Annotated in this window: 109 protein-coding genes and 2 pseudogenes (2 of these 111 running past the window's edge); 57 read left to right on the top strand and 54 right to left on the bottom strand. The window is 68.0% G+C overall.

Annotated elements, in window-relative coordinates:
- Positions 1-1001, bottom strand: the 5' portion of a protein-coding gene (dnaN, locus tag M3G03_RS00510) for a DNA polymerase III subunit beta (protein ID WP_259807302.1). The gene continues 160 nt to the left of window position 1, outside the view; the window shows 1001 of its 1161 coding nt (coding positions 1-1001); its start codon is at positions 999-1001; its stop codon lies off the left edge, out of view.
- 549 nt (positions 1002-1550) lie between these two features.
- Positions 1551-2981, bottom strand: a complete 1431-nt coding sequence (gene dnaA / locus M3G03_RS00515; protein ID WP_259807304.1) for a chromosomal replication initiator protein DnaA — start codon at positions 2979-2981, stop codon at positions 1551-1553.
- A 412-nt stretch (positions 2982-3393) separates the two neighbouring features.
- Here dnaA and rpmH point away from each other — a divergent pair, with 412 nt between their 5' ends.
- The 8 genes and pseudogenes from rpmH (at position 3394) to M3G03_RS00555 (ending at position 9033) form a co-directional block, all read left to right on the top strand.
- The gene (gene rpmH / locus M3G03_RS00520) at positions 3394-3531 is read left to right on the top strand and encodes a 50S ribosomal protein L34 (RefSeq protein WP_259807306.1); all 138 of its coding nucleotides are present in this window, start codon (positions 3394-3396) and stop codon (positions 3529-3531) included.
- Positions 3532-3541: 10 nt separating this feature from the next.
- Positions 3542-3925: a ribonuclease P protein component gene (gene rnpA / locus M3G03_RS00525; protein ID WP_259807308.1), complete on the top strand. Its 384-nt coding sequence runs from the start codon at positions 3542-3544 to the stop codon at positions 3923-3925.
- A pseudogene (gene yidD / locus M3G03_RS00530) lies at positions 3922-4149 on the top strand (membrane protein insertion efficiency factor YidD); the annotation flags it as partial. The gene rnpA and the pseudogene yidD, both read left to right, overlap by 4 nt.
- A gap of 85 nt (positions 4150-4234) precedes the next feature.
- The gene (gene yidC, locus M3G03_RS00535) at positions 4235-5317 is read left to right on the top strand and encodes a membrane protein insertase YidC (protein WP_259807310.1); all 1083 of its coding nucleotides are present in this window, start codon (positions 4235-4237) and stop codon (positions 5315-5317) included.
- Between the two features lie 159 nt (positions 5318-5476).
- Positions 5477-6085 carry a R3H domain-containing nucleic acid-binding protein gene (locus M3G03_RS00540; protein ID WP_259807888.1) on the top strand — a complete coding sequence of 203 codons (609 nt, stop codon included), beginning with the start codon at positions 5477-5479 and terminating at the stop codon, positions 6083-6085.
- A 178-nt stretch (positions 6086-6263) separates the two neighbouring features.
- The gene (gene rsmG / locus M3G03_RS00545; protein WP_259807311.1) at positions 6264-6896 is read left to right on the top strand and encodes a 16S rRNA (guanine(527)-N(7))-methyltransferase RsmG; all 633 of its coding nucleotides are present in this window, start codon (positions 6264-6266) and stop codon (positions 6894-6896) included.
- 206 nt (positions 6897-7102) lie between these two features.
- The gene (locus M3G03_RS00550; protein ID WP_396121854.1) at positions 7103-8038 is read left to right on the top strand and encodes a ParA family protein; all 936 of its coding nucleotides are present in this window, start codon (positions 7103-7105) and stop codon (positions 8036-8038) included.
- On the top strand, positions 8038-9033 hold the full coding sequence (locus M3G03_RS00555) for a ParB/RepB/Spo0J family partition protein (RefSeq protein ID WP_259807312.1): 996 nt from the start codon (positions 8038-8040) through the stop codon (positions 9031-9033). Before M3G03_RS00550 ends, M3G03_RS00555 begins: the two co-directional genes overlap by 1 nt.
- 31 nt (positions 9034-9064) lie before the next feature.
- Here M3G03_RS00555 and M3G03_RS00560 read toward each other — a convergent pair whose 3' ends face one another.
- From M3G03_RS00560 to trxB, 9 genes are all read right to left on the bottom strand, one after another.
- A complete protein-coding gene (locus M3G03_RS00560; RefSeq protein WP_259807313.1) occupies positions 9065-9553 on the bottom strand; it encodes a DUF3817 domain-containing protein in 489 nt (162 codons plus the stop codon).
- 9 nt (positions 9554-9562) lie between these two features.
- Complete coding sequence (locus M3G03_RS00565; protein WP_259807314.1) at positions 9563-10282, bottom strand: SURF1 family protein; 720 nt, start codon at positions 10280-10282, stop codon at positions 9563-9565.
- A 2-nt stretch (positions 10283-10284) separates the two neighbouring features.
- Positions 10285-11244 carry a D-alanine--D-alanine ligase gene (locus tag M3G03_RS00570; protein ID WP_259807315.1) on the bottom strand — a complete coding sequence of 320 codons (960 nt, stop codon included), beginning with the start codon at positions 11242-11244 and terminating at the stop codon, positions 10285-10287.
- A gap of 28 nt (positions 11245-11272) precedes the next feature.
- Complete coding sequence (locus tag M3G03_RS00575) at positions 11273-12625, bottom strand: PLP-dependent aminotransferase family protein (protein WP_396121855.1); 1353 nt, start codon at positions 12623-12625, stop codon at positions 11273-11275.
- A gap of 74 nt (positions 12626-12699) precedes the next feature.
- Positions 12700-13023: a hypothetical protein gene (locus M3G03_RS00580; RefSeq protein ID WP_259807316.1), complete on the bottom strand. Its 324-nt coding sequence runs from the start codon at positions 13021-13023 to the stop codon at positions 12700-12702.
- A 256-nt stretch (positions 13024-13279) separates the two neighbouring features.
- Positions 13280-13897, bottom strand: coding sequence for a hypothetical protein (locus tag M3G03_RS00585; protein WP_259807317.1), 618 nt, complete (start codon positions 13895-13897; stop codon positions 13280-13282).
- A 9-nt stretch (positions 13898-13906) separates the two neighbouring features.
- Entirely contained in the window at positions 13907-14590 is a 684-nt protein-coding gene (locus tag M3G03_RS00590; RefSeq protein WP_259807319.1) for a hypothetical protein, read from the bottom strand.
- A 2-nt stretch (positions 14591-14592) separates the two neighbouring features.
- Positions 14593-14916, bottom strand: coding sequence for a thioredoxin (gene trxA, locus M3G03_RS00595; protein WP_259807321.1), 324 nt, complete (start codon positions 14914-14916; stop codon positions 14593-14595).
- 44 nt (positions 14917-14960) lie between these two features.
- Positions 14961-15962, bottom strand: a complete 1002-nt coding sequence (gene trxB / locus M3G03_RS00600; RefSeq protein ID WP_259807323.1) for a thioredoxin-disulfide reductase — start codon at positions 15960-15962, stop codon at positions 14961-14963.
- 126 nt (positions 15963-16088) lie between these two features.
- Between trxB and M3G03_RS00605 the strand changes: the two genes are divergently transcribed.
- The 9 genes and pseudogenes from M3G03_RS00605 to M3G03_RS00640 all read left to right on the top strand — a co-directional run bounded on the left by M3G03_RS00605 (position 16089) and on the right by M3G03_RS00640 (position 25814).
- Positions 16089-17021: an LppM family (lipo)protein gene (locus M3G03_RS00605; protein WP_259807325.1), complete on the top strand. Its 933-nt coding sequence runs from the start codon at positions 16089-16091 to the stop codon at positions 17019-17021.
- Positions 17018-18577: an FAD-dependent oxidoreductase gene (locus tag M3G03_RS00610; protein WP_311197427.1), complete on the top strand. Its 1560-nt coding sequence runs from the start codon at positions 17018-17020 to the stop codon at positions 18575-18577. The genes M3G03_RS00605 and M3G03_RS00610 overlap by 4 nt, the downstream gene beginning before the upstream one ends.
- Positions 18578-18634: 57 nt before the next feature.
- Positions 18635-18856, top strand: a pseudogene (locus tag M3G03_RS12825) (MarR family winged helix-turn-helix transcriptional regulator); the annotation flags it as partial.
- A gap of 117 nt (positions 18857-18973) precedes the next feature.
- Positions 18974-19543: an isopentenyl-diphosphate Delta-isomerase gene (idi, locus tag M3G03_RS12830; protein WP_311197450.1), complete on the top strand. Its 570-nt coding sequence runs from the start codon at positions 18974-18976 to the stop codon at positions 19541-19543.
- Positions 19534-20595 carry a polyprenyl synthetase family protein gene (locus M3G03_RS00620; protein ID WP_259807328.1) on the top strand — a complete coding sequence of 354 codons (1062 nt, stop codon included), beginning with the start codon at positions 19534-19536 and terminating at the stop codon, positions 20593-20595. The genes idi and M3G03_RS00620 overlap by 10 nt, the downstream gene beginning before the upstream one ends.
- A complete protein-coding gene (locus M3G03_RS00625; RefSeq protein ID WP_259807329.1) occupies positions 20592-22055 on the top strand; it encodes an NAD(P)/FAD-dependent oxidoreductase in 1464 nt (487 codons plus the stop codon). Before M3G03_RS00620 ends, M3G03_RS00625 begins: the two co-directional genes overlap by 4 nt.
- On the top strand, positions 22052-22933 hold the full coding sequence (locus tag M3G03_RS00630) for a phytoene/squalene synthase family protein (protein ID WP_259807331.1): 882 nt from the start codon (positions 22052-22054) through the stop codon (positions 22931-22933). Before M3G03_RS00625 ends, M3G03_RS00630 begins: the two co-directional genes overlap by 4 nt.
- Positions 22930-24030: a lycopene cyclase family protein gene (locus tag M3G03_RS00635; protein WP_259807333.1), complete on the top strand. Its 1101-nt coding sequence runs from the start codon at positions 22930-22932 to the stop codon at positions 24028-24030. Before M3G03_RS00630 ends, M3G03_RS00635 begins: the two co-directional genes overlap by 4 nt.
- The gene (locus M3G03_RS00640) at positions 24027-25814 is read left to right on the top strand and encodes a class I SAM-dependent methyltransferase (RefSeq protein ID WP_259807334.1); all 1788 of its coding nucleotides are present in this window, start codon (positions 24027-24029) and stop codon (positions 25812-25814) included. Before M3G03_RS00635 ends, M3G03_RS00640 begins: the two co-directional genes overlap by 4 nt.
- Positions 25815-25820: 6 nt before the next feature.
- On the opposite strand, the gene M3G03_RS00645 is transcribed toward M3G03_RS00640, so the two are convergent.
- Positions 25821-26771 carry a sugar-binding transcriptional regulator gene (locus tag M3G03_RS00645; RefSeq protein WP_259807336.1) on the bottom strand — a complete coding sequence of 317 codons (951 nt, stop codon included), beginning with the start codon at positions 26769-26771 and terminating at the stop codon, positions 25821-25823.
- Between the two features lie 184 nt (positions 26772-26955).
- Here M3G03_RS00645 and glpK point away from each other — a divergent pair, with 184 nt between their 5' ends.
- The gene (gene glpK, locus M3G03_RS00650; RefSeq protein ID WP_259807338.1) at positions 26956-28479 is read left to right on the top strand and encodes a glycerol kinase GlpK; all 1524 of its coding nucleotides are present in this window, start codon (positions 26956-26958) and stop codon (positions 28477-28479) included.
- Between the two features lie 59 nt (positions 28480-28538).
- Here the strand turns inward: glpK and M3G03_RS00655 are convergent, their stop codons facing one another.
- From M3G03_RS00655 to M3G03_RS00670, 4 genes are all read right to left on the bottom strand, one after another.
- Positions 28539-29039 (bottom strand): DUF2835 domain-containing protein, encoded by a 501-nt coding sequence (locus tag M3G03_RS00655; protein ID WP_259807341.1) that lies wholly within the window; start codon positions 29037-29039, stop codon positions 28539-28541.
- The gene (locus M3G03_RS00660) at positions 29036-30853 is read right to left on the bottom strand and encodes a protein kinase family protein (protein ID WP_259807343.1); all 1818 of its coding nucleotides are present in this window, start codon (positions 30851-30853) and stop codon (positions 29036-29038) included. The genes M3G03_RS00655 and M3G03_RS00660 overlap by 4 nt, the downstream gene beginning before the upstream one ends.
- 61 nt (positions 30854-30914) lie before the next feature.
- A complete protein-coding gene (locus M3G03_RS00665; protein ID WP_259807891.1) occupies positions 30915-32942 on the bottom strand; it encodes a DUF916 domain-containing protein in 2028 nt (675 codons plus the stop codon).
- A gap of 2 nt (positions 32943-32944) precedes the next feature.
- Positions 32945-34351: a CCA tRNA nucleotidyltransferase gene (locus M3G03_RS00670; RefSeq protein ID WP_396121856.1), complete on the bottom strand. Its 1407-nt coding sequence runs from the start codon at positions 34349-34351 to the stop codon at positions 32945-32947.
- Between the two features lie 110 nt (positions 34352-34461).
- On the opposite strand from M3G03_RS00670, the gene M3G03_RS00675 reads away from it, so the two are divergent.
- The 4 genes from M3G03_RS00675 (at position 34462) to M3G03_RS00690 (ending at position 37946) form a co-directional block, all read left to right on the top strand.
- Entirely contained in the window at positions 34462-34923 is a 462-nt protein-coding gene (locus M3G03_RS00675; protein WP_259807347.1) for a RidA family protein, read from the top strand.
- On the top strand, positions 34904-36007 hold the full coding sequence (locus M3G03_RS00680) for a PLP-dependent cysteine synthase family protein (RefSeq protein ID WP_396121840.1): 1104 nt from the start codon (positions 34904-34906) through the stop codon (positions 36005-36007). The genes M3G03_RS00675 and M3G03_RS00680 overlap by 20 nt, the downstream gene beginning before the upstream one ends.
- A 104-nt stretch (positions 36008-36111) precedes the next feature.
- Entirely contained in the window at positions 36112-37548 is a 1437-nt protein-coding gene (locus M3G03_RS00685) for an MFS transporter (RefSeq protein ID WP_259807893.1), read from the top strand.
- The gene (locus tag M3G03_RS00690; RefSeq protein WP_259807349.1) at positions 37530-37946 is read left to right on the top strand and encodes a hypothetical protein; all 417 of its coding nucleotides are present in this window, start codon (positions 37530-37532) and stop codon (positions 37944-37946) included. The genes M3G03_RS00685 and M3G03_RS00690 overlap by 19 nt, the downstream gene beginning before the upstream one ends.
- A gap of 139 nt (positions 37947-38085) precedes the next feature.
- Here the strand turns inward: M3G03_RS00690 and M3G03_RS00695 are convergent, their stop codons facing one another.
- The 5 genes from M3G03_RS00695 to M3G03_RS00715 form a co-directional block, all read right to left on the bottom strand.
- On the bottom strand, positions 38086-38694 hold the full coding sequence (locus tag M3G03_RS00695) for an RNA polymerase sigma factor (protein ID WP_259807351.1): 609 nt from the start codon (positions 38692-38694) through the stop codon (positions 38086-38088).
- 131 nt (positions 38695-38825) lie between these two features.
- Positions 38826-41303: an ABC transporter permease gene (locus tag M3G03_RS00700; RefSeq protein WP_259807354.1), complete on the bottom strand. Its 2478-nt coding sequence runs from the start codon at positions 41301-41303 to the stop codon at positions 38826-38828.
- Entirely contained in the window at positions 41303-42109 is an 807-nt protein-coding gene (locus M3G03_RS00705; protein ID WP_259807894.1) for an ABC transporter ATP-binding protein, read from the bottom strand. Before M3G03_RS00705 ends, M3G03_RS00700 begins: the two co-directional genes overlap by 1 nt.
- Positions 42110-42240: 131 nt before the next feature.
- Entirely contained in the window at positions 42241-42900 is a 660-nt protein-coding gene (locus M3G03_RS00710; RefSeq protein WP_259807356.1) for a response regulator transcription factor, read from the bottom strand.
- Positions 42897-44129, bottom strand: coding sequence for a sensor histidine kinase (locus M3G03_RS00715; RefSeq protein ID WP_259807357.1), 1233 nt, complete (start codon positions 44127-44129; stop codon positions 42897-42899). The genes M3G03_RS00710 and M3G03_RS00715 overlap by 4 nt, the downstream gene beginning before the upstream one ends.
- A 136-nt stretch (positions 44130-44265) precedes the next feature.
- Here M3G03_RS00715 and M3G03_RS00720 point away from each other — a divergent pair, with 136 nt between their 5' ends.
- A complete protein-coding gene (locus M3G03_RS00720) occupies positions 44266-46125 on the top strand; it encodes a hypothetical protein (RefSeq protein WP_259807359.1) in 1860 nt (619 codons plus the stop codon).
- Between the two features lie 12 nt (positions 46126-46137).
- On the opposite strand, the gene M3G03_RS00725 is transcribed toward M3G03_RS00720, so the two are convergent.
- Both M3G03_RS00725 and galE read right to left on the bottom strand, forming a co-directional pair.
- Entirely contained in the window at positions 46138-46275 is a 138-nt protein-coding gene (locus M3G03_RS00725) for a DLW-39 family protein (RefSeq protein ID WP_259807361.1), read from the bottom strand.
- A complete protein-coding gene (gene galE / locus M3G03_RS00730; protein ID WP_259807363.1) occupies positions 46275-47267 on the bottom strand; it encodes a UDP-glucose 4-epimerase GalE in 993 nt (330 codons plus the stop codon). Before galE ends, M3G03_RS00725 begins: the two co-directional genes overlap by 1 nt.
- A 287-nt stretch (positions 47268-47554) precedes the next feature.
- Here galE and M3G03_RS00735 point away from each other — a divergent pair, with 287 nt between their 5' ends.
- From M3G03_RS00735 to M3G03_RS00755, 5 genes are all read left to right on the top strand, one after another.
- Entirely contained in the window at positions 47555-48205 is a 651-nt protein-coding gene (locus tag M3G03_RS00735) for a hypothetical protein (protein WP_259807364.1), read from the top strand.
- Between the two features lie 239 nt (positions 48206-48444).
- Positions 48445-49155, top strand: a complete 711-nt coding sequence (locus M3G03_RS00740; RefSeq protein ID WP_259807366.1) for a response regulator transcription factor — start codon at positions 48445-48447, stop codon at positions 49153-49155.
- Positions 49152-50255 (top strand): cell wall metabolism sensor histidine kinase WalK, encoded by a 1104-nt coding sequence (locus M3G03_RS00745; RefSeq protein ID WP_259807367.1) that lies wholly within the window; start codon positions 49152-49154, stop codon positions 50253-50255. The genes M3G03_RS00740 and M3G03_RS00745 overlap by 4 nt, the downstream gene beginning before the upstream one ends.
- Before the next feature lie 62 nt (positions 50256-50317).
- Positions 50318-50950 carry a CueP family metal-binding protein gene (locus tag M3G03_RS00750; protein WP_259807368.1) on the top strand — a complete coding sequence of 211 codons (633 nt, stop codon included), beginning with the start codon at positions 50318-50320 and terminating at the stop codon, positions 50948-50950.
- Positions 50951-50962: 12 nt separating this feature from the next.
- Positions 50963-51535, top strand: a complete 573-nt coding sequence (locus tag M3G03_RS00755) for a DUF305 domain-containing protein (protein ID WP_259807369.1) — start codon at positions 50963-50965, stop codon at positions 51533-51535.
- Positions 51536-51984: 449 nt separating this feature from the next.
- Here M3G03_RS00755 and M3G03_RS00760 read toward each other — a convergent pair whose 3' ends face one another.
- Entirely contained in the window at positions 51985-52134 is a 150-nt protein-coding gene (locus M3G03_RS00760) for a hypothetical protein (protein ID WP_259807370.1), read from the bottom strand.
- A 392-nt stretch (positions 52135-52526) separates the two neighbouring features.
- Here M3G03_RS00760 and M3G03_RS00765 point away from each other — a divergent pair, with 392 nt between their 5' ends.
- The 4 genes from M3G03_RS00765 (at position 52527) to M3G03_RS00775 (ending at position 57249) form a co-directional block, all read left to right on the top strand.
- A complete protein-coding gene (locus M3G03_RS00765; RefSeq protein WP_017824292.1) occupies positions 52527-52850 on the top strand; it encodes a cation transporter in 324 nt (107 codons plus the stop codon).
- A 50-nt stretch (positions 52851-52900) separates the two neighbouring features.
- On the top strand, positions 52901-55318 hold the full coding sequence (locus M3G03_RS00770; protein WP_311197431.1) for a heavy metal translocating P-type ATPase: 2418 nt from the start codon (positions 52901-52903) through the stop codon (positions 55316-55318).
- Between the two features lie 289 nt (positions 55319-55607).
- Positions 55608-56018, top strand: a complete 411-nt coding sequence (locus M3G03_RS12880; RefSeq protein WP_396121857.1) for an FBP domain-containing protein — start codon at positions 55608-55610, stop codon at positions 56016-56018.
- Complete coding sequence (locus tag M3G03_RS00775) at positions 55966-57249, top strand: O-acetylhomoserine aminocarboxypropyltransferase/cysteine synthase family protein (RefSeq protein WP_259807371.1); 1284 nt, start codon at positions 55966-55968, stop codon at positions 57247-57249. The genes M3G03_RS12880 and M3G03_RS00775 overlap by 53 nt, the downstream gene beginning before the upstream one ends.
- A 12-nt stretch (positions 57250-57261) precedes the next feature.
- Here M3G03_RS00775 and M3G03_RS00780 read toward each other — a convergent pair whose 3' ends face one another.
- Positions 57262-58116 carry a mechanosensitive ion channel family protein gene (locus M3G03_RS00780; RefSeq protein WP_259807372.1) on the bottom strand — a complete coding sequence of 285 codons (855 nt, stop codon included), beginning with the start codon at positions 58114-58116 and terminating at the stop codon, positions 57262-57264.
- A 26-nt stretch (positions 58117-58142) separates the two neighbouring features.
- Here M3G03_RS00780 and modA point away from each other — a divergent pair, with 26 nt between their 5' ends.
- Genes modA through M3G03_RS00795 form a run of 3 tightly spaced genes read left to right on the top strand, consistent with a single transcriptional unit; the run spans position 58143 to position 60621 of the window.
- On the top strand, positions 58143-58901 hold the full coding sequence (gene modA, locus M3G03_RS00785) for a molybdate ABC transporter substrate-binding protein (protein ID WP_396121841.1): 759 nt from the start codon (positions 58143-58145) through the stop codon (positions 58899-58901).
- On the top strand, positions 58898-59686 hold the full coding sequence (locus M3G03_RS00790; protein ID WP_259807373.1) for an ABC transporter permease: 789 nt from the start codon (positions 58898-58900) through the stop codon (positions 59684-59686). The genes modA and M3G03_RS00790 overlap by 4 nt, the downstream gene beginning before the upstream one ends.
- The gene (locus M3G03_RS00795) at positions 59683-60621 is read left to right on the top strand and encodes an ABC transporter ATP-binding protein (protein WP_259807375.1); all 939 of its coding nucleotides are present in this window, start codon (positions 59683-59685) and stop codon (positions 60619-60621) included. The genes M3G03_RS00790 and M3G03_RS00795 overlap by 4 nt, the downstream gene beginning before the upstream one ends.
- 65 nt (positions 60622-60686) lie before the next feature.
- Here the strand turns inward: M3G03_RS00795 and M3G03_RS00800 are convergent, their stop codons facing one another.
- From M3G03_RS00800 to hemE, 8 genes are all read right to left on the bottom strand, one after another.
- Positions 60687-60962: a hypothetical protein gene (locus tag M3G03_RS00800; protein WP_259807377.1), complete on the bottom strand. Its 276-nt coding sequence runs from the start codon at positions 60960-60962 to the stop codon at positions 60687-60689.
- Positions 60963-61098: 136 nt separating this feature from the next.
- Entirely contained in the window at positions 61099-62415 is a 1317-nt protein-coding gene (gene hemL / locus M3G03_RS00805; RefSeq protein ID WP_259807378.1) for a glutamate-1-semialdehyde 2,1-aminomutase, read from the bottom strand.
- On the bottom strand, positions 62415-63410 hold the full coding sequence (hemB, locus tag M3G03_RS00810; protein WP_259807379.1) for a porphobilinogen synthase: 996 nt from the start codon (positions 63408-63410) through the stop codon (positions 62415-62417). The genes hemL and hemB overlap by 1 nt, the downstream gene beginning before the upstream one ends.
- Before the next feature lie 2 nt (positions 63411-63412).
- On the bottom strand, positions 63413-64309 hold the full coding sequence (gene hemC, locus M3G03_RS00815) for a hydroxymethylbilane synthase (protein WP_259807380.1): 897 nt from the start codon (positions 64307-64309) through the stop codon (positions 63413-63415).
- Entirely contained in the window at positions 64306-65487 is a 1182-nt protein-coding gene (locus M3G03_RS00820; protein ID WP_259807383.1) for a ferrochelatase, read from the bottom strand. Before M3G03_RS00820 ends, hemC begins: the two co-directional genes overlap by 4 nt.
- A 10-nt stretch (positions 65488-65497) precedes the next feature.
- The gene (hemQ, locus tag M3G03_RS00825) at positions 65498-66193 is read right to left on the bottom strand and encodes a hydrogen peroxide-dependent heme synthase (RefSeq protein ID WP_259807385.1); all 696 of its coding nucleotides are present in this window, start codon (positions 66191-66193) and stop codon (positions 65498-65500) included.
- On the bottom strand, positions 66190-67647 hold the full coding sequence (gene hemG, locus M3G03_RS00830; RefSeq protein ID WP_259807387.1) for a protoporphyrinogen oxidase: 1458 nt from the start codon (positions 67645-67647) through the stop codon (positions 66190-66192). Before hemG ends, hemQ begins: the two co-directional genes overlap by 4 nt.
- Entirely contained in the window at positions 67647-68729 is a 1083-nt protein-coding gene (hemE, locus tag M3G03_RS00835; protein WP_259807388.1) for a uroporphyrinogen decarboxylase, read from the bottom strand. Before hemE ends, hemG begins: the two co-directional genes overlap by 1 nt.
- A gap of 75 nt (positions 68730-68804) precedes the next feature.
- Here hemE and M3G03_RS00840 point away from each other — a divergent pair, with 75 nt between their 5' ends.
- Both M3G03_RS00840 and M3G03_RS00845 read left to right on the top strand, forming a co-directional pair.
- Positions 68805-70166 (top strand): glutamyl-tRNA reductase, encoded by a 1362-nt coding sequence (locus M3G03_RS00840; RefSeq protein WP_259807390.1) that lies wholly within the window; start codon positions 68805-68807, stop codon positions 70164-70166.
- On the top strand, positions 70141-70512 hold the full coding sequence (locus tag M3G03_RS00845) for a rhodanese-like domain-containing protein (protein ID WP_259807391.1): 372 nt from the start codon (positions 70141-70143) through the stop codon (positions 70510-70512). The genes M3G03_RS00840 and M3G03_RS00845 overlap by 26 nt, the downstream gene beginning before the upstream one ends.
- A 44-nt stretch (positions 70513-70556) precedes the next feature.
- Here the strand turns inward: M3G03_RS00845 and M3G03_RS00850 are convergent, their stop codons facing one another.
- On the bottom strand, positions 70557-71885 hold the full coding sequence (locus M3G03_RS00850; RefSeq protein WP_259807392.1) for an APC family permease: 1329 nt from the start codon (positions 71883-71885) through the stop codon (positions 70557-70559).
- Positions 71886-72224: 339 nt separating this feature from the next.
- On the opposite strand from M3G03_RS00850, the gene M3G03_RS00855 reads away from it, so the two are divergent.
- Positions 72225-72671, top strand: coding sequence for an SRPBCC family protein (locus M3G03_RS00855; RefSeq protein ID WP_259807393.1), 447 nt, complete (start codon positions 72225-72227; stop codon positions 72669-72671).
- Complete coding sequence (locus tag M3G03_RS00860; RefSeq protein WP_259807394.1) at positions 72661-74274, top strand: NAD(P)/FAD-dependent oxidoreductase; 1614 nt, start codon at positions 72661-72663, stop codon at positions 74272-74274. Before M3G03_RS00855 ends, M3G03_RS00860 begins: the two co-directional genes overlap by 11 nt.
- A gap of 56 nt (positions 74275-74330) precedes the next feature.
- On the opposite strand, the gene M3G03_RS00865 is transcribed toward M3G03_RS00860, so the two are convergent.
- On the bottom strand, positions 74331-74696 hold the full coding sequence (locus tag M3G03_RS00865; RefSeq protein ID WP_259807395.1) for a GntR family transcriptional regulator: 366 nt from the start codon (positions 74694-74696) through the stop codon (positions 74331-74333).
- Positions 74696-75529 carry a hypothetical protein gene (locus M3G03_RS00870; protein ID WP_259807396.1) on the bottom strand — a complete coding sequence of 278 codons (834 nt, stop codon included), beginning with the start codon at positions 75527-75529 and terminating at the stop codon, positions 74696-74698. Before M3G03_RS00870 ends, M3G03_RS00865 begins: the two co-directional genes overlap by 1 nt.
- Before the next feature lie 147 nt (positions 75530-75676).
- Between M3G03_RS00870 and thrC the strand changes: the two genes are divergently transcribed.
- From thrC to treS, 8 genes are all read left to right on the top strand, one after another.
- Positions 75677-77116 (top strand): threonine synthase, encoded by a 1440-nt coding sequence (thrC, locus tag M3G03_RS00875; RefSeq protein ID WP_259807397.1) that lies wholly within the window; start codon positions 75677-75679, stop codon positions 77114-77116.
- A 113-nt stretch (positions 77117-77229) separates the two neighbouring features.
- On the top strand, positions 77230-77520 hold the full coding sequence (gene rpsF, locus M3G03_RS00880) for a 30S ribosomal protein S6 (RefSeq protein ID WP_259807398.1): 291 nt from the start codon (positions 77230-77232) through the stop codon (positions 77518-77520).
- A gap of 139 nt (positions 77521-77659) precedes the next feature.
- A complete protein-coding gene (locus tag M3G03_RS00885; RefSeq protein WP_259807399.1) occupies positions 77660-78199 on the top strand; it encodes a single-stranded DNA-binding protein in 540 nt (179 codons plus the stop codon).
- A 77-nt stretch (positions 78200-78276) separates the two neighbouring features.
- Complete coding sequence (gene rpsR / locus M3G03_RS00890; RefSeq protein WP_259807401.1) at positions 78277-78516, top strand: 30S ribosomal protein S18; 240 nt, start codon at positions 78277-78279, stop codon at positions 78514-78516.
- A 14-nt stretch (positions 78517-78530) separates the two neighbouring features.
- Positions 78531-78977: a 50S ribosomal protein L9 gene (rplI, locus tag M3G03_RS00895; RefSeq protein WP_259807402.1), complete on the top strand. Its 447-nt coding sequence runs from the start codon at positions 78531-78533 to the stop codon at positions 78975-78977.
- A gap of 202 nt (positions 78978-79179) precedes the next feature.
- A complete protein-coding gene (gene mgtE / locus M3G03_RS00900; RefSeq protein ID WP_259807404.1) occupies positions 79180-80529 on the top strand; it encodes a magnesium transporter in 1350 nt (449 codons plus the stop codon).
- A gap of 355 nt (positions 80530-80884) precedes the next feature.
- The gene (locus tag M3G03_RS00905; protein WP_259807405.1) at positions 80885-81619 is read left to right on the top strand and encodes a hypothetical protein; all 735 of its coding nucleotides are present in this window, start codon (positions 80885-80887) and stop codon (positions 81617-81619) included.
- A 56-nt stretch (positions 81620-81675) separates the two neighbouring features.
- Positions 81676-83883 carry a maltose alpha-D-glucosyltransferase gene (gene treS, locus M3G03_RS00910; protein WP_259807406.1) on the top strand — a complete coding sequence of 736 codons (2208 nt, stop codon included), beginning with the start codon at positions 81676-81678 and terminating at the stop codon, positions 83881-83883.
- Positions 83884-83895: 12 nt separating this feature from the next.
- On the opposite strand, the gene M3G03_RS00915 is transcribed toward treS, so the two are convergent.
- The 4 genes from M3G03_RS00915 to M3G03_RS00930 form a co-directional block, all read right to left on the bottom strand.
- Positions 83896-84681 (bottom strand): polyprenol monophosphomannose synthase, encoded by a 786-nt coding sequence (locus tag M3G03_RS00915; RefSeq protein ID WP_259807407.1) that lies wholly within the window; start codon positions 84679-84681, stop codon positions 83896-83898.
- A gap of 126 nt (positions 84682-84807) precedes the next feature.
- Positions 84808-85470, bottom strand: coding sequence for an HAD-IA family hydrolase (locus M3G03_RS00920; protein ID WP_259807408.1), 663 nt, complete (start codon positions 85468-85470; stop codon positions 84808-84810).
- 4 nt (positions 85471-85474) lie between these two features.
- Positions 85475-85954 (bottom strand): low molecular weight phosphatase family protein, encoded by a 480-nt coding sequence (locus M3G03_RS00925; protein WP_259807409.1) that lies wholly within the window; start codon positions 85952-85954, stop codon positions 85475-85477.
- A gap of 4 nt (positions 85955-85958) precedes the next feature.
- Entirely contained in the window at positions 85959-86420 is a 462-nt protein-coding gene (locus M3G03_RS00930; protein ID WP_259807410.1) for a pyrimidine dimer DNA glycosylase/endonuclease V, read from the bottom strand.
- 80 nt (positions 86421-86500) lie between these two features.
- On the opposite strand from M3G03_RS00930, the gene M3G03_RS00935 reads away from it, so the two are divergent.
- Positions 86501-87637: a YihY/virulence factor BrkB family protein gene (locus M3G03_RS00935; protein WP_259807412.1), complete on the top strand. Its 1137-nt coding sequence runs from the start codon at positions 86501-86503 to the stop codon at positions 87635-87637.
- Positions 87638-87690: 53 nt separating this feature from the next.
- On the top strand, positions 87691-88158 hold the full coding sequence (locus M3G03_RS00940) for an acyl-CoA thioesterase (protein WP_259807899.1): 468 nt from the start codon (positions 87691-87693) through the stop codon (positions 88156-88158).
- 10 nt (positions 88159-88168) lie between these two features.
- On the opposite strand, the gene M3G03_RS00945 is transcribed toward M3G03_RS00940, so the two are convergent.
- From M3G03_RS00945 to M3G03_RS00955, 3 genes are all read right to left on the bottom strand, one after another.
- A complete protein-coding gene (locus tag M3G03_RS00945; protein WP_259807414.1) occupies positions 88169-89641 on the bottom strand; it encodes a CYTH and CHAD domain-containing protein in 1473 nt (490 codons plus the stop codon).
- Positions 89642-89741: 100 nt separating this feature from the next.
- Positions 89742-92069 carry an MMPL family transporter gene (locus tag M3G03_RS00950; protein WP_259807416.1) on the bottom strand — a complete coding sequence of 776 codons (2328 nt, stop codon included), beginning with the start codon at positions 92067-92069 and terminating at the stop codon, positions 89742-89744.
- Between the two features lie 28 nt (positions 92070-92097).
- Positions 92098-92709: a TetR/AcrR family transcriptional regulator gene (locus M3G03_RS00955; RefSeq protein WP_259807418.1), complete on the bottom strand. Its 612-nt coding sequence runs from the start codon at positions 92707-92709 to the stop codon at positions 92098-92100.
- Between the two features lie 134 nt (positions 92710-92843).
- Here M3G03_RS00955 and M3G03_RS00960 point away from each other — a divergent pair, with 134 nt between their 5' ends.
- The 5 genes from M3G03_RS00960 to M3G03_RS00980 all read left to right on the top strand — a co-directional run bounded on the left by M3G03_RS00960 (position 92844) and on the right by M3G03_RS00980 (position 100233).
- Entirely contained in the window at positions 92844-94076 is a 1233-nt protein-coding gene (locus M3G03_RS00960) for an MFS transporter (protein WP_259807420.1), read from the top strand.
- A gap of 193 nt (positions 94077-94269) precedes the next feature.
- On the top strand, positions 94270-96390 hold the full coding sequence (locus M3G03_RS00965; RefSeq protein ID WP_259807422.1) for a glycosyltransferase: 2121 nt from the start codon (positions 94270-94272) through the stop codon (positions 96388-96390).
- Between the two features lie 14 nt (positions 96391-96404).
- On the top strand, positions 96405-97142 hold the full coding sequence (locus M3G03_RS00970; RefSeq protein ID WP_259807424.1) for an efflux RND transporter periplasmic adaptor subunit: 738 nt from the start codon (positions 96405-96407) through the stop codon (positions 97140-97142).
- Position 97143: 1 nt separating this feature from the next.
- Positions 97144-99198 (top strand): glycosyl hydrolase, encoded by a 2055-nt coding sequence (locus M3G03_RS00975; RefSeq protein WP_259807426.1) that lies wholly within the window; start codon positions 97144-97146, stop codon positions 99196-99198.
- Positions 99199-99243: 45 nt separating this feature from the next.
- Positions 99244-100233: a YeiH family protein gene (locus M3G03_RS00980; RefSeq protein ID WP_259807427.1), complete on the top strand. Its 990-nt coding sequence runs from the start codon at positions 99244-99246 to the stop codon at positions 100231-100233.
- Between the two features lie 12 nt (positions 100234-100245).
- Here the strand turns inward: M3G03_RS00980 and M3G03_RS00985 are convergent, their stop codons facing one another.
- The 11 genes from M3G03_RS00985 to M3G03_RS01030 form a co-directional block, all read right to left on the bottom strand.
- Positions 100246-100656: a VOC family protein gene (locus tag M3G03_RS00985; RefSeq protein WP_259807428.1), complete on the bottom strand. Its 411-nt coding sequence runs from the start codon at positions 100654-100656 to the stop codon at positions 100246-100248.
- Between the two features lie 45 nt (positions 100657-100701).
- Positions 100702-101148, bottom strand: a complete 447-nt coding sequence (locus tag M3G03_RS00990) for a hypothetical protein (protein ID WP_259807429.1) — start codon at positions 101146-101148, stop codon at positions 100702-100704.
- A gap of 38 nt (positions 101149-101186) precedes the next feature.
- Positions 101187-101927, bottom strand: coding sequence for a HEAT repeat domain-containing protein (locus tag M3G03_RS00995; protein ID WP_259807430.1), 741 nt, complete (start codon positions 101925-101927; stop codon positions 101187-101189).
- Positions 101928-101936: 9 nt separating this feature from the next.
- A complete protein-coding gene (locus M3G03_RS01000) occupies positions 101937-102149 on the bottom strand; it encodes a hypothetical protein (protein WP_259807431.1) in 213 nt (70 codons plus the stop codon).
- Positions 102150-102306: 157 nt separating this feature from the next.
- Positions 102307-102999 carry a response regulator gene (locus M3G03_RS01005; protein ID WP_259807433.1) on the bottom strand — a complete coding sequence of 231 codons (693 nt, stop codon included), beginning with the start codon at positions 102997-102999 and terminating at the stop codon, positions 102307-102309.
- The gene (locus M3G03_RS01010) at positions 102996-105530 is read right to left on the bottom strand and encodes a DUF4118 domain-containing protein (protein WP_259807435.1); all 2535 of its coding nucleotides are present in this window, start codon (positions 105528-105530) and stop codon (positions 102996-102998) included. Before M3G03_RS01010 ends, M3G03_RS01005 begins: the two co-directional genes overlap by 4 nt.
- A 19-nt stretch (positions 105531-105549) precedes the next feature.
- Complete coding sequence (kdpC, locus tag M3G03_RS01015) at positions 105550-106104, bottom strand: K(+)-transporting ATPase subunit C (protein ID WP_259807437.1); 555 nt, start codon at positions 106102-106104, stop codon at positions 105550-105552.
- A 2-nt stretch (positions 106105-106106) separates the two neighbouring features.
- Positions 106107-108107 carry a potassium-transporting ATPase subunit KdpB gene (gene kdpB / locus M3G03_RS01020; RefSeq protein ID WP_259807902.1) on the bottom strand — a complete coding sequence of 667 codons (2001 nt, stop codon included), beginning with the start codon at positions 108105-108107 and terminating at the stop codon, positions 106107-106109.
- Positions 108108-108235: 128 nt separating this feature from the next.
- Positions 108236-109897, bottom strand: a complete 1662-nt coding sequence (kdpA, locus tag M3G03_RS01025) for a potassium-transporting ATPase subunit KdpA (protein WP_259807438.1) — start codon at positions 109895-109897, stop codon at positions 108236-108238.
- 10 nt (positions 109898-109907) lie between these two features.
- Complete coding sequence (gene kdpF / locus M3G03_RS12885; protein ID WP_396121858.1) at positions 109908-109991, bottom strand: K(+)-transporting ATPase subunit F; 84 nt, start codon at positions 109989-109991, stop codon at positions 109908-109910.
- A gap of 527 nt (positions 109992-110518) precedes the next feature.
- Complete coding sequence (locus M3G03_RS01030) at positions 110519-111970, bottom strand: YibE/F family protein (protein ID WP_259807439.1); 1452 nt, start codon at positions 111968-111970, stop codon at positions 110519-110521.
- Between the two features lie 121 nt (positions 111971-112091).
- Here M3G03_RS01030 and M3G03_RS01035 point away from each other — a divergent pair, with 121 nt between their 5' ends.
- The 3 genes in view from M3G03_RS01035 to M3G03_RS01045 are tightly spaced (each overlapping or abutting the next) and all read left to right on the top strand, a layout consistent with a single transcriptional unit that may run on beyond the window.
- A complete protein-coding gene (locus M3G03_RS01035; protein WP_259807440.1) occupies positions 112092-113009 on the top strand; it encodes a DNA-3-methyladenine glycosylase in 918 nt (305 codons plus the stop codon).
- Positions 113002-113469, top strand: a complete 468-nt coding sequence (locus M3G03_RS01040; RefSeq protein WP_259807441.1) for a hypothetical protein — start codon at positions 113002-113004, stop codon at positions 113467-113469. The genes M3G03_RS01035 and M3G03_RS01040 overlap by 8 nt, the downstream gene beginning before the upstream one ends.
- Positions 113466-113785 carry the 5' end (the start) of a DUF2786 domain-containing protein gene (locus M3G03_RS01045; RefSeq protein WP_259807442.1) on the top strand. 481 nt of this gene lie beyond the right edge of the window, so the window shows 320 of its 801 coding nt (coding positions 1-320); it begins with the start codon at positions 113466-113468; its stop codon lies beyond the right edge, outside the window. The genes M3G03_RS01040 and M3G03_RS01045 overlap by 4 nt, the downstream gene beginning before the upstream one ends.

The following is a 113785-nucleotide window of genomic DNA, read 5'->3' on the forward strand; positions in this document are numbered from 1 at the left end:
TGCGGGTTGAAACCGGCCGCGGTGATCGCGAGCTCTCCCCCGGCGTGGTTCTCCACCGAGGCCTCAATGGCTTCGGAGGCCTGGGCCTGGTCGCCGGTGGCAGCCTCCAGCGCGATCTGGCCCTCACCGATGATCATGCGCAGCGGGGTGTTGCGCTCAGCGACCAGGGCGACGCGCTTGACCGAAGCCTGGATCTCCGAGGTGTTGGCGCGGACGCTGACGGTCGGCTGGATGTTCATCAGGTGGCGGACCTTGGGGAATTCCCCATCCAGCAGACGGGTGGTGATCTCGCGGGTGCCGCCGCTGCCGGAGCCCTCGAAGCCGATCAGGCCGTCGCCCACCGAACCCGAGGACAGGCTCATGGTGACTTTCTCACCGATGGTCATGGACTTGGCGGTCTCGTTGAGCACCTTGGCCGGCACCAGGGCAGCCCCGGACGCAGTCGTGCTGGCCGGGCTCCAGTTCAATTCCTTGAGCGCCATGCGATAGCGGTCGGTTGCCAGCAGGCTGAGGGTCTCGCCCTCAATCTCCAGGCGGACACCAGTGAACACGGGCAGCAGTTCGTCGCGTCCAGCGGCCACGACCACCTGGGCGACGGCCTTGGCGAAATCGTTGGACTCCACCGTGCCGGTGGCGGCCGGCATCTCGGGGAGATTCGGGTAGTCCTGGACCGGCAGGGTCTGCAAGGTGAAGCGCGCCGACCCACAGACCAGCTCGGCTTTGTTCTCATCGCTGGTGAGCTCGACCGGCTTGTTGGGCAGGGAGCGGGAGATGTCGGCGAGCAACTTGCCCGAGACCAGGGCCTCACCCTCGTCGACGACGGTGGCCGGAACCTCGATTTGCGCCGAGGTCTCGTAGTCGAAGCTCGACATCGTCACCCCGGTATCGGAGGCCTTGATGAGCAGGCCGGCCAGGATCGGCACGGAAGGACGCGTCGGCAGGCTGCGAGCAGCCCAGGCAACGGCTTCGGCCATGATGTCGCGGTCGAGGCGGATCTTCACTCGGGTCCCCTTTGGATGGAGGCGTGCGCACTGGAGCGTCGAACCCACGACAACGTCGGGCTTGACGGCAGAGTGATCATATCGCGGGCCCTGTCATTTGCGACTCGCCTGTGGATGGCGGCTCGAGGGTTGTGGCTGACCTTCCGAATCCCCAATCCACACATCCCCACCCGCAGACTTGGGACTCCCGGTTGATGGATGTCTTTCAGTAGTGGTGGTCACACCTGTGGATTCTGTGGAGAACGCCTGTCTCCCCTAGCGATACGCGAGTTGAGCATGTCCACGGGGGTTGTGGACAACAGTTGATGGAGGGGGGTGGCCTGTGGACCGGGTCCTGGATGTGCATTCCTGTCCCGGCGTCATCCACAGGTTGTCCACCATCGGGGGATGGTTTCTCACATGCCTCTCAGGGTGTGCTTCATGGCCGCGCGGAGTTCCTTGATGGACCACACAGGCTTGCCCGACGGCTGTCAGATCTGCGCGGCCCCGGCAAAGGCAGGCAGTACGTGCGGGTAAGGAGCAAAGGGGGGAAAGAGAAGGGGCGCGCGATCAGCGACCGTTGGCTTCCTGCTTGATGCGGTTTGTCAGCTCGGTCACCTGGTTGAAAACGCTGCGGCGCTCCCCCATCAGGTTGCGGATCTTGCGATCAGCGTGCATGACGGTGGTGTGGTCCTTGCCGCCGAACTGCTGGCCGATCTTGGGCAGTGAGAGTTCGGTGAGCTCCCGGCACAGGTACATCGCGATCTGGCGTGCCGTCACCAGGACATGCGTCCTGGAGGTACCGGTGAGCTCCTCGACGGTGATGCCGAAGTAGTCCGCCGTGGTACGGATGATCAGTCCCGACTCGACTGGCGTGTCCCCGCCCTCGGGCATGAGGTCCTTGAGTACCAGCTCTGCTGCCTCCAGATCGACCGACTTGCGGTTCAGGCTCGCGAAAGCGGTGACGCGGATCAGCGCGCCCTCCAACTCACGGATGTTGGTCTGAATGCGGCTGGCGATGAACTCCAGGACCTCGGCATCCACGCTCAGTCCGTCCGCGGTCGCCTTCTTCTTCAGGATGGCGATGCGGGTCTCCAGGTCCGGCGGCTGGATGTCGGTGATCAGTCCCCACTCGAAGCGGCTGCGCAGTCGCGGCTCGAGAGCCTCCAATGCCTTGGGCGGGCGATCGGAGGTCATCACGATCTGCTTCTGGGCATTGTGCAATGTGTTGAAGGTGTGGAAGAACTCCTCCTGGGTCTGGATCTTGGACTCCAGGAACTGGATGTCGTCGATCAGCAGCACGTCCACGTCGCGGTAGGTGCGGCGGAAGGAGGCGGTGCGGTTCTCCGAGATGGCGTTGATGAACTCGTTGGTGAGTTCTTCGGTCGAGACGTATTTCACCCGCAGCCGGGTGTAGAAATTGCGCACGTAGTGGCCCAGCGCATGCAGCAGGTGGGTCTTGCCCAGCCCGGAGTCGCCGTAGATCATCAGCGGGTTGTAGGACTTCCCCGGTGCCTCGGCCACCGCGACCGCCGCAGCATGCGCGAATCGATTCGACGGACCGATGACGAAGGTCTCGAAGGTGTACTTGGGATTGAGGCGGCTGCCGTCGAGTTCGGTGATCTGCATGCGGGCCGTCGGGTCCATCGCCTCGGACGCCGGGGAGTTGGGGCCCTCGACCGGCTCCTCCTCCGTCTTTGGCTCTGGCGCCTCGAGGTTCAGCTCCAGATCGGGCTCGATCGTGATGGCCAATCGCATCGGCTTGTGGAAGATGTCGGAGAGCGACTCCTCCAGCTGGTTGCGCAGACGGGACTCGATGCGCTCGCGGGTGAACTCATTGGGCACCGCGACCATGACGGTCGATTCGTGGACGGTCAGCGGCTTGGTGCTCTGTAGCCAGGCGCGGCTGGGAGCGTCCACCTTCCTCAGGATCGAGGACCAGGCATCGGACAAGGACACAGTCGACTCACCGGGGTGCTCCCAGGGTTGTGACTGGCTCATGCGTGGTCTTCCTCCGCTCCCGGACTCGTCAGTGACTGCGTGAGCGACTAGTTTTCCACAGAATCGTCCACAGTGGATGAGGGTGTGGAAAACCCGATGGCCGGGCCGCCCACCACAGTGGCGCTCACCACGTCGTGCTCGCGTTCGACTGCCCAGAACGGTAGTGGTGCCCCCGCCCCTACGCAACCGCTGGGTCAGGGAATTCGATGGTGACCGGCGTGTCGGCTGGACTACACTAATGTAGTTCGTCGGCGTTGGTGATCTGGTGATCCTCGGTTTGCCCTCGCGTGGCAGCATTGCGTATCGTTGACCAGTCGCCGCCTTGCGGTGACCACTTTCCCGCGCCCTGCGGGAGTCCGACATCGGACAGCCCGCGAGGGCCCACCACGAACGACCACGACGGAGAAATGCCGTGACCAAGCGCACTTTCCAGCCCAGCAACCGGCGCCGCAGCCGCACCCACGGTTTCCGTGCCCGCATGCGCACCCGCGCCGGCCGCAGCATCCTTTCGGCTCGCCGCCGCAAGGGTCGCGCAGAGCTGTCGGCCTGACGAACAGGCGATGCTGCCCCGGGCTTCCCGGCTGCGGTCCTCGGCCGATTTCCGCGCCACGACTCGCCAGGGAGTCCGGGTGGGGCGTCCCACCCTCGTCGTGCACGCACGGCTCCTGTCCCACAGCCCCCCGGCCGCCGAGTCGACCCGGGTGGGCTTTGTTGTGTCCAAAGCAGTCGGCAATGCCGTCACCCGCAATCAAGTCAAGCGTCGGCTGCGGCATCTGGTCGCGCCGATGATCCCTAGTTTTCCACAGGATGTCCACATGGTCATCCGTGCCCTCCCCGCCGCCGCGCTTGAGCCCGAGCGTGTGGCCGATGACCTCGCCGGTGCGGTCTCGTCCTGCCTGAAGCGGCTCGGCACCCCCCAGCCGGGCGCGGGGAGCCCGGCATGAGGTTCCGTCCGCTGACCTGGCTGATGATTGGTTTCGTCCGGGTCTGGCGCGCGGTCATCTCGCCCCTGTACGGGGACGTCTGCAAGTATTACCCCAGCTGTTCGGCCTACGGCTTGAAAGCCCTCCAGACCCACGGAGCGTTCCGCGGGTCCGCCCTCACCATCTGGCGGATTCTGCGTTGCAACCCCTGGTCGGGTGGTGGCTTCGACCCGGTCCCGGGCACCCACCAGACCTGCCCGGACGGCCATGCCGGGACCACACCCAACCACGAGGTGAGCAGTGATTCCTGACCTGTTGTTCGCTGTGCCCATGGAGGGCGGATTCCGCGGGGTCATCTCCGCCATGATCCAGCCGCTCTACTGGGCGGTGTCGGGTCTTCTGACCCTTTTCCACAAGCTGTGGACCCCTGTCTTCGGCTATGACGCCGGCGCCACCTGGGTGCTGTCCATCATCTGCCTGGTGATCGTCATCCGAACCGCGCTCATCCCGCTGTTCGTCAAGCAGATCAATGCCTCCCGCAACATGCAGCTGGTCCAGCCCCGACTGCGTGCCCTTCAGGAGAAGTACGGTCACGACCGCGAGCGGCTGGGCATCGAGACCCAGAAGCTCATGCAGGAGGAGGGCGTCAACCCCGCCGCCTCCTGCCTGCCGATCCTGCTCCAGATGCCCATCTTCCTGGCCCTGTTCCGCGTGCTCGACGGCGCCGCCCGCGGTATCCCTCGGGGATCCTTCTTCCGCAATGACCGTGAGCTGATGCATTCGCTGCAGCATGCGGACTTCTTCGGCGCCAAGCTCGCCGGCCGCTTCCTGCCATTCACCGACGGCTTCGGGCCCACCCAGATGATGTCGCTGGTGCTCATCATCGGCATGACCGTGGTGTTGTTCATCACCCAGTTGCAGCTGATGCGCAAGAATATGCCGCCGGAGGCCCTCACCGGTCCCATGGCCCAGCAGCAGAAGATGATGCTGTACATCTTCCCCGTCTTCTACGCCTTCACCGGTGTGATGATCCCGATCGGTGTACTCCTCTACTGGTTCGTCACCAACGTGTGGACCCTGGGCCAGCAGTACGTCCTCATCCACAACAACCCCACGCCGAACACACCTGCCCACGTGGACTGGCAGGAGCGCATGCGCGCCAAGGGCCTCGACCCCGATGAGATCGAGCGCAAGAAGCGCGAGAAGCTGCGCCGGGGCCGCCGCCCCTCCCCCACCACCACTGCGACGGCCACGGAGGCGGAGGGTGGGGCGGCCGCCAAGCCCACCGTCGCCCGCCAGAACCGCTCCGGCGCCACCCGCAGCACCGTCCGCACGGACGCCACCGGCACCAAGCAGGTCGTTTCGCGTCAACAGCCCGTGCGGCAGACGCGCTCGGCACGCAAGAAGAAGTAGAACCACCCCACCAGACGCCGGTGAACCAGCTGCCCCTGACGCCTGGCTCACGGCGTCCCAGTGACACAGACCCTGGGCCCAATCGAAGCAGGCCCCTGACGAGGAGACATCGTGACTGACATTCCCCTGCACGAGCAGACCCCCGAAAGCCGGGTGGACGTGCCCACCAGCGACACCCCCGAGGCGGCCCGAGAAGACGATCGGGACGCGGTTCCCGCCCCGGACGCCGCTCCCCTGGCTGCCCCTGCTGTGGCCCGCGATGCCGGCCAGGACGACGAGGAGGGCGCGGACGTCGAGGCCCCGCCCAAGGAGTCGGCCGCCGAGCGACTGGACGCCGAGGCCGATCTGGCCGCCGACTACCTCGAGGAGCTGCTCAACATCGCCGACATGGACGGCGACATCGACATCTTCGTCGAAGGCGGCCGGGCGCACGTGTCGATCGTCACCGACACCGATCAACTCGTCGGCAAGAACGGTGAGGTCCTGGACGCCCTCCAGGAGCTGGCCCGTCTGGTCGTCATGACCGAGACCGGGCACCGTTCACGACTCATGCTGGACATCGCCGGCCACCGCGAGCGCCGACGCATCGAGCTCACCGGGCTGGCCAAGGAGGCCATCGCTGAGGTCAAGGAAACCGGCGAGCAGGTGCGCATGGCGCCGATGAACCCCTTCGAGCGCAAGATCGTCCACGACATCGTCGCCAGCGAGGGTCTGGTCTCGGAGTCTGAAGGCGTGGAGCCAAACCGTCGGGTGATCATCCTCCCCTGATTCGGTGGTGGCGCAGTACGGATTCTGCGGCCGAGTTCTGACAGCAGCTCAGAGCTCGGCCGCTTTGTCTCCTCCGGCGTCATCGCGAACTGGAGGTGGCGGTCGCCTCGAGGCCGACCTTGGCGTTGACCTGCGGACCATCTCCCCACACGCTCTAGGCTGGGGGCGGAGGTACTCGGTGAGTGATCAGCTGGACGAGCAAGCGCGTGAGGTCGCTGTGGCGGTCTACGGGCCAAGGTTCGAGCACATTAGTCGCTATGTCGACATAGTGACTCGGCGCGGCATTGAGTGGGGGCTGCTGGGGCCTCGTGAACCTGAACGCATCTGGTCGCGACACATCTTGAACTGCGCCGCGCTCTCCGAGCTGCTCCCCCAGGGAACCGACGTCGTCGACATCGGCTCCGGCGCGGGACTTCCGGGACTCCCGGTGGCCATCCTGCGTCCAGACCTACGAGTCACTCTCGTCGAGTCCCTGAAGCGCCGCGCTGAGTTCCTCGACCTGGCCGTGGCCGAGTTGGGGCTGGGTGATCGAGTCCGTGTGATTCGAGGCCGGGCCGAGGAGCAGAAGCTCACCCCCGACGTCGTGACCTGTCGCGCCGTCGCTCCCCTGGACAAACTGGTCAGGTGGACCGCGCCTTATTTGCTTCCCCACGGCCAATTGATCGCCCTCAAGGGCGAGCGGGCTGAGGCCGAGGTCAATGAGCATGCCGCTGAGCTCGCGCGTCGTCGGTTGTCCGCCACGGTCATGTCGATCCGGGCGCACCAGCTGGCGGAGCCCACCCAGGCCGTTGTTGTTCGGAGAACCGCCTGACGCACCCGGCTGGGCGGCCGTTTCACGTGAAACACTCGACCCGCCCGGTGCGCTTCCCCCGGCGTCACACCGAGCCACTAGACTCCTGTCGTTGATGAGCGATCCCCCTGTCGCTCCAACTGGGAGGGTTCTGGATGGGCAAGAAGTCCAAGAAGAAGGATGGCGTTTCACGTGAAACACCAGAGATGGACAAGCCGCGGCGCCTGATGTACGAGACCGACGAGGAGCCGGAACCCCGGGCCGACACTCTGGCGTCGGGAGCCCCAGCCCTGGGGTCCCCCGCGAAGAACCAACGAGATGGGCATGAGGCAGTTTCACGTGAAACCCAGCTAGCACCGACACTCCCCCGCCCGAAGAGACCGCGCGTCATCGTGGTGGCGAACCAGAAGGGCGGCGTGGGAAAGACCACCAGCACGGTCAATCTGGCCGCCGCGCTCGCTCTTGGTGGACTCAAGGTGCTGGTCATTGATGCCGACCCGCAGGGCAACGCGTCCACCGCGCTCGGCGTTGATCATGAACCGGGCACGGAAGGAACCTACGAGGTCCTGCTTGAGGGAGCCTCTATCGACGACGTCGCCGTGCCCTCGCCAGAAGAGGGCCACCTCTGGGTCGTGCCCGCCACTATCGACCTCGCCGGAGCTGAGATCGAACTGGTTTCGGCCATGGGGCGAGAACAGCGACTGAACAAAGCCGTCCGCCACTACGTCGCCGAGAACGAGGTTGACTACGTGTTCCTGGACTGCCCACCGTCGCTGGGCCTGCTGACTCTCAACGCCCTTGTCGCGGCCACCGACATCCTTGTCCCCATCCAGTGCGAGTACTACGCGTTGGAGGGCCTGTCCCAGCTCATGAAGACGATCAACATCGTCAAGGGTGAGCTCAACGCGAACCTGAGACTGGGGACGGTACTCCTCACCATGTTCGATACTCGCAACAAGCTGGCGCATCAAGTAGCCGCCGAAGTCAGGCAGCACTTTCCCGAGGAGACGCTGACCACGCCGATTCCCCGATCTGTACGCATTTCGGAGGCGCCGAGCTATGGACTGACGGTGTTGAGTTACGACGGGCGTTCGGCCGGATCGCTGGCCTACCGAGAGGCCGCAGCAGAGATGGCGTCACGTGACGCGGGAAGGACGGAGTGATGGCAGGGAAGCAGAGCGGTCTCGGTCGCGGTTTGGGGGAGCTGTTCCGGCCCACCAGTGAGGCTGCCGAGTCTCAGGGCTCCATCAAGACAGCACCCGGGCCGGAGGCCGGAGAAGGCGGTCACGCGGGCACGGCGCCGCGCGAGCAGAACAGGCGTGGGAAAACCTCACCGCCGGATGACCGACCGTTGGAGTCCGCGCCACTCGAGGACGGCTCGACCTATGCCGAGATTCCGCTGAAGCTGGTGACACCCAATTCTCGTCAGCCGCGCACCGTTTTCGACGAGGATTCCCTGGAGGAGCTGTCCCAGTCCATCGCCGAAGTAGGCGTCCTGCAGCCAATCGTGGTGCGTCGCACCGAGGACGGCTACGAGTTGATCATGGGGGAGCGACGCCTACGGGCCTCCCTCCGCGCTGGCATGGAGACCATCCCGGCCATCGTTCGTGGCACGGACGACACCGACATGCTGCGCGATGCCCTGCTGGAGAACCTCCACCGTGCTGAGCTGAACCCCCTGGAGGAGGCCGCTGCCTACCAGCAGCTCCTTGACGACTTCAACTGCACCAAGGAGGAGCTGTCGACCCGGATCAAGCGGTCCCGGCCGCAGATCTCCAACACCCTGCGCCTGCTCAAGCTGCCGAGCCCGGTCCAGCGCCGGGTCGCGGCTGGAGTCCTCTCGGCCGGGCATGCGAGAGCATTGCTCGCTCTTGAAGACCCGCTGCAGCAGGAACGCCTGGCCCAGCGCATCGTGGCCGAGGGACTCTCCGTGCGCACTACCGAGGAGATAGTGGCATTGGGCAAGCAGGGGACCGTCGAGCCCCGGTCACGTCAGCCGCGTCCGCAATCGGACCGCGCCCTCAGACTCCAGGAAGAGCTCACTGACCACTTCGACACGAGGGTGAAGGTGACGGCCGGGAAGAACCGCGGTCGAATCGTCATCGAGTTCGGCGATCAAGACGATCTCGACCGGATCCTGCGGATCATCAACTCATAGACAAAGCTATTTGTCGACATAAGGCCAGGTGTCAGGCGATCCCATCACGCTCGAGCTTGGCGATTTTGGCCCGTACGTCCTTGGTCGCGGAGTGCTCAGCGACGAAGGACAGGAAGGGAACTGTGCCCGCGAGAGCGATAAGAGCCAGTCGCGTCCAGGACCAGCGGACGCGGCGTCCAAGATCAACAGCGGTGATGATCAGGAGCATGTAGAGCCAGCCGTGCGGAACACCGGTCCAGGTGACGACCCGGTCGTCGTTCCAGAGGTACTTCAGGGGCATCCCGATGCACACCAGGACGACCAAAAGGGTGCCCACCACCCAGGCCATGATCCGGTAGCGGGTGAGCGCGCCGCGGATGCCTTCGAGGTCGTCGGCGACGATGCTGTCCTCGGAGACGACCTGCGGGGGAGCGGTCTCCTCGGCTCCTGCGGGAAGCGGATCGACCGCTGCCTGGGCAGGATCTGCCTCGAGCGGTCGCTCGGGGTCGACGGGGTGCTGGGCCTGGTGGGGTGAGGTCACCCTGTGAGTCTATCCGGGCGTCTCATGCGTGTTTTCGGGTGCCTGCGGGAGCCCGGGGTCCTTGATGCTCCGTGCCCAGATGAAGGTCATGATCAGGGCAAAAACCGCGAAAACCCACCACTGGAGGGCGTATCCGGCGTTGCGCTGGTGGCCCTCACCCTCGGGAAGCACGACCTGGCTGGGGGTCAGGCTCTGCGCGGTCGCGTCCTCAGCGCCGAGGGTGAGGTAACCGTTGAGCAGGGGCGCGGGCCACTCCTGGGCCAGCCTCTCCAGCCGCACCTGCGGAATGCGGGGGGTCGGCAGCCCGGGGGATGGGTCACCGGTGACATCCTTCTGGGAGGGCATCAACAGGCCGGTTTGGGTCACGACCCCGGTCGGCGGCGAACTGGGCGTCTCCCTGGATGTCACCTGCCCGCGCACGATGGCGACGACGGTGCCGTCCTTGGCCCTGAAGGCGGTCACCACGGAGAGCGGTGGCTTCGTGCCCACGTAGTACTGGTACTCCGGGAGGTACTCGCCGGTCAGGGTCACCTGGCGGCCATAGAGTTCGGCAACCTGGGTGCCATGAGCCTTCGAGGGTAGCGGGACTGGTGCCAATGCGGCACGTTCCTCGTTGGCCTGGGCCCCCTGAGTACGGAAGGTGTTCGCCTGCCACAGCCCCAGGAAAACCATGATCGTCGCGATGATGACACCGACGAGCAAGACCAGCAGTCGCTTGAGTCGAACCATGATCAACGCTCGGCGGCAGCAACCACGAGGCGGCTCATCTCAGCGCCCAGGTCGAGCCCAGCGGCCTCCAATGCCAGCGGAACCAGGGAGGTCTCCGTCATGCCGGGGGAGACGTTGCTCTCCAGGAAGACCGGTTCGCCGTCCTTGTTGATCATGATGTCGATGCGGTGGACGCCATCGAGCCCGAGTGCGTGGTGCACTGTCCTGGCCATCGCCTCGCACTTGGCGGCGGTCTCCGCTGAGATCTCTGCGGGCACCAGGAAGCGGGTGGCGCCAGCGGTGTAGCGGGCCTCGTAGTCGTAGACACCGGAATCGGGCCGGATCTCCACCGCTGGCAGCACGCGCACGTCATCACCGCAGGCGACGACCGCGACGGCGACCTCGGTGCCCTCGATGAACTCCTCCACCACCGTCTCAGTGCCGTAGGCATAGGCGCCGACCATGGCGCTGGGCAGTTCGTCGGTGCTGTCGACGCGGGAGCACCCCAGGGCCGAGCCGGAGCGGGCAGGCTTCACCATCAGGGGGAAGCCCATGGACTCGGCGATGGAGTCCACCAGCGCGGCAGCGCCCAGCTCACGGAAGACCTCATGGGGCAACACCACCTGCTTGGGCACAGTCACTCCGCGGCGTGCCAGCACCGGGGTCGCGATGGACTTGTCCCAGGCCAGTCGTGAGGCGCGTCCGTCGGACCCGACGTAGCGGGCGCCAACCAGGTCGAAGACCTCTCGCAGGGCGCCATCCTCACCGACGCCGCCGTGCAGCATCGAGACCACCACGGCATCGGGATTGGATCGCAGGAGGTCCACCAGACCGGAGCCGATGTCGGACTCGATCACCTCGTGTCCCTGTTCCCGCAGTGCCATCGTCACCCGTCGTCCGGACCTGATGGACACGTCGCGCTCATGGGACAGCCCTCCTGACAGCACGATGACCCGGGGCAGGGGAGTGGTCTGCTCGCTCATGGTTCCCTCTCTCACGGACGTGGGGCAGTCACTGGACGTTCGGGCCGGGCGCACCGTGATCAATCTGGCGGCGTCCGGTGTTGCCGCGCAGGCCGAAGGTGTCGCGCAGCTCGAGTTCCTGGTTCATCACGGCTGCCAGTCGCCGCACGCCTTCGCGGATCTTCTCCGGGGTGGGGTAGCAGTAGGACAGGCGGATGTTGCGGGTGCCGAAGCCGTCGGCGTAGAAGGCATTGCCGGGCACGAAGGCGACGCGTCCGGAGATGCCGCGGGGCAGCATGGCCTGAGCGTCCAGACCCTCGGGCAGGGTGAGCCAGACGAAGAAGCCGCCTGCCGGGTGAGTCCATTCGGTGCCCGGGGGCATGAACTCCTCCAGCGCCTGCAGCATCGCGTCCCGTCGGGCCCGGTACATGTCGCGGAAGGAGACGATCTGTCCCTTCCAGTCATGCTGGTCGAGGTAGGCGGCCACCGCGTACTGACTGAAGACCGGCGGCGACAGGACGGCAGCCTCCTGGGCGAGGAGCAGCTTCTCGCGGACGGCATGTGGCGCGAGCACCCAGCCCACGCGGAAGCCGGGTGCGAAGGTCTTGGAGAAGGAACCGAGGTAGATGACGCGGTCGGCTTCCATGGAGCGCATCGCCGGCATCGGGTCACCATCGAGGGTGAGCAGGCCGTAGGGGTTGTCCTCCACGATCAGGATGTCAAGGTCCTGGGCGACCTGGATCAACTCGCGGCGTCGCTCCAGTGTCTGGGTGATCCCGGAGGGGTTGTTGAAGTTGGGGATCGTGTACAGGAACTTCGCCTGGCGCCCGCTGGCCTTGACGGCTGCGACGGCCGCGCGCAGGGCATCGGGTTGCAGGCCGTTGTCATCCATCCCGACGTGGACCACGTCGGTCTCATAGCTGGCGAAGGTGCTGAGCGCACCGACGTAACTCGGCGCCTCGGCCAGGATCACATCGCCCGGGTCGCAGAAGATGCGGGTGACCAGGTCCAGTGCCTGCTGGGAGCCGACGGTCACCACCACGTCGTCGGGGTGGGCCTGGATGCCCTCCAGCGCCATCACCTCGCAGATCTTCTCCCGCATGAACGGTTCGCCCTGGCCCGAGCCGTACTGCATGGCCATCGCACCCTGGTTCATCACCACGCTGTCCATGGCCTGGGCCACCACGTTCAATGGGAGGTCCACGATGTTCGGCATGCCACCGGCCAGCGAGACCACCTCAGGACGTGAGGCCACCGAGAACAGCGAACGCACCGCCGAGGCGCGCAGCCCCATCGCACGGTCGGCGTAGTGGTTGACGTAGCGGTCCAGCCGGGTGTCGTGACGCTGACCGCTCGCTCGTGCCACTGCTGCCGCCTGGTCCGGGGTGTCGGGGTGGGGCAGGTCAGGCTGAAGCGATTCGGGTTCGGTCACAGGTCCAACTTTGCCCCACCGGGGCAAGTGCCGCGAACAGGGGGTCAACGCTGAACGTGGGCTGAATGCCACGCCCCAAGACACAGAATGACAAGCCAGGTGATGAGGGACGCCCATGCATACGAGCGCGGGACGGGAATCGTGAGGCGCACGGATTCGCCGTGGTAGATCAGCCGCCACAAGCCGCCCAAGGGATGTGTGATGGGGAACCACGGCGTGCCGAAATCCTTGAGCGTCATCAGGGCAATGAACGAGAGCAGCAGGAGAGCCAGGAGCAAGAGAGCATGTCGACCGGAGAAGCGGGAAAGGGCGACGCTGGCGGCGGCAAGAACAACTGACGTCGACACGGCGATGACCAGGGTGGCCAAGGGTCGCGACGCCGACGCGAGGCCGCTGGGTCGGTACGCGCCAGTCGTCAGAGAGGCGCCCACTCCAACAATCGTTGCCACGGTAGCTGCAGCCGGGGCGAAACCCGGTGAAAGGCCCAGAGAGACCACAAGATCCCGCCAGCGTCGGGGTGCCAGTCGCAGCCCGGCGAGTCGGGCCTCGCGGACCAGTCCTGCGTCCGTGTCACCTCCCAGGCAGACGCAGGTGATCAGCATCACCCATGCATACGCAAGCCCATCATCTGGCTTGAGCGGCAGACAGATTGCCGACAGCCTCTGGTGGTGGGTTGCGTTCCCAGTGCGTCAGCTGCTGGACGATGTCGGGCAACGCCCAGGACCGCCACGTGACGGTGCGGTCCAGCCTCAAGACCAGGCGTTGTGCACCGGCGGGAAGGTAGTTGACCTGGGTACACGGCTCGAAACCGATCTTCAGCAGCCACTCAGAGGGGGGAGTGGCGCACTGGTGCGCAGCCCGCCCGCCCGCAGCCAACATCAAGGTCTCGCGGCCGACGAGCCGCGCTGCGACGCTCTGAACCAGTTGCTTGCCGGCTCCAGTCCGTCGCATTGCGTGGGACACGTGCAGGGCGAGAAGAGTTGCCATGTGGGTGGCCTCGCTGGCGTCTGCGCGCGTTACCAGCGGGTGGTCCTCGGGCAGTGAACCTTGGGGGCAGAGCAGCAGCCAGGTGTCATGCCCCAGACCCACACCACACAAACCCCAGCGATCCATGGACGCCCTGGCCCAGCGGGCATGGGGGTCGAGTTCCTCGCGGCCCTCGCCACCGCAGCCGCAGTCGGGGCAGGGGGAGAGCCCAGCCAGGTCGGCCGGCGTCAGCGTCCGAACTCTGCGCAGGCCCATGGACGTCCCTCAGCCAGCCATCTGGTCGGCGATCCTGCGGGTCAGCGCCATCAGGTCGGTGCGTGACATGTCGACGGTCGAGAGCACGAGGATGCCGGTGTTGTCGCGGATCAGCGAGCAGCCGTCGTTGTTGTTGTCGCCGCTGACCCCGCACATGCCGTCCTCCACCGGGGCGACCACGTTCATGTTCAGGTCCTGCATGAAGACCTTGCCATCGGTGTAGGGACGCGCCACCAGCAGCACAAAGGCAGGCTGCCCACCCTTCGAATAGGTCGCTGACAAGGTGGTCTTCCCGTCCACACCCTTGGTGGGAGTGTTGCCCTGGTTGGCATCGCGGGAGTACTCACCGACCTGCAGGGGCAACTCGAGCTTGAACGGGGGTCGGGTCGGAGCGACCGTCTGGGTGCTGATGGTCTCGGGGGTGTAGCGGCTGACCAGGTAGCCGCCGATCGCTGCCACTCCGACCACGAGGGCCGAGATGATCAGCCCGATCAGCAGGCCACGGTGGCGCGGGGAGACCGGTTCGGCGGCTCGAGCAGGCCCGCGCCGGCGGCCACGAAGCCGGGACGCTCCCTGGGGCGCGGTTGTCGGCTCCGATGCGGCCGAGGGCACGGGCTCGGTGCCCTCGGCCACTGCCGGGGCGTCCGAGGGGCTGGAGACGTGGCGCCAGCTCGACCCGTCGTTGCTGGACATGCTCAGAGGTACTCGTCCAGGGCCTTGACCAGCGCGGCCTTCGACTTGGCCCCGGTCAGGGACTTCACGACCTCACCACCGACCCACAGCTGCAGGGTCGGCAGGCTCATGATGCCCTGAGAGGCCGGCACCTGGGTGTTGGAGTTGGTGTCCATCTTCACGAAGGTGATCTTGTCGCCGTGCTCGGCAGCCAGCTCATCGACGATCGGGGAGAGCTGCTTGCAGGGGGAGCACCAGTCGGCCCAGTAGTCGACCAGCACCGGCTTGGCGGACTTCACGACGGTGTCGGTGAAGGTGGCATCGGTGACGTCGGCAACATTCGACATGGGAATTCCTTTCGTCGCGCCCATCCTAGGGCGGGGGAGTGGGTTCAGGACTCGCTGGTGACCGGCTCGCCGGTGGCGGGGTCGGGGGTCTGTGCGGTCTCGACGGGTGAATCGGCCAGCTCGGCCAGGTAGCGCTCGGCGTCCAGGGCGGCCTGGCAACCGGTGCCGGCGGCGGTGATGGCCTGGCGGTAGGTGTGGTCGACCAGGTCACCGCAGGCGAAGACGCCGGGCAGGTTGGTCTGGGTGGTGGGGTGCTGGACCAGCACGTAGCCAGCGGGGTCGAGGTCGACCTGCCCCTTGAACAGCTCGCTGCGCGGGTCGTGGCCAATGGCGACGAAGAGCCCGTCGGCGGGGAAGCTGCTCTCTTCACCAGTCTCGGTGTTGCGGACGCGGATGCCGGTCAGCTTGTTCTCACCCTCCAGCCCGATGATCTCGGAGTTCCACAGCGGGTCGATCTTCGGGTCTGCCATCACCCGGTCGGCCATGATCTTGGACGCCCGCAGCTCGTCGCGGCGATGGATCAGCGTCAGCTCCTTGGCGAAGCGGGTGAGGAAGGTGGCCTCCTCGGCGGCGGAGTCGCCACCGCCGACCACGGCGACGTTCTTGTCACGGAAGAAGAAGCCGTCACAGGTGGCGCACCAGGAGACACCTCGCCCGGACAGGCGGTCCTCATCGGGCAGTCCGAGGCGGCGGTAGCCCGACCCGGTCGCCAGGATCACCGCGTGGGCGCGGTACACCTCGCCCTCGGAGGTCGTGACGGTCTTGACGGTGTCGGTCAGCTCGACCTCGATCGCGTCATCGGTGATGATCTGGGCGCCGAAGCGTTCGGCCTGGGCGCGCATGTTGGCCATCAGCTCGGGGCCCATGATCCCCTCGGTGAAACCGGGGAAGTTCTCCACCTCGGTGGTGTTCATCAGCGCGCCGCCGGATTCGGTGGCTCCCTCGATGACCAGCGGCTTCAGCTGGGCACGGGCGGTGTAGATCGCCGCCGTCCACCCTGCCGGTCCGGATCCGACGATGATGACGTCGCGGATGTCCTCGCTCATGGAATGTTCCACCTTCTGATCGCGTATGCCCGTCCGAGTCTAGTCGGCGGTAATCTGGCCCCTCGGTAACGTCGAAGTCGTCGTAGGCATTCCCCTGAGACCCTGACTCGCCCTAGCATGACCGGCATGACCGTGAACTCCCGCCGGCGGCTCGCCGCGCTGCTCATCGTTCCCCTGATGTTTGCCTTTCAGGGCGCCTCGAAGAGTGACATCGTCCTGGAGGTCAAGAACGAGAATGAGGTGACGGTGGGTGCCGACATCTCCGTCGACTCCGCCACCGCGTCCGCTGGAAAGGTGACGAAGGACACGATCTGCGGCTCGACCAAGGAGATGGAGAAGGACTTCAACAACGTGAAGTCCGAGCCCTACGAGGAGGGTGGCCGCCTCGGGTGCAAGGTGTCCGGCACCACCTCGCTCGCCAAGATGAACGACGGCAAGGGGATGACGATCCACAAGACCGACGACGGCTGGGAGCTTAAGTGGGACAACTCCGGCATGAAGCAGAAGAGCTCATCGAGCCTGTTCTCCTTCGACCAGTCGATGAGTGTCACCTTCCCCGGCAAGGTCACCGAGCAGGACGGCTCGGGCAAGGTCCAGGGACGCACCATCACCTGGACCAGCGGCCCGGACACCAACGATGACCTCTGGGCCAAGGCCAAGGACAAGGGCTTCCCGATCCTCCCCGTGCTCCTGGGCGTCGCCGCCCTGGCCGCTCTCGGTGCGCTCGCCTGGTTCCTGATGAACCGCAAGAAGCCCCAGCAGCCCTCCGGCTACGGTCAGCCCGGATACGGTGCTCCCCAGCAGTTCGGCCAGCCCCAGCCCTATGGCCAGCAGCCGTACAGCCAGCCCCAGCAGGGTTATGGCCAGCCCCAGCAGGGTTACGGGCAGCAGCCCCCGCAGCAGTACGGCCAGCCTCCCCAGGGTTACGGGCAGCCCCAGCAGGGCTACGGTCAGCAGCAGCCGCCCCAGCAGTACGGGCAACAGCCTTGGGGCCAGCAGTCCGCGCCCCAGCCGCCCCAGCAGTACGGCCAGCAGCCGCCGAGCGGGTGGGGCCAGTGACCTGGTTGCCCGGTCGTGATCGCCGCGCGGAAGCCCATCCGGGTCCGCGCGGCGATTCCCGTGTCACCGGCCGGAGCGTGGTCGTCGTCGGCGGCGGCATCGCCGGGCTGTCTGCAGCCGTCGAACTCGCCGAACGCGGCGTCCAGGTGACGTTGCTGGAGCGCGAATCCCAGCTCGGCGGCAGGGTGGCCTCCTGGCAGGTCGATGTCTCCGGCGAGTGGACGCCGATGAGTCGTGGCTTCCACGCCTTCTTCCGGCAGTACTACCAGTTGCGCGCCCTGCTGCGCCGCGCCGACCCCACCCTGTCCCGCCTGCGCCCGGTGGCCGACTACCCGCTGATGCTGCGCGGCGGACCACGGGATTCCTTCGCGAAGGTCGCCCGCACCCCACCGTTCAACCTGGTGACCTTCGTCCTCCAGTCACCCAGCTTCCCGCTGTCGGCCCTGCGCTCCGTCGACGTGGACGCCGCCCTGGGCCTGCTGGACGTGCGTTTCCCGCAGACCTTCACCGACCACGACGGCATCAGTGCCGCCCAGGTGCTCGACCGGCTGCGCTTCCCCCAGTCAGCCCGCCACCTGGCCCTCGAAGTCTTCGCGCGAAGCTTCTTCGCCGACCCGAGCGAGTTCTCCGGCGGCGAACTGGTGGCCATGTTCCACACCTACTTCGTCGGCTCCGCCGAGGGCCTGCTCTTCGACGTCAGCGCCGACGACTTCGACACTGCCCTGTGGACGCCCCTGGCCGGCCACCTGCGCACGCTCGGCGCCGGCATCCGGCTGGGCACCGAGGCAGTCTCGATGGAGGACACCGGCCGGGGCGTCCGGGTGCACACCGGCGGACCCGAGGGGCACCGAGGTGAGATCGAGGCAGACGCCGTGGTGCTCGCGACCGACGTGCGTCCCCTGCAGGGGCTGGTGGCAGCCAGCCCCAGCCTGGGTGATGCTGGCTGGCGTGACCGCATCGCCTCCCTGCGCACCGCCCCCCGCTTCGCGGTCTGGCGACGCTGGTACGACCGGCCGGTTGCTCCCGGGAGCCCCGACTTCCTGGGCACCAGCAACTACGGCATGCTCGACAACGTCTCGATGGTGCACCAGTTCGAGGACTCCGCGCGGGACTGGGCGGAGCGTCACGGGGGTAGCGTGGTCGAGCTGCACGCCTATGCGATCCCCGAGGACGCGACCCATGAGCAGGTGCGAGCCGATCTCGCCGCCAACCAGGACCTGCTGCATCCCGAACTGGTCGGTGCTCGGGTGCTGGGGGAGGAGTGGCTCGTCCGCCATGACTGTCCTCTGGTTGACACCTCGCCCTGGCAGGAGCGACCGGGCGTCGCCACCCCCTCAGAGCGGGTGGTTCTGGCCGGGGACGGTATCCGCTGCGACTACCCGGTGGCGCTGATGGAACGGGCGGCCACCACCGGGGTCCTGGCCGCGAATCACCTGCTCGCGCAGTGGGGTGGGGCTGGCACCACGATCTGGACTGCGCCGACGCGACCACGGTTCCCCGGAGTGGGGGGCCTGCGAAAGTTGGTCCGAAAGCTCCCGCGGGAATCAACTACTTGATACTTTCGCCGCATGACAGACCCGGAGGACTGGATCAGGACATCGACCTACTGCTCGATGGTCCACATCGGCCAGCAGCTGACCCACGAGATCTCCCCGGACCTGCAACGCCTCGGCATCGACCCCACGCTCTACCTCACCCTCGGGCAGGTGCTGCACCACCCCGGCGTCACACCGGCCGACCTGGCGCGGCACTGCCACATGACCCCGCAGGCCACCGGCGAGGTGCTGCGCCGCGCCGAGGAGCGCGGCCTGGTCAACCGGGAGGGGGAGCGGGGCCGAGGCCGGCGCACCCACGTGCAGTTGACCGAGGCCGGACGCACGCTGCTCGAGGCGGGCTGGCCCGTCGTGCACGGCGCCGGAGCGGAACGACTCAGCCCCGCCCAGCACGGGCAGATGCAGGGACTCCTGGACCTGTTGCGGGGCCAGCCCGAGGACACCGAGGATGTCGTGGTCCTCGTCGACGACCGGGGTGAAGAACTCGGGACTGCGCCGCGCCTCGGCGTCCATGATCGAAACACGCCGCTGCACAAGGCCTTCTCGACCCACCTGCGCCGACCGGACGGCAAGGTGCTCATCACCCGACGCGCCCTGCACAAGACCACCTGGCCGGGAGCGTGGACGAACTCCGCCTGCGGCCACGTGCGCCCGGGGGAATCACCGGTCGAGGCGGCGCTGCGGCGCGTCACCGAGGAACTGGGCGTCGCGCCCACCGGCCTTCGGGTGGTGCTGCCGGACTTCCGCTACCGCGCGGTGGACGCCAGCGGCGTGGTCGAGAACGAGCTCTGCCCGGTGATGGTGGGCGAGGTCGACCCGGATGCGATCCGCCTCGACCCGGCGGAGGTCTGCGAGATGGACTGGGTGCCCTGGTCCGAACTCCGGCGCACCGCGGCCACGCTTCCCAGATTGTTGAGCCCCTGGTCGGTGCTCCAGTTCGAGGCCCTGGGGGAGGACCCATGGCAGTGACCGCCGACGAGGTCCTCGCCGCCGTCGATGACCGTCTGCGGACCTGGGTGGAGGATGTGGCCGGGGCCTGGCACGGGCTCGGGGTGACCGACGATGACCTGCTGGCTGAGCTGGCGCTTCCTCAACTGCTGGCAGAGGCAGCTGCGGGCGGCAAGCGGCTGCGTCCTGAGATGGTGCACTGGGGCTGGGTCGCGGCCGGCGCCCCGGCCGACAAGTACGCCCAGGTGGTGCAACTGGGTGCGGCCCTGGAGTTGCTGCACGTCTTCGCCCTGGTCCACGACGACGTGATGGACGCCGCCGAGCTGCGACGGGGCCGGCCCAGCGTGCACGCCCGCGCCCGCGACCTGCACGCGACGCGGGGGGACGCCGGCGACTCGCGTGCCTTCGGTGAGCACATCGCGATCCTGGCCGGGGACCTGGCCCATGCCGAGGCCGACCACCTGGTCGGATACCTGCCCGAACCTGTGCGCCGGGTGTGGCGGCTGATGGTCGTCGAACTGGTGCTTGGCCAGCAGCGGGACCTCACTGGTACCGCCCTGCGTCGCCGCGACCTGGAGCAGGCCCGCGAGGTGTCGCGACTCAAGTCCGGTGCCTACACCGTCCAGCGGCCGCTCCAGTTGGGGGCCCTGATCGGCGGTGCCGACCACGCCCTGGTCGAGGCGCTGATGGCCTTCGGCTGGCATGCCGGGGAGGTCTTCGGCCTTCGCGATGACGCCCTGGGCATCTGGGGCGACCCGGCCCGGACCGGCAAGTCCGTCGACGACGACCTGGAGCAGGGCAAGGCGACCGTCGCCCTCGCGCTGGCCAGCCAGCACCTCGGTGACAGCGGACGCGAGCTGTTGGTGCGGGTCGGCCAGGGGCAGCTGGCCCACGCCGAGGTGCAGGAATTGCGGCAGGAGCTGGATCGCTGCGGCGTCCGGGAGCGAGTGGAGACCCTGATCGAGCGCGGCGTCGACCGTGCCAGGGAGGCTCTGGCCAGCCCGCTGGTGCCGCCGGCCGCGGTCGAAGGGCTGACCGGAGCGCTGGAACGACTAGCTTGGAGGCAGTCATGAGTCGAGTCATCGTCATCGGGGCCGGACTGGCCGGCCTGTCGGCCGCCTGTCACCTGATTGGCCAGGGGCACCAGGTCACCGTCGTCGAACGCGAGGCGGTGCCGGGGGGACGCGGGCTGCGACGCGTCCAGGAGGGGTTCTCCTTCGACCTCGGTCCGACCGTGATGACGATGCCCGAGCTGCTCGACGAACCCCTGCGGGCTGCAGGCTCCTCCCAGGCCGAGGCGGTCCCGATGCGGCGGCTGGACCCGGCCTACCGCGGCATCTTCGCCGACGGCAGCGAGTTGTTGGTCCGGGACTCGACCGCCGCCACTGCCGCCGAGATCGAGAAACTGGCCGGAGCGGCGGAGGCGGCGTCCTTCGTGGACCTCGAGGCCGACCTGGCCCGCCTGTACGAGCTGGAACTGCCACACTTCATCGACACCAACTACGACTCTGTGCTGGACCTGCTCGCCCACCCGCTGGCGGCGGCCGGACTGGTGCGACGGGGTGCCTTCGGACCGCTGCAGTCCATGATCAACAAGCGGATCAGTGACCCCCGGCTGCGCCGGATGCTGACCTTCCAGGCGCTGTATGCCGGCCTGTCCCCCGCCACCGCGCTCGGTGTCTACGCCGTGATCACCTACATGGACACCTACCGTGGCGTGTGGCTGCCAGAGGGCGGCATGGGCGCGATCCCCGCGGGGATGGCCGAGGTGGTGGAGCGCTCGGCGACCATCGAGTACGGGAGGAGTGTCACCGCGCTGCTGCGTCGTCCCGATGGGGTGGTGGCCGGGGTGAGGACCGACGGTGGGCCGCTCAGCGCGGACGCGGTGGTGTGCACCCTGGATGCGCCCCACGCCTACCGCACGCTGCTGCCCGAGCTGCGGTTGCCCCGATCCCTGCGCCGCCCGGTCTACTCGCCCTCGGCGGTGCTGTGGCATGTCGGTGTCCGCGGGGAGCTGCCCGAGCGGGCCGCCCACCACAACATCCACTTCGGTGAACAGTGGGAGGGCTGCTTCGAGGCGCTCGTCGATCGCGGCGAGCTGATGCCCGACCCGGCACGGCTGGTCACGGTGTCCTCGCTGGGCGAGCCCGGGTTGGCGCCCGAGGGCTGCCACACGCTCTATGTCCTCGAACCGGCCCCCAACCTTGACGGACGTGTCGACTGGACCGCCGAACGCGAGCCCTTCCGCGAACGGCTCGCCACCTTCCTGGACCGGGAGGGCTACCCGACCGAGATCGTCACCGAGCACCTGGTCACCCCGCTGGACTGGGCCGGGCTGGGGATGGGCGGTGGAACCCCGTTCGGCCTGGCCCACCTCTTCCGCCAGACCGGCCCCTTCCGACCCGCGAACCATGATCGTCGAGTGCCGGGATTGTTCTTCGCAGGCTCCTCGACGGTGCCCGGCGTCGGGGTGCCGATGGTGCTGATCAGCGGCAAGCTGGCCGCCCAGCGAGTGGAGCAATGGCTGCCATGAGCCCTTCAGGGACCGTCCAACTCGCGGCTGGCTACCGCGAATGCGCCCGGCTCACCTGGCAGCACGGCACCACCTACTACTGGGGCGCCATGCTGTTGCCCCGCCCGCAGCGCCGCCACGTCTTCGCCATCTACGCCCTGTGCCGACTGGCCGATGACATCGTGGACGCCCCCAGCGCCACCAGCGATGCCGCCCTGTTGCCGGCCACCGGGGCCGCGCTGGCCGGCTTCCAGGACCAGTTCGAGGCCGCGCTCGCGGGGGAGGACTCCACCCCCGTCCTGGCCGCGGTCGCGTCCACCGTCAGGGAGTGCGGGATCGACACCGAATGTTTCGACCGGTTCTTCGGTGCCATGACGATGGACCTGGACACCGAGAGCTATGCCACCTGGCCCGACCTGCTCGGCTACATGGAGGGGTCCGCGGCGGTGATCGGGGAGATGATGCTGCCAGTGCTGCAGCCGCTCGACCCGGCCGCGCGCGAACCCGCCCGGGCCCTGGGCTTCGCCTTCCAGCTCACCAACTTCCTTCGTGATGTGGGGGAGGATCTGGATCGCGGGCGCGTGTACATCCCCCAGGAGGACCTGGCCCGGTTCGGCGCCGACCCTGCCCGCCGTATCGCCGACGAGCCGTGGCGCGAGGTGATGCGCTTCCAGATCGAGCGCAACCGTGAGCTCTATCGGCAGGCGGATGCCGGGTTGCCGATGCTCCCGCCGGCTTCACGCCGCTGCGTCGGCACTGCGCAGCTGCTGTACTCCCAGATCCTGGAGCGGATCGAGGCCAGTGACTACGACGTGTTCAGCACCCGCGCCCGGGTGCCGACCTGGCGCAAGGCGCTGACCGCCGCCCGCGCCTCGGTGCTGGTGGGGCGGCCGGCGTGAGCGCTCCCGACCTGACGGTGGTGGGGTTGGGCCCGGCCGGGCGCACGCTGGCCCACCGCGCCCTCGCCCGGGGCCTGCGGGTTCGGGTGGTTGACCCCCGACCGGCGCGGCTGTGGCGGAACACCTATGGCGGGTGGGCGCACCAGCTCCCCGAATGGTTGCCCGACGAGGTGGTCGGGGCGCGGTCGAAACGGACCGTGATGCGCACCGGTGCCGTGCATGTCCTTCCGGAGCCGTACCTCGTGCTCGACACCCCGCGGCTGCAGCAGGCCTTGTCGATCGAGGGGGCCGAGGTCGTCGAGAGGGTCGTGGACGATGCCGAGCTCGCGGCGCTGCCGGGCGCCGTGGTGGACTGTCGCGGCTCGCGGCCTGCGGGCGTCCCCGGGGGTGGACCGGCGCAGACGGCATTCGGGCTGATGCTGCCGAGGGGGTGGTCGGAGAAACTCCTGCGCGGCGACGAGGCGGTGCTGATGGAGTGGACGCCCCATGACGGGCGCGCGCGGTGGGGGACCGAGGAGCCCAGCTTCTGCTACCTGATCCCGCTCCCGGACGGGCGGGTCCTGGCCGAGGAGACCTGCCTGGCGGGCTCGCCGGCACTGCGTTCGGCGGAACTGGAGCGCAGGCTGGGCGCACGGCTGGACCTGCTCGGCGTCCCCGAGGAGGCGCGACGGGCTGCCGAGGTCGAACGCGTCCACATCCCGCTCACCCACCTGCCCCGCGGGTCGGGCGTGCCGCCATTCGGGGCTGCCGGCGACCAGCTCAACCCGATCACCGGCTACAGCGTGTTCGCCAGCCTCGCCCAGGCCGACGATGTCCTGGACGCGGTACTCGGCGGTCGGCCGGTCGCTGCGCCCCGTGGTACCCGAGCGCTCCGGCTGGCGGCGCTGGGCGCTGTCCTCAAGCTCTCCGGGGATGCGACTGTCCAGCTCTTCGATGCCTTTGCTCGGTTGTCGGTCGCCGACCAGCGCGCCGTGATGGACCCTGCCACGCCCGCGACCGAGCTGGTGGCCGCCCTGACCCGACAATGGGCTGCGATGCCGGGCCCCGACCGTTTCCGCCTCGTCTCCGCCACTGCCCAAGGAGTGCTCCGACCATGATTGACGTCACCTCCGGCTTCGACGCTGCTGCCCGCAAGTATGACCTGATGGTGGCGCTCAACCCCGGCTACCGCGCCCACCTGCGCCGGGCCGCCGAGGCCCTGCTCGACCAGATGGACGCCGCCGAGCCGGTGCTCTTCGACCTCGGCTGCGGGTCCGGATTGTCGACCCGCCAGCTGCTGGAGGCCGCTGGTCGTCGAGGGCTTCAACCGCGCATCATCGGGGTGGATGCCTCCGGCGGCATGTTGGACCAGGCCCGCGCCCGCGCCTGGCCCGACGGGGTCGAGTTCCACCAGTCCCGCGCCGAGGACCTGCGTGAGCTCTGCGCAGAACTGGAGTTGCCGCTTGCTGATGGCGTCCTCGCCTGTTACCTGCTGCGCAATGTCGGCGACCTGGACGGCGCCCTGCGCGCGATCCGTGAGGTGTCGCGCCCGGGGGCGCCGCTGGTGGCCGAGGACTACTCGGTGCGCGGTTCGGCGGCGGCCGCCCGAAAGTGGGGGCTGGTCAACCGGCGGATCATCATCCCGCTGGCGCGGGTGATTGATGGTGATGCCGCCCTGTACGAGTACCTCCACCGCACCGTCGACGACTTCGCGACCATGCCCGAACTCGCGGGGGCCATGGAGCAGGCCGGCTGGGTCGACATCGCCTGGCGCACTGTTCCGGGCTGGCAGCGCGACATCCTGCACCTGATCCGGGCACGCACCCCTCGCCCTGACCTGCCCCCGGTCGAGCATTCCTGCGGCGCCTGGCGGATCCGCGCCGCGAAACCCGCTCGCGAGGTGCTGCGCGCCCGACACCAGACCACCCAGGCCGGTTTCACCGCCGAGTTCATCCCGAAAGGCAAGCTGGAGCACCGCCCGATCCTGATCAGTGACGGCCCGATCCACGACGAACAGCGCCGCAAGGTGGCGCGCTTCTTCGCCCCGACCGTGGTCGCCGCCGAGTACACCGCGCTGATGGACCAGGCCCTGCAGCGGTGGGTGGGGCCCATCGCCCCCGGCGAGGTCGTTGCCGTCGATGAGCTGGCGCTCCATTTCGCCGTCGACGTGACGGCTCGGATCGTGGGGCTGGACGCCTCCGAGGTGATCGCCATGTCCCGTCGACTGGAGTCCTTTTTTCGGCAACCCCCCTTCGACATCACCCGCCCCGACCTGGGCCGCACCCCCTCACAGTGGGCGCGCGCCGCCTGGCATGGGCTGGTGCCGATCGGGCGGTTCTGGTGGTCCGACGTGCGCCCTGCGGTCCGAGCCCGCCGCAGCGAGCCCCGCGACGACATCATCAGCCACCTCATCGCCGAGGGCTACTCCGACATCGACATCCTCATCGAATCGGTCACCTACGGCACCGCCGGCATGGTCACCACCCGCGAGTTCATGGCGATGTCTCTCTGGCAGTTGCTCCGGGACGCCGACCTGCGCCAGCGCTACGAGGCTTCTGCACTCGACGAGCGTCTGGCGATCCTGGAGGACCTCATCCGGCGCGACCCGGTGGTGGGCAACCTGTATCGACGCATCCAGCAGCCCTTCGCGGATTTCGCCGAGGGGGACCTGGTCGACATCGACGTCCGCTGCGCGAACGGTGACGAGGACTCCGGGGCCGGGCTCAGCTTCGGCGACGGCGCCCACCGCTGCCCCGGCCAGCCCCTGGCCCTGCATGAGACCGATGTGCTGTTGAGGGCCCTGTTGGCGCGCAAACCCCGGGTCGTCCGCGAACCCGAGATCGGCTGGGTGGACCTGGTCGCCGGCTACACGGTGCGGGAGTTCCTCATCGAGTTGGGCTGAGGCAGGTCAGAGCAGGTCCAGGACCGCACGCGCGGTGGCGTCGTCGACGATCAGGTCGGTGGCCACCCGCGCCCGCAGCGCCCCCAACAGCGGGAGTGCCTTGCCGGTGCCTGCCGCGACGCAGAACCGGCGCGGGATGCGCTGCAATTCCTGCGGCGTCGGGCCGCTCGCCCGAGCGTTGAGGCTGATGTCACGCCAGCTGCCGTCGGCGCGCAGGAGCACGGTGCAGACGTCGCCGACCACTTTCTCTGCGGTCAGCGTGGCGAAGTCCTTCTCATCGAGGTAGCCCTGCGAATAGACATGCGAAGGGACCGGTGAGTTCACCGAGCCCACCCCGAAGACCGCGACGTCAGCTCGCCGCTGGATCGCCAGCATCGCCTGGACGCTGCGTTCACGCCACATCGCCTGCCGGGTCTCGGCATAGTCGAAGAAGGCCGGGACCGGGAACAACAGGGGAGTGGCCGACCAGGCTGCCGCCATCGGCCCGATGATCGCGCCGACATAGGGGATCCCGGTCGAGCTCCCGTTCGCACCGCCGTTCAACTGCACCACCCGGACGCCATGCAGTTGGCGCGGCGTGACGTGCTCCACGATCGCTGCGGTGGTGTTGCCCCAGGCCACCCCGACGGTGTCCTCGTCCTCGATGGCATCGGAGATGCTCTGCGCAGCCACCCTGGCCACCTGGTTGACCCGGTGCAACTCGGAGGCGGTGTCGCGAACCTGCACGATCGTGACCGTGATCCCAAAGAGTCGTTCCAGAGTTGAGCCCACCGAGGAACGGTCCGTGGCACGAGGGTTGATGGAGATGCGCACCAGCCCCGTGTGGCGGGCCTCCTTCAGGAGCCGAGAGACCGTGCTGCGCGAGGTCCCCAGGTGTCGGGCGATCGTCTCCATCGTCTCGCCCTGGGCGTAGTACATGGTGGCCGCCGTGACGAGTTCCTCTGACCATTCGGGCATGACTAGAACCTAGTCCGTTCAGGGCGTCCATGGGAGGAGGGGGTCGATCAGCTGTGCAGTCGTCGAGAACGGTGTTGCACGTCAGTGCAGCGCTCTCGCTTCTTGAGTGCAGTCGTGATGCCATGGAGGCTGATGCGTCCACCAAGGTGGTGGACGCGGTCAACGAAGACCCGGAAGGAACTCCATGTCTGACGACAAGAAGTATGTGCTGGCGATCGACCAGGGCACCACCAGCAGCCGCGCGATCCTCTTCGACCACGCGGGCAAGATCGTCGCCACCGGCCAGAAGGAACATGAGCAGATCTTCCCCCGCGCCGGCTGGGTGGAGCACGACCCCGTCGAGATCGACCAGAACGTCCGTGAGGTCATCGGCATCGCGCTCGGACGAGCCGGCATCAACCGCCACCAGCTCGCTGCCGTCGGCATCACCAACCAGCGCGAGACCACCGTCGTCTGGGACAAGGAGACCGGCCAGCCGGTCTACAACGCCATCGTCTGGCAGGACACCCGCACCCAGAAGATCGTCGAGGAGCTCGGCGGCGGCAACCCTGACAAGTACAAGGACCGCGTCGGCCTGCCGCTGGCCACCTACTTCTGTGGCCCGAAGGTCAAGTGGATCCTCGACAACGTTGACGGCGCCCGCGAGAAGGCCGACCAGGGCAAGCTGCTGATGGGCACCATCGACAGCTGGGTGCTGTGGAACCTGACCGGCGGCACCGATGGCGGCGTCCACTACACCGACGTCACCAACGCCTCGCGCACCATGCTGATGGACCTCAAGACCCTCGACTGGGACGAGGAAATCGCCAACGACATGGGCATCCCGATGTCGATGTTGCCCGAGATCAAGAGCTCCGCCGAGGTCTACGGCAAGGGACGCGGCGACTCGCTGCTCATCGACACCCCCATCGCCGGCATCCTGGGCGACCAGCAGGCCGCCACCTTCGGCCAGGCCTGCTTCGAGCCCGGCATGGCGAAGAACACCTACGGCACCGGCAACTTCATGCTGCTGAACACCGGCAATGAGATCGTTCCCTCCGAGAACGGCCTGCTCACCACCGTCTGCTACAAGATCGGTGACCAGGAGGCCGTCTACGCGCTCGAGGGTTCGATCGCGGTCACCGGATCGCTGGTGCAGTGGCTGCGCGACAACCTCAAGATGTTCAACTCCGCCCCCGAGATCGAGGAGCTGGCTGCGACCGTCGAGGACAACGGTGGCGCCTACTTCGTGCCGGCCTTCTCCGGCCTGTTCGCCCCCTACTGGCGTGCAGACGCCCGTGGTGCGCTGGTCGGCCTGACCCGCTACGTCAACCGTGGCCACATCGCCCGCGCCGTGCTGGAGGCCACCGCCTTCCAGACCCGCGAAGTGGTGGACGCCATGGAGGCCGACTCCGGTGTGGAGCTGACCGAGCTCAAGGTCGACGGTGGCATGACCGCCAACGAGACCCTGATGCAGTTCCAGGCCGACCTGCTCGACGTGCCCGTGGTGCGTCCGGTGGTCGCCGAGACCACCGCCCTGGGTGCCGCCTACGCCGCCGGTATCGCGGTGGGCTTCTGGAGCGGTGAGCAGGACGTCATCGACAACTGGGCCGAGGACAAGCGCTGGGAGCCCCAGGGCGACAAGGACCAGATGGACCGTATGTACCGCAACTGGAAGAAGGCCGTCACCAAGACCTTCGACTGGGTCGACGAGGACGTCAACGACTGATCCCCTGTTGCACGGTCACGGCCCGGGCGCTCACCTCGAGCGCCCGGGCCGTTGCCTGTTCAGATCTGCTCGTTGGCCACCATCTGGTCGTGCCACCACTGGGTCTTGGGGTCCAGCTCGGCCTGTGGAGCGTGCATGTCCAGCCAGGTGAAGAAGGTGGAGTGGCCGCGCTCCAGTTTCGAGGCCGGCACCCACACCCTGCGGCCATCACGAGTGCGGATCTGGAAGTCTGGGCTGCGACCCTGGTACTGGTGCTTCACCCGGGTCACGTCGGCCCCCAGCACCTCGTGGCTGCGGAACCCGGAGCGCACCTCCAGCAGGTTGTCGGTGGCCCGAAGCCAGGCGCGATGGTCGAGCCAGACCACCCCGCACCACACCAACCAGAGCGCCAGCAGCGCCAGCCCCATCGTCCAGTCCTGACCGCCGGTGAAGATGCCGGCGACCGTGACCACCACTACGGGTACCAGCCCCCACCACAGCTTGCGGTAGCCCGGCCTGATCAGCGGCAGCGCGTCCCCACTGAGTAGTTCGGGGTGGCGCACCATGCGCGGAGTCGTCACGGGCCGACCACCTGGATCTCGGCGATCCCGCCCTGGTAGCCGGTGTCCACCTTCGGCAGGGAGGTGAGGTAGACCAGCACGAAACGGGTCGTCGTCGGGGCGCGCAGCTTGAGGGTCGCCTTCTCCCCAGCCGCATCGTTGGACGACACCCTGTTCCACTCCTTGATCGTCCTCTTCGGCGCTGCGGTCAGGGTGGCGTCGCGAGGGACCAGCACCTGCACGGCCGTGGGGGAGCCCTTCAGGGTGAGGTTGACCTGCTGCACCGAGACCGGCTCGCCGAGGTCGACGACCAGCCCGACTCCGGGCTTGAGCAGGCCGAGCTTCGGGCTGCCCCTGTAGCGCATCGTCGTCCAAGCAGTCCCGGGTTTGCCGTCCCAGGCGTTCTTCACCTGGTCGGGCAACTCCTCACCATTCCCGCCATCGGCCTCGGGGTCGAAGTCGCTGACCGCCTTGATGGTACGCGGCTGGGGACCCGTCGCAGAGGCACTCGCCGTCGAGCGCGCCGGGTCCTTCCCACCCTTGGCCCAGCCGCCATTGCTGATACCGACGGCGATCAGGCTGCCGACCAGGGTGATCGCGACCAATGCCACCAGGATGGCCAGCCAGCGTCGGGGCGGGTGGCGTCCCTGGTCGAAGGCGGCAACCTCGGACTCCTCGACGTCCTCGTCCCCATCGTCGTCGGGGCCGCCATCGTCGTCGCGGCCCGGCCGGGCGACGGGTGCGGGCACCGGGGTTCTCGGGCTGGGCAGGTGCTGGTCGTCCGGGTCCCTGCTGGCCGGGTAGCGCACCCGGTGCTCCAGGTCCGCGGACGCATTGGCGGTTCCCAGCACCTGGGAGAGGGTGGAGTTGAGTTCGGCCGCCGAGGTGAGGGAGGGTCCACCGGTGCGGGGGACCGGGTTGAGCACCTGGTCGCAGACCACGTCCAGGGCCGGGGAGACCCCAGCACGCAGCTGGCGCGGGGTCAGCCAGCCGTGACCGTCGAGCGGAGCCGACGCCAGGCCCCAGTGGTCGCGTCCGGACTCGTCATGGGGTGCCGGCCAGCGCGTCACGAGCGCGGCGTAGAGCAACTGCCCCAGGGCCTGCACGTCGGCAGCCTCCCCCTCCGTCCCTCCATTCGCGGAGGGGAACATGGCCTCCTCGGTGAGGAAGCCGACGATCTTCACATTCCCGGTGGCGGTGACGATGACGGTGTCCGGGTTGATCTGGCGGTGGTAGAGCCCCAGGGCGTGCATCGGGGCCAGCGCATCTGCCAGCTCACGCACCACCCAGGCCGCCTCCAACCCGCTGAGCGGACCCGAGGCGAGCATGTGTTCCAGCGAGATCCCGGGCACGAACTCGCAGACGATGTAGCCGCCCACCCCCGGAAGGTCCTGGGCTTCCTGGCTGGTCGGGTCGATGCGGACCGCATCCAGCACGCGCAGGAATCGGGAGTCGGTCGCCACCGCCGCCATGCGGGCTGCCTCGAGCACCTCGTGGCAACGGGTCAGGTCGGTGCCCAGCAGGTGAAGCATGACCGGACGCGAGAGTTTCTGGTCGAAGGCCCTCCAGCTGTGCGTGCCGCCGCGATGGGTCAGCTCCTCCTCGAGCCGGTAGCGTCCGGAGACCACGTCACCCTGCTGCGCCGGGAGCGGAGTGTCCCAGCCGAACTCGGCCACGTCATAGGCCTCGGTGGGCTCGCTCCCGGCGCTGCCCTCGGGGTAGGTCTCCGGGCTGTCGGCCCAGCTGTCCCAGGCCGACGTGGGGTAGTGACTCCATTCGTTGTCGGCATCGCCGGCCGAGGAGGCGGACTGGTCCCCGCGTCCTGACTGGGCCATGCCGACCTCCTTGGTTCTGGCGCCTGAATACCTTCGAATCCTACCCAGCAAGGGGGTGGGCCTAGGGGTGCGGACGCGAGGTGTTGTCGGTCTGTGGCCCTTCCACCGCAGTGCTGCGGCGGGACGCCCCGACGGCGGCCCGCTCGCGCTGGACCTGGCGAATCCGGATCGCGGTGCCACCCAGCAGCACTACGCCGGAGGCGATGATGATGATCCAGCCGACCTGGCCGAAGTTCGTGGCATTCACGGAGAAGCGCTTGCTGGGGCCGAGGGGGCGGTTGGCCTCGGTGACGAGCTGGGCGGAGAAGCCGACCACGCCGTTGGTGGTCGCCCTCGGCGCAAACGTCACCGTCGCGGACTGGCCTGCTGGGACCGTTACCGGGGCCGTCTCGGGGATGGTGATGCGCCCCGGGTTGTCCGAGGTCATCACCACCTTCACCCGCACCGGGTGGTCGGTGCTGTTGGTGATGGTCACCGGCAGTCGCGTGCTCCGGTCACTCATCACAAAACTGGACGCGATCGACAGGGTGACGCCGTGGCCAGAGGCGCGGGGCACCGAGCTGGTGGCCTCCGCCAGCCAGCTTCGGGCACTCGGCAGGCCCATGGCCGGGTTGAGGGCTCGGCTCACGACCTGGTTGGAGGCATTGGTGGCGGGCGTCCCGATGAGGTCGTGCCAGTTCTGGATGCGCTTCCAGGTGGCGTCGATGTCACGGAGCAGGGCGCTGCGCGGCGCCGGGACCACGGGGCGGGGCTCGGGGAACGGCCCGGTGGCGCGGGGGAGGTCGGTATGGGGGACGCTGGTCGCCCAGGCCGGCAGCTGCAGGACCGTGGCCGCCTCGGCGGCGCTGGTCACAGGCAGGATGATGGGCTCACCCTCGATGAGCATCTGGCTGAGCAGGCGCCCGCGGCGCTGGGGCACGGACTCACTCGGAGCCGGGCCCGGTCCGCCGCTGGTCACAGCCGGCTGGTAGGTGAGCAGGGTGGCGCCTTCGGCCCGGTACACCGCCGAACGGCTGCCCGGCTCGATCCACAGGCTCGGCGCGAGCGGGGCGAGGAAGGTGCGCACCGACCGCGGCAGCGTCCCCTGGTCTGCCAGCCAGACCGCGACCGGGAGGGAGGCGAGGGAGTGCGTGGACGGTAGCGCGACCTTGCTGCGATGGACGATGTCACCACGCTTCTGGGCGGCGGCGAGGGTCAGGTTCGGGTTACCGAAGGGCGTGCGATAGAGCCTGCCGGAGGTACGTAGCGCGTCCAGCCGGCCGAGCCAGTCGGCGGCGGCGAGGGCCCGGGGATCGGTGGCGGCGACCTCCTGGGGAGAGGTACCGCCGATGCGGTAGCCGCGGCTCATCCGCTGGACCTCGTCGTAGAGGGCGGGGTCGATCAGGATTGTCGCTCCCGGCTTCTCGGCAACCTCCATCAGCGTCTCCAGCCGACCGGTCAACTCGCCCGCGAGATGGTCGTCGGTGAAGGTGCCGTCCATCGCCAGAGAGGGGGCGCTGGACAGCAGCACCAGCGGCGAGACCCGGGCAGAGTCCTTGCGAGCCTGGTCAGGGGTCCAAGGCATCAGGAAACGCGACCGGGCCAGCAGCTGGTTGTCGCCGTCGGGCGGGTAGCCGATGACGTGCACACCCAGCAGGTGCACCGCCCCGGGGGCGCCGTCGGCGAGCCCCAGTTGTTCCACCGTGGCGTGCAGGGTGAAGCCTGCCTTCTCACCGGCCTTGAACTCCGGCTTGGCGTCGCTGTTGAGGTTGACGAAACCGCCATCGGGGTTGGTCAATCGGGCGCCGACCGGTACCCCCTCGGGGGAGCTGAGCAGGTATTGCAGGTCTCCCGGTGTGGCTATCGGGTAGCGGCTTCGCCACAGCGCGACCGAGAGCCATTTGAGTGGTTTTCCGGTGGTGTTGGTGATGGTGCCCCGGACGGTCACGGTGGCCTTGGCGTCCAGGCTGTCGGGGGTGACCTCATCCAGGTCGATGCGCACAGAGGGGTTCGCGGCATGGGCGAGCGGGGCGCCCAGCGGCACCTCCAGGAGGATGAGCCCTGCCAGGGAGAGGCAGGCCGCCAGGAGGACCGAGAGCACCTTCCGCATGGTCACTTGTCCATTGTCGCCCACCACTGGTCGAGGGCGGCACGAGCAGCCTCCTCGCCGAGCGGGCCGTGCTCGATGCGCAGGTTCAGCAGGTGCTTGTAGGCCTGCCCCACCACGGGTCCGGGACGCACCCCGAGTTGGGCCATGATCTGTTCACCGTCAAGGTCGGGACGCAGGGCGTCCAGTTCCTCCTGCTCGGCCAGGTCGGCGATGCGCTGCTCCAGGTCGTCATAGGCCCTGCGCAGACGGGTCGCCTTGCGCTGGTTGCGGGTGGTGCAGTCGCTGCGGGTGAGGATGTGGAGTCGTTCCAGCTGGTCCCCGGCGTCCCGGACGTAGCGGCGGACGGCCGAATCGGTCCAGCCGGAGCGCTCCTCACCCATGACGTCGGCATAGCCGTGAAAGCGCAGGTGCAGATCGACAAGCGTGCTGACGGCTTCGGTCTCCTCCTTGCTGAAGCGCAGGGCCTTCATCCGCTTGCGAGCCATTTTCGCGCCGACCACGTCGTGGTGGTGAAAGCTGACGCGACCGCCGGGCTCGAACTTTCGGGTGGCGGGCTTGCCGATGTCATGCAGCAGGGCGGCCAGCCGGCCGACCAGGTCGGGGGCATGGCCGCGCAGCTTCTCCAGGGCAATCGACTGCTCCAGGACGATCAGGGAATGCTCGTAGACGTCCTTGTGCCGATGGTGTTCGTCGGTTTCCAGCCGCAGGGCGGGGAGTTCGGGCAGGACCCGCTCGGCCAGGCCGCTCTCCACCAGGGCGTCCAGTCCGGCGCGGGGGGAGTCGGTGAGCATCAGTTTGCTGAGCTCGTCACGGACACGCTCGGCGGAGATGATCTCGATCCGCTCGGCCATGTCCTTCATTGCCCGGAAGGTGGCGGGCTCGATGCTGAAGCCGAGCTGGGAGGCAAAGCGGGCGGCACGCATCATCCGCAACGGGTCATCGGAGAACGACCGTGGGGGAGCGAAGGGCGTCCTCAGTTGGCCCTGGCGCAGGTCGTCCAGACCGCCATGCGGGTCGACGAAGGCGCCGGTGGAAGCGTCGATCGCCATGGCGTTGACGGTGAAGTCACGCCGGATGAGGTCCTCGGAGACCGAGTCACCGAACTGCACCTCGGGCTTGCGGGAATCGCTGCGGTAGCTGTCGGCGCGGAAGGTGGTGATCTCCACGATCCAGGGATCCTTGCGGGCCGAGATGGTGCCGAAAGCCTTGCCCACGTCCCAGACGGTCTTCGTCCAGCTGCGCAGGATCGCCTCGATCTCATCGGGACGCGCAGAGGTGGTGAAGTCCAGGTCATGCACGAGGGTGCCGAGGAGGACGTCGCGCACGGACCCGCCGACCAGGTAGAGCTCGTGTCCCTGCTGCGCGAAAAGCCCGCCGAGCTCGCCGATGACCGGTGTCGCTCTCAGCAGGTCGGTGAGGGCGGAGCGCTGGTCACGGGTGAGGGAGTCGGGCACGAGAGTGGATTCTACTGGGGCTATCGTCGGGGGCAGACGTTCATCCCGTGCGAAGGAGCCCTGACATGACCCCACCCGGCCAGAAGCTTGCCGAACTCGGCCTCGAACTGCCTCCTGTGGCCACCCCGCTGGGCTCCTACCGGCCCGCCGTCCTCGACGGGGACCTGGTGTTCACCTCCGGGCAGCTGCCGATGAAGGACGGCCAGCTCCAGGCCACCGGTCTGGTGGGCGCTGAGTGCAGCCCCGAGGACGCCCAGGCTGCCGCGCGCACCTGCGCCCTCAACGCCCTCGCAGCCGCCGCTGAGGCCGCTGGCGGTGTGGACAAGCTGGCGCGCGTGGTGAAGGTCACCGGCTTCGTGGCGAGCATCCCGCAGTTCACCGGGCAGGCCGCTGTGCTCAATGGAGCCTCTGAGCTGTTCGGCGAGGTTTTTGGGGAGGCCGGACTGCACGCCCGCTCGGCGGTCGGCGTGGCCGCCCTCCCGGCCAATGCCCCCGTTGAGGTGGAAGTTGTTTTCCGGGTCGGCTGACCTGCTGGGGGGGTTGGTCGACCACGACCGTCTCGACCCCGAGCTGCGCAGTTGGGTGGCTGAGCGCGTCCGTCGTCTCGAGGCGGACGCCCAGCGCTCGGCCGACACCCACCTCATCCGGCTGCCGGTGGCGGCGGAGGGCATCGACCTCTACCTGAAGGACGAGTCCACCCACCCCACCGGCAGCCTGAAGCACCGGCTGGCCCGATCCCTGTTCACCTATGCACTTGTCAACGGCTGGCTGAAGCCGGGCACTCTGGTGGTGGAGGCGTCCTCGGGTTCGACCGCTGTCAGTGAGGCACATTTCGCGCGGATGCTGGACCTGCCCTTCGTCGCGGTGATCCCGAAGGGGACCAGCCAGGCCAAGATCGACCTGATCGCGCGCGAGGGCGGCCGCGTCCATGTGGTGGATCGAGCAGACCAGATGTGTGCCGAGAGCCAGCGCCTGGCACGCGAGCACAACGGCCACTTCCTGGACCAGTTCACCTACGCCGAGCGGGCCACTGACTGGCGCGGGAACAACAACATCGCCCAGTCGATCTTCCAGCAGATGGCCCTGGAGCCCCACCCGGTGCCGCGCTGGATCGTGGTCGGCGCCGGAACCGGCGGCACCTCCGCGACTCTGGGCCGCTACGTTCGCTACCACAAGCTGCCCACCGGACTCTGCGTGGCCGATGTCGAGGGCTCGGCCTTCTTCGAGGGCTGGACCTGCGGCGATCCCACTCTCACCACGACGGAGGGATCACGCATCGAGGGCATCGGGCGTCCGCGCGTCGAGCCCAGCTTCATCAGCTCGGTGGTCGACCGCATGATCGACGTCCCCGACGCCGCCAGCGTCGCCGGGGCCAGGTTCCTCTCGGAGTGGATGGGTCGACCTGTGGGGGCTTCGACCGGAACGAACATCGTGGCGGCGGCGAAGATCATCGGCGAGATGCGGGCCCGTGGGCAGACCGGCTCGGTGGTCACCTTGTTGTGTGACTCGGGGGAGCGCTATGCCTCCACCTACTTCAATGATGAGTGGGTGGCTGCGCGTGGCTGGGATCTTCGGCCATGGTGGGAGGAACTGCACCGTGCCCTGCGGTGAGAGCGACTCCGTCGCCATGATCTGAACCACTCCTGCGGGTAGGCTCGCACGAGCACCAGCCGACGAGCGGAGAACCCGTGGAATTTCTGCGCAGCCTGCAGCGGATGTCCCGCCACCCCAAATTCCGCAAGATCATGGCGGTGCGTATCACCACGCAGGCCGCCGACGGGACACTGCAGGTCGGCATGGCCTCCTACGTGCTCTTCTCCCCGCAGGACCAGCCCAACGCCTGGGCGATCGCCACCGTGCTCGCGATCACGCTGCTGCCGTTCTCGGTCATCGGCCCCTTCGTCTCGGTCGTTCTGGACCGTTGGTCGCGCCAACGCGTGCTGGCAATCACCGACGGCATCCGGGGGGTCATCTCGGTCGCGCTTGCAGTGCTGGTCTGGACGGGGGACAGGTCAGCCGGCATCAAGATGACGATGATGATCCTGCTGTTGGTGGCGATGAGCTTGAACCGGTTCCTCCTGGCCGCCCTCACCGCGGGTCTGCCGTACACGATTGACAAGGGTGAATACCTGACGGCCAGTTCAGTGATGCCGATGATCGGCCCCCTGGGCGTGCTCATCGGCGGCGGGGTCGCCTTCGGCCTGCGCCTGGGCCTGTCCCCGCACTGGATGGAGACCTACCATGCGGACGCCCTGGTCTTCCTGGTCGCCTCCTTCTTCTTCGCCGTCTCGGTCCTGCTGGCGATGCGGTTCACGAAGTACGAGCTCGGCCCCGAACCCCGCACGGGGCACGAGGTGGTCACCGCGCGCGATATCGCCCACGGCATCATCGACGGCGTCCGTCACCTGGGTGAGCAGGGACCCTCGGCCCTCGGCCTGATCATCATCACGCTCCAGCGCACCGCCTTCGGCCTGATCAGCGTCGGCATGATCCTGGGCTACCGCAACTACTTCCACACGGTCGAACAGGCGAATGCGGCGATGGCCGACATCACCCTGTGGGGAGTCGCCACCGGAGTCGGCTTCGTCCTGTCGGCCGCGTTGGTGCCCCCGCTGGCGCATGCGGTCGGTGTCCGGAAGGCGACTTTCTGGCTGCTGGTCGCCAGCGGCATCGCCCAGATCGTGCCCGGGGCCATCTTCCACAAGCTGCCGCTGCTGGTTGCCGGTTTCCTGCTGGGATTGTTCGCGCAGTCGGTGAAGGTCTGTATCGACACCGTTGTCCAGGCGCATGTCGATGACCAGTACAAGGGACGCGTCTTCGTCATCTACGACATGCTCTTCAACGCCGCAATGGTGGCCGGCGCCTTCATCGCCGTCTACGCGCTGCCGGCTGATGGCTTCGACGTCACCGCCTTCGCCGCCACCGGCGTCGCCTACCTGCTGATGGCCGCCTTCTTCCTGTGGCGCTCGGGACGCTACGGCGACGAGCGCTTCAACCGCGGCACCCACATCGGTGGCAGCGCCGAGGCCTCCGAGTCCCTGCCGCTGACTGAACATCTCGGCTACCACGACCCCGAACGCCTCATTGATCCCCTCGAGCCCCATGAGTACGTCGATGGCCGTACCGTGGAGGGGTGGACGAAGCCGAACTGACCCCTGCCGAGCAACGGCGGCGCGATGCACGGCTGCGCGTGGAATTGAGCCAGAGCAACTCCCTCAACGAATCCGCCCGTGCGCAGAAGTTGGTCGACGATTTCGTCTCCCAGGCCCGCGACCGCGGCATCCCCACCGAGCCCCTGCACGCCAAGCTCCTGGACGGGCACGAGGTGAAGACCGACAAGCGCGGCTGGTACATCCGGCTCGACAGTTCCCTGGCGATCGGGGAGGACGGCCACTACTACGTGCTCACTGTCCCGGGCGGGCTGCGTGAGCGCCTGCGTGGTGTGCGACTCGAGCCGACGCCACCGCCGCTGGTCGTCGGTCGGGGCGGACGCGACGGCGATTCCGGCGACCTGTCGTTCTTCCTGGCCCGCAGGCTCGAGCAGGGCTGATCCAGGAGCAGAAAAAGCACCAGGGGGCTGCTGGTCACCCCCAACAACCCCCCAGGCAGTTCAGGGAATCACGTGTGGCTCCCTTGCCCCACCGCGTTGATGACCACACTATGGGGTATCGGCCGATTCATTTGCAAGTTCAACTGGATTGGCTCGCCACAATGTGCCGGCGGTGCTCCCGCAGCACCCTGACCGCACGGCTCGAACGCTGCCGAATGGCTGCGTGGGTGATGCCTTCACGCAGCGCCACTTCAGCTCCCGGCAACCCTTCCACGTAGACCGATCGCAGGATGCGCGTGGTCCGTTCGTCGATCAGCTCGAGCCGCTGCGCCGCCTCGATCAGGGACGCCGCTGAGCCCGATTCCTCCTCACGTTCTTGCCCCCATCGCTCCACCCCATCCGAGGGCACCACCCGGTCATCCCAGCGTGAGACGCGGTCCCTGGTCACCTGCTTGAGGGTGTCCATCACCAGGTTGGTCAGGACCTTCACCTCACGCTCGCAGTTGAACCCCTCGATCACGAACCACGCCGACGACACGAAATGCGCCAACGTCGTGTGGCTGCTGCGGCTGGCCATCGAGGCCAGCGGAAAGGCCAGGGCGGCCAGCACCTTCTCCCCGGCGCGGGTGTTCCCGGTTTGCGCGGCCCTGACCAGTCCAATCAGGGTGGCGTCGTCGTGGCGGGTGGCGGCATGGTCCAGCTGCGTCAGCGAGTGGAGCAGCAGGCGGTCGTCGGCTGTGATCGGCATGAGCCCAGTCCATCGACCGGGTGCTGCCCACGGTGTTGTCCGAACCCTCGCAGGTGTTGTCCGTTCGAACACAAACCGGGGGACGCACCACTCGGTGCGTCCCCCTGCCCTCGGTCGCGTGCCCGGTGCTTCTAGTCCTCGGCGAGAGCTTCGGTCGGGCTGGCCAGGGCCGCCCGGCGACCGGGCAGGATCGAGGCCAGCGCGGCGCACACGGCGGCGATGGCCAGCAGCCCCAGGGTCTGCCAGGGGTCCATCGTGTACCGCAGGTAGTCGGTGGAGAGGTCAATGTTGCGGAAGACTGCGCGCAGGAGGATGACCGAGAAGAGGGTGCCTCCGATGAGGCCGACCAGCGTCCCGGCGAGCGCCAGCATCAGTGCCTCGATCAGCAGCATCCACCGCAGGCTCGTGCGCTGCATGCCCAGGGCCCTGAGCAGCGACGACTCCCGCTGGCGCTCGATCACCGACAGGCCCAGGGTGTTGGCCACACCCACCAGGGCGATGGCCACGGCCACGCCCAACAGACCTGTCAGCACGGCCAGCAGCACGTTGAGCACCGAGTTGAGCAGGCTGGACATCATCGCGCCGCCATCGAGATTCAGCTCGAAGTTCTCCGAGAACATCAGGCTCTGTACCTTGGCGTAGGCATCGCCCATGTCCCCGCGATCGGCCGCCTTGAAGATGTAACCCACCGGTTGGGGGTCGTCGACCAATGTCTTCAAGGTGCTGGCGCTGACCAGGCCGATCTCAGCCGAGATTCCCTTGGCGGTCTTCACCGTCAGGGTCACGGTCTTGCCATTCTTGCCCTGGTAGGTGCGCTTGCTGCCGTCCTTGAACGATCCACCCTCGCCGATCACGACCTGGTCATCGGCGGGAACGGGAAGGCTGGGTGCGGCCTGCGACAGGTTGCTGTCACCCGCATACAGGACGCGGGTCGTCCCGGACTCGGTGACCGTCCCACCCGAGAGCTCGGACTTGGCCTTCATGTTGGGCAGGGTCGACAGCGTCTTCTGGGCGTTGGGGGACAGCTTGACCGTGGGGTAGGAGTCCGGCGTCGCTCCGCCCTGGTCGAACGGAAGTTGCTGCGTGGCGATCAGGTCGACGGGATAGTGCTTGTCGATCTGCAGCTGGATGGTGTGGCGGATGGAGGCCGTCCCCACCTGCAGGGCCACGATCAGCCCCATGGCAAGCATCAGCGCGACGGCCGTGGACGCAGCACGCTGCGGGTTGCGAGCACTGTTCATGGTGGCCAGGCGTGAGGTGGGCCCGAAGCCAGCGATGAGCTTGCCAACACCCTTCAGCATGGCCGCCACGTACAGGGGAGCGCCCGCGAGCACCGCGATGGTGATCAAGGCCAGGCCGCCCATCGCCCAGACGACCGGCCAGGCGTCCTTGCCGATGAACTGGGAGATGATGGCCATCGCGACGCCGATCACCAGCAGGATGCCGCAGATGATGGCCCGGGTCCGCGACACCCGCTTCTGGGCATCGGCCGACAGCACCGGGCGCAGAGCCTCCAGGGGCGCCACCCGAGTGGTCTTCATGATGGGTACCACGGCAGCGATGATCGTCACGACGATGCCGATGGCCAGAGCGATGCCCAGGTCCAGGAAGGGAACCCGGTAGCCGAACTGCAGGGCTCCGGTAAAGGCTGAACCGATCGCCGCGATGATGCCGCCGAGGACCAGACCCAGCAGGCCGCCGATCAGCCCGAGGAGGAAGGCCTCCGCGAAGAACTGGTTCTGCACCTGCCCGGATGAGGCGCCGACGGCACGCAGCAGACCGATCTGGCGTCGACGCTGGGTGATGAGAATCGTGAAGGTGTTGGCGATGATGATCATGCCGACCAGCAGTGCCAGGGCCTGGAAGACGCCGAACATGTACTTGAAGACGTCCACGCCACCGGCGAGATCCTTGAAGGTTTCCTGACGGTACTCCTCAGCTTCCTGCGCCTTGAACCCCTTGACCTTGCTGTTGATCTCCGTGGCCACCTCGACCCGGTCGGTGCCGGGCTTGACCTTGACCGCATAGGTGGCGAAGGCGCCGCCGCCATCCTTCTCGAAGGCCGCCTTTGGAAGGTAGAAGTACTTCATGACGAAGGAGCTGGGATCATCGCTGATGCCCACGACCGTTGCCGGTTGGGCGTCCACCTCGACCTTGTCACCGGCCTTGACGCCCAGGTCCTTGGCAACGTCCTCGGGCAGGGTGACCTCACCCAGCTTCTCGGCCCAGCGCCCCTCGGTGATCGTCGAGAAGCGGAACTTCTCGGAGGGCACGCTCATGGTCTGGAGCTGCAGGGTCTTGTCACCGTGGGCGAGGGAGGACATGCCCCCGTAATAGGCTTCGGCTGCATCCACCCCCGGCACGGAGGCGAGGGTCTTGAGAAGCGTCGCGGGATCCTGTTCGGGGCCCTCCGGAGAGCTGAAGTCGGGGTTGACCACGATGTCTGCCGAGGAGGTCTGCATCGACAGCTGCTTGCCCAGCCCCTGCTTCTCGGTCTCCAAAAAGATGGAGGAGGCGGCGATGAAGGCCACGGAGATGGCGATGGCGACGAGCGTCGCGAAGACCCTGCCGGGATGTTGGCGTACTTCTTGCCAGGCGTTGCGCAGCATCACGCCTCCAGTCGGGCCATCGCGGCGTTCACAGAGTCGACGGTGGGCCGCTGGATGTCGTCAACGATGCGACCGTCGACCAGGACCAGCGCCCGGTCGGCATAGGCGGCGGCCTTGGGGTCGTGGGTGACCATGATGATTGACTGGCCGTGGACGCGGCTGGACTGCTGCAGGAACTCCAGCAGTCGGGTGCCGGTGCGCGTGTCGAGGGCGCCGGTGGGTTCGTCGGCGAAGATCACCTCTGGGCGGGTGATGAGGGCGCGGGCGATGGCCACGCGCTGCTGCTGGCCGCCCGACAGCTCCGAGGGGCGGTGGGTGAGTCGGTCCGCCAGCCCGAGGGAGTCGGCCAGCTGGGCCAGGTAGGCGCGGTCGGCCTTCTTGCCGGCCAGGTCGAGCGGCAGCACGATGTTCTGCTCGGCGGTCAGCGTCGGCAGCAGGTTGAAGGACTGGAAGATGAAGCCGATGCGATCGCGGCGGACGCGGGTGAGCTGGGCGTCCATCATCGACTGCAGCTCCTGGCCGCCGAGGATGACCCGACCATCGGTGATGCGGTCCAGTCCGGCCAGGCAGTGCATCAGGGTCGACTTGCCCGAGCCTGAGGGGCCCATGATCGCGGTGAAGGAACCACGCTGGAAGCGCACGTTGACGCGGTTCAGAGCGACGACCTGGTTCTCGCCCTCGCCGTAGACCTTGACCAGGTCGATGGCCTCGGCCACCGCGTCCACAGGGCCCTGCGGCATCGGGGCGGGGTTCTGTGGGTGTTGTGCTTGCGGGTGGGGTGCCTCTGGGCGGGGCCGGACGGGCATGGCGCGCGTGGCGGTCTGGTCGTGGGTCACGAGGGGGCCTTTCACATGGGGAACGGCTCCCAGACTAGGGACGCACGGGGGCAGTGGGCATCAACCGATGGGCTGATGTGCCTCCACCCCAGGTCGGTGATTCACCGCTGGGCGAGTCCTACCTCGTATGCAAACAGCACGAGGCCCACCCGATCCCGGCACTGCAGCTTGCTCAGCAGGCGCCCGATGTGGGTCTTCACCGTGCCCTCGGCCATGTACAGGGTCGAGCTGATCTCGGCGTTCGTCGCGCCGCGGGCAATCTCGACCAGCACCTCACGCTCACGCTCGGTGAGCATCTCCAGGCGTTCGTCCTCGCGTCCGGGCTGGGTGGGCAGTGTCGGCACCACGTGTTCCAGCAGCCTGCGCGTGGCGGAGGGGGCAACCACCGCCTCCCCGGCAGCCACGCTACGAATCGCCGACAGCAATTCCACGGGGCGGGCGTCCTTGAGCAGGAAGCCTGAGGCGCCGGCCTTGAGGGCGGCGAAGACGTACTCGTCCAGGTCGAAGGTGGTCAGCACCAGCACGCGCGCCGGCAGCCCGGAGGCGGCGATGCGGCGGGTGGCCTCGACCCCGTCCATCACCGGCATGCGGATGTCCATCAGGATCACGTCGGCCTGCTGGGTGCCCAACAGCTTGAGCGCCGCGGCCCCGTCGCTGGCCTCGCCGACCACCTCCATGTCGTCCTCGGAGTCGATGAGCATGCGGAAACCGCTGCGAACCAGCGACTGGTCGTCGACGAGCACCACGCGGATGGTGGTCATGAAATCCTCCTGGGGTCGGTGTGTGGTGCGAGTGGGAAGGTCGCGCGGACGAGGAAGCCGCGTCCGTCGTGGCGAGGTCGTGCCACCAGCGTGCCAGCCACGGCGGCGACGCGCTCCTGCATGCCACGAAGCCCGTGCCCCACGCCGTCGCTGGGTGCGGCTGCCCCCAGACCGTCATCCTCCACCGTGAGGGTGATGACCCGGGGCGCCTGGTCCAGGCTCACCACGCAGGTGGCATCGGGGCCGGCATGCTTGAGGAAGTTCGTCACGCCTTCCTGCGCGACCCGGAAGATCGTGAGCTGCAGCACCGGAGGGATCAGCGGCGTCTCGCCGTACATCTCGAAGCGCACCCGGTCGCCGGCCCGCTCCACCATCGCGCCGAGGTCCTCGAGGCTGGGCGTGGGTGTCCAGTCGGCGTCGTCTCCCGGTCCATCCCTCAGGACGCCGACCAGCCGGCGCATCTCGGTCAATGCCTCGCGTCCGGTCTCGGCGATGGTACCGAGCACTTCGGCGGCGGCCTCCGGCTTCTTCGTCGCCAATGCCTTGCCGCCCTCGGCCTGGACGATCATCACCGAGACCGAGTGGGCGACAATGTCGTGGAGCTCGCGGGCGATCTGGGCGCGGGTGTTCATCTCCGCCATCCGCGCGGCATGGTCGCGCGCCCGCAGCGCCTCGACCTGGCGCTGGGCCAGGGCCGCCTCGCGCTGCTGCTTGATCAGGTCCGCGTCGCGGATGCGGCGTCCAAAGGCATAGGGGGTGACCACCAGCCCTGCGCACAGCAGCACGAACATCAGGTAGAGCGCCAGCCTGCCGACGATCGAATAGGTGCCGTCCGGACCCATCAGGCTCGGCGCCCAACTGAGCGGGCCCAGCACTGAGGCGACGGCCCCAATCAGCAGCACCAGCCGTGGGTGGCCGTCCACCCACCGCGCATAGGAGTAGACAGCGATCGGGATCGCCACCAGCGCCATCGTCGGCCAGGGCACCGCCAGCAGGTGGACGATGCCGGCGGCGGTCACCACCAGCAGCATCCGGCGGGGGTTTGCCCGGCGCCACAGCAGGCCGGCCATCATCCCGGCCCCGGACAGGAAGGCCCACACCGTGGACATGCTGGACCCGGAAGCCAAGAGGTAGGGACCGACACAGAAGAAGGCCAGCACCGCCACCATCAGGGCATTGGTGCGGAAGGCGTGACGCTCCAGAACGGCGTCGGTGCTCGGGATCGACATCACCGTCCACACTAGGTCGCACCCCAGCGGGATCAGGTCCGACTGCAGTCTTGATTTCCCACCCTTGAGGCACGACTCGGTCACAATGCCATCACCGGCCCTCCAGAGAGCCACGTTGCCGGTCTAGCCTGACCGCGTGTCCTCGCCCGCCGCCGCCCCGACGTGGGGCTTTCGCGCGTTCGCAGGCACCCTGGCCCACCACCACGGCAACCGCAACTGGGTGCTCCAGCAGGTCGACTTCGTCAACGCGCGACTGGACCTGTCCGACCAGCGCCTCCTGCCGCTGCTGAAGCTGCAGTTCGCCGGCGCCGACGTGATGCCTGCGGCCATGGCGGACGCGGTCCGCGGCGCGATCCTGGGGTTTCGCTATGACCTCAGTGCCCCCGGGCGCGACCACATGTGCACCTGGACCGAGAACCACCAGCTCTGCTTCGCGGTCTGCGAGTACCTGGCCGGGCAGCTCTTCCCCGACGAGTCCTTCGTCAATGACCAGCGCAGCGGACGCGAGCACCAGGAGGCCGCCCGGGCACGCCTGCTGCGCTGGCTGGAGGACCGCTTCCACCACGGCTTCAGCGAGTGGCTCTCACCGAGCCAGCGGGAGGTCGTGATCGTGGCGCTGACCCTGCTCGTCGACCACACCGAGGACCTCGAGCTGGCCACCCGAGCGACCATGATCCTCGACCTGGCCCTGCTGGAGGTAGCCCTGCACCATTTCCAGGGAGCCTTCGTCGCGGCCGGCGGTCGGGTCACCAAGAGCCAGAAGTGTTCCCCGCGCTCCACCGGGATGTCGATCATCGTCGCCTCGGCCTTCGGCAAACCGTCGCGCTTCGACCACACCGAGCTGTCGGCGATCTTCGTCGCTCGGGAGCGCTACCGCGTCCCCGAGGTACTGGTCGAGATCGCGCTGTCGGCCGGCGGTCGACAGATCCGAAGCAGCCAGGGCCGCGACTTGGCTGAGGCACTGGCCGACGCCCGACGGGCCGGTGCCGACGAGGACCAGCTGGTGCGCATCGCCTGGGGACAGCAGGGATATCTCAGCCCCGAGTCGGTGCATCTCACCATGCGCGCTCTGTCGCGACTCGACCTGGAGCAGAGCCGCTACTTCGCGCCTCTGGCCCAGTTCCGCAAGGGGGTGGTGTCCACTGAAGCCGCGCGCAAACTCCTGCTGCGCACGCTCAATCCGATCGCGAGTGGGATCACCCTGCACCGGGCGAACATCTTCACCTACCGGACGCCGAACTACCTGATCAGCAGCGTTCAGCACTACCGTCCGGGGGAGTTCGGGGACCAGCAGCATCTCTGGCATGCCGCGCTGCCGGGCGACATCAACATCTTCTCCACCCACCCCGGCGCGACCCAGCTGGGGGAGACCGTGCGCGAGCCCAGCCCTTCGGCCTGGGTGGGCAATGGCATCAACCCCGACATCGCCCAGTACAACAACGTGGTGATGGTGTTGCACGACCTGCGCGTGCGGCGCGGCTACCTGGAGGGGCGTCGCCACCAGTTCAGCCACCTGTTCTTCCCCTTCGTGAACTTCGACGAGACGAAGCTGTCCCTGCACTCGGTGGTGGGGCGCGTGGGCACCGCGCTGGTCGGCGTCCTGGCCCTCAACCGGATGGAGCTGGTCTCACAGACCGAGCTGGTCCAGCGCGGGTCGCTGACGGCCTGGGTGCTGGTCGCCAGCGACCTCAGCGAATTCAACTCCCTGGCCGACTTCGGGAACGCCGTGAGGGCCGCCACCCTGCGGGAAGCTCGTGGTTCGTTGGTGTTCACCATGAACCACTCCAACACCCCACGCGGGCCGCGGGTGCGTCATGAGTACCGGCTGGACTGGAAGGGCGAGTTCTCCGTGGACGGCGTGGTGCAGAGCCCGCACTACTGGCTGCACGACAATGACTGGGTGTCGGCGGCGCGAGGCTCGGACCAGATCCTGGTGCAGGGGCGAAGCTCGGTCCTGCGGCTGGACTGGCCGCAGGGCCTGCGTGTGGACGAGTAGCTGCTTGCCGCCCTACTCGATCGGGTCGGTGGCCTCGGCCCAGAGGGCAGCCTCGCGCTCGACGTCCTTCAGCTCGCGGCGTGCGCCGATGACCCCGGCGAGGGTCAGCAGGGCGCCGACGATGAGCAGCGGTTTTCTCAGGCGTGCCATCAGTAGCCCAGCCTCTCCCTGCGAATGTCCAGCCACTGGATGGCGTCCTTGATCGCCTGTGCCTCGGTGAGCTCGGTTTGCCACCCCAGCAGGTCCTTGGCGCGGGTGCTGACGGTGTAGGCACCTGCCACGTCACCGGGGCGGGAGGGGCCATCGACCGTCCTGAGCGGTTCGCCGGTGGCGTCCTCGAAGGCCTGGACGAGTTCCTTGACCGTCGATCCCTTGCCGGTGCCGATGTTGATCACCTGGTAGGGGTTCTCGGCGGAGGTGACCTGGTCGAAGTTTTCCAGGGCGGCGACGTGGGCCTTGGCGAGGTCCCAGACGTGGATGTAGTCGCGGATGCCGGAGCCGTCGCGGGTGGGCCAGTCGACGCCGGTGACGGTGAAGGTGTCCTTGTTCAGCCAGGCCTCGAGCATCTTGCCGAGCACGTGGGTGGGCTTGGCGATCTGCAGGCCGGTGCGCATCTGCGGGTCGGCGCCGATGGGGTTGAAGTAGCGCAGGCTCATCACCCGGATGTCGGTCGCGGCGGCGGTGTCGCGCAGCACGATCTCCATCATGTACTTGGTGGTGGCATAGGGGGAGTTCGGCGCGAGCCCGGAGTCCTCGGTGACCTGGAAGTTCGCCTCGGTGGCGTAGATGGACGCCGAGGAGCTGAACAGGAGGCGGTTGATGCCAGCGGCGTCCATGGCCTGCAGCAGGGTGACGGTCTTGGCCACGTTGTTCTCGTAGTAGGACAGCGGCTGCTCGACCGATTCGGGGACGATGATCTTGGCGGCGCAGTGCACCACGGCGTCCGGCTTGTGCTCGGCGAAGGTCCTGTCGAGGAGTTCTCGGTCGCCGATGTCACCCTCGACCAGCGGACGATCAAGCACGAACTCGCGGCGTCCGGCGGAGAAGTCGTCAAGGATGACGACCTCATGGCCAGCGTCGAGGCAGGCAGAGGCGATGGTGCTGCCGATGAACCCGGCGCCGCCGGTGATCAGAACCTTCACGGGGTCTCCTTCAGGTGGGTCTGCTCCCCATCCTATGAGTGCCCCACCGCCCACGTCCGCGCCGGTCCCGACTCTCCAGCCGCTGTGCGCAGAGTCGGGCTTGGGGGGTCAGTCGATTTCGGCGTCGTGGACGCGGATCGCGATCTGTACCCGGTTGCTGGCGCCCCACTTCTCCAGGATCTTGGTGACGTGCGCCTTCACGGCGGCCAGGCTCATGAAGTGCTGCCCGCAAGCTGCTCGACACGCGTGCAGGACGCTGGCTCTTGGGCATATCGCTGGCTTCCGTGGTGGCTATCGCCGCCGTCGTGGCCGTGTTCTACGGCCCGGTGTCCACGGCGCTGGGTCAGAGCTGGATGGATTCGGCACCCCTCGTCGGCATGCTCCTGACCTTCCTCGTGCCGGCGATGGTGATTCTGCTGTTCACCACCGAGTGGACGCAGCGCACCGCCCTGACCACCTTCACCCTCGAGCCACGGCGCGGACGGGTCGTGGCCGCCAAGAGCGCAGTGGCCCTGCTCGTGGCAGTGGCGTGCTGGCTCGCCCAGTACGCCTTTGGAGCCATCGCCGCGCTCATTGGCGGCGCCTCCCGGGGGATCGAGGTCAGCTGGCACACGGACTGGAAGGTCATGCTCGGCATGCTGGCCAGCTTCCTGCTGACCATGGCGATGGCTGCCGGTTTCGCGATGTGCTTCATGAACACCGCAGCCGCGATCGTCACCTACCTGGCGCTGCCGAGTGTGCTCGGCCTGGTCACGCTGGCCGGGAGCGGCGTGCAGAAGGTGATGGAGTGGATCGACCTCAGCAACGCCTCGATCCCTCTGATGACCGGCGAATGGCTCGGCAAGGACGTCTGGCAGCTGCTCACCGCCACCCTGCTCTGGGTGGTCATCCCCTTGCTGGTCGGCATCCGCCGTCAGCTCACCACCGAGGCCAAGTAACTCGCCCGCACTGCACCCCGCCGGGGTGATCACCCGCCCTCCGGGTGAGGTCGAGGCATCACGGCCAGAACTGCCCAGAATGGTCAGGAATGCCCAACATGTCAGGCATTCCTGACCATCTTGGGCACATCTGCGCAGCCACCCGGAGGCGGCCACCCGAAACCCACCGCCTCAGGCAGCGGGGGCAGGTCTCGGATCGCTGATCTGTGGTGATCGTTGGTGTCCAGCACAATGGGTCCATGAGCACCCCCACCAGCCCGGCTGGTTCCCGCGTCCTCGTCGTGGAGGATGAGCCGGTGCTGGCCGGGACCGTCGCCACCTACCTTGACCGCGCTGGCCACCAGGTGCAGACGGTGGGAGATGGCTTGCAGGCTGTTGAGGTGGCCCGCGACTGGTCACCCGATGTGGTGGTGCTCGACCTCGGTCTGCCGGGGCTTGATGGGGTGGAGGTTTGCCGCCGCATCCGCACCTTCTCGGATTGCTATGTGCTGATGGTCACCGCCCGCGCCGACGAGGTCGACACCCTGGTCGGCCTGTCGGTCGGGGCGGACGACTATCTCACCAAACCGTTCAGCGTCCGCGAGCTGGTTGCCCGCGTGCAGGTGATGTTGCGTCGTCCTCGCACCGGGACGCCCACAGCCAGTGCCCAGCGGCGTGTCTTCGGCGATCTGGTGATCGACCCGGCCGCCCGCGAGGTGCAGCTCGGCGGCCAGATCATCGACCTCACTCCGACCGAATTCGACCTGCTCGACACGCTCAGCGCCCAGCCGCGGGTCGCGATTTCGCGCCAGCAGCTGATCGACCGGGTTTGGGGCGGGGGAGTGGGTGATGACCACCTGGTTGACGTCCACATCGCCCACCTGCGCAAGAAGTTGGGCGACGACCCCAGCCGGGCGCGGTTCGTGACCACTGTGCGCGGAGTCGGCTACCGGATGGGCACTGGCCAATGACCAGGGCGAGGGTTGGGCTGACCGGGCGGCTGGTGCTGGCCCAGGTGCTGGTGCTGGTGGTGATGACCGCCACGCTGGCCCTGGTGGCCTGGCTGGTGGGGCCGCGGGTTTTCGATGAGCACCTGAGGGAGGCCGGGCACGGCGACCAGCCGCACGTGCTCGAACATGCCCAGGAGGCCTTCCGCGCTGCTGGTCTCACGTCTGCGGGAGCGGGGTTGCTGGCAGCTGCCCTCGCCACGGCCCTGGTGGGCGCCCTGCTCTTCGGACGCATCGGGCGGAGCCTGACCGCCCTCAGCGCGGGCGCTCGCCGGGTGGCGTCCGGGGACTATGACGAGCCGGTGCAGGTGGCCGACGCTGGCCCCGAGATCGATGAGCTGGCCGGCGCCTTCAATGACATGGCCCACCAGATCGCCGACACCGAAACCACCCGACGCCGCCTGCTCACCGACCTCGCCCACGAGCTCCGCACCCCGATCGCGGCCATCGACGTCACCCTGGAATCCCTCGAGGACGGGGTGGTGGACCTCAACTCCAGCACCCTGGCCACCCTGCGTGCCCAGACCGCACGGCTCACCCGGCTCGCGGTCGACATCCGCGACGTCTCGGCGGCTGAAGAGGGCCGCCTCGACCTGCATCCGCGCAGCGTCCGGGTCAGCGACCTGCTCGAGGACGCCCGCACTGCGGCCGCCCCTGCGTTCGTCGCCCGATCGGTGGGGCTGGTGGTCGAACCGGTGGCTGATGACCCCACGGTGCAGGTCGACCCCACCCGGATCAGCCAGGTGCTGGACAATCTGCTCCGCAATGCCCTGCAGCACAGCCCGGTCGGATCGACAGTCACGCTGCGCGCCACCTTTCGGGGTGACTCGGTGCAGCTGAGGGTCGTTGACCAAGGAACCGGCGTCGCCCCCGAACACCTGCCGCACCTGTTCGAGCGCTTCTACCGCGCCGACAGCGCCCGCCACCACGACGCGGACGAGGGCACCGGCGTGGGGCTGGCCATTTCGCGCTCGATCGCCCGGGCCCACGAGGGTTCGCTGGAGGCGCGAAGTGACGGGCCCGGACGGGGAACGGAGTTCACGCTGACGCTGCCCGCTTCCTGATCTTGACCACATCTCAACATTGCGTTGACAAGGTCCTGAGATTCCTCGGAGAGGATGGAGCCATGGCACTACCTCTTGCACGCGCCCAGCGCATCGCCCTGTCCGTCCTGGTCGCCGGCACCCTCGGCCTCGGGACGCTCGCAGGCTGCAGCGGCACCTCGACCCCCACCGCCAGCAGCCCGGCTGCCGCGTCCAGCCCGGCTGCCGCGTCCAACCCGGCTGTCGAAGCGAAGCTCGACCGCTTCGGACTCAAGGGCAAGTCGGTGGTCGAGATCATCAACGCCCTCGACCGTAGCAAGGAGGACAACGAGGCCAGCTTCCTGGGGTCGGTGCGGCAGAACGAACTGCTGCTCACCGATGGCAAGGAGCAGATGTCGATGCCAATGCCGGCCGACAAGACCTATCTGTCGATCGCTCCCTATGTGGACCAGACCCATGAGTGCTTCAACCACAACCTGGGCACTTGCCAGGGTGAGCAGGTCGGCCAGGAGTTCACGGTCACCATCACCGACGAGTCCGGCAAGCAGGTGCTCAAGGAAACTGTCACAACCTACGACAACGGCTTCGTCGGCTTCTGGGTGCCCCGCAACATCAAGGGGACGCTGACCGTCGAGGGCATCGGCAAGAAGGGCTCGATCCCGCTCAGCACCGGTGCCGAGGACCCCACCTGCATCACCACCCTGAAGCTGTCCTGAAGAGGAGGAATCATGAACCGCCGAACTCTGATCGCGTCCGGTGTGGGTCTGCTGGCCCTGGCCGCTTGCGGGAATGACACCACCTCAGCGGGACCTGCCTCGTCCGGCCCTGGTTCTGACCACAATTCGCAGGACGCGATGTTCGCCCAGATGATGATCGTCCACCACGAGGGTGCGGTGGAGATGTCGGCCCTGGCCGAGAAGCAGGCCGAGACCGTCGACGTGAAGGCGCTCGCGACCCGCATCAAGAAGGCGCAGACCCCCGAGATCCAGCAGATGAAGGATTGGCTCAAGGCCTGGGGCGAACCCACCGACATGCCGCACAAGAACCACGACATGCCCGGCATGGACATGCACGGCATGAATCAGCAGCAGGTCATGGCCAAGCTGCGTGGGCTCAAGGGCAAGGGGTTCGACAAGCAGTTCCTGACCTCGATGATCGCCCACCACGAGGGTGCCCTGGAGATGGCGAAGACCGAGAAGGATCGGGGACGCAACGCCGAAGCGCTCAAGCTCGCCGACACCATCATCACCAGCCAGAAGGCCGAGATTGATGAGATGAAGGGGATGCTCGCCAAGCTCTGAGTGCGCGTGCCGACCCAGTTGCTGGGCACGAATGAGTGAGCGGGCACAAGCTGCGTGAGTGACTAGAACTCCATGATGTCCGACTACAGCCTGCTTCGTTGCCAAGGGCGGATCCGTGGATCTCCGAGTTGGGATCAAGCTTTGCTGCTGAAGTTCGGCGTGCTCTAACGACCGTGACGAAAGTCGGTGATGTCGACATCGAGGTGGCCTCGGTTCAGGGTCCAATCAGCTGACAACGTTCGAATGGTCATCGCGAGCTGCGCAACGTATGCACTCCTGGGCTGACCACCTTGATGTCGCGGGCGCGGATGTTCTCAGCGTTGGTGGGCACGCTCCATGGTGTCACCAGCGGGCGGAGACCCTGCCGGGTCTCAGTAGGAACGCTCCGTGCAGCTCGAGAGTCCCGCAATGACGGGAGGGGGCGGGTTGCTCCCGCCCCTCCCGTCATCTCATCGTCGGTGTCGTCCGCCGCGACCCCGTTGCTCCCGGCTCCAAGTCTGCTCGGCCTCACGCAGCCGCAGTACGGCTGCGCAGAGGTTCAGCAGCGCCGTCGCCAGTGCCGCCACCGCCACCAGCGCCTCTGTGATCTCCCGACTCACCCCCTCCCCTCCAGCGGGCGCGCCACCCTATGGGCCGACCCCGACCCGCCGCGGCCGGCACTAGCCGATAGCTGGTCTTTCCGGCTAGCGCCCGTTGGGGCCGGGACCTTAATAGCTCAAAAGCGGCTGCCCGGGCCGCGGGCGTGATTTCGGGGGTTCCTGCTAATGGCGGCGCCGCACGCAACTGCGAGCAGCAGGACGCGCAGGCTCGGCCGTTCTTCGATCGCGGACGAGAGCGTGTCCGACGAGAGCCGCGCAGCCGGCACCGAGCGACCGGTCGACCCCATGCTCCCCCAGTGGATCACTTGCCAAATACCCCCGGGGGGTATAAAACTGAGGGGAGCAACGACAGTTTCCGCCGCTGCTGCACCCTCTGATGCGAGGAGTACCTCATGAGCCCCGAGACACTTCGACCCCTGCCGATGGCTTCCACCGGCTGTTCCTGCTGCGCCACCGCCCCGGTGGAGGACCGCGCCGCTGCTGAGGCGACTGCGACGTCCGCGGCCGAGACCACGACGTATCCGGTGCGGGGCATGACCTGTGGTCACTGCGCCGACAGCGTGACCACGGCAATCACCGTTCTCGAGGGCGTGGAGGAAGTACGGATCGACCTGGCGCCCGGTGGGATCTCCACCGTGACCGTGGCCGGAGCTGCCGCACCGGCCGCCGTCCGCGCCGCCGTCGCGGAGGCCGGCTACACCGTGGCCGACGCCTGACCCACCCCGGCAACACCCAGCCCCGTCCGGGGCCTTGCGGAAAGGACACCATGAGCACCCCCCACCACCACCGCCACGACGACCCGGTTACCCCCGAACCCGACCACGCCGGGCACGACATGGCCCAGCACGGGCATCACCGCGGCACGGGCCCACACGGCCCGGCGGACGCTCCGCCGGGCGGGGACCGTCATGGCGGCTACGATGCCGAGCAGATGGCGCACGAGGGGCATGCCCTGCCGACCGCCACTCACACCGGCCATGACATGACCGGGCACGGTGAGCACGACATGGCGGGCCACGAGCACCACGACCCGCACGCGGGGCACGACATGTCGGGTCACGGGGGCCATGCGGGTCATGGTGATCACGTGGGGATGTTCCGTCGGCTGTTCTGGATCATGCTCGTCCTTGCTATCCCGACGGTGCTGCTGAACGGGATGTTCGCTGACCTGCTCGGCTATGCGCTGCCGGACGCGGCCTGGGTGCGGTGGGTCTCGCCGGTCCTGGGCACGGTCATGTACCTGTGGGGCGGGAAACCGTTCCTGACGGGCGCGGTCGAGGAGATCCGGGATCGCAAGCCCGGCATGATGCTCCTGATCGGGATGGCGATCACGGTCGCCTTCGTTTCCTCGCTCGGCGCCAGCCTCGGACTGCTCTCTCACGAGCTCGATTTCTGGTGGGAGCTCGCCCTCCTGATCGTGATCATGCTGCTGGGCCACTGGCTCGAGATGCGCTCCCTCGCGCAGACCTCCTCCGCGCTGGATTCCCTGGCCGCGCTCCTGCCCGACCAGGCCGAGAAGATCGAGGGCGAGGACATCGTCGCGGTTTCCCCGGCCGAGCTGCAGCTCGGAGACGTCGTGATAGTGCGACCCGGTGGCCGGGTCCCGGCCGACGGGGAAGTCATCGATGGTGGCGCCGACGTCGACGAGTCGATGATCACCGGCGAGTCCAGCCCCGTGCGTCGCGAGATCGGTGATCAGGTCGTCGCCGGCACGGTGGCCACGGACAACGCGCTGCGCGTGCGCGTCACCGCGATCGGTGAGGACACCGCCCTGTCGGGCATCCAGCGCCTGGTCGCCAACGCCCAATCCTCCACGACCCGGGCCCAGCTGCTCGCGGACAGAGCCGCCGGCTGGCTGTTCTGGTACGCGCTGATCGCGGCGATCGTCACCGCGATCGTGTGGACAGTCGTCGGGGTGCCCGAGAGTGCACTGGTCCGCGCGATCACCGTTCTGGTCATCGCCTGCCCTCACGCGCTGGGTCTGGCGATCCCGCTGGTGGTGTCCATCTCGACCGAGCGGGCCGCGAAGGGCGGCGTCCTGGTCAAGGAGCGTGCCGCCCTGGAGCGGATGCGCACCATCGACACCGTCCTGTTCGACAAGACGGGCACGCTGACCAAGGGCGAGCCCGCCCTGAACCACGTCACCACCGTCGGCACCCTGGGCGAGGACGAGCTGCTCGCGCTGGCCGCCGCGGCCGAAGCCGACAGCGAGCACCCCCTCGCCCGGGCGATCGCCGCCGCCGCCGACGACCGCAGGCTCGACGTGCCGCGCGCCACCGCATTCCAGTCCACCACCGCGGTCGGCGTCAGCGCGACCGTGGACGGGCGCACCGTCCAGGTCGGCGGACCCCACCTGCTGGCCGAGCACGGTCACCAGCCGCTGCCGGCGACCGGGCCGTGGTCGGCCGACGGAGCGATCGTCCTCCACGTCTTGGTCGATGGGCAGATCGCAGGTGGGATCGGCTTGGCCGATGAGGTCCGTCAGGAATCCCGTGAGGCCGTCGACGCCCTGCATGAGCTGGGAATCCGCGTCGTCATGATCACGGGCGATGCCGAGCCCGTTGCCCGCGCCGTGGCCGGCGAGCTCGGTATCGACCAGGTCTTCGCCCAGGTGCGCCCGGAGCACAAGAGCGAGAAGGTCCTCGAGCTCCAGCGCGACGGACGAGCCGTGGCGATGGTCGGCGACGGCGTCAACGATGCCCCCGCCCTCGCGCAGGCCGACGTCGGCATCGCGATCGGTGCCGGCACCGACGTCGCGATCGCCTCCGCTGGCGTGATCCTGGCCTCCGACGATCCCCGCTCGGTACTCTCGGTGATCCAGCTCTCCCGTGCCAGTTACCGCAAGATGAAGCAGAACCTGTGGTGGGCTGCCGGGTACAACATCGCCGCCGTTCCGCTGGCCGCCGGTGTCCTGGCGCCGATCGGATTCGTACTGCCCATGTCGGTCGGCGCGATCCTGATGTCGTTGTCCACTGTCGTTGTGGCCTTGAATGCGCAGATGCTGCGCCGACTGGATCTGACCCCTGCCAAGAGCGCGGCGCGCCTGGCCGGCCGCGAGAGCTCGACCTCGGTGTCGACGACCCAGTCTTCGAGCCGCGCGGGCTCGGCCAGCTCCCGGTCGGACTCGAGCAGGACCTCCACGGCGCCCAGGAACGGAGATCAGACTGGAGCCCATGAGGAGTGAATCGGCTCGAGCTGCAGCGACGGTTCTCGTTGTCGAAGACGAAGTCGCGCTCTCGGACGTCGTGCAGGCATACCTCGTGAAGGCCGGCTACGCCACGGGGAGCGCGCGAAGCACCGTTCAGCGTGCGTGAACTTGTCGCCCGGGTCCAGGCCGTGCTGCGGCGGCCCCGCGGCGAGCCCTCGTGGATGCGCACGGCGGGACCATGGCTGCCGCCAGTGAGGGGCCCGGGCGGGGAGCCGTCTTCACCATCCGGACCGAATGAAGGGGGCGGCCCAACCAGCGACCAGATCTGCGCGCAGCCTTCGCGAACTGCACCAAGGGTGAAGCCAGGCGATTCTCGATCCCCACCACCCTGGACGCGGTCGCCTCGGAGGATCTGGATTCTTTGGGCTGGCGCGACCCGCAGTCGATCGTCCTCGGCGGCATGGCACTGTGGCGGGACGACGAGCTGGTCTCGATCGCCCTGCGCGCCACCACGCGTCCAGCCGCAGGAGACCATCGCCGTCGACGGCCGGGTCGGACGCCTCCAGACCACACGCATTCGTCGACAAGGTGCTCAACGGCGCCCGACTCCGCTGTGCGCGAAACCGGTCGCCACATCGTGGACTGCTGTTCCCAACCCGGGGACGCACCAGTGACCATGGAGCATGACTCTTCGTCCCGAGACCCTCGCAGTCCACGCTGGTCAGGAAAACGCTGACCCGGCCACCAACTCGCGAGCTGTGCCCATCTACCAGACCACGTCGTACGTGTTCGACAGCACCGAGCACGCTGCCGACCTGTTCGCGCTGCGGACGGCGGGGAACATCTACACGCGCATCATGAATCCGACCCAGTCGGTTTTCGAGGAACGCGTCAATGCCCTCGAAGGCGGCGTCGGCGCGCTGGCGACCGCCTCCGGGGCCTCGGCGATCACCTATGCAGTGATGACCCTGGCCGGAGCCGGCGACAACATCGTGGCGGTCTCGACCCTCTACGGCGGTACCTATGCCCTCTTCGCCCACACCCTGCCCCAGTTCGGCATCGAAACCCGGTTCGTGAACCCCGACGACCCGGCTGCCCTCGCGTCCGTGGTGGACGAGAAGACCAGACTGGTGTTCGTCGAAACGATCGGCAACCCGACCCTGAACGTGGTCGACCTGGACGCCTGGTCTGCCGCCGCCCACGAGCAGGGCCTGCCGCTGGTGGTCGACAACACCGTGCCGACACCGATCCTCTGCCGCCCTTTCGAACACGGTGCCGACATCGTGGTGCATTCGGCCACCAAGTACATGGGCGGCCACGGCGCCGTGATGGGTGGCATCATCGTCGACTCCGGGCGATTTGACTGGGCCGCGCACGCAGAACGCTTCAGCCAGCTCACCGGCCCCGACGGCGCCTACCACGGGGTCGTGTGGACCGAGGCCGCCGGTCCGGCGGCCTTCATCATCCGTGCCCGCACTGTGATGCTGCGGAACACCGGTGCCGCCATCGCCCCGATGAACGCCTGGCAGATCCTGCAGGGCCTGGAGACCCTGCACCTGCGCATGGAGCGGCACAGCTCCAATGCCCTGGCCGTGGCCCAATACCTTGAGAAGCACCCTGCCGTGGCGTGGGTGAAGTACCCGGGCCTGGAGTCCAGCCCCTCCCGAGCAGTGGCCGAAAAGGTCCTGGATGGTGGTTTCGGCGGGCTGGTGGCCTTCGGTCTCACAGCCGGACGCGAGGGCGGCTCGACCGTCGTCGAGGGCCTCGAACTGTTCAGCCACCTGGCCAACATCGGGGACGCCAAGTCGCTGGTCATCCACAACGCCTCCACTACCCACAGCCAGCTCAGCGAGGAGGAACTCAAGGATGCCGGCGTGCCGCCGGAAATGATCCGGCTCTCGGTGGGCATCGAGCACGTGGACGACCTCATCGCTGACCTGGATCAGGCCCTGGCCAAGGTTAGTTAGGTCACTTGAAGGCTACTGCTGGCTCCAGGGGGCGCTGGGGCCCTGGATTCCCGCCGCATCCAGCGCCACCTTGGATCGCTCCCGGATCTCGCGCATCACGCCCCATTGCTGGTTCGCCGCGCATTTGGCAAGGATGCGGATGGTCATGGTGGTGCTCTGGATGGACTCCACACCGAGTACTTGGGGACTCTCCAGCAGGGCGTCCTTGAGGGAGTCATCCTCCTCAATGCCCTCCAGGACCTGCGTGATGATGCTGATCACCTCCTGGGGATTGGACCGGTAGTCCACGGGGATGTCGACCAGGGCATTCGACCAGCCCTGCGAGACATTGCCGACCCGGATGATCTCGCCATTGCGGACGTACCAGACCTTGCCGCCGGGGTCACGCACCTTGGTGATCCGCAGGCCGACGTCCTCGACGGTACCGCTCACTTCACCCAGGTCGACCACGTCACCGACGCCGAACTGGTCCTCCGCGATGAGGAAAATGCCGGACAGGAAGTCCTTGACCAGCGATTGGGCCCCGAAACCGAGCGCGATGCCACCGATACCCGCGGAGGTCAGTAGCGGCCCCATCGGCAGCCCCAGGGTTGACAGGATCATCAGCGACCCGACCAGCACGATCGCGAATGCCGCCACCGAGGTGAGCATCGAGCCCAGCGTCCGGGTGCGTTTCACCTGGCGGGGGCTGTCCAACCCGAGCCACTGGCCGGCCTTGCCGAGTGAGCCGCGATTGTCCTGCTGTCGCTTCAGTGCGCTCGCCACCAGGCGCTTGGTGGCGACCACGGCGACTTGCCAGGCCACCACCATGACCAGCAGGATCACGCCGATCTCGATGAGCGTGTCGGGCCACTTCCAGGAGTCCATCACGCCGCCCATTCTGCCGGGCACCTATGATTCCGACCATGCGCGCCTCGGTGATGATCAGGGTCCTGGTGCTGGTGGTCGGCCTCGTGCCCTCGCTGGCGGCCTGTTCCTCGTCCGGCAAGGACGCCAAGAGCCCCGCAATCACCGTCTTCGCCGCCGCCAGCCTGAAGAGTGCCTTCGAGGAGATCGCGAAGGATCACGACGGCACCGTCACCTTCAACTTCGACGGCTCCCAGAACCTGGTCAGTGGCCTCGAGAACGGGGCCCGGGCTGACGTCCTGGCCACGGCCGACCAGATCACCATGAAGAAGGCCGCTGAGAAGCAGCTGGTGGTGCCCCCGAGCGTGTTCGCGACCAACACGCTGGTGTTGGTGACGCCGAGGGGGAACCCCGGGAAGGTCACCGGCCTTGACAGCTCACTGGACGGCAAGAAGCTCGTCATCTGCGCGGAGGGGGTGCCGTGCGGCAACGGCACCGCCAGGCTCGCGCAGAACCTCGGCGTGACGCTGAAGCCGGTGTCGGAGGAGCAGAAGGTCACCGACGTGCTGGGCAAGGTCACCTCCGGTGAGGCCGATGCCGGGATTGTGTACGCCACCGATGCGAAGTCGGCGGGTGACAAGGTGGACGTGGTGAAGATTTCCGGCGCTGACAAGGTCGTGAACTGGTACCCGATCGCCCCCACGGCGTCGGCGAAGGACAGGCAGGCGGCGGAGAAGTTCGTGGTGCTGGTGCTGTCGGACAAGGGTCGCCAGGTGCTCGAGAAGTACGGCTTCGAAACCCCATGAGCGAGCTCCGGCCGGGCCTGCCGCGCTGGCTGCTGGTGCCCGCCGCGGTCGCGGTCCTCTTCCTGGCGGTTCCCCTGCTGGCGCTGGTGGTCCGGCAGCCCTGGGCGGAGATCCCCGGACTGTTGGGTTCGGCGGCGGCTCGGGATGCCCTGTGGCTGAGCCTGCGTACCTGCACGCTCTCGATGCTGCTGAGTGTGGCGCTGGGGCTGCCGTTGGCGCTCGTCCTGTCGCGGTTGACAGGTCACTGGGCGGTGCTGGTCCGGACGCTGTCGATGCTGCCGATGGTGCTACCTCCTGTCGTTGCGGGCTTCCTGCTGCTCATCACCCTGGGACGCCGGGGGCTGCTGGGCACGCAGCTTTCGCACTGGGGGGTCGAGATCGGCTTCACCACGGCCGCGGTCGTCATCGCGCAGACCTTCGTGTCGATGCCCTTCTTCGTCGTTGCCGTGGAGGGAGCCCTGCGCACCCTCGACCCCGCCTATGAAGCCGTCGCTGCGACGCTCGGGGCGTCCCCGTGGGTGATGCTGCGGAGGGTGACGCTTCCCACGGTGGCCCCGGCGGTGCTCTCCGGTGCGACGATGGCCTTCGCGCGATCGCTGGGGGAATTCGGCGCCACCCTCACCTTCGCGGGCTCGATGCAGGGGACCACCCGGACCATGCCGCTGGAGATCTACCTGCAGCGCGAATCCGACCCGGACCTGGCGCTGGCCCTCTCGCTGGTACTGATCGTGCTGGCGGCGGTGCTGATGGTGCTGCCGGCCCTGCTGCTGAGGAGGCGGGCATGATCAACCTGGTCTGCGGCGCCCGTGGGGTGGACTTCGACCTGCACGTGGCCGACGGCACCACCTTGGCGCTGGTCGGACCCAATGGCGCCGGCAAGTCCACCGCCCTGCAGCTGATCGCCGGTCTCCTGCGGCCGGAATCCGGTGGTCCCGCGGGCAGATTCGTGCCGCCCCACCAACGCGATGTCGGCATGCTCACCCAGCGCGCCCTGCTCTTCCCACACCTGAGCGTGGTCGAGAACGTGGCCTTCGGGCCGCGGGCGCATGGGCTGTCCCGGCGTGACGCCGAGCGTCGGGCACTGGCCGAACTGGACGCCGTCGGTCTGGCAGGTCTGGCGTCCCGCCGCCCGCGCGAGTTGTCCGGGGGGCAGGCGCAGCGGGTGGCGCTGGCGCGTGCCCTGGCGAACGATCCCGGCGTCCTGCTGCTGGACGAACCACTGGCCGCCCTGGACGTCGAGGCCGCCCAGGCCACGCGCAGCCTGCTGGCCCAGCGGCTGCGAGGCCGTACCGTGATGCTGGTCACCCACGACGCGCTGGACTTGTGGACCCTGGCCGACGAGATCGCCCTGGTCGAGGGCGGTCGCGCACGCGTGGTCGGGACTGTCGCCGAGGCTGCGGCGGACCCGCCCGGCCGGTTCCTCGCCGGCCTGCTGGGGCTGAACCGCGTGCACCAGGACGGCGAGTCGATCCTCTTCGAGCCCCATACCGTGGTGCTCTACCCGGCTGGCACGACGGAGACCGGCAGTGCGCGGCTCCACTGGCCGATCGTGGTGGACGCCGTGGAGCCCCGGGGTTCCGTGGTCCGTGTGAGGGGGCGACTGGGCGATGGGCAGCGGATCGCGGCTGACATCACCGCGCGGTCGGCGGGCGAGTTGGGCATCCGGCCGGGCAGTCGACTGGTGGCTGCGGTGAAGGCGACCCAGACCCTCCAGCCGTGATCTGAATGGACCAGATGCGGGGTGACGCGATGTCCTCGCCCAGCGGGGTCGACCGGCGTCGGACGTCATGTTTGCCGAGGAAGCTCCTCCAGTGCCGAGGTGATGACGGCGCGGGCGTCCTCGGGGCTGAGCCAGCCCAGGAAGACCCCTTCGGTGGCGCCCTCGGCGACCATCACGAGCCGCCGGGCCCACGCGACAGGGTCTTCGACATCGGGGTACTGGGCCCGTAGGCAGTCAGCGACCCGTTCGAGCAGTCCGGCGCGCGCCTCGGCGAGGGTGTCGCGGATCCACGGGTCAGCGACGCTGGCGGCCAGGTAGGAGTAGTAGATGCTCGTGCCCACGCGTGATTCCACGGCGGGGGCGAAGGTGTGGGTGAGCAGCGCCCACAGCGTCCCCGGCTCGGAGTCTTCGCCAGCGGTGCTGGGGGCGGCCAGCTCGGCCCGCAGTTGCTCGAGTTCTGGGCGAACGCTTGAGCCCTCAGCCGAGCGCTCGAGCGGCGGCCTGCGCGGCAGCTGGCAGGGCCGAGACCACTCGGTCCAGCGCCCGCTCGTCGTGGGCGTCGGAGAGGAAGCAGACCTCGAAGGCGCTGGGCGGCAGGTAGATTCCCTGCTCCAGCAGCGAGTGGTGGAAGGCGGCATAGGCGCCGGTGTGCTGGGTCTTCGCCGATTCGTAGTCGGTGACCGGGCCCTCGGTGAAGAAGACCGAGAAGATGGTGCCGATGGCGTTCACCACATGGGGGACGCCAGCAGCCTCCAGCGCCTCGTGCCAAGCGCCCTTCAGCCGGTCCGCCTTGGCGTTGAGTCGGGTGTAGACCGCCTCGTCCAGCAGTGTGAGCTGGGCCAGGCCCGCCGCGGTGCCGAGCGGGTTCCCCGACAGGGTGCCCGCCTGGTAGACCGGGCCAACCGGGGCCAGCAGGTCCATCAGGTCGGCGCGGCCACCGAAGGCGGCCAGCGGCATGCCAGCGCCGATCACCTTGCCAAAGGTGAACAAGTCCGGCACCCAACCCTGCTCGGCGCCGTCGATGCCCCAGTAGCCCTGGGCCGAGGACCGGAAACCGGTGAGTACCTCATCGCTGATCAGCAGCGCGCCGTGCTCGTGGGCCACATCGTGGAGGAACTGGTTGAAGCCGACCCCGTCCATGACACCCGGAACGATGGCGCCCATATTGGCGGGAGCAGCCTCGGTGATGATGGCCGCAACCTGATCGGGAAAACGTCGGAATGCCTCACGGACTGCGTCCCGATCGTTGTAGGGGACCACGATGGTCTCGGCGACGATGGCCGCCGGGACACCCGCGGAACCGGGGATACCCATGGTGGCCGCGCCCGAGCCGGCATCGGCCAGGAGGCCGTCGGAGTGGCCGTGGTAACAGCCGGAGAACTTGATGATCTTGTCCCGGCCGGTGGCGCCACGGGCCACGCGGATCGCCGACATGGTGGCCTCGGTGCCCGAGTTCACCAGGCGCACCTTCTCCACCGGCATCAGTGACACGATCGCGGCAGCGAGCTCACCCTCGCCGGGGTGCGGTGCCCCGAAGGAGATGCCCTTGGCGGCGGCCTCGCTGACGGCGTCCAGAATCGCAGGGTGGGCGTGGCCCATGATGATCGGTCCCCAGGAGCAGACCAGGTCGACGTACTCGTTGCCGTCCACGTCGTAGAGGTAGGCGCCCTTCGCGTGGTCCATGAAGGGTGGGGTGCCGCCGACCGAGCCGAAGGCACGAACAGGGGAGTCCACGCCCCCGGGGATCAGGTGCTGGGCTTGACTGAACAGCTGGGTGGAACGGGAGTGCTTCATCAGTGGGCGTCCTTTCCCTCGCGGATCCACTGGGCCGCCTCGAGGGCGGCGTAGGTGAGGATGATGTCGGCCCCGGCGCGGGTGAAGCTCATCAACGTCTCCAGAATGACGCGATCCCGGTCGATCCATCCCTGTGCCGCGGCGGCCTCGATCATGGCGTACTCGCCAGACACCTGGTAGACCGCGACCGGCACCGGGGAGGCCTCGGCCACGCGGGCCAGGACATCCAGATAGGGCAGGCCGGGCTTGGTCATCACCATGTCGGCACCCTCAGCGATGTCCAGCTCAAGCTCGTGGAGCGACTCGCGCAGGTTGGCCGGATCCTGCTGGTAGGTGCGGCGGTCGCCCTGCAGCGAGGAATTGACCGCCTCCCGGAAGGGCCCGTAGAAGGCGGAGGCATACTTCGCGGTGTAGGCCAGGATCGCCACGTCCGCGAAGCCGGCCTCGTCCAGGGCGTGGCGGATCACCGCCACCTGGCCGTCCATCATCCCGCTCGGGCCCACGATGTGGGCGCCGGCCTGGGCCTGGGCAACGGCCATCCGCCCGTAGACCTCGAGGGTGGCGTCATTGTCGACCCGGCCCTGGTCGTCGAGGACGCCGCAGTGGCCGTGGTCGGTGAACTCGTCCAGGCACAGGTCGACCATGAGCAGGAGGCCGTTGCCGAACTCCTCACGGAGTCGCCGGGTGGCGACGTTGAGGATGCCGTTGGGGTCGGTTGCCCCCGATCCGACGGCGTCCTTGGTCTCGGGGACGCCGAAGAGCATGATCCCGCCGATTCCCGCCTCGATGCAGCGACGCGCCTCCTCGACCAGCGAGTCCAGCGTGTGCTGCACCACTCCCGGCATGGACGCGATCGGCTGCGGCTCGCTGATGCCCTCGCGCACGAAGACGGGCAGCACCAGCGAGGCGGGACGCAGCATGTTCTCCCTGACCAGCGCCCGCATGGCGGGGGACTGGCGGAGGCGACGCGGGCGGGCGGTCAGATGCGGGTTCATGATCAACTCCGGGTGCTGGTGATGAGTTCTGCTGCTCCCTGACTGAGGAGTTCGCGGGCCAAGCTGCGGCCCACCTCCTCGGCGTCTGCCAGGCTGCCGCGCATCTCGCCCTCGATGCGACGGGTGCCGTCGGTGCTGATCGCCAGTCCGGAGAGGACCAGCTCGTCACCGAGCGCTGTGGCGAGGGCTCCCACCGGGGCGGTGCAGCCGGCTTCCAGGGTGTTGAGGAAGGCGCGTTCGGCGCCGGCCCGGGCGCGGGTGACAGGGTCGTCGAGCCTGGCGGCGGCGATGGCGGCCGGGGAGTCGAGGTCGTCGGCGCGGCACTCAACGGCCAGTGCGCCCTGGGCGGCGGCGGGCAGCATGACTGAGGGGTCGAGGTACTCGGTGATGTGCTCCCCGCGACCGGCGCGGAGGAGCCCGGCGGCAGCGAGCACCACGGCGTCCAGCTCACCGATCCTGCCCAGACGGGTGTCAATGTTGCCGCGCAGGCCCTCGACGCGAAGGTCGGGGCGCACCGAGAGCAGCTGGGCGACGCGGCGCGCCGAGCCGGTGCCCACGCGAGCGCCCTCCGGGAGGGTGTCCAGGGTGAGGCCGTCGCGGGCGCAGAGCACATCGCGCGGGTCCTCCCGGGCGGGGGAGCAGGCCAGCGTGATGCCCTCAGCGGGGCCGGTGGGCAGGTCCTTCATGGAGTGCACGGCCAGGTCGATGCGCCCGTCCAGCAGGGCATCGCGAACGGCGGAGACGAAGATGCCGGTGCCGCCGATGCGGTCCAGCGGCGCCATGTTGACGTCGCCCTCGGTGCTGATGAAGACCAGCTCCGCGGGCTCGCCCAGGGCATCCGCCACCATCTGCGACTGCGTCCTGGCCAGCACGGACGCCCGGGTTCCGACGCGAATCATGAATCCACGCCGGCGGTGGTCGGCTTGTCGCGCATCCCCTGGCAGCAGGCGATCCCGCAGACGTCGGGGGTGGCGGGGAAGGAGGTGACCGTCTCGACCGGGTCGCGGCGTCCCAGGCGCTCCTCGACCAGGTCGACCAGGGCGGAGACGAAACGGGGGTCGGTGCCCGAGGTGGGTGTCCGGACGAAGGCCAGACCAAGGTCAGCAGCGGTCTGCCGTGCCTCGGTGTCCAGGTCCCAGATCACCTCGACGTGGTCGCTGATGAAACCGATGGGGACGCAGACGATGGCCTTCACGCCGTCCTCCGCTGCGGTCTCGATGGCGTCGTTGATGTCGGGCTCCAGCCAGGGCTGGGCGGGGTTGCCCGAGCGGGACTGGAAGACGAACTGCTGCGGCACGGCGGTGCCGAGAGCCTCCTGGAGCTGGTCATGGACCCAGGCGATGGCGGCCTGGTGCTGGGCGACGTACCAGCCGCCCGAGCCCGGGGTGCGGGTGTCCTCCGGGCCGGAGGAGGTGGCCATCACATCGGGCACGGAGTGGGTGGAGTACATCACCAGGATGTCCTCGGCGGCATGCCCGGCCTCGAGCATCTCCCGAACCCCGGCCACAGCACCGTCGAGCACCGGTGCCAGGAACCCCTCGGTGTTGAAGTAGTGCCGCAGCTTGTCGATGGTCAGGTCTGTCCCGCCGATCTCCTGGACGGTGGCCCCGAAGTCCTCCCGGTACTGGCGGCAACCCGAGTAGCTGGAATAGGCGGAAGTCGCCAGCCCCAACAGCGTGTGGCGTCCCTCGGCGACCGCCGCCCGTACGACGTCGGTGAGGTAGGGCTCCCAGTTGCGGTTGCCCCAGATCACCGGCAGGCCCAGCCCGCGGCGATCGATCTCGGCCTGCAGGGCATCACGCAGGGCGATGTTCTGCTCATTGATCGGCGAGACGCCGCCAAGGGCGCGGTAGTGCCCTGAGACAGCCTCGAGCCGCTCGTCGGGGATGCCGCGGCCGCGGGTGACGTTGCGGAGGAAGGGGATGACGTCGTCCTGACCGTTGGGGCCTCCGAAACTGGCCAGCAGCACAGCGTCATAGTCCGAGGTCAGGTGGTCGATGCCGGTGGCGGTGTGGTTCGGAACACCATGATCAACACTGGCGTCGATGGCAGAGGGTGCGAGCGGGGTTTCAGTCATGACGGCCTCCTCAGGCGAGCAGTTGGGCGAGTTCGGCGGCGCTGTTCAGGCGGCGTCCGGTGTAGAAGGGCAGCTCCTCGCGGACGTGGCGGCGGGCTTGGGTGTAGCGCAGGTCCCGCATCATGTCGACCAGCTCGATGAGCTCGTCGGCCTCGAAGCTGAGCAGCCACTCGTAGTCGCCCAGTGCGAAGGCGCCGACGGTGTTGGCCAACACATTGGGGAACTTGCGGCCGGCCAGGCCATGCTCACGCAGCATCTCCGAGCGCTCCTCCTCGGGCAGCAGGTACCACTCATAGCTGCGCACGAAGGGGTAGACCGTCAGCCACTGCTTGGGCTCCTTGCCGTACATGAAGGCCGGCGCGTGGCTGCGGACGAATTCGGCCATGACATGAACACCCATGCCGTTCCAGGCGCGGGTCAGGCCTTGGGCGATGCCGAGGTTGCGGAAGTACTGGCCGGCGGCCTGGATCGCCTCGGGGCGCTCGGCGTGGGTCCACAGCATGATGTCGGAGTCGGCCTTGAACTCGCTCATGTCGTAGATGCCGCGCAGGGTGACGCCCAGCTCCCGGCACTTGGTGACAAAGGCGTCCAGCTCGCCGGCGACCCACTGCTCGGACATGTTGACGTCGGCGACCTTCGAGTAAACGGCGTAGGAGGTGTAGGCGATCTGCTCGGGAACGGTGTCCGTGGCGGGGTTCTGGCTCATGCTGGCTCCTCTGTCAGTCGGTGGAGGGATTCTGCGGTGATGGGGTGGGTGGCACGCTGGCCGACGACATGGGCGGCAGTGCGACGTGCGTGGGAGGTGACGGCAGCGATCCCGGTGCCGGCCATCCAGGCGCCGGTCAGCGCCAGTCCGGGGTAGGACGCCAGTCGTCCGGCGACCTCGTGCAGCGCGTTCTGGTGTCCGGGTCGGGCCTGGGTCATGGTCTGGCTCCAGCGGACCTGGTCGAAACCGACGATGCTGTCCCGCTCCAGGTGGATTCCGAGGATGCGACGGGCGTCGTTGAGGGCCAGATCGGGCAGCTCGACGCGGGTGGGAACCTCCTTGCCGGAGCGGCCGTAGGACAAGCGCAGCACGTGGCGATGGTTGCCCGGGTCCACGTGGTCCCATTTCGCGGAGACGTGGGTGAGGGCCTTGGCGATGATCCCGGGGGTGTGTCCTGCCAGCAGGACGCCGTTGTCGCGCGGCGCACCATCCAGACGCTCGTCGTCGACCACGAGGGTGGCCAGGGCGACCACGGAGGTCGGGATGGTCGGGATCGACTCGGCCAGGGCGCGCACGTCCTGGAGCAGGCTGCGGGTCACGTGCGGATTGGTGGCCACGACGACGTCAGCGGCGGTCAGGTCTGCGGCTGCGGTGCGCACCAGCCAGCCCTGCGGGACGGTCGGGTTCTCCTCGGTGTACTGCGGCAGGACGCGCTCGGCCGGGATGCCGAGCAGAATCTCCCCGCCAGCAGTTCGAATGCGTTCGGCGAGGGTGTCGACCAGGATCGACAGGGTGGGGGCCAGGCCGGCGACGGCGGCACCTGCTGACTGGCGTCCCGAGTCGTTCCGCGAGCGGATGGCGCGCACCGCTGCCTGGAGGGAGCCATGACGTTCGACCAGGACGGGCAGCTGCGGGGCGATGGAGTCGAGCTCGAGCAGGTCGGGGTGGGTCGAGTGGACGCCGCCGACGACGGGTTCCACCAGCAGGTCGCGCACCGCCCGGCCCATGCGGGTGGCGACATAGGCGCCCAGGGACACCCCCGGCTGGTAGCCCACCATCGAAGGCAGTGAGGACTCACGGGCCGCGTGCTGGGCAGCCTCCTGGCCGATGATCGCGACGACGTCGGGCGCCGTCGGGTCGGCGGGGATCCCCAGATAGCTCATCGCGGGGGAGGGAAAGGCGCCGCGAACGTTCACGATCCAGGAGCGCCCGCTGCGGGGCAGGACGACACGGTCGCTGAGGCCAAGGTCAGCGAGCAGGTCGAAGACGATGGGCGTGGCGGTGGCGAAGCTCTCCGCGCCGGAGTTCAACGTCAGGCCGGCGACCTGGTGGCTGCGCAGCGGGCCGCCCAGGTGGTCGGTGGACTCCACCAGCACGACCCGGCGCCCCGCGCGGGTGAGCTCCCAGGCGGTGACGAGCCCTGCGAGGCCGCCGCCAACCACCACCGTGTCCATCAGGCCTGCACCCCGAGTTCATGGACCAGGGAGACCAGTTCGGTGAGGACGAGGGGATCGGCTTCCTTGGGGACGCCGTGGCCGAGGTTGAAGACATGACCAGGGGCGCTGCGGCCACGTTCGAGGACGATCCTGACCGCCTCGGCACGCGCCTGCTCGGAGGCAAAGAGCATGGCTGGATCGAGGTTGCCCTGCAACGGGGTGCCGCCGCCGAGGCGACGCGAGGCCTCGTCGAGGGGCAGGCGGTGGTCGACACCCATGACGGTGGCGCCAGCGTCCCGCATCGCGACGAGCAGCTCGGAGGTGTTGACTCCGAAGTGGACCCGGGGGATGGGCAGCTCGCGGATGTGGTCGAAGACGGCGGCCGAGTACTGCTGGACGTAGCCGAGGTAGTCCTCCAGGGACAGGCCCCCGGCCCAGGAGTCGAAGAGCTGGACGGCGCTGGCGCCGGCCTCGACCTGCGCGCGGAGGAAGCGGCCGGAGCGGTCGGCGACCCAGCTGGCCAGGCGCCCCCAGAGGTCGGGGCGGCTGAACATCAGTGACTTCGTGTACAGGTATTCGCGGCTCGGGCCGCCCTCCACCAGATAGGAGGCCACGGTGAAGGGGGCACCGCAGAAGCCGATCAGCGGGGTGGTGCCCAGCTCGGCCACGGTCAGCGCGACGGCCTCACGGATCGGAGCGAGCGCCTCCTCAAAGGCGTCCGGGTCGCTGTTCTCGAGGGCGATGATGTCCTCTTCGGAGCGGATCGCGCGTTCGAGGACAGGGCCACGGCCGGGGTGGATCTCGACCTCGATCCCGGCCAGGCGCATCGGGATGACGATGTCGCTGAAGAAGATGGCGGCGTCCACGTCGTGGCGCCGGACCGGCTGCAGGGTTATCTCTGCGGCCATGTCGGGGCGCAGGCAGGAGTCCAGCATCGTGGTGCCCTCGCGCAGCTGGCGGTACTCGGGCAGGGAGCGGCCGGCCTGGCGCATGAACCACACCGGCTGGCGGCTCGGGCGCTCGCCGCGATAGGCCGACACCAGTGCACTGTGGGCGGTGTCGTGGGCATTCCAGGGGTGCTGGGCAGGCAGTGTGGGCATCGGGACCATTGTCCCCCAGATGACCAAACCCGGCCAATTCTCGGCTCGCGGAGGTCGGCAGCCTATAGTGGTCGGGTGCTGTTGGCCCTCAGTGTGAGTCATTCCGAGCTGCCGCTCGGGCGGCTCGCGGACCTCTCGGCGTCCTCCGCCGGACTGCTGGAGGAGCTGGCCGCGGGCAACCAGGCGCACCCCTCAGTGCCGCTCAACGGCTGGGTGCTGCTGAGCACCTGCAATCGCTTCGAGCTCTACCTGGACGCCGATCGTTTCCATGACGGTCTCGACGTCGTCACCGACGCGCTGGAGCGCTGTACCGGTTGGAAGCGCTCTGACCTCATCACTGTTTTCCAGGTCCGATCCGGGACGCCTGCTGCCGAGCACCTGTTCGCCGTTGCCGCGGGTCTCGAGTCGATGGTGCTGGGCGAGGCCGAGATCACCGGCCAGGTGCGGGCTGCTTTCAACGACGCCCTGCACGCCCAGACCTCGACTCCGCTGCTCAATGACCTTTTCCAGCAGGCCCTGCGGACCGCCAAACGGGTGTCCACGGCCACTGCTCTGGGCCGCGCCGGTCGGTCGTCGGCTGAGGTCGTGCTCGACACTGCGGTGGCGCGACTCGGCATTTCTCGACTGTCGGACGCCCGTGTGCTGGTCATCGGTACGGGCGCCTACTCGCGCGTCATCTGCGCTGAACTCGCGGTGCGTCGCGCAGGTGACGTGGGGGTGTGGTCGCCCTCGGGGCGCCGGTCGGCGAGCGTGGACAAGTACGGCTTCAGCCACGTCACGCCCAGCCGCCTGCAGCACTGGTTCACTGCGGCCGACATCGTGATCACCTGCTCCGGGTCGGGGACGCCACTGGTGCGCCCAGAGCACTTCGAGCGCCGCGAGCTGGATCGTCCCGTGGTCATCATGGACATGTCGCTGCAGCCCGATGTGGATGCGGGGGTGGCGCACTTGGACCAGTGCACCGTGCTGGGACTGAACTCGCTGGCCAGCGGGCTGTCGAGCGTGGGCGAACAGGCGCTGGCCGAGGCCCGTTCAGTCATCGCCGACGGTGTGGAGCGGTTCGAGTCGCGGCAGCGAATCCGGACGGCGGATCCGGTGATCGTGCGAATGCGCGGCTACGTTGGCGAGCTGATCGCCGACGAGGTCGACTCGCTGCGCGTCCGGTTGCCCGAGGAGACCGTCGTCGAGGTCGAGAAGGCGCTGCGACGGGTCTACCGCAAGGTGCTGCACGGGCCGACGGTGATGGCGCAGAAGCATGCCGAGGCCGGCACCACGGATGCCTACCTGCAGGCGCTGCACACCGTGATGGGCATCGACATGGGCGCTGCTGATGGCGTCCCCCTGATTGATGCCGAGGCGCTGCCGCTGGGCACAGTCAATCCCGACGCGGGCAACCCTGATGAGGTGGGCAATGGGCTGGTTCCGCAAGAGCGTTGAAGGCGGCATCGGCGTCGAGGAGGCGCTGGGGCTGCTGAGCAAGGGCGGCGTCCTGTGTGATGTGCGGACCCTGCGCGAGTACGAGATGGGGCATTGCCCCGGTGCGCTGCTGGTGGATCCGAAGGCTGTGAACGAGGACCCGTGGTTTGCCGTGCACGGGGACAACCCGCTGGCCGAGCCAGATGGAGCCATGATTTTCGTCTGCGACACCGGGCTGCGGAGCTCGATGGCCGCGAGGTCGGCCAAGGAGAAGGGCTGCAACGCCGAGTTCCTGGCCGGTGGTGTGCTGGCCTGGCGGGAGGCGGGTCAGTTCCTGCTCCCCGGCCCACCGCGGACGCGTCGCTGAGAAGGCGAGGTGGGCGTGACCACCTCGACCAGCTCCGAGTCCCCTCAAGTTGCCTCGCCGGTCCCTTCGCGGCTGCGCCGCAGCCAGACCGCGATCCCGGCGAACAGGGCTCCGAGGGCAAGGAACGGAATTCCGTACCTCCACACCTCCGCCTCGACCTGGGTAACCAGCAGCAGGCAGGAGGCCAGCCCAAGCACCGGCAGCACGACGGGCACCCGGAAGTGCTCGTGGTCAGCCGTCTCCCGGCGAAGCACCAGCACACTGAGATTGACCGCCGAGAAGACCACCAGCAACAACAACACCATCGTGCTGGCCAACACCTCGATGGTGCCGGTGAGAGCCAGCAGCATGGACAGCAGGGTGGTCGCGATGATGGCCACCCACGGGGTGCGGCGTCCAGGCAGGATGCGACTCAGGGCGCCGGGTAGAAGACCATCCTTGGCCATGCCATAGGCCAGCCGGGAGGACATGATGCCGGTCAGCAGTGCTCCATTGGCCACCGCCACCAGCGCGATGACGCTGAACACGACCGGCGGGATGAAGCCTGCCTTCTCGACCACCTGCAGCAACGGCGCCGAGGACTCCGCCAGCTCGGCAGTCGGTACCGTAGCCGAAGCCACGACCCCGACCAGGGCATAGACCACACCGGCCACCAGCAGCGCCCCGAACAAGGCCCGGGGATAGGAGCGCGCCGGGTTCTTGGTCTCTTCGGCCACGTTGACGCTGGTCTCGAACCCGACGTAGGAATAGAAGGCCAGCACACTGCCCGCCAGCACCGCCGCGACAGGCCCTTTGTCGGGGGTGCCCAGCTCGGTGAGCCGTCCGAAGTCGACCTGGTCACCGCCACGGCCCATCACCACGAAGCCGAGCAGGATCACCAGCAGCAGACCGCCGACCTCAATGATCGTGGCGACGCGGTTGACGCCCATCGATTCAGAGATCCCGCGCGTGTTGAGCGCTGCCAGGAGGGCCAGGAATATTACCACCACCACCATGGTGGGCAGGGTCACGAACTGGGACAGGTAGTCGCCGGCAAAACCCAATGCGAGGGCCCCCACCGACACGATGCCGGCGGCCAGCATGCAAAAGCCCACCAGGAAGCCGAAAAAGGGGCCGAAGGCCCGGGTGGCGTAGTGGGAAGACCCGCCTGCGCGGGGATACTTGGTGGCCAACTCCGCGTATGAGCCCGCGGTCAGCAGGGCCAGCAGCAGGGCGGCGACCAGCGGCACCCACACCGCGCCACCGGTGATCCCGGCGATGCGTCCGGCGAGAACGTAGACCCCGGCACCGAGCACATCACCGAGGATGAAGAAGAACAGCCCTGTCGTGGTCACCGACCGACGCAGGCTGGTCGGTGGATCTGTCACAGTCATGTCTTCTCCCGCATCCTTTGTCAGCCGAGCCGCACCTCCAGGGAAGGCGGAATTGTCGCTGACGCTACAGAGGCAGCGCACGTGCGGCAGCGGCACTATCCGGTTCCATCCCAAAGGGTGGCCGGACTGGCTGGGGAAGGTGATCGCCGCCCGGGCTTGATCGGGGTCCACTAGCTTGGGCTGGGCGGGGAATGACCGAGACCCACCAGCGGCTGGGCGGCGCCGAGCCGTCCGAATGGAGTACATCGCGATGTCTGGGAAGCGTGGCACGGCCAGACGGACCACCCCCGGGGCATCCCCACGTCGCCATCGCCGCATCCCACCAGGAGGAACGACACCATGAGCACCACCCGTCGCGAAGTCAAGGCCCCACCCGAAGAGGTGTGGAGCGTCCTGTCCGATGGATGGCTCTACGCGATCTGGGTCGTGGGGGCCGCGCGCATGCGCAACGTCGATGACCACTGGCCCGCCGTCGGGGCGCGGCTGCACCACTCGGTCGGCGTCTGGCCCGCCCTGATCGACGACGACACCGAGGTGCTCGAGGTCGACCCCGGGCGCCGACTCAAACTGCGCGGCCGCGGCTGGCCGGCCGGTGAGGCCGCCATCATCATCACCCTCACGCCCTCGGCAAGGGGCACGGTCGTGGAGATCGAGGAGGATGCCGTCAAGGGCCCCGGCCTGCTGGTCCCGAAGCTGGTGCGCACCGGCATGCTTCACTGGCGCAACACCGAGACCTTGCGCAGACTGGGCAACATCGTGGAGAACAGGAAGCATCGTGGCGCCTGACGCAGTCATCATTGGGGCCGGCCCCAACGGCCTGGTCGCCGCCAACGCCCTGGTCGACGCCGGCTGGTCAGTAGTAGTGCTCGAGGAACAACCCGCCGTCGGCGGCGCGGTGCGCAGCGACCGGTCCGTGCATGCCGACTACATCCACGACACCTTCAGTACCTTCTACCCCTTGGCTGCCGCCTCCAGCACCATCCAGGGTTTCCGCCTGGAGGACCACGGGTTGCGGTGGGTCCACGCAGACGCCGTCCTGGGCCATCCGCAGGGTGACGGCACGTGGGCGATCCTGCATCGGGACCGCAACGTGACCGCCGCCTTGTTGGAAGAGCAGACCCCCGGTGACGGGGAGGCCTGGCTTGCCCTGTGCGCCGAGTGGGACCGCATTGGGGACGCGCTCATCGGCGCCCTGCTCTCCCCCTTCCCGCCGCTGCGCCACGGCCTGCGGGCCCTGCTCACCCTGCCTTCGGTCGGCGGGCTGGACTTCGTGCGCACCGCCGTGGCCCCCGCCACCGATCTGGTACGCACGCGGTTTCGAGGGGATGCCGCCCGCCTGCTGCTCGCCGGCAACGCGGGCCACGCCGACATCCCGCTGGACGGGTCGGGTTCCGGCTTCATGGGGCTGTTCATGTGCATGCTGGGCCAGACCGTCGGGTTCCCGGTACCCGAAGGTGGAGCCGGCGCGCTCACCCAGGCCCTGGCCTCCCGATTGACCTCGCGGGGAGGCGAGATTCGCTGCCACAGCCGGGTCGACCGCATCCTGACCACTTCCGGGCGGGCCGTCGGCGTCCAGCTTGCCGACGGTGAACGGGTAGCAGCCGGGCGCGCTGTGGTCGCCGACGTGATCGCGTCCAAGCTGTACGGCGGGCTCGTGCCCGAGGACGAACTGCCCGCCCGAGTGGTCCGAGCGATGCGCGGCTTCACCCTGGACGCCGCGACCATCAAGGTCGACTGGGCCCTGGACCGGCGGGTGCCCTGGCGGCAGCCCCCGCCCCATGACCCCGGCACGGTGCACATCGCCGACTCCTTCAGCCAGATGTCGGAAGCCCTCAGCCAGGTTGCCGCCGGGGCCATTCCCGCCAAGCCCTTCATGCTGGCCGGCCAGATGACCACCACCGACCCCACCCGCTCCCCGGAGGGCACGGAATCGTTCTGGGCCTACACCCACGTGCCCCAGCAGGTCGAGCGCGACGCCGGTGATGGCAGCGTCCGCGGAACCTGGGACCGCGACGACTGCGAGCGGATGGCAGATCGCATGCAGGCGCGGTTGGAGGAACAAGCTCCCGGTTTCAGCGACCGGATCGTCGCCCGCCGCGTCCTGGGGCCCCGCGACATGGAAGCGATGAACGCCAACCTCCAGGGTGGCGCAATCAACGGTGGCACCGCGCAGCTGCAACAACAGCTCATCTTCCGGCCCATTCCCGGACTCGGACGCGCCGAGACCCCGATCCGGGGGCTCTACCTGGGGTCCGCGTCGGCCCACCCCGGCGGCGGCGTACACGGGGCCGCAGGGATGAACGCGGCTCGGGCGGCCCTGTGGCACCATCGGCTCGGGGCACCCCGACGGCTGCTGGGTTCCGGCTGGGGTTCGGGGAGGCCCGACTGAGGCGGCAGCATGCGGATCAGTGCCCCCCGGCAGATTCTGGCCCACCCCGTGGACCATCACAGCGTGAGTGCGCGGGCGATCGCGTCGCTGATCGCCAGGTCGGACGCCCGGAGTCGGCGGGCGGCCGCCACGTACTCGGCGGTGAGTTCGGCGAGAGCCGGGTTGGTCACGCGCTCAGGGCGTCCCGTGACGGTGGTGCCGGCGCCGCGTGCCGTGGCGACGAGTCCGGCGGATTCCAGCTCCTTGTAGGCGCGGGCCACCGTGCCCGGTGCGATGCCGAGGTCGCGGGCCAGCTGGCGGACAGGCGGGATGCGCGTCCCCGCGGCCAGCGCGCCGGTGGCGATGGCCGCCTCGATCTGGCTACGGAGCTGTTCGAAAGGCGGCGTCGGGTCGTCAGGACGGATGTGGATCGCGAGAGCCATCAGCGCACCAGCTTCCCGCGTCCCGGGACCAGGAGGACCGAGAAGGCCCAGGCGCAAGCGACCACACCCGTGACCGACGCGACCAACCACCACAGGCTGCCCCGGATCGACAGCAGCGAGCAGAAGACGAGGGTGCCGGCCACTCCCGCAGTGACGGCCGCAATCATGGCTTCGATCGTTTCCCGGCGGGCGGCGTCGTCGACGGCGACGACCACCGGGTCGGCGCCATTGCGCGGGCGGCGCAGGGTGATGACGATGCCGAGCGCCAGCATGACCAGGCCGATGGCGAGCATGATGGCGATGGGGCCGGAGTAGAAGCTGCCCGGGAAGGGGCCCCAACTGGAGGTGCCCCCATCGGGGTGGACGGTGACATGCGCGCGGCCGTAACTGTAGGAGCTGGGGTCGGAGTCCTGTGTACCAAGTGCCCAGACCAGCAGCACGGCGAGCACCGCCAGGCAGGTGGCCAGTGTCGCGACCGGGCGCCACGAGATGTAGGAGGTATTGCTACGGGTCTCGAGAGAGGCGACGCCGTCGGTGCGGGCGCACCGCCAGACCCAGAGTTCGCCGCCGAGGAGCGCCAGGAGCATCCCGTAGGAGAAGAGCCCGGGGGCCATCATGAAGCCGCGTCCGAATCGCGAAGGCGTGACCATGGCCGCCAGCGCGATCAGTGCGGCGATGACCAGCCCCAACCAACGGGAAGTGAGCTGCAGGCTGCGCATCTGCCGCAGTGCAGGGTGGGTCAGCCGGTCAGGCAGGAGTCGCTGGCGACGCACCATCAGGGCGGGGGTCAGGATGAGGAGCAGGAGCGTGGTGGGCAGGACCGTCAGGGACATCGGAGCCTCGCTTGTATTGAAGGGTTGGTACAAGTCTGGGGTGTGCGGCGCCTTGTGTCAAGGGGTTGGTACAACGCACGCGGGGCCCCATATCTCGTGCAACGCGGGAGGGGGCGGAGCCCAGTCCGGCCCGACTAGGCTTGCCGCATGCGCTATCGCTCCACCCGTGACATCGACGGTGAGACCGCGTCCTTCAGCGAGATCCTGCTGCGCGGGCTCGCTCCCGACGGCGGCCTCTACCTGCCAGTCGAATACCCCCGGGTGGACGCAGCGACCCTGCGCGAATGGCGTTCTGTGCTCCAGAACGAGGGCTACGCCGAACTCGGCTTCCGCGTCTTGAGCCTCTACATCGACGACATCCCCGCCGAGGACCTGCGCGGGATCTGCCAGCGTGCCTGGAATGGTGAGGTCTTCGCCACCGACGAGGTCGTGCCGGTCACCGAACTTCCCGAGGGCGGGATCTGGATCGCGCACCTCTCCGACGGGCCCACCGCCGCCTTCAAGGACATGGCGATGCAGTTGCTCGGCCAGCTCTTCGAGTACGAACTGGCCCGACGCGGAACCACGATCACCATTCTTGGCGCGACCAGCGGTGACACCGGCTCGGCCGCTGAGCACGCGATGCTCGGCCGCGAGGGCGTCGATGTCTTCATGCTCACCCCCGCCGGCCGGATGACCCCCTTCCAGCAGGCGCAGATGTTCAGCATCGACGACCCGCACATCCACAATCTGGCCGTCGAGGGCGTCTTCGACGACTGCCAGGACCTGGTCAAGACCGTCATGGGAGACGCCGAGTTCAAGAAGCGCTACCGCCTTGGTGCCGTGAACTCCATCAACTGGGGCCGCCTGCTCGCCCAGGTCGTCTACTACGTCGCCGCCTGGATCAAGGTCACCGAGCGTGAGGACCAGCAGGTCAGCTTCGCCGTCCCCACCGGCAACTTCGGCAACATCTGCGCCGGCCACATCGCCCGCGAGATGGGGCTGCCGATCAAGCACCTGGTGCTGGCCACCAACGAGAATGACGTGCTGGACGAGTTCTTCCGCACCGGCCTCTACCGGCCCCGTTCCTCCCGGGAGACCGCAGAGACCTCGAGCCCCTCGATGGACATCTCGAAGGCGTCCAATGTCGAGCGGTTCGTCTTCGACCTGCTCGGACGCGACCCAGTCCGCCTGCGCAAGCGTTTCGTCGAACAGCTCGGCAATGACGGGGAGTTCAACCTTTCCCAGACCGGCGAGTTCGCCACCATCGAGCAGCGCCACGGCTTCGTCTCCGGCAGCTCCAGCCACGCTGATCGCATCATGACGATCCGCGCGCTGGCTGAAGAGGGCGTCCTGGTCGACCCCCACACCGCGGACGCCCTGCGCGTCGCGCGGGACCATCTCGGCACGGAGCCGATGGTGGTGCTGGAAACGGCCCTTCCCGTGAAGTTCGCAGCCACCATTCAGGAGGCGACCGGGCAGGAACCGGAACTGCCGGAGCGCTTCGTGCCGATGATGGACGCACCGCGCCACGTCGACCCGATGCCCAACGACGCGGCCGCGCTGAAGAAGTACATCGCCGAGCGGGTTTCGCCGCAAGGCAGCTGACCGGTAGAGTGGCCCCTTGGTCCGTGCCCATCGGGGGTACTGGGCCAAGGCATACGCCCTCCTGCTACGGGAACGTCTCGTGGCCGTTGAGACCAGAGGAGGTGGAGTCGCGCATGCGCAAGTACGAAGTCATGGTCATCATTGACCCCGACGTTGACGATCGCCAGGTCACTCCGCTTGTGGAGAAGCACCTGAAGACCATCACTGATGGCCAGGGCACCGTTGACAACATGGATGTCTGGGGCCGCAAGCGCCTCGCCTACGACATCAACAAGAAGTCTGAAGGCACCTACGTCGTGCTGAACCTGACCTGTGAGCCTGCCGTCGTCCAGGAGATGGACCGTCTGATGACGATCGACGAGCAGATCATGCGGACCAAGGTTCTGCGTCCGGACGCCCACTGAGCTTCTGCATCCGGAAAAGCCTGTGGACAACCCGCAGGCATCCACAGGGTTGGGGTAGGGCGCACTTTCTGTCAGCCCCCGTGGCAGGCTGAATCCAGCACCCGGATCCCCACCCCACGTCCGACTTGGAGACTGAATCATGGCAGGCGAAACCCCCATCACCCTCATTGGCAACCTGACGGCAGATCCCGATCTGCGGTTCACCCCGTCTGGTGCGGCCGTGGCCAACTTCACCGTGGCCTCGACCCCCCGCACCTTCGATCGCCAGACCAATGAGTGGAAGGACGGGGATGCCATGTTCCTGAACTGCTCGGTGTGGCGTGGTGCGGCCGAGAACGTTGCCGAATCCCTCCAGAAGGGGATGCGTGTGATCGTGAACGGCCGCCTGAAGTCACGCAGCTACGAGACCCGCGAGGGTGAGAAGCGCACCGTGTTCGAGGTTGATGTCGACGAGGTCGGTCCCTCGCTCCGTTACGCGACCGCCAAGGTCACCCGCACCCAGGGTGGCGGCCAGGGCGGCGGCAACTGGGGCGGCGGCAACCAGGGCGGAGGCAGCTGGAACAACAACCAGTCCTCCGGCGGTGGCGACAACTGGTCGTCCTCTGGTGGCCAGGGTGGCAACCGCGGCGGCGGGCAGGACCCCTGGGCCCAGGCCCAGAGCGACGAGCCCCCGTTCTGAGCGGTCAGGCACTGGCCTGAACCACCCACGTCCAACCATTCCGGTGAAAGCCGGGCTCTGAAAAGGAGAGCACCACAATGGCCGGTCCACAGCGCAAGCCTGTGAACAAGAAGAAGATCGTTCCGATGAAGTCCGTCAAGCTGGGCTCCGTCGACTACAAGGACACCGCAACCCTGCGGAAGTTCATCAGCGAGCGCGGCAAGATCCGTGCCCGCCGTGTCACCGGACTGTCGGTCCAGGAGCAGCGCAAGGTCGCCATCGCGATCAAGAACGCCCGCGAACTGGCCCTGCTGCCCTACGCCTCGACTGCTCGCTGAGAAAGGACAGATTGATGAAGCTCATTCTGACTGCCCCGGTCGAGAAGCTGGGTGTCCCCGGCGACGTCGTCGAGGTCAAGGACGGCTACGGCCGCAACTACCTGCTGCCCCAGGGCCAGGCCATCGCCTGGACCCGTGGTGCTGAGAAGCAGATCGAGGGCATCAAGCGCGCTCGCGACGCCCGTGAGATCCGCGGCCTGGAGCACGCCCAGCAGGTGCGCGCCCAGCTCGAGGAACTGAACGTCGAGCTGCCGGTTCGCGCCGGTGAGGCTGGCAGGCTGTTCGGTTCGGTGACCCCGGCCGAGATCGCTGCCGCCATCAAGAAGGCTGGCGGCCCCTCGGTCGACAAGCGCTCGATCGAGATCGCGAAGCCCATCAAGCTGGTCGGCTCGCACGTCGTCGGCATCAAGCTGCACGACGCCGTCACTGCGCACATCGCGCTGAACGTCGTCGCCGCCTGAGGCCTCGGACGCTGACAGTTTCCGGCCCCGATCCCATCATGGGAACGGGGCCGGTCTGCATCTCACCGAGGTCCGAGCAGCAGGGCCGGGTGTGGTTGTTGAGCAGGGTTCCCGTGGGTGCACCGGACGCAGAGATGCGAACGTGCGCAGCGCGACCTCCTCGGCGTGGTGGCGCTCCATTCCTTCCGCCTAGTGTGGGGGCATGGTGAGCCATTCTCTGGACCTTGAGCACGGTCTGGACGCGGCGCTGTACGCCGATGACCTGCCCCGCGCCCAGCAGCTCGCGTCCGAGTTGAGCGCCTCGTCGCTGGTCGCGTGGATGCGGCGCGAACCGGCTACTCGCCAGGCCGTGCTGTACCGCCTGCTCCCCAAGGACCGCGCGCTGGAGGTCTTCGAGACCCTCCCCCCGACCGCCGCGGCTGAGCTCGTCCGCCACCTGGGGGATGAGCAGGTCACCGGCGTCTTCGCGGCACTCGACCCTGACGACCGGGTGAGGCTGCTCGACGAGCTACCCGCCGGGGTGGCGACTCGGCTCCTCGCCGCACTCTCGGGTGATGAGAAGGACCTGACCACCATCGTGATGGGTTACCCGGCGCATTCGGTGGGGCGCAGGATGAGCCCGGAGGTGCATCCACTGCGTGGGGACCTGCTGGCCTCCACCGGTCTGGAGCGCGTCCGGTCGTGGATGGACGAGGTGGAGACCGTCTACACGATCCCCGTGGTCGACGATGAGCGTCGGGTCGTGGCCGTGGTCGGTCTCCGTGACCTGATGCGTGCACGTGCTGACCAGACCGTCGCCGACGTGGCCCACGTCCCCTTCGACGTGGCGCCCGCGTCGGAATCAGCCGAGGAGGCGGCTCGGCGCTGCACCTCGGCAGGTCGACTCGCGCTTCCGGTGGTGGACTCCGAGGATCGGCTGGTCGGCATCTTCACCGTGGACGACGCCCTGCGCATCCTGGCCGAGGCCGAGCGGGAGGACCAGGCCCGACAGGGCGGCACCGAGCCGCTGCGCTCCTCGTATCTGACCACCCCCATCTCGCGACTGGTACGGACGCGGGTGGTGTGGCTGCTGGTGCTTTCCATCGGCGCGACTCTCACTGTCCGCGTCCTCGAGGGCTTCGAGGCGACCCTGGACCAGATGGTGGTGCTGTCGGTGTTCATCCCGCTACTGATCGGCACCGGGGGCAATACCGGTAACCAGGCCGCCACCACCGTGACGCGGGCGCTGGCCACCGGCGAGGTGCGAGGCGGGGACCTTTTCCGCATCCTCGGCCGGGAGGCTGTGGTCGGTCTGAGTCTGGGGCTGATCCTGGGCGGGGTCGGCTTCTCGGTGGTCGCGCTGGTTTACGGCCTCGACATCGCCCAGGTGATCGGCCTCACCCTGGTCCTGATCTGCACCCTGGCGGCGGTCGTGGGCGGGGTGATCCCTTTGGCGGCCAAGGCCGTACGTGCCGACCCGGCAGTCTTCTCCAACCCGTTCATCAGCACCTTGCTGGACGCCTCGGGGCTGATCATCTACTTCCTCATCGCCCGTTGGCTGCTGGGGCTGTGATCGCGATGAGCTGGGGCTGTGATCGCGATGAGTGATGACCTGCGCGCCCGTCTACGGTGCGCATCTGTCCGCCCCGAGTTTTCCACAGGGTTGTCCACACTGGGGACAGAACTACAGCTGTGTAGTTCGCAGTCTTGATTGACGCCATCCCGCGCGCTGGTGCCGGGGTTCCGCAACCGGTCGCCTTTGTCCGATGTGCGCGCGCACCTGCATCCTGCAGCGCTCCGAGGGCGGTCACGTCGGACCCAGCCGGGTAGATGGGCCCAGGACATCCGCCTTCATGTGGGTGAAGTGACCCCCTCAGGGGAGAGGATTTTGCTAAAGCAAAACAGGATCCCGCCTGGAAGGACATCCCATGACCCGCAGCACCCTGACCCGCCGCTCCATGATGACCGGTGCCGCCAGCCTCGCCGGCCTGGCCCTGTTCGCCGGATGCGATGAGGAGGAGGCCCTGTACGGGCAGTCCTCCGGCGCCCAGACCACCTCCGGCTCCCAGACTTCGGAGCCCCGGACTTCGGAGCCCCAGACCTCGGAAGAGAAGACCACAGCTCAGGAGACGTCCAGCGAGCAGGAGACTTCCTCCGAACAGGAGACCTCGTCGGAGCAGGAGACCTCCAGCGAGCAGGAGACCAATGCTCCCGACCAAAAGGAGCTCCCGGTCAACGTGAAGGGCACCGACCCGCATGTCGGCGACACCATCACGGTCCTGTCCGCGATCCGCCACTTCAGCACCCCCGGCCTCAAGGAGCGCATCCCCTCCGGGTCGGAAATGGTGCTGCTCAAGGTGAAGGTCGACCCGAGCACCAAGTACACCGGCATCATCTCGACCCTGGCGTTCCAGCTCGAGGGCTCCACCCGCCCGATCCGTGGCACCACCGCCTACGACGAGTACATCCGTGAGGCGGGGCTGACCCCCTTCGGCACGGCTTCCCGCCGAGAGGGCACCAGAACCGGCTGGATGGCTTTCCGCATGTACGACCGCGACCAGAGCGAGAGCTATCGGGGCGCCTACGTGCGTCCCAGATCGAAGGTGACCAGCACCCAGGAAGTCCTGCCGGAGTACGCGCTGACGTTCACCATCGGCTCCTGAGACCCGCGTGGGCGTCCTCGGTGCAGCCGGTGCGACAGTGCACTAGGTTCGTGAGGGTGAGCACCACCGCGAACCTGCCCGAGGACGCCGAAGAGCACCGCGAGGAACTCCTGGACGCAGCCTTCGAGTCGCTGTCCTATCCCTCCCGCCCGGCACGGCTTCGCCCGCGCGCCAAGCGGCGGCAGGCTTCCGAACTGATCAAGCCCCCCTTCGACGCCGATGGACGCAACCCCGCCTACGTGCAGTGGCTGAAGGAACAGTCGATGCTGGGCGATGCCCGCATTGTCGCACGACAGCTGTCGGGCCAGTCGCTGATGTGGGGCAATCCCTTCGCCAAGCCCGACCCGCGCGCTGCGGTGGAGATGGCCTCAGTCTGGTTCACCGCCTACCCGCTGTCGACCATCACTGCCCGCGGTGAGTCCTTCCTCGGCTTCCTGGCCTCGGAGGAACTGTGGACCGCCTTTGAAAGGGTGGGCATCGACGCGGTTCACACCGGGCCGGTGAAGTTGGCCGGTGGCATCGAGGGCTGGGAACCCACCCCCTCGGTGGACGGCCACTTCGACCGGATCAGCATGTCGATCGACCCGCTGTTCGGCACCGAGGAGGAGTTCCGCACCGTCTGCCATGTTGCCGGCGAACACCACGGCACGATCATCGACGACATCGTCCCCGGCCACACCGGCAAGGGTGCTGACTTCCGCCTCGCCGAGATGGCGGTTGATGACTACCCCGGCATCTACCACATGATCGACATCCCCCAGGAGCACTGGAACCTGCTCCCGGACGTGCCCGAGGGCGCCGACTCGGTCAACCTCACTGTCGACACCGAGAAGAAGCTGGCCGACGAGGGCCTCATCATCGGCGCGCTCCAGCGCGTCATCTTCTTCGAACCCGGCGTCAAGGAGACCAACTGGTCGGCCACTCGCGTCGTCCACGACGTCAACGGCACGCCGCATCGCTGGGTCTACCTGCACTACTTCAAGGAGGGTCAGCCCTCGGTCAACTGGCTCGACCCCACCTTTGCCGGCATGCGCCTGGTGATGGGGGACGCCCTGCACTCCCTGCTGGACCTGGGTTCCGGCGGCCTGCGGCTGGACGCCAATGGCTTCCTGGGGGTGGAGAAGAACGTCGCCGAGTTGCCGGCCTGGTCGGAGGGGCATCCGCTGTCCCAGGCGGCCAACCAACTCATCGGGTCGATGGTCCGCAAGGTGGGTGGCTTCACCTTCCAGGAGATGAACCTGGCCGTCGACGACATCGTCGAGACCAGCAAGGTCGGCCCCGACCTCTCCTATGACTTCATCACACGCCCCGCCTACCAGCTGGCGCTGGCCATCGGCGACACCGAGTTCCTGCGACTGATGCTCCGTGAAGGACTGTTGCTGGGCGTCGACCAGGCGTCCCTGGTGCATGCGCTGCAGAACCACGACGAGCTCACCTACGAGCTGGTGCACCTGGAGACCCGTCACCGCGACGACGTCTACAGCTACGGCGGCAAGGACTGGCGTGGGCAGGAGCTGGCCGAGCACATCCGCCAGACCCTGCGCGATGCGATCACCGGCGAGGCCGGCCCCTACAACGCGGTCTTCACCCAGAACGGCATCGCCTGCACCACCGCCTCGGTGATCACGGCCAGCTTGGGGATCACCGACCTGTCGGAGATCTCCTCGGAGGACAAGGAACGCATCGTCCGGGCACATCTATTGCTGGCGATGTACAACGCCTGGCAGCCGGGTGTCTTCGCACTCTCGGGGTGGGACCTGGTCGGCGCGCTCCCGGTCGATCGCAGCACGGTGAAGTCACTGATCGCCCAGGGCGACACCCGCTGGCTTGAGCGCGGCGCCTATGATCTGGTCGAGTCGACCGATGCGCTGCGTTCCTCCTCGGGGCTGCCCCGCGCCGATGTTGTCTACGGGTCGCTGAGCGAGCAGCTGAAGGACCCCAACTCCTTCGCGATGAGGCTTGCGAAGGTACTCCAGCTGCGCAAGCGCCACCACATCGCCACCGGTGAGTTGCTGGACGTCCCGGAGGTGTCGAGGAAGTCGATGCTCACCATGGTCAACCGCCTGGTCGACGGCCAGATCCAGGTGACCGTGTTGAACTTCTCCGAGGAGCCCGTCTCCGGGCGCATCCAGTCGGAGTTCCTGCCCGCCGGCCGGGTCTTCGACCTTGCCACCCGCCGCAAGGTCGGCGAGGTGGACGACCTGGGAGGCTTCGACGTGCAGGTGCCCGGCTTCGGGGGCATGCTGCTGGTGGTGCGCCCCTGATCGGGGCGGCGATCAGCGGCTGACGAGGCGGCGGACGCGGGCGGCCACGCGCTTCAGCTGGCCGCCGCGATGCTCGATGCCCATCTTCGTGGTCGACTTGATGGCCTCGACGACCACGTGCTTACCCATTTTGGAGTCGCCCCGCACGCGCTCGATGAAGTCGATCGGGACCTCGACGATCGTGTAGCCCTTGCGGTAGGCGTTCCAGGTCAGGTCGCGCTGGATGCCGTAGCCGTGCCGATCGATCTGGCCGCCCTCGATGATGTCCCGCAACACGGGGGCCTTGAAGGCATTGAGACCGCCGGTGACGTCCTTGATCGGCATGCCCAGCATGAGCTGGATGTAGACCGAGCCGCCGCGGGAGAGGAACTCGCGTGACTTGGGCCAGTTCACAATCGAGCCGCCCTTGACCCAGCGGGAACCCTTGACCATGTCTGCGCCGGCCACCAACGCGTCGAGCAGGAGATGCAGTTGCTCGGGCTGGTGGGAGCCATCGGCGTCGTGCTCGACCAGCACGTCATAACCCTGATCCAGACCCCAGCGGAAGCTGTCGAGGTAGGCGGCGCCGAGCCCCTCCTTGCCGCGACGGTGGTTCACGTGCACGTGGTCATCGGACGCCGCGAGTTGGTCGGCGATGCGTCCGGTGCCGTCGGGGGAGTTGTCGTCGGCGACGAGCACATGGGCCGCGGGTACCGCTGCCCGGAGGCGCTTGACGATCGGCTCGATGTTCTCGGCCTCGTTGTAGGTCGGGATGATCACCAGGACCTTGCCGAGGCCGGGGTACTCGTCGTCGCTCATGGGTCCACGCTAGCGAATGGGCGGCCAACACCCGGGAGGCGCTCCTGTGGACAGAGCGAACTTATCCACAGGGGTTGTCCACAGGTGGATAACTACACGGGTGTGGTTTCGCTGGTCGGGGCGAGATCAGGGTGTGGAGTGGGGGTTTTCCACAGGGGTGGGCGGCGCCAGACCAAGCAGGGGACGCAGGCCGTCGAGGGTTTCCACCGAGTGCTCCGCCTCGTCCTCCACGGGGGCATCAGGTGACTCGAGCATCACCGCTTTGATCCCGGCATGGTGCGCAGCGACAGCATCGATGGGCCGGTCGCCGACCGCGACACAATCATCAGGGTCGAGGCCGTGTCGTTCCAGCAGGATTCGATACATCTCGGGGTCCGGCTTGCGGGGGTGGCCATCGGCGGTCGAGATCAGGTCGTCCACCTCGAGCCCGAGGCCCTCCAGCAGGGTGAAGGCGCTCTCGCGGTCTCGGTGGGTGACCACCAGATTCAGCCCGCCGGCGGCGTGCACGTCGTCCATCAACTGCCGCGCGCCCGGCATGGCCGGGGCGGGTTCGGTCTCCCAGCTGTTCTTGAGTTCCTCGTTCGCACGCTCGAACTCGGCAGGCTCCATGCCGAACCGGGCCGAGAGCTGGCTGATGGCGTCCCCAGTGGACTGGCGGGTCAATCGCGCCACCTCGCGCTCGTCGATCGCGTGCCCGTGGGCACGCACCACGTCGGCGAAGGTGCGGTCGAGGGCGGGATAAGTGTCGACCAGGGTGCCGCCCAGGTCCCAGAACAGGTGCCGGTACATGTCCTCAGGGTAGGACGGTGGGGCTGTGCTCTCCGAGGACCGGCCGCAACTGGGCCGCGATTCCGTGGTTCGCGTCCATCTCGGTCAGCAGGGCCTCCACCCGGTGCCTGATGTCGTCGCGGACCAGACGCATGCGTTCGGCGCCCGTGATCCCTCGTAGGGAGGGTTCGTCGGTCTGCCAGACCTCAACCGTAGCCCTCATGCCCTCCGGACGCACCACCTGGGCCTCGGTTCCGAGCACGATGACACGATCCGCCTCTCGCAGCATCTCGTCGGTCAGCTGCTTGGGGAACTCGCCGTCGAGGGAGGCGCCGATCTCGGCCAGGGAGGCCGCTGATTCCTGGTTCAGCCGAGCACCCGGTGCGGTACCCGCAGACGTGACCAGTACCCGGTCACCTGCCAGCTGGCGCATCAGGGCGGCCGCCATCTGGGACTTGCCAGAGTTCCGGACACAGACGAAGAGCACGTGGGCTGGTTCAGTCACATCCTCATGATGATGGATGTATGACATCTGTGTCTATGACTGCGCGTTCCCAGACTTCGATGCCGCCGGGCACCACGTGCATCATCGGGTGGAGCGGCGGCGAGGAGGTTGGCAGTCCGGGCACCCGGTCGGGGCTTCGGGCGGCCAGTTTGCGGCGAAGGTGCTCCAACTCCAGGGCCACCTGCCCCTCAGGTACCGCCATGCTCCCGACCCACCGAGAGACCGGGTCGATCCGACCCGCGTCATAGCGGTAGCCCCGCCGCGTCGCCTCTTGCTGGACCGCATCGAGATAGGCTGCGACCGCGCCGAGGGCGTCCTCGGTGGCGCGGAAGCGCTCGAGTTGGGGGTGGTGCTGGTAGCCGCGGGTGCGACCGGCCAGCACGGCCTGGGCGAGCAGCGACTCACGCCACACTGCGGTCAGCCCCTGCCGGTCGAGCAGGGAGGGGTGCAGGGACCACAGCCTCATCGGACCAGTATCGCAGCCCGATCAGTGGAGATCGGTGCGATCTCCTGCGATCCCGTGGGGCGCCGAATACCGTGGTGGTCATGGCAGCGCTCACTGAGGACCATGGCGTCGACTCCGCGGGCAGCGGTGCGGCCGCATCCAAGGCCACCGCACCCGAACCCGATGCGCCCGAGAAGCCCGAGGGCCCCGAAGACCTTCACAAGACTTCTTGGAAGTACGTCGCCAAGCGCGCCCTCAACGAGTTCGGCAAGGACGAGTGCACCTTCCTCGCCGCCGGCCTGACCTACTACTCGGTCCTGGCGCTCTTCCCGGCGCTCCTGGCGCTGCTCTCCCTGGTGGGTGTCTTCGGCCAGGGCCAGCAGACCGTGAACACGCTGCTCGACCTTGGCCGACAGCTCCGGCTCGGCTCCTTCGTGGAGAACCTCGAAGGACCGATCACGCAGCTGGTGAACTCCCGCGGCGCCGGACTCGCGCTCATCACCGGTCTGCTGGGCGCCCTCTGGTCGGCGTCGGGCTACGTGCTGAACTTCGGCAAGGCGATGAACCGCATCTACGAGATCGACGAGGGAAGGCCGGTGTGGAAGCTGCGCCCGGTCGTGTACCTAATCACAGCGGTACTCGTGTTGATGGCCGCTGCCGTGCTGCTCGGCCTGGTGGTCAGCGGTCCCGTCGCACAGGCTGTCGGTGACACCATCGGGCTGGGTGACCAGGCCGTGACCACGTGGAGCATCGTCAAATGGCCGGTGATCCTGGTGGTCGTGATCCTGATGGTGGCGATCCTGTTCCACTTCGCCCCCAACGTGCAGCAACCCAAGTTCAAGTGGATCTCGGTCGGCGCTGCGGTTGCGATCCTGATCTGGATCCTGGCGAGTGTCGCCTTCGGGATCTACGTCAGCAATTTCGGCAGCTACAACAAGACCTACGGCACGTTGGCCGGCGTCATCATCTTCCTGCTCTGGCTGTGGCTGACCAACACCGTCCTGCTGTTGGGTGTGGAGATCGACGCCGAACTTGAGCGCGGACGCCAGCTCCAGGGCGGCATCAGGGCCGAGGAGAGCCTGCAGCTTCCCCCGCGTGATGATTCAGCCAGCAAGAAGCGGGCCAAGAAGGCTGAGGAGCTGGTCGAACAAGGCCGCCAGATCCGCCTGAACAGCCCTGGCGACGTGGATGAGGACGGGTTCACTCGCAGCGCCCGGGACGACGAGCCGAAGGCCTGATCGGGGTCCGACCAGGGCCCACCCGGCGCGGTACGATCGCTGCCGTGCCGACGATGAACTTCCACTCCCGCAAGTGGGTCAAGCCCGAGGACCTCAACGCGAACCACACCCTCTTCGGTGGCAGCCTGCTGCGCTGGATCGACGAGGAAGCCGCGATCTACGCGATCATCCAGCTCGGCAACGAGCGCACCGTCACCAAGTACATGAGCGAGATCAACTTCGTCAGTTCCGCTCGTCAGGGCGACATCATCGAGATGGGCATCGCTCCGGTCGAATGGGGACGCACCAGCCTCACCCTCAAGGCCGTCGTCCGCAACGTCTTCACCGGGGAGGTCATCATCAGCATCGACAAGATCGTGATGGTGGCCCTGGACGGGGACGGCAACCCCAAGCCGCACGGCTACTCCTCGGTCACCTATGCCCGCGACCGCGTGCCACACCGCCTGGTGCCGCGCAGGGCCCATGACGCGCCCGAGCTGGCGGCGTCCATGGACGAGACCCACGAGTGGCCGGTGGTGTGAGCCTCGGCCCTCAGAGCTTGGACGCCGTCACGGCCGTGCTGATGGCGCCGTCCGCCTCGCCCGTTGCCGCCGTCTGGGTCTCGCGCTCGCGCTCCCACAGGACGCCGTAGCTGAACGTCGACTCGCCGTTCTCACCGGCGATCCAGGCCAGCTCGAGCAGGCGCTGCCGGGCGACGACCGAGTCCTGGGCGGTGCCGAGGGTCTCGGTGACCTTCTCCCAGGCGGTGGCGGCCTCGGGCCCGTTGTCGAAGACGTCGGCGACTGCCTCCCAGGCATAGCGAGCGGCCTTGGCCTTCTTGCGCGCCTCGTGGGCCAGGAGCATTCGCTCCTCGCCGTCGGCCTGGTGGGCCACGTCCCACAGTCGGGTGACCCGCTTCTGCGCCTTCTTCAGTGGCTTCTGCAGCACCGCGCGCGCCTTGCCGTCGGCCTCCCCAGTGAAGGGGGAGTCCACCAGCAGTCGGGTGAGCTCGTGCAGCAGGCTGGCGTAGCGATCGCTGTCCAGGAAGGTGACCAATGCGGTGAGGGTGCCGTCATGGCGGGCATCCAGCTCGTGGCGGACGCGCTCGACGATGGGTCCGTGGATGGCCTCCTCGGGCAGCTCGCCGAGCGCGGCGGTGAGGTGCTTCTTCATCACCTCGGCATCGCGCGGCCCCCCCAGGGCTTCGCTGAGCACCTTGACCTCAGAGCGAATCGCCTCGGTGCGCTCGGCATCGAGCAGGTCGCGAAAGGTTCGCAGGGTCGAGCGCAGACGGCGGGTCGCGACGCGCATCTTGTGCACCGACTCCGGGGCGTCGACGCGGACGCCTGCCTCACGGCCCTGGATCATGCCCACCTGGGCGGCGATGTAGGCGCCCACCACGTCGGCGGCGCTGGACTTCGCGTTGAGGTCGGTGGGCTCGGCCAGGGCATCGCCCAGGGCCTGCACGATCTTCGGGGTGGCCGGCTGGCTCTCGGCGCCCTGGGCCACCAGGGCCTCGGCAATCCACTCCAGGTCGGAGTCCTGGCCGTCGGTGAGCTCGACCTCGACCTCGTGCCACTGCTGGCGCTCACCATCGCGGGTGACCGTCACCTGGTCCTCGGCCAGCAGGGCGATGGACTGGCCGCCCTGGTTCAACAGGGTGGTCTCGGACCGCTCGGTGTCGAGGGTGGCCACCGGCACCAGCGGCTTCCACTCGAGCACGTCGACCAGGCGTTCGCGCAGGTCCAGGGGGACGACCAGCTCGCTGGCGTCCGGGTCGATGTCGGCCTGGATCTCGTGACGGGAATGGCCGTCGCCGGGCAACTTGAGGTGCCAGCCGTCGTCGTGGCCGCCGGTGCGGCGGCGCAGGGTGATGCCCCGCCGCGCGAGCAAGAGGTCGGGAGTGTCGAAGTAGGTCGCTCGCAGCGAGAACTCCTGGCGTCCCCCCAGGGTCGCGGCGTCACCGAGGGTGGTGATCGCCTGGTCACGGGGTAGGCGGAACTTGCGTTCGATCTCGACAGGCATGGACGCTCCTGACTTCAGCAAGGACAGACCACCCCAAGTTTGTCAGCCCTACCCGTCATTGCAGGTAGGGCTGACAAAGATGGGGCGGTCTGTGAGTGGATCAAGCTCCTGCCCCGGTGTCACGTTGGAGTGAGGAGCCCTCGACATCCACGTTCGGCAGGATCCGGTCCAGCCAGCGGGGCAGCCACCAGGCCTTCTCACCGAGGATCCACAGCAGCGCCGGTGTCAGAGTCATCCGGACGATGAGGGCATCGACCAGCACGCCGACCGCCAGGCCGAAGCCGATCGGGCGGATCATGGTCAGCTCGGCACGGACGAAGCCGGCGAAGACGGCGGCCATGATCAGGGCGGCGGCGGTGACGACGCGACGTCCGTGCCGGAAGCCGGTGATCACGGCGCTGCGGGCGTCCTCGCCGTGGACGTGGGCCTCACGCATGCCCGAGACCAGGAACATCTGGTAGTCCATCGCCAGGCCGAACAGGACGCCGATCAGGATGGTGGGCAGGAAGCTCAGCAGCGAGGACGGATCATGCACGTCGAAGAGCCGGCCGAGGTGGCCGTTCTGGTACACCATCACGACCGCACCGAAGGCAGCGCCCATCGAGAGCAGGAAGCCCAGGCTGGCAATCAGCGGGACCAGCAGCGAACGGAAGACCAGGGTCAGCAGGAGCAGGGACAGGCCCACCACGACGGCCAGGTAGATCGGCAGTGCGTCGGCCAGCTTCTGGGAGACGTCGATGTTGGCGACCGTCTGGCCGGTGACGCGAACGTCGACCCCGGTCTGGTCCTTGATGGTGGAGCGGTCATCGCGCAGGGTGTGGACGAGGTCCACGGTGGACTGCTGGTTGGGGCCGTCGGTGGGGACGACCTGCCAGGCGGCAGTCCGGCCGTCCTTGGAGGTGCCCATCGGGACGACATGCTGCACGCCTGGAATGGCCTTCAGCGTCTCGGCGGTCTGCAGCTGCACCATGGCCGACTTCTGCTGGTCCAGGCCGTCGGGCAGGGTGCCCACGGCAACGATGGGACCGTTCATGCCGGCGCCGAACTTGTCGGCGGTCAGCGAGTAGGTGCGGTAGGCGGTGGAGTCGGCCGGCTCGGAGGAACCATCTGGAAGGCCCAGTCGCATCCCGAAAGCGGGTACGGCCAGCGCCCCGACCACGAGCAGCGAGAGCAGGGTGGTCAGCCAGGGGTGACGGGTGATGAGCTCGACCCAGCCCCTGGCCTCCCTGGCGCCGTGCCGAGGTGCGGGGCCGTCGGAGGCACTGAGCGGTTCGGTCTTCTCGGTGCGCTCACCGGTTGCGGTGAAGCCGTGCTTGAGCCAGGAGCGCCTGGGCAGCACCCGGTGCCCGATCAGGGAGAGCACCGCGGGGGTGAGGGTGAGGGTGACCAGGACGGCCATCGCCACGGTGCCAGCCGCCGCGATGCCCATCACGCCGAGGAAGGTGATGCCTGTCAACCACAGCGCGGCAAGCGCGATGATCACGGTCAGACCGGCGAAGAGCACCGCATTGCCGGCAGTCCCCACGGCCAGGGCGATGGAGTCTTTCTTCTCCATCCCTTGCAGCAGCTGGATGCGGTGGCGCTGCACCACGAACAGGGAGTAGTCGATGCCGACGGCCAGGCCGAGCATGAGGGCCAGGGCCGGGGTGATCGACTGCATCTCGACCCACTGGCTGGCGGCGAAGGTCAGCCCGATGCCGGCGCCGACCCCGACCAGGGCCATCACCAGCGGCAGGCCGGCGGCCACCAGAGTGCCGAGCATGACCAGCAGGACGATGCCAGCGATGATGACGCCGATCACCTCGCCGGGGCCGATGATGCTGTTGACGTCCTGGGTGATCTCGGTGGAGTAGTCCACCGTGACACCCTGGGAGCCGAGCTTGTTGCCGACCTCCTGCAGCTTCTCGCGTTCCTCGATGGGCACGTTCTGCATGTCCTCGTTCCAGCGCACCTGGGCCAGTGCGGTGGTGCCGTCCTCGGAGACGAAGCGCAGCCCGTTCAGGACGGCCGCCTGGCGCTTCATCCCCTCGGCCTCCTGTGGGGAGCGGGGCTTCACCGGCTGGCCATCGGGGCCGATGCCTTCGAGTTGCGCCTGCGCCATGAAGGGGTTGACGGCTGCCTTGACGCCAGACAGGCCCTCGAACTCCTTGATGGTGGCCGAGATGGCCTGCTTCTGGGCGTCGGTGAAGGGCTCGTCGCTGTGGAAGACGACCGTGGAGGCGCCGCCGGCGGCGTCCGGGATGTCTCGCTTGAGCTCGTCCAGGACGCTCTGGAAATCGAGGCCCTCGATGGTGAACTCGGTGGTGGTGGGCTTCTGGAGGGCTGCGGCGGCGCCGGTGATGGCAGCCAGCGCCACCAGCCAGACGAGGATCATGGTCCACGGTCGGCGGGCGCTGAACCCGCCGATCCGTTGCAGGAATCGTGCCATGGGGAATGTCCTTCGGGGGAGAGTCGGTTCAGGAGTGGGGGGCGGAGGTCTCGAACCCCTGCGAGAGGTAGGCGAGCGAGCGGGCCATGTCGCTCTGGAAGCGGGAGTGGGTCGCCTCGATGTCCTGCGACTCGGGGTCGCGGGTCATCCAGGCGAAGAAGACTGACTGCGCGACGCCGATGATGGACGCCGCCAGCGAGCGGATCCACAGGTCATCCGCTCCGGGGGCCCGTTCCCGCAGCGAGGCGACCATGGAGTCGTTGGCCTGGTGCCAGATCTCGCACAAGGCGCCCACACGTCCGGACTCAATGCTGGCGCGCATCACCCAGACCATGTCGCTGGTGGCGGCCGGGTTCAAGACCTCGGCGAAGGCATGCCGGGCCGAGGTGAGCACAGGCTCATCGGCGGGGCGTTCGCTGAAGGCCTCGACGGCCTTGGTGACCGCCTCGGAGAAGGTCGCCGAGAGGCATTGGTCAAGGGTCGGGAAATAGTTGAAGAAGGTGCGCCGGGAGACCCCGACGCGTTCGGCCACCATATCTGCGGTGACCTGGTCGACCCCATGTTCCCGGGCCAGGTCGACTGCTGCCCTGATCAGGGCTTCGCGGGTGGCCTGCTTGTTCGCCTCGCGTCGACTGATCACAAAGTGCACTGTATGCAGACTCTGCACTCAGTGCAAATCGTGATTCCGGAATTCAGGCGCAGAGGCGGTCGCCACCGATCGCGCCGGCTGTGGGGCCCGCAAACGAGGAGGACGGTGCAGGCATACTCGGACAGGTGAACGAGCCGACCCCCCGGGAGACTGTCAGGATCCCCAGCGAGATCTGGATCCTCACTGGCGCTGCCCTGGTGATCGCGGTCGGCTACGGACTGGTCGCCCCGGTGCTGCCCAGCTACGCCCGTTCCTTCGACGTGGGTGTGATGGGCGCCACCATCATCGTCTCCGCCTTCGCTTTCTTCCGGCTTGCCTTCGCGCCGGTGGGGGGCGTGCTGCTTGAACGCCTGGGGGAGCGTCCGGTCTACATCAGCGGCCTTCTCGTGGTCGCGGTCTCCTCGCTGGCCTCAGGTCTCGCGCAGACCTACTGGCAACTGCTGATCTTTCGCGGTCTGGGTGGCGTGGGCTCGGTGATGTTCACCATCTCGGCGATGGCGCTGGTGGTGCGTCTGGCCCCTCCGGGGATCCGGGGACGCGTGAGCTCGGTCTGGGGGGCCAGTTTCCTGATCGGGAGCATGGTCGGGCCGCTGCTCGGCGGGCTGGTGGCCGGTTGGGGCATGCGCGTCCCCTTCTTCGCCTACGCCGCCCTGCTGGTGGTCGCCGCCCTGGTGGTGGGGATCGCGCTCAGCGGCGCCCGGCTACGGCCCACGCCGACCAAGGGCTCCCAGGAGGTCATGTCCCTTTCCGAGGCCTGGTCGAACCCGGCCTATCGCGCCGCCATCGTCTCCTCAGCAGCCAACGGCTGGGCGAACATGGGTGTGCGCAATGCCATCATCCCGCTGCTGGCCGCGGCCGTCCTCGACCGCACCTGGACCGCCGGTCTCGTGCTCGCGGCGGGTGCTGTGGGTACCGCTGCGATGCTGCCGGTCACCGCTCGTCTCGCCGACCGCATCGGACGCCGCCCGCTGCTGCTGGTGGGCCAGCTCGTCGCGGGTGTCTCGCTGGCGTTGATGGGGCTGGTGCTGGTAGGGGAGCTGTCCACCCCGGTGGCGTTGGGGGTGCTGATGCTGCTCTCGTTCGTCGGCGGAGCGGGTGGGGGGCTGGTCGGCCCCGCGCTCCAGGCCGCGGTGGGGGACATCATCGGCTCTGAGCGAAATGGCGGACGCGTGCTGTCGACCTACCAGATGGCCGCCGACGGGGGTGTCATCCTGGGCCCGATCCTGATCGGTGCAGTGGCGGACCGATGCGGCTTTCCCCTGGCACTGGCGCTGTCGGGGGCGGTGGCGCTGGTGGGCGTCCCGGTGTGGTGGCGGGCGCCCGAAACGCTGCGCGAGGAGGCCATGGGCCACCGCTGAACCCACCCTTTGGTGCGGGAAAGTTCACCCGAGCGGGGTGTCCTCGATTGGGGAAGGGACCCTTTGGGGGGTTACTGTTAAATCTGGCGCCGCTGCCTTGGCGCCTCCTGTAGCGCTGAAAGTGAGCGTCGACGCACTGCCGAGCAGTACCCGATTGACCCGTTTCTTCGCCATCGACAGGTAGGACCCCAGCGTGCGCCACAGGGCATTCTTCCAACGATCTCGCGCATCCAGGCGGCACCCGATCATCGACAATGATCTGCCAGCGGTTGACGACCTGGGGCCCGAGGAGAGGCGGCTTGCCACCCGCAACCCGTACTCCCCCCTGACCCTGGTGATTTCGATCCTCGCGACCATTGGCGTCCTGGCCTACGGTGCGTTCCTGCTGAACCCGGCCAACCGCGGTGACTTCATTCCGTGGATCCTGGTCGTGATCGCCGAGACCGTCCTCGTCTTCCACGCCCTGATGAGCATGTGGACGATGCTGGCCGGCTACGGCAAGCAGCCGAGTTTCGCCTTCCACGACGCGCAGGCGAAGCTGTACCGACCCAACCGGGACCACCAGCGCGGGGTCGGTGATGACCCCACCGAGTGGCCGCTCTACATCAACGGGCGCAAGGTGTCCGTCGACGTGCTGATCACCGTCTACGGCGAGCCCGTGGACGTCATCCGCCGCACCGCCGAGGCGGCCCTCAACATCCACGGCAAGCACCAGACCTACATTCTGGACGATGGTGACTCCGACGCCGTGCGCGACCTGGCCGCCACGCTCGGCTGCGGGTACATCCGACGCATGGGCAATTCTGGCGCCAAGGCCGGCAACGTCAACAACGCGCTCAGCGTCGCCAAGGGTGACTTCTTCGTCATCTTCGACGCCGACTTCGTGGCGGCGCCGGAGTTCTTGGAGGAGACCCTCCCGTACATGTCCGACGGCAACGTTGCCTTCGTGCAGACCCCACAGGTCTACGGAAACCTCCACAACATCATTAGCAGGGGTGCCGGCTACATGCAGAGCATGTTCTACCGCTTCGTGCAGCCGGGTCGAAACCAGTTCAACGCGGCCTTCTGCGTGGGCACCAACGTCCTCTTCCGGCGCGCCGCCGTGATGGACATCGGAGGCATGTACACCCAGTCGAAGTCCGAGGATGTCTGGACCTCCCTGATGCTGCACGAGCGGGGCTGGCGTTCGGTCTTCATCGCTCGTCAGCTGGCCGTCGGCGACGCCCCCGAGACGATCGAGGCCTATGCCAAGCAGCAGCTGCGCTGGGCGACCGGTGGCTTCGAGATCCTGCTGACCCACAACCTGTTCGGACGTCGGCGCCAGCTCAGCATGGACCAGCGGCTGCAGTATTTCGTCACCGCCACCCATTACCTCACCGGTATCGCTCCCGGCATCCTGCTGCTCGTTCCGGCACTGGAGGTTTTCTTCGACCTGCGCCCGGTGAATCTGGACATCCCGCTGTGGCAGTGGGCCCTGGCCTATCTGGGCTTCTACCTGCTGCAGATCGTGCTCGCCGCGGTCATCGCCGGCAGCTTCCGTCCCGAGGTCCTGCTGCTGGCCGCCAACTCCTTCCCGATCTACATCAAGGCCTTCCGCAATGCCTACCTCGGGGTGGACACCAGGTGGTCGGTGACCGGCGCCACCGGCGGTCTCACCTCAGCGTTCAACTTCATCCGGGTGCAGGTGTACACCTTCATCTTCCTCTTGTGCACCACGCTGGTGTCGTTGTGGCGTGACTACAACCAGAACCACGTGAATCTGGCCACCGTCTGGGCCGGTATCAACACCCTCATCGTCGGCGCCTTCATCCGCACCGCCTTCCTCGAGGACGCCCGCGCTCGCAAGGCCCGCAGGGCTCGTCGGGCCGGCGAGGCCGACGACGTCCAGGTGACCGAGGTGCGTGCCCGCAGGGCGCCGCGTCGGGAGTCGGTGCCGGTGCTCGACCGATCCTTCATCGAGCAGCTGCGCGCCAGTGGTGAGCCCGAGCAGCCAGAACAGGGTCGCCCACTGCCGGAGGGCATCTTCGCCGAGCGACCTGCCGGTGCTGAGGAGGTGCGTCGGATCGAGATGCCCGCCGAGTACACCCATACCCGTCGCATGGAACGCATCGACATGCCCCGCGAGGTGTCCGGGCGCACCAGCCCGGCAGCGGGCGGGGCACAGCGTCCCCCTGCCCCCTCGCCGCAGGAGACTGCCACCCCGGCGCCTCGACGCCATTCGGTGGTCACCTCCGACGCCCCCACCACCGTCATGCGCGCGATTCGCCCTGACGACCAGCCCGCGCAAACCCATCGCCGTTCGAACGACGCCTGAAGGACTGACCTGACATGAAGATCCTCGACCGACTGAAGTTGTGGGGTGGCATCCTGCTCACCCTGCTGGTGATGTTCGCCCTGACCCTGCTGTTCAACCACCGCCAGAGCGCCGTGGCCAGCACCTCCGCTGTCATCGAGGCTCCGACCTCGGTGGTCGGCTCGGCCTTCGGTGGCGTCATCGTCGAACAGTTCGTGAACAATGGCGACCAGGTCAAGGCCGGCCAGAAGCTGTTCGTGGTCAGCTCCAGCACCCTCCAACAGGACGTTGCCCGCGGCGCACGCCCGGAGTCGACGCTGGCCTACCAGCTGGACCTGAAGAAGGGCACGGTCACCTACATGGCGACCACCGACGGCTACATCACCGATTTCAAGGGCACCAAGGGAGGCTACGTCAACGATGGCGCCCAGCTCGCCACCATCATCGGCGATGGCGAGCGGACGGTGGTGGCGACGTATCGCCTCGCCCCGGTGGACTACGCCCGAATCCAGCCCGGCGGACCCGTCGAGGTGATCCTGCCCAACAACGTCAAGCTCAAGGGCAAGGTTGCGCGCGTCGCGGTCGAGGTCGAGGACGGCGTCGCCATCACCGAGGTGACCGTCGAGTCTCCCGACCTGAGTGCCAGCAAGCTCGGCCTGCTGGCCAACCGCGGCACCCCCGTGACCGCGATCATGGCCCTGCGCGATGACGGCCCGCTGGCCGGCGCCACCCATGCGTTGCTCTCCTTCCTCACGAAGATTGGTGTTCGCTGACATGACCGCCACGGCCCCTCGGGGGACACGCACAGCCCTGGCCCTTTTCTGCTCCGTCGCCCTGATGCTGTCCGGCTGCTCGGTGTTCGGCGGCGAGGGAGCGACCTCGACGGCGTCGACCTCCGGCGGGCAGGGTGCCTCGCCCGTGGAAGGGGGTGCCGAGCCCGTTCTCGACCCGGCCGCCACTCGCGCAGCGCTCAAGGACCTGGGCTCCCACTCGGGCAAGGACCTCAAGACCAAGCGGCTGGCCGAGGGGCTCGTCCCGCCGACCAACCGCTGGTTCTCCGGTCTGGTCTTCGGTGACCAGCCGCAGCCTGTCTTCCCCCTGCCGCTGACCTTCGGTCTGGATGCCCAGGGCTTCGGTTTCGGTCTTCCCGAGGTGACGACCAGCGAGAAGACGATCATGGGCGGCTATCGGCCCTCCGTGAAGGTGACCGTTCCAGGCGCCAGCGACTGGGTCGTCTCCACCTACGACGAGCTCAGCGTCACCGCCTCCCCTCGCCAAGGTGGCCCCAGCGTGACCATCGCGCAGGGCTCGCCCTTCGTCTGGTTCACGGCGAAGGACGCCACCAGCCTGACCACCAATGCGTCCTTCACGAAGAAGGGCGACCGCTGGGAGACCACTGACGCCTCGGGCACCTATGGGCTCGTGGTCGACAAGGGCAGCGTCGAGGGCAGCTCGATCACGCTCCAGGCCGGTGGTCGTGCGACCTGGTTCGCCGTCCCGAAGGGTGGAAAGGCTGACCAGTTGGCCAAGCTCGCGTCCCCGCTGGGCGGAACCTCGGCGTCCTACCAGGTGGGTGACCAGGACGTGACGACCACGCTGCACTACAACCCGAGCAAGGGCGAGACCGCCGTCGGCGCCCTGCCCCACCAGCAGCGCGGCCTGAAGTCGTCCTGCACGCTGGGCACCTTCGCCACGATCATGGGCGAAATGAAGCTCTGCCAGGGCAAGGATCTCGTCTTCACCACGCCCAATCAGAAGGCGCAGGGGACCCTGGACGTGTCCGGCCTCAGCGATGCCGAGAAGGAGGAACTGCGCAAGCAGGTCACCATCGATGTCGCTGGGCTCAAGGCCCCGGCTGCCGACACCTACTTCGGCGGCAAGTCGATCTACCGCGATGCCCAGCTCTACGCGATCGCCAAGCAGGTCAATGCGCCCGAGGCCGAGCAGCTCAAGTCCAAGCTCCTGGCCACCATGGACCGCTGGACCAACCCGAAGGGCTGCCAGGAGGCCAGCGAGTTCTGCTTCAGCTATGACTCGAAGAACAAGGGCATCGTCGGCAAGGTCGCCAGCTTCGGCGCCGATGAGTTCAACGACCACCACTTCCACTACGGCTACTTCCTGTACACCGCGGGTGTGCTGGCGGCCGACGACCCCACGCTGGTGGAGAAGTACAAGCCGGTGATCAACCTGCTGGCTGCCGACATCGCCTCCTCGACCCCGTCGAAGGAGTTCCCGGTGCGACGCAACTTCGACTCCTACAATGGCCACTCCTGGGCCTCGGGTACCTCACCGTTCGCCGACGGCAACAACCAGGAGTCATCCTCCGAGGGTGTCCAGGCCTGGGCCGGGCTGAGGCTGTGGGCCAGGGCGTCCAAGAACACCGCGCTGGAGACACAGGCAGCCTGGATGCAGTCCCTGGAATCGGCGACTGCCCTGGACTACTACATCGACTTCGACCTGAAGCAGCCGGTCTACAAGGGGTACAAGCACCTGGTGAGCCCGCTGATCTTCGGTGGCAAGCGTGACTACGCGACCTGGTTCTCCCCGGAGCCGGCGGCCATGCTCGGCATCCAGATCCTGCCTCTGAGCCCCTCGCTGAACTACCTCGGACGCGACCCGGAGCGTGTGGGGAAGAACATCGAGGAGGGCATCGGCACCAAGGGCTTCGATCAGAAGTACGGCGACTGGCTGCTGCTCTACTCCGCCTTCCAGGGCGAGGAGCAGCGCAAGCAGGCGCTGGAGAAGGCCTGCAACTTCCCCGCGGCCCTGATCGATGACGGCCTCACTCGCAGCTACATGCTGGCCTGGCTGATGACCCTCAAGAAGTGACGCTCTGAGGTGACTGTGGGGGCGTCCGGGTGTTGACTGGACGCGATGCCTGACTCGACTGCTCGTCCCCGCTCACCCCTGATGGGGCTGGCCCTGTGCCTGCTGGCCGCCCTGGCTGGCCTGGCTGCCAACCGCGCCCTGCCGGTGCTCAGCGCCCTGCTGGTGGCGATCGTGCTGGGCGTGGTGGTCGGCAATGTGCGCCCCTCAGTCGCGTCCCTGCCCGGGATCAAGCTGGCCTCGAAGACCCTGCTGCGCGCCGGTATCGTCCTGTTGGGCCTGAAGGTGAGCCTGGGCGACATCGCCGGACTTGGCCTGCCCGTGGTGGTGCTCGTGCTTGCGATCGTCGCCGTGGGGGTGGTCGGCAGCTACCTGATCGGACGCGCCCTGGGTCTCGACGAGGACCTCTCCATGCTGGTCGCCAGCGGCTTCTCGATCTGCGGTGCTGCCGCGGTGGCAGCAGTGGACGGCGTCATCAAGCCAGCCAAGGAGGCCGTCGCCACCGCGATCGCCCTGGTGGTCCTCTTCGGGACGCTGATGATCCCGATCGTCCCGGTCCTTTCACGCGTGATGGGTCTGTCCGGCGCCCAGACGGCGATCTGGGCCGGCGGGGGGACGCATGAGGTCGCGCAGGTGGTCGCCATCGGCGGTATCGCAGGGGGCGGATCGGTACTCGCCACGGCTGTCATCGTGAAACTCGCGAGGGTGGTGCTGCTGGCCCCGACCATGATCGGTCTGGCGGCCTGGCAGCGGCGCCGCGTGGGTGCCGCAGGGGAACGCCCGCCCTTCATCCAGCCCTTCGTCGCCGGTTTCATCGGGGCGGTGCTGGTGCGGTCTTTCGTGGTCCTGCCGACGGACGTGCTGCATGTGGCGGACCTGGCGCAGACGATCCTGCTGTCGATGGCGATGTTCGCCCTCGGCCTGGGAGTCAACCGCAAGGCCCTGGCGAAGACCTCGGGCAAGGCCCTGGCCCTGGGCGTCCTGTCGACGCTGCTGGTCAGCGGGATGGCGCTCGGCGGGGCGATTCTGCTGCGCTGACGGGCCGGCAGCTCAGCCGACGAAGAGGCAGAAGGGGTGCCCAGCGGGGTCGGCGAGCACGACCAGCGGCTCCTCAGGGTCGTCGAGGCGGGTGTAGACCACCTCGGCGCCCATCTCGAGAGCCCGGTCGCGATGGTTGATGAGGGCGTCGAGTGAATCGACCATGCAGTCCAGGTGCATCTGCATCGGCACCTCAGGGGAGGGCCAGGTGGTGGTCTTGAGCTCCTCAGCGAGCTGGAAGGCCAGGCGACGGCCGCCGCGCGGGTCCTGGATCACGACCCAGTCGAGGTCATCAGGGCCATCGGTGGGCGGCTCGTCGCCGGGCCTGTACTCCATTCCCAACAGCGACCGGTAGAACTCGGCCAGCCCACGCACGTCAGTGGTGTCCAGCACGGTCTGTAGCAGCTGTGGAAATTCAGTCATCGGTGTCCTTCCCTCACGGTCCAGACTAGGCCCTCCGGAAAGGGATCAGGGCTGGTCACGCAGGGGGTCACGGTCCAGCGCGTCCCGCTGCTGGAGCGTGGGCTGCTGCTCGGCCCCGCCGACCACCTGACGGATCTGGTCGATGATGGCGCGCTCCTTGTCGGATACGCCCCCACCCGCCGCCTCGGCGGCGGCCTCAACCATGTCGATCACTGTCTGGCGGAATGACTGGGAGCTGTCCGGGTCCTTGGCGTCCACAATCGCGATCGCCTCGGACAGGGTGCTCATCTCCTCCCCCTTCGTGACGCGGGGGACGTCGAACTCGCGGAAGATGGACTGCAGCTCTGGGGGCATCTTCTGCAGCGCGCGGGAGGCTGCGGCCGATTCCTTGAACTGCTGGAAGAATCCCCCGTCAGCGCGGGAGACCAGGGAGGCAACGGCGAGGACGCCGCCGCGGATGGTGTCACTTTCGACTTCGGTGTAGTCAGCCATGCTCCACCCTGACACGGACGCGCCGAGTCGCGCGGGGATCAGGCCAAACGGCCCCGGTCCTCACGGAGCTTCTGGGCGACCGCAGCCAGCCGGGGACTCTCCTGATCAGCGGCCAGAGCCTCGAGGACGGCGTCCATCGGCTCGGCCGGGGCGTGCCGAACAGCCTCCGCAGCAGCCTCCTGCTCGCCCTCGCGGCGCTGCAGCAGCGGGTACTGGTCGGGGTCTGCCAGCCGGACCAGGATGTCGGCGGCATGCTCACGGGCTGCTTGGGAGCCGGTGTGCAGGTGCTCGACCAGCGCGGGGATTCCGGGCGGGCCGTACTGCAGCAGCGCCAGGGTGAGCCCGAGTCGACGCTCGGCGTCCCCCTCGCCCAGGTGGGCCAGCAGCGGGGGCAGCGCCTCCGGGGTGCCGATGCGTCCCAGCGCCCACCAGGCCTTGGCGGCCACCACGCGGTCGGGGTTGTCGGCGTCCGGAATGATGGCGGCGACGGTGCTCGGGTCACCGATCTTGGACAGGGTGTGAAGGACGTGCTCGCGATCGGTGTCGGGCTCGTACAGCATCGCGACCAGGCGCGGGACGGCGGCCTTGCCCTGGGCGGTGATGGCCCAGATCAGGCTCTCGCGGACGAAGTCCTCGCGTTCGTGGACCATGAGGTCGACCAGCTCGTCGATGACACTGCTGGTGTCACGGGCGCCCAGGGCGAGGGCGGCGGTCTGGCGGTCGAGCGCGTTGTCGGAGCGGGCGCCAGCCATCAGGACATCAAGGTCAGGGGTGCTCATGCCCCCAGACTAGGTCGAGCTTGCCCCCGGAGGAGAGGCATCCGCTTCCAGCGCAATGAGCCACCGCCGCAGCAGGCCGGCCAGCTGCTTGCGGTCGGCGTCCGAGAGGCCGGTGAGCAGGGGCTGCTCATGGCGCAGGTGCACCTCGACGCATTCATCGACTAGGTTGCGTCCGGCCGCGCCGGTGGGATTGTGGACGCTGACCGCCTGGCAGCTGACCATCGGCGGACTGGTGCTGGTCCCCGTCTCCCTGCTGGTCGAAGGGGCCCCGCCGCAGCAGGATCGAGCCGCGATTCTGGCCTACCTGTGGCTTGCCGTGGCGGGCACGGCGATTGCCTATGCTCGCGGCCACCCCCGTTCGGGGTGCGGGCGCTGGGCCTCAGCCGTCGAGGACCGAGGCGCCCAGCCGGTAGCCCATCCCGGGTTCGGTGATGACGACCTGCGGGTGGCTCGGGTCGTCCTCGAGCTTGCGGCGCATCGTGGCCGCGTAGACGCGCAGGTACTGGCTCTCGGTGGCGTACTGCGGCCCCCACACCTCGGTGAGGATGGCCTGCTGGGTGACCAGGGTTCCCGGACGCCGGGCCAGCACCTCCAGAAAGCGCCATTCGGTGGGGGTGAGGTGCACTGCCTCCCCGGCGCGGGACACCTCGTGGCGGGCCAGGTCGATGATGACATTGCCGACGGTCAGGGCGGGTACGTCCGGGGTGGGGACGCGACGGAGGGCGGCGCGGAGCCGGGCCATCAGCTCCGCCATCCCGAAGGGCTTGGTGACGTAGTCGTCAGCGCCGGCGTCCAGGGCTTCCACCTTGTCATCGGAGGTGTGCCGGGCCGACAGGACGATGATGGGCACCTCGTTCCAGCCGCGCAGCCCCGCCAGCACCTCGGTGCCATCCATGTCTGGCAGGCCCAGGTCGAGGATGATGGCGTCCACGTGGTGGTCGGCGACTGCCTGCAGGGCGGCCCGGCCTGAGTTGGCGGTCAGCGGCAGGTAGCCGCGGGCCCGCAGGTTGATCTCCAGGGCCTTCGCCAGGGCAGGCTCGTCATCAACCACCAGCACGGTGCCCTCGCTCACTCCTGCACCTCCCCGCTCCATTCGGACGCCTTGAGGGGAATCCGAATCTCCATGGTGAGACCTCCGCCGGGGGTGTCGCGGGCAGCCACGCTGGCGCCGAGCGCCTCCGCGAACCCGGCGGCGACGGCCAGGCCGAGGCCGACGCCCCCTCCGGTGCGTCCGCCATCGCCCAGTTGCTGGAAGGGCTGGAAGATCTGCTCGCGCCGCGAGGCCGGGACGCCCGGGCCGCGGTCGACCACGGAGAGCACCAGCTGGTCCTCCTCGCGGTCGGCCCGCAATTCCACCAGGACGCCCTCGGGCTGGTGCCGCAGGGCGTTGTCGACAAGGTTCGCCAGGATGCGCTCCACCAGTCCCGCGTCGGTGTGCACCACGGGAGCCCCGGGTTCCACCGTGAGCTTCAGACGCTGCGGGTCGTGGTCCCGGGCCACCGCGAGCAGCAACTCCTCGGGGCTGACCGCATCCTCGACGAGGCTGAGGTGGCCGGTGCGCAGGCGGGTCATGTCCAGCAGGTTCTCGATCAGCCGCTCGAGTCGGTCGGCGTTCTCATCCACCATGCCGAGCAGTTCGCGGCGATCGGCCTCGGGCCAGTCCACTTCGGTCGAGAGCAGCGAGGAGGAGCTGGCCTTGATCGCCGCCAGCGGCGTCCTCAGGTCATGGGAGATGGCCGCCAGCAGGGCGGTCTGCAGGCTGTCGCGGGCGGCCAGTTCTCCCACCTGACGAGCCTGTTCGCGCAGCTCGTCGCGCTCCCGGCGGGCCTGGAACTGATGCCCGAAGGCGGTCAGGACGCGTTCGTCGGAGGGGGTGAGGGCGGGGCCGTGGCAGCTGATCTGCAGGTGGTCGCTGATGGCGACATGGGAGACGTGCTGGTCCTCCTCGTCGGCATGGCCAACCTCGGCCAGGGTGCGCCAGGGGGAGGTGACCGAGTCACGTGCCCGCAGCTGCACCAGACGTTGGCGGAAGGTGTCGCGGACGAGCCCGAGCGCAGATTCGGTGGTGAGGTTGGCAGCCAGGGTCTGCTCGGTGAGCAGGAAGAGGGTGTCGGACTCCGAGCGGGCACGAATGGCCTGACGGGCCCGGGAGACGGAGGCGTCCACCAATCCGGCCACGGCGATGGCGACCAGCAGGGAGATGACGAGGGCGGCCACCGATTTCGGGTCGGAGATGGTGAAGGTGTGCAGCGGCGGGGTGAACCACCAGTTGACCAGCAGGAAACCGAGAACCGCGCTCAGCACCGCGGGCCAGAGGCCACCCAGCAGCGCGACCGCGACGGTGAGGGCCAGGAAGGCCATCATCGCGAAGGACTCGTTGTGGTCCTTCCAGTGCCACAGGCCCCAGGTGAGCGCTGCCGGGCCCATCGCGGCGACGCCGAAGGCGGTCAGGCGACGACGCAGCGACAACTGGGGACGCCGCCGGTGCGCGCCAGTCGAGGACCAGTCGTGGCTGACCACGTGCACATCGATGTCGCCCGCCCCGGCGATCACCTGGCGGTCGACCGGGGTGCGGAACAGGCGTTGCCAGCGTGAGGATCGGGTGTTGCCGACCACGACCGAGGTGGCATTCACCTTCTGGGCGTACTCGAGCAGCACCTGGGCGGGGTCGTCGCCGGTGAGGGTGATGAAGGTGCCCTGGAGGTCCTCCACGAGGCGGCGCTGGTCGACCAGTTCGCGGCGGTCGGTATGGACGAGGCCGTCTTGGCGGGCGACGTAGACCGCAATCAGGTCACCACCGGCACCCTTGTGGGCAACCCGTGCGCCGCGGCGCAGCAGGGCAGCTCCTTCGGGTCCGCCGGACAGTGCGACCACGACGCGGTCGCGGGTCTGCCAGGTGCGACGGATGGACTGGTCCTCCCGGTAGCGTGTCAACCCCTCATCGACCCGGTCCGCGACCCAGAGCAGGGCCAGTTCGCGCAGGGCGGCCAGGTTGCCGTGGCGGAAGTAGTTGCGCAGGGCGGCGTCGATCTTCTCCCCGGAGTAGATGTTGCCATGGGCCATCCGGCGCCGGATCGCCTCGGGATCCATGTCGACCAGTTCGATCTGGTCAGCGGCCCGCACGATCGCATCCGGGACGGTTTCGCGCTGGGTGATGCCGGTGATCTGGGTCACCACGTCGTTCAGGGATTCCAGGTGCTGGATGTTGACGGTGGTGATCACGTCGATGCCAGCGGCGAGGAGTTCGTCGACGTCCTCGGCGCGGCGGGCATTGCGTGACCCCGGGACATTGGTATGGGCCAGTTCGTCGACCAGCGCCAGCTCGGGGCGTCGGGCCAGGACGGCATCGATGTCCATCTCGGTGAACTGGGTGCCGCGGTAGTCGATGGTGCGTCGGGGGACCAGCTCCAGCCCCTCGAGCTGGGCGGCGGTGTTGACGCGTCCGTGGGTTTCGACCAGGGCGACGACGACGTCGGTGCCACGGTCCCGGCGCCGGCGTCCCTCGCACAGCATCGCGTAGGTCTTGCCGACGCCGGGGGCGGCCCCGAGCAGGACGCGCAGGGTGCCGCGGCGTCCAGTTCGGGGCTCACCCTCAGTACTCATGGGGTCCATCCTTCCAGTGCTACTTGCCCAGGGCGTGCAGGCACATGTTGGCCTCGAGCACATTCACAGTGCGTTCGCCGAGGAACCCGAGACGGCGTCCGCGGGTGGCCTCGTCGATGCACTGCTGGACGCGGCCGGTCTCCACGCCGCGGGCCTTCGCGATGCGCTCAACCTGCTGCTGGGCCCAGGTGGTCGAGATGTGTGGGTCGAGCCCGGAGCCGGAGGTGGTGAGGGCATCGGCCGGCGCCTTGGCCCCCCGGATCTCCTTCAGGCCGGTGACGGTCTTGAGCAGCTCGGGAGAGTTCGGCCCCAGGTTCGAGCTGCCGGAGGCGCGCCCGTCGTAGTCAGCGGCGGAGGGACGTCCCCACAGCCATTCCTTGCCGGTGAACTGCTGGCCGATCAGGCGCGAACCGACCTCGCGTCCATTCGCGGTGACGATTGACCCCTCGGCCTTGCCCGGGGCCAGGACGTGGCCGATGCCCCAGATGGCCAGCGGGTAGAGGGCGCCCAGGATCACGGTGAGCAGGGCCATGATGCGCAGGCCCGCGAGCAGGTGGTGCAGGTAGGACTTCATGATCATCCAATTCCGAGGAGGGTGAGCAGCATGTCGATGAGTTTGATGCCGATGAACGGGGCGACCAGGCCGCCCAGGCCGTAGACCAGCAGGTTGCGGCGCAGCAGGGCGCTGGCCGAGCTGGCCCGCTGGGTGACGCCCTTGAGGGCCAGCGGGACCAGGGCGATGATGATCAGGGCGTTGAAGATGACCGCCGAGAGGATCGCCGACTCCGGGGAGTGCAGTCGCATGATGTTCAGCGCCCCGAGCTGGGGGTGCAGGGCCACGAACAGCGCCGGGATGATGGCGAAGTACTTGGCCACGTCATTGGCGATGGAGAAGGTGGTCAGGGCTCCGCGGGTCATCAGCAGCTGCTTGCCGATCTGCACGATCTCGATCAGCTTGGTGGGGTCGGAGTCGAGGTCGACCATGTTGCCGGCCTCCTTGGCGGCCGAGGTGCCCGTGTTCATGGCGACACCGACATCGGCCTGGGCCAGCGCGGGGGCGTCATTGGTGCCGTCACCGGTCATCGCGACCATGGCACCGCCGGACTGCTCCTGCTTGATGAGGGCCACCTTGTCCGAGGGACGCGCCTCGGCCAGGAAGTCGTCGACACCGGCCTCCTTGGCGATGGCCGCGGCGGTCACCGGGTTGTCGCCGGTGATCATGACAGTGCGAATGCCCATGGCACGGAGCGCCTCGAAGCGCTCCTTCATGCCGTCCTTGACGATGTCCTTCAGGTGGATGACGCCGAGCACGCGGGCACGACCATTCGGATCACGGCTGGCCACCACCAGCGGGGTGCCGCCGGTGGAGGACACCTGCTGGACCAGCTCATCGACCTGGGTGTCGACGCTGGCACCGTGCTCGCGGGCCCAGGCGATGCAGGCTGAGGGTGCACCCTTGCGGATGCTGGTGCCATCGGCCAGGTCGACGCCGGACATGCGGGTCTCGGCCGAGAACGGGATGTGGGTGGCTTCGCGGGCCCTCTGGATCGCGTGGTCGGCGGTGTCGGGGTGGCGTTCGCCGACGAAGTCGATCACCGAGCGACCCTCGGGAGTCTCATCGGCCAGGGAGGACAGCAGGGCCGCCTCGGCCAGGCTGGCGTCCGAGACACCGTGGTTGCGCAGCAGCTCGGACGCCCGTCGGTTGCCGTGGGTGATGGTTCCGGTCTTGTCGAGCAGCAGGGTGGTGCAGTCACCAGCGGCCTCGACGGCGCGTCCGGACATGGCCAGCACATTGCGCTGGACCAGGCGGTCCATGCCGGCGATTCCGATGGCGGACAGGAGGGCGCCGATCGTGGTGGGGATCAGGCAGACCAACAGGGCCACCAGGATCACCACGGGAACCCCGGCGCCGGCGTGGATGGCGAAGGGCTGCAGGGTCATCACGGCGAGCAGGAAGATGATCGTCAGGCTGGACAGCAGGATGCCGAGGGCGACCTCGTTGGGGGTCTTCTGCCGCTCGGCGCCCTCCACGAGGGCGATCATCCGGTCCAGGAAGGACTGGCCCGGTTCCTGGCTGATCCGCACGACGATGCGGTCGGACAGGACGCGGGTACCACCGGTGACCGCGGACCGGTCGCCGCCGGACTCGCGGATCACGGGCGCCGACTCGCCGGTGATGGCGGACTCGTCGACGCTGGCCACACCCTCGATGACGTCACCATCACCCGGGATGACCTGCCCGGCCTCGACGACCACCACGTCACCGCGGCGCAGCTCGGAGCTGGGCACCTCGTTCTCGATGCCATTGACGAGCAGGCGGGCGGTGGTGGTCTGCTTGGCGGCCCGCAGGTGGGCCGCCTGGGCCTTGCCACGACCCTCGGCGACAGCATCGGCCAGGTTGGCGAAGATGACGGTCAGCCACAGCCAGATGACGATCGAGATGCTGAACAGCGAGGGGTGCAGGATCGCCAGCACAGTGCTGAAGACCGATCCGACCTGGACCACGAACATGACCGGGTTGCGCACCATGATCCTCGGATCGAGGCGCTTGATGGCGTCCGGGAGGGCCTTCAGCATGAGGGTCGGCAGCGGCGCCCTGTTCGCGGTCGGCTTGTGGTGTCCGTGGGTGGACGCGACCAGCGTGCGCTCGGACGAGTCCTGCTCCGAAGGGCTCTTCGGCTGGTTGTGGGGGGTGAGGGTGGCGGTCACAGGAGTGCCTCCGCAATCGGTCCCAGCGCGAGGGCGGGGAAGAAGGTGAGCGCTGCCACGATGAGCACGATGCCCAGGCAGAGCGTGATGAACAGGGGTCCGTGGGTAGGCAGGGTGCCCGCTGTGGCGGGGACGCGCTGCTGCTGGGCGAGGCTGCCGGCGAGCTTCAGCGCGAAGACGATCGGCAGGAAGCGTCCGAACAGCATCGCCAGGCCGATGCCCACGGTGTGCAGGGGTGAGGCGGCATTGAAGCCGGCGAAGGCGGAGCCGTTGTTGTTGGCGCCCGAGGTGTAGGCGTAGAGGATCTCGCTGAGGCCGTGCGGGCCGGCGTCCTGCAGGGTTGCCTGGCCGCCGGGCAGCATCAGGGTGATCGCAGCGCCGAAGAGCATCGCCATCGGCATCACTAGGATGTAGAGCGCGACCGAGGTCATCTCGGCCCTGCCCAGGCGCTTGCCCAGGTACTCGGGGGTGCGCCCGACCATCAGCCCGCTGATGAAGACGGTCAGCAGGGCGATGACGAGCAGGCCGTAGAGCCCGGTGCCGACACCCCCGGGGGAGACCTCACCGAGCAGCATGTTCAGCATCAGGATGCCGCCACCAGCCGCAGTCCAGGAGTCGTGCATGGAGTTCACCGCACCGGTCGAGGTGCCGGTGCCGGTGGTGCCGTAGAGCACTGTGCCCCAGATGCCGAAGCGCTGCTCCTTGCCCTCCATGGAGCCACCGGCTGCCATCAGCGCGGTGCCCTTGTGGGCGAGTTCGGCGGCGACCGCGAGACCGAAGGAGGCCAGCTGCAGAGTGGCCATGACGGCCAGGATCGCGAAGCCCTGGCGACGGTCACGCACCATGCGTCCGAAGGTGAACGGCAGCGAGAAGGGGATGACGGTCATCGCCCAGATGGCGAGGATGTTGGTCAGGGCCGTGGCGTTCTCGAAGGGGTGGGCGCCATTGGCGTTGAAGAAGCCGCCGCCATTGGTGCCGAGCTGCTTGATGGCCTCCTGGCTGGCGATGGGGCCGAGCGGAATGTCCTGCTGGGCACCCGTCAGGGTGGTGACCTGGTGGCCGGCGGCAAAGCTCTGGATCACGCCCTCGCATACGAAGATGGTGGCGACCACGATGGCCAGGGGCAGCAGCAGGCGCAGGCTGACGCGGGTGACGTCAACCCAGAAGTTGCCCAGCTTGTCGGTGCCCATCCGGGCGAACCCGCGGACCAGGGCGAAGGCGACGCTGATGCCGACCGCGCCGGAGACGAAGTTCTGCACGGTCAGTCCGAGCATCTGCGGCAGGTGGCCGATGGCGGCCTCGCCGGAATACCACTGCCAGTTCGTGTTGGTGACGAAGGAGACGGCGGTGTTGAAGGCTCCGTCGGCGGGGAAGTTCTCCCGTCCGAAGGTGAGGGGGAGCCAGCGCTGGATGCGCAGCAGCAGGTAGAGCAGCAGCAGGCCCGCGAGGCTGAATCCCAGCACGGAGCGGGCATAGTGCCGCCAGTTCTGTTCGGTGCCGGCGTCCACACCGGTGAAGCGGTAGAGCAGGCGTTCGACGCGGGTGTGCTTCTCGCCCTGGGCGATGCGGGCCATGTAGGCACCGAGCGGGACGTGGGCAGCCGCGATGAGGCAGATGTAGAAGGCGAGCTGGAGGAGCCCGGCAGTGGTGGTCGTCATGGCTGCCCCCTCAGAACTTCTCGGGACGCAGGAGGGTGACGAACAGGTAGACCAGCAGGGCGAAGCCCAGGACGGCGGCGATGATGTTCTCCATCACTGCTCCCGGACGCTGGTCAGCGCGTGCAGGGCGGCGAAGAAGACCACCATCACGGCGATGAGTGCGAGATCGGACATGGGTCCATCGAATGCCCGCACGAGGGGGTGGTCAGCCAATCTTGATGCCTTCTTGATGCCGGGCGGAGCGGTCTTGGCGAAGCCTTGGCTGCAGCCGCTGCAGCACACAACGCGCCGGACCTTGGAAGGTCCGGCGCGTTGGATGTCTCGTGGGCCCTCCTGCTGTCGCAGGATCAAGTGGCGCGTGCGATTTACTGCACTTCACGAGAGGAAGCACGGACTCCGTGCGCGCCCCCAAAAGTTCGGCCCCATTGGGCAGGAAGTAGTCGACGTGGGGGATGACCCGGAGAGAGCAGCAGCCTCGCTTCCGGTGAATGGTGGTCCTGTAGTCGTGGCCAAGTTGGCGCTCAGCAGAGCGGCCATCATCGACTGCATCCAAGTTGGTGGCTACGCCTTCAGACCAGAGGGAAGCCTTGCTGACAGAACTCCGTTCGTATGGTGACCTGCCTACTCCGGCCGCTTGAAGATTGAGTCGTCCCTCGGTGCTCCTCGTCGCGGACGCACCGGGGCGTCCTTGGGTTCGTCATCCTCGGGTGCGGGGCTGGCGCTCCTCCGTGAGGCAGCCGGAGCGAGCCCGAGCGCTGGGTCGTGGGCGGGTTCCCGGACGGGTTCCTCGTCCTTCTCGTGGGGGTGTTCGTAGCGCCCCCTGTCCGCCCTGTCCTCCGTGGGCTCGGAGGCGGGGGTGGAGTCGGCCACGGCGCGGCCGGCGGTGACCGAGATGACTCCCACGGCGGTCGTCAGCGGTACTGCCAGGACCAACCCGATCGAGCCGATCACGGTGCGCAAGATCTCGCCGGCGAACATCTCCTGGACCAGCATCTGGCGGATGGGCTGGTGGTAGACCTCGATCAGGAGCAGCACCGAGAGAGCCGCACCCGCGGAGGCGAAGGCGATGGTGTACACGGTTGAGGCGATGTGGTCGCGTCCAATGCGCATGGCTGAGCGGTAGAGCTCCCAGGGACGCTTTTCCGAGCGGGAGAGCTCCCAGACGGCGGAGGCCTGGGTAATGGTCACGTCGTTGAGCGCCCCCATCGCACCGACGATGATCGAGCAGACCACGATCGATGTCAGTTTCAGGTCCGGGGCAGAGGCGGCGAGCATGAAGTCGTCCTCGTGCACGACGCCGGTGAGGTGGGCCCAGCGCGTCCCGATGACACCCAGGATGGCCGCCACGAGCAGGCCGAACAGCGTCCCCACCAACGCAGTCGTGGTGCGCACCGTGAACCCGTGGGAGGTGTAGAGCACCACGAACATGATCGCCGCGCTGCCGACGACGCCGACGAGCAGCGGGTCCTTGCCCTGCAGCAGGTTCGGCATCATGAACTGGGTCAACATCCAGAAGGCGAAGCCCAGGCCGAGCAGGGAGAGCACACCGCGCACCCTGGCCACCGCCACGATCGCCACCGCGAAGAGAATGACGAAGAACAGCAGCGGGGTGCTGCGCTCGAAGTCGATGAAGGAGTAGATGGTGGCGCCCTCGACGGGCACCCGATACATCCGCACCTGCTGGCCGGGTTTCGCACCGGATTCGTAGACCGGGGAGGAGATGTCGAACTTCGTGCTCTGCCCCTTGTCAGGGCCATCGTCGATGGTCACCGTCAGTGTGGCGCAGACGGAGGTGTCGCCCGGGAAGCTGCCGGCCTGGTTCTCGCAGGTGAGGGGAGTGACCTGCGTGATGGTGCCCCTCTGGATGGTCGTCCCGGGGACCTGCACCGTACCGGTGTCGGTGCGGATGTGGGTCTCCGAGCTCTTGGGCCACATCCAGACCAGGGCGGCGAAGGTGGCGACAGCGAGTGGGATGAGCGCCGCGATGAGGATGCGCATGGCCGAGCGCTGGTGCAGCTTCTGCTCCGGTGTCAGCGCGACCTCGTCGGCGTCGTGCGAATGACCATGCCCCATGGCGGCTCCTCTCAGACGGGTCCGACCCTACCTGTGAACAACTGTCGACACACGGGTGAGTTGTCCACAGGTTTGCTGCTCGGCTGGGTTCTGTCAGGGGTGGTGCCTAGTGTGGTCGGCGATGGAGAGAACACGCCTCATCCCGGGTATGGCCGGGTCCCTGGATGCCCTGATGGGGCGTTTGCAGCGCGGGTACGGTGACCCGACGCTCCGACGCCTGTCCGGGCGCTGGTGGCGTACCTCGACCACTCCTGAGGGGCCTGCACTGGTCTCTCTGGTCACCGAGGGGGACGCGGTGCGGGCCACCGGGGTCGGGGACGGTGCGCGGTGGGCATTGGAGCAGGTGGACGGTCTGGTCGGGGCCCGGGATCATCCCGGGGACTTCGTGACTGACCATCCCGTGCTGTGGCCGGGGTTGCGGCGCGGAGAGGTGCGGTTGTCGGCCACCGGGATGCTCGCGGAGGCGCTGGCGCCCAATGTGATCGAGCAGAAGGTGACCGGTGCCGAGGCCTTCACCAGCTTCCGACGCCTCGTGCGTCGCTTCGGGACGCGGCCGCCGGGCGCCGAATCCGTCGACCACCCGGCCCACCGCATGGCCTGTCCCCCCGACGCGGCGGGCTGGGCACGGATCCCGATCTGGGAGTTCCTGCAGGCCGGAGTGGAGGAGCGTCGGGCGAGCACGGTGCACCGGGTGATGATGAAGGTTCCCAGCATCGAGCGAGCCCTCGGCGCTGACCGGGATGGGGAGAAGCTGGAGCGCCTGGTGCGGAGCGTGCCGGGCATTGGGCCGTGGACCGCGGCCAAGGTGCGTCAACAGGTGCTGGGGGACGCGGATGCCTGGTCGATCGACGACTACCACGTGCCCGGCCTGGTCGTCCACCATCTGGGGGGCGAGAACGCCTCAGTGGTCCTGGAGGAGTTCAGGCCGCATCGCTACCGGGTGGAGTTGGTGCTGCTGCGGCTGGGGATGCCCGAGCGGCACGGTGCGCGACGCACATTGCCCACCCACCTGCCGGTGCGGGGTGGCTGGCGTGGCTGACCGCGAGCGTGAGGCGACCTACCTGGCTGAGGACAGGATGGCCCGGGTGGCGAGGAATGGTGCGCCCATGGTGGTGGGTGGACGGCTGGTGTCGGTGGAGCCGGACGTGAAGTTCACCGCCCTGTCCGAGGCTGGCCTGTTCTGCACGCTGACCTGCCTGGAGCTCGGGCTCCCGCCGGTGGACGTACGGCTGCGGCGTGGGGAATCCACGTCGCACTACTCGCCTGGACATGGTGGTGGAACGGCAGAGATTGCGCTGGCGAGTTGGGGGGCGTGGCGCTCGGTGGTGCTGCACGAACTGGCGCACCACGTGCTGGCGTCCCGGGGCGACTCCGAGGTGGAGGCTCACGGCTCGGAGTTCAGACGGGCACACCTGGACCTGCTGGTTCATGTGGGGCTGGCGCGGCAGGCGCAGGAGTTGGAGCGAATGTTCACTGAGGCGGGATTGAGGCTGGCATGACGAACGGTGTGGATTCTCGGGCGGGCAAGGGCTTGCTCGTGGTGGGGAAGCTCCTGCGCAAGGCGGAGACGACCGACTCGGCCGAGGAGGCGGAGGCGTTGCTGGCCAAGGCCCAGGAGCTGGCAACCCGCTACTCCATCGACCTGGCGGTGGCCCGGTACGCGACGGCTGAGGCAGAACGCCGCGAGCTGGTGGAGGAGCGCCAGGTCCAGCTGGGCACACCGGGCCAGAAGCACCTGAGCCTGTACAACCTGCTGTTCACCAACATCGCGCGGCTCAATGACTGCTCGGTGTTGCTGCGGGGCACGGAATCGGT

It is taken from the genome of Aestuariimicrobium sp. p3-SID1156 (genome assembly GCF_025144225.1).
Taxonomy (GTDB): Bacteria; Actinomycetota; Actinomycetes; order Propionibacteriales; family Propionibacteriaceae; genus Aestuariimicrobium.

What these genes read in the sequence shown, in the direction of transcription:
- dnaA (WP_259807304.1), bottom strand. Translation starts at nt 2,981, where the DNA reads ATGAGCCAGTCACAACCCTGGGAGCACCCCGGTGAGTCGACTGTGTCC.
- rnpA (WP_259807308.1), top strand. Translation starts at nt 3,542, where the DNA reads ATGCTGCCCCGGGCTTCCCGGCTGCGGTCCTCGGCCGATTTCCGCGCC.
- yidC (WP_259807310.1), top strand. Translation starts at nt 4,235, where the DNA reads ATGGAGGGCGGATTCCGCGGGGTCATCTCCGCCATGATCCAGCCGCTC.
- M3G03_RS00550 (WP_396121854.1), top strand. Translation starts at nt 7,103, where the DNA reads ATGTACGAGACCGACGAGGAGCCGGAACCCCGGGCCGACACTCTGGCG.
- M3G03_RS00555 (WP_259807312.1), top strand. Translation starts at nt 8,038, where the DNA reads ATGGCAGGGAAGCAGAGCGGTCTCGGTCGCGGTTTGGGGGAGCTGTTC.
- M3G03_RS00565 (WP_259807314.1), bottom strand. Translation starts at nt 10,282, where the DNA reads ATGGTTCGACTCAAGCGACTGCTGGTCTTGCTCGTCGGTGTCATCATC.
- M3G03_RS00570 (WP_259807315.1), bottom strand. Translation starts at nt 11,244, where the DNA reads ATGAGCGAGCAGACCACTCCCCTGCCCCGGGTCATCGTGCTGTCAGGA.
- M3G03_RS00585 (WP_259807317.1), bottom strand. Translation starts at nt 13,897, where the DNA reads ATGGGCCTGCGCAGAGTTCGGACGCTGACGCCGGCCGACCTGGCTGGG.
- M3G03_RS00590 (WP_259807319.1), bottom strand. Translation starts at nt 14,590, where the DNA reads ATGTCCAGCAACGACGGGTCGAGCTGGCGCCACGTCTCCAGCCCCTCG.
- trxA (WP_259807321.1), bottom strand. Translation starts at nt 14,916, where the DNA reads ATGTCGAATGTTGCCGACGTCACCGATGCCACCTTCACCGACACCGTC.
- trxB (WP_259807323.1), bottom strand. Translation starts at nt 15,962, where the DNA reads ATGAGCGAGGACATCCGCGACGTCATCATCGTCGGATCCGGACCGGCA.
- M3G03_RS00605 (WP_259807325.1), top strand. Translation starts at nt 16,089, where the DNA reads ATGACCGTGAACTCCCGCCGGCGGCTCGCCGCGCTGCTCATCGTTCCC.
- idi (WP_311197450.1), top strand. Translation starts at nt 18,974, where the DNA reads ATGCAGGGACTCCTGGACCTGTTGCGGGGCCAGCCCGAGGACACCGAG.
- M3G03_RS00620 (WP_259807328.1), top strand. Translation starts at nt 19,534, where the DNA reads ATGGCAGTGACCGCCGACGAGGTCCTCGCCGCCGTCGATGACCGTCTG.
- M3G03_RS00625 (WP_259807329.1), top strand. Translation starts at nt 20,592, where the DNA reads ATGAGTCGAGTCATCGTCATCGGGGCCGGACTGGCCGGCCTGTCGGCC.
- M3G03_RS00630 (WP_259807331.1), top strand. Translation starts at nt 22,052, where the DNA reads ATGAGCCCTTCAGGGACCGTCCAACTCGCGGCTGGCTACCGCGAATGC.
- M3G03_RS00640 (WP_259807334.1), top strand. Translation starts at nt 24,027, where the DNA reads ATGATTGACGTCACCTCCGGCTTCGACGCTGCTGCCCGCAAGTATGAC.
- M3G03_RS00645 (WP_259807336.1), bottom strand. Translation starts at nt 26,771, where the DNA reads ATGCCCGAATGGTCAGAGGAACTCGTCACGGCGGCCACCATGTACTAC.
- glpK (WP_259807338.1), top strand. Translation starts at nt 26,956, where the DNA reads ATGTCTGACGACAAGAAGTATGTGCTGGCGATCGACCAGGGCACCACC.
- M3G03_RS00660 (WP_259807343.1), bottom strand. Translation starts at nt 30,853, where the DNA reads ATGGCCCAGTCAGGACGCGGGGACCAGTCCGCCTCCTCGGCCGGCGAT.
- M3G03_RS00665 (WP_259807891.1), bottom strand. Translation starts at nt 32,942, where the DNA reads ATGCGGAAGGTGCTCTCGGTCCTCCTGGCGGCCTGCCTCTCCCTGGCA.
- M3G03_RS00675 (WP_259807347.1), top strand. Translation starts at nt 34,462, where the DNA reads ATGACCCCACCCGGCCAGAAGCTTGCCGAACTCGGCCTCGAACTGCCT.
- M3G03_RS00685 (WP_259807893.1), top strand. Translation starts at nt 36,112, where the DNA reads ATGTCCCGCCACCCCAAATTCCGCAAGATCATGGCGGTGCGTATCACC.
- M3G03_RS00695 (WP_259807351.1), bottom strand. Translation starts at nt 38,694, where the DNA reads ATGCCGATCACAGCCGACGACCGCCTGCTGCTCCACTCGCTGACGCAG.
- M3G03_RS00700 (WP_259807354.1), bottom strand. Translation starts at nt 41,303, where the DNA reads ATGCTGCGCAACGCCTGGCAAGAAGTACGCCAACATCCCGGCAGGGTC.
- M3G03_RS00705 (WP_259807894.1), bottom strand. Translation starts at nt 42,109, where the DNA reads ATGCCCGTCCGGCCCCGCCCAGAGGCACCCCACCCGCAAGCACAACAC.
- M3G03_RS00710 (WP_259807356.1), bottom strand. Translation starts at nt 42,900, where the DNA reads ATGACCACCATCCGCGTGGTGCTCGTCGACGACCAGTCGCTGGTTCGC.
- M3G03_RS00715 (WP_259807357.1), bottom strand. Translation starts at nt 44,129, where the DNA reads ATGTCGATCCCGAGCACCGACGCCGTTCTGGAGCGTCACGCCTTCCGC.
- M3G03_RS00725 (WP_259807361.1), bottom strand. Translation starts at nt 46,275, where the DNA reads ATGGCACGCCTGAGAAAACCGCTGCTCATCGTCGGCGCCCTGCTGACC.
- M3G03_RS00740 (WP_259807366.1), top strand. Translation starts at nt 48,445, where the DNA reads ATGAGCACCCCCACCAGCCCGGCTGGTTCCCGCGTCCTCGTCGTGGAG.
- M3G03_RS00745 (WP_259807367.1), top strand. Translation starts at nt 49,152, where the DNA reads ATGACCAGGGCGAGGGTTGGGCTGACCGGGCGGCTGGTGCTGGCCCAG.
- M3G03_RS00750 (WP_259807368.1), top strand. Translation starts at nt 50,318, where the DNA reads ATGGCACTACCTCTTGCACGCGCCCAGCGCATCGCCCTGTCCGTCCTG.
- M3G03_RS00755 (WP_259807369.1), top strand. Translation starts at nt 50,963, where the DNA reads ATGAACCGCCGAACTCTGATCGCGTCCGGTGTGGGTCTGCTGGCCCTG.
- M3G03_RS00765 (WP_017824292.1), top strand. Translation starts at nt 52,527, where the DNA reads ATGAGCCCCGAGACACTTCGACCCCTGCCGATGGCTTCCACCGGCTGT.
- M3G03_RS00770 (WP_311197431.1), top strand. Translation starts at nt 52,901, where the DNA reads ATGAGCACCCCCCACCACCACCGCCACGACGACCCGGTTACCCCCGAA.
- M3G03_RS00775 (WP_259807371.1), top strand. Translation starts at nt 55,966, where the DNA reads ATGACTCTTCGTCCCGAGACCCTCGCAGTCCACGCTGGTCAGGAAAAC.
- M3G03_RS00780 (WP_259807372.1), bottom strand. Translation starts at nt 58,116, where the DNA reads ATGGACTCCTGGAAGTGGCCCGACACGCTCATCGAGATCGGCGTGATC.
- modA (WP_396121841.1), top strand. Translation starts at nt 58,143, where the DNA reads ATGATTCCGACCATGCGCGCCTCGGTGATGATCAGGGTCCTGGTGCTG.
- M3G03_RS00790 (WP_259807373.1), top strand. Translation starts at nt 58,898, where the DNA reads ATGAGCGAGCTCCGGCCGGGCCTGCCGCGCTGGCTGCTGGTGCCCGCC.
- M3G03_RS00795 (WP_259807375.1), top strand. Translation starts at nt 59,683, where the DNA reads ATGATCAACCTGGTCTGCGGCGCCCGTGGGGTGGACTTCGACCTGCAC.
- hemL (WP_259807378.1), bottom strand. Translation starts at nt 62,415, where the DNA reads ATGAAGCACTCCCGTTCCACCCAGCTGTTCAGTCAAGCCCAGCACCTG.
- hemB (WP_259807379.1), bottom strand. Translation starts at nt 63,410, where the DNA reads ATGAACCCGCATCTGACCGCCCGCCCGCGTCGCCTCCGCCAGTCCCCC.
- hemC (WP_259807380.1), bottom strand. Translation starts at nt 64,309, where the DNA reads ATGATTCGCGTCGGAACCCGGGCGTCCGTGCTGGCCAGGACGCAGTCG.
- M3G03_RS00820 (WP_259807383.1), bottom strand. Translation starts at nt 65,487, where the DNA reads ATGACTGAAACCCCGCTCGCACCCTCTGCCATCGACGCCAGTGTTGAT.
- hemQ (WP_259807385.1), bottom strand. Translation starts at nt 66,193, where the DNA reads ATGAGCCAGAACCCCGCCACGGACACCGTTCCCGAGCAGATCGCCTAC.
- hemG (WP_259807387.1), bottom strand. Translation starts at nt 67,647, where the DNA reads ATGGACACGGTGGTGGTTGGCGGCGGCCTCGCAGGGCTCGTCACCGCC.
- hemE (WP_259807388.1), bottom strand. Translation starts at nt 68,729, where the DNA reads ATGCCCACACTGCCTGCCCAGCACCCCTGGAATGCCCACGACACCGCC.
- M3G03_RS00845 (WP_259807391.1), top strand. Translation starts at nt 70,141, where the DNA reads ATGGGCTGGTTCCGCAAGAGCGTTGAAGGCGGCATCGGCGTCGAGGAG.
- M3G03_RS00850 (WP_259807392.1), bottom strand. Translation starts at nt 71,885, where the DNA reads ATGACTGTGACAGATCCACCGACCAGCCTGCGTCGGTCGGTGACCACG.
- M3G03_RS00855 (WP_259807393.1), top strand. Translation starts at nt 72,225, where the DNA reads ATGAGCACCACCCGTCGCGAAGTCAAGGCCCCACCCGAAGAGGTGTGG.
- M3G03_RS00865 (WP_259807395.1), bottom strand. Translation starts at nt 74,696, where the DNA reads ATGGCTCTCGCGATCCACATCCGTCCTGACGACCCGACGCCGCCTTTC.
- M3G03_RS00870 (WP_259807396.1), bottom strand. Translation starts at nt 75,529, where the DNA reads ATGTCCCTGACGGTCCTGCCCACCACGCTCCTGCTCCTCATCCTGACC.
- thrC (WP_259807397.1), top strand. Translation starts at nt 75,677, where the DNA reads ATGCGCTATCGCTCCACCCGTGACATCGACGGTGAGACCGCGTCCTTC.
- rpsF (WP_259807398.1), top strand. Translation starts at nt 77,230, where the DNA reads ATGCGCAAGTACGAAGTCATGGTCATCATTGACCCCGACGTTGACGAT.
- M3G03_RS00885 (WP_259807399.1), top strand. Translation starts at nt 77,660, where the DNA reads ATGGCAGGCGAAACCCCCATCACCCTCATTGGCAACCTGACGGCAGAT.
- rpsR (WP_259807401.1), top strand. Translation starts at nt 78,277, where the DNA reads ATGGCCGGTCCACAGCGCAAGCCTGTGAACAAGAAGAAGATCGTTCCG.
- rplI (WP_259807402.1), top strand. Translation starts at nt 78,531, where the DNA reads ATGAAGCTCATTCTGACTGCCCCGGTCGAGAAGCTGGGTGTCCCCGGC.
- mgtE (WP_259807404.1), top strand. Translation starts at nt 79,180, where the DNA reads ATGGTGAGCCATTCTCTGGACCTTGAGCACGGTCTGGACGCGGCGCTG.
- M3G03_RS00905 (WP_259807405.1), top strand. Translation starts at nt 80,885, where the DNA reads ATGACCCGCAGCACCCTGACCCGCCGCTCCATGATGACCGGTGCCGCC.
- M3G03_RS00915 (WP_259807407.1), bottom strand. Translation starts at nt 84,681, where the DNA reads ATGAGCGACGACGAGTACCCCGGCCTCGGCAAGGTCCTGGTGATCATC.
- M3G03_RS00920 (WP_259807408.1), bottom strand. Translation starts at nt 85,470, where the DNA reads ATGTACCGGCACCTGTTCTGGGACCTGGGCGGCACCCTGGTCGACACT.
- M3G03_RS00930 (WP_259807410.1), bottom strand. Translation starts at nt 86,420, where the DNA reads ATGAGGCTGTGGTCCCTGCACCCCTCCCTGCTCGACCGGCAGGGGCTG.
- M3G03_RS00935 (WP_259807412.1), top strand. Translation starts at nt 86,501, where the DNA reads ATGGCAGCGCTCACTGAGGACCATGGCGTCGACTCCGCGGGCAGCGGT.
- M3G03_RS00940 (WP_259807899.1), top strand. Translation starts at nt 87,691, where the DNA reads ATGAACTTCCACTCCCGCAAGTGGGTCAAGCCCGAGGACCTCAACGCG.
- M3G03_RS00945 (WP_259807414.1), bottom strand. Translation starts at nt 89,641, where the DNA reads ATGCCTGTCGAGATCGAACGCAAGTTCCGCCTACCCCGTGACCAGGCG.
- M3G03_RS00950 (WP_259807416.1), bottom strand. Translation starts at nt 92,069, where the DNA reads ATGGCACGATTCCTGCAACGGATCGGCGGGTTCAGCGCCCGCCGACCG.
- M3G03_RS00970 (WP_259807424.1), top strand. Translation starts at nt 96,405, where the DNA reads ATGAAGATCCTCGACCGACTGAAGTTGTGGGGTGGCATCCTGCTCACC.
- M3G03_RS00975 (WP_259807426.1), top strand. Translation starts at nt 97,144, where the DNA reads ATGACCGCCACGGCCCCTCGGGGGACACGCACAGCCCTGGCCCTTTTC.
- M3G03_RS00980 (WP_259807427.1), top strand. Translation starts at nt 99,244, where the DNA reads ATGCCTGACTCGACTGCTCGTCCCCGCTCACCCCTGATGGGGCTGGCC.
- M3G03_RS00985 (WP_259807428.1), bottom strand. Translation starts at nt 100,656, where the DNA reads ATGACTGAATTTCCACAGCTGCTACAGACCGTGCTGGACACCACTGAC.
- M3G03_RS00990 (WP_259807429.1), bottom strand. Translation starts at nt 101,148, where the DNA reads ATGGCTGACTACACCGAAGTCGAAAGTGACACCATCCGCGGCGGCGTC.
- M3G03_RS00995 (WP_259807430.1), bottom strand. Translation starts at nt 101,927, where the DNA reads ATGAGCACCCCTGACCTTGATGTCCTGATGGCTGGCGCCCGCTCCGAC.
- M3G03_RS01000 (WP_259807431.1), bottom strand. Translation starts at nt 102,149, where the DNA reads ATGGTCAGCTGCCAGGCGGTCAGCGTCCACAATCCCACCGGCGCGGCC.
- M3G03_RS01010 (WP_259807435.1), bottom strand. Translation starts at nt 105,530, where the DNA reads ATGAGTACTGAGGGTGAGCCCCGAACTGGACGCCGCGGCACCCTGCGC.
- kdpC (WP_259807437.1), bottom strand. Translation starts at nt 106,104, where the DNA reads ATGAAGTCCTACCTGCACCACCTGCTCGCGGGCCTGCGCATCATGGCC.
- kdpB (WP_259807902.1), bottom strand. Translation starts at nt 108,107, where the DNA reads ATGCTGAAGGCCCTCCCGGACGCCATCAAGCGCCTCGATCCGAGGATC.
- kdpA (WP_259807438.1), bottom strand. Translation starts at nt 109,897, where the DNA reads ATGACGACCACCACTGCCGGGCTCCTCCAGCTCGCCTTCTACATCTGC.
- kdpF (WP_396121858.1), bottom strand. Translation starts at nt 109,991, where the DNA reads ATGGAGAACATCATCGCCGCCGTCCTGGGCTTCGCCCTGCTGGTCTAC.
- M3G03_RS01030 (WP_259807439.1), bottom strand. Translation starts at nt 111,970, where the DNA reads ATGGGGCATGGTCATTCGCACGACGCCGACGAGGTCGCGCTGACACCG.
- M3G03_RS01035 (WP_259807440.1), top strand. Translation starts at nt 112,092, where the DNA reads ATGGAGAGAACACGCCTCATCCCGGGTATGGCCGGGTCCCTGGATGCC.